The organism is Parabacteroides sp. TM07-1AC (genome assembly GCF_003480915.1).
Lineage (GTDB): Bacteria > Bacteroidota > Bacteroidia > Bacteroidales > Tannerellaceae > Parabacteroides > Parabacteroides chongii.
This window is the reverse complement of sequence record NZ_QUKD01000004.1, coordinates 153,230-268,572: the sequence shown is the minus strand read 5'-3', so window position 1 is coordinate 268,572 and position 115,343 is coordinate 153,230. Positions and strand designations below refer to the sequence as shown.

At 42.2% G+C, this 115,343-nt stretch carries 79 protein-coding genes, 2 tRNA genes and 2 pseudogenes (1 of these 83 cut by a window edge); 46 read left to right on the top strand and 37 right to left on the bottom strand.

Going from position 1 to position 115,343, the window contains the following annotated elements; translation table 11 throughout:
• Positions 1-1,611: the end of a TonB-dependent receptor gene (locus DXD68_RS11010; RefSeq protein ID WP_233577105.1), read on the top strand. It extends 1,830 nt beyond the left edge of the window; the window shows 1,611 of its 3,441 coding nt (coding positions 1,831-3,441); its start codon lies off the left edge, out of view; it ends in the stop codon at positions 1,609-1,611.
• A gap of 17 nt (positions 1,612-1,628) precedes the next feature.
• Positions 1,629-3,227: a SusD/RagB family nutrient-binding outer membrane lipoprotein gene (locus tag DXD68_RS11005; protein ID WP_122361546.1), complete on the top strand. Its 1,599-nt coding sequence runs from the start codon at positions 1,629-1,631 to the stop codon at positions 3,225-3,227.
• A gap of 72 nt (positions 3,228-3,299) precedes the next feature.
• Here the strand turns inward: DXD68_RS11005 and DXD68_RS11000 are convergent, their stop codons facing one another.
• Entirely contained in the window at positions 3,300-5,558 is a 2,259-nt protein-coding gene (locus tag DXD68_RS11000) for a cation:proton antiporter (RefSeq protein WP_122361545.1), read from the bottom strand.
• A gap of 136 nt (positions 5,559-5,694) precedes the next feature.
• Between DXD68_RS11000 and DXD68_RS10995 the strand changes: the two genes are divergently transcribed.
• Positions 5,695-6,558 carry an alpha/beta hydrolase gene (locus DXD68_RS10995; RefSeq protein ID WP_122361544.1) on the top strand — a complete coding sequence of 288 codons (864 nt, stop codon included), beginning with the start codon at positions 5,695-5,697 and terminating at the stop codon, positions 6,556-6,558.
• A gap of 79 nt (positions 6,559-6,637) precedes the next feature.
• On the opposite strand, the gene DXD68_RS10990 is transcribed toward DXD68_RS10995, so the two are convergent.
• The 4 genes from DXD68_RS10990 to DXD68_RS10975 form a co-directional block, all read right to left on the bottom strand.
• Positions 6,638-7,636: an isoaspartyl peptidase/L-asparaginase family protein gene (locus DXD68_RS10990; protein ID WP_122361543.1), complete on the bottom strand. Its 999-nt coding sequence runs from the start codon at positions 7,634-7,636 to the stop codon at positions 6,638-6,640.
• A 138-nt stretch (positions 7,637-7,774) separates the two neighbouring features.
• Complete coding sequence (locus tag DXD68_RS10985) at positions 7,775-9,991, bottom strand: GH92 family glycosyl hydrolase (RefSeq protein ID WP_122361542.1); 2,217 nt, start codon at positions 9,989-9,991, stop codon at positions 7,775-7,777.
• 103 nt (positions 9,992-10,094) lie between these two features.
• The gene (gene tatC / locus DXD68_RS10980) at positions 10,095-10,955 is read right to left on the bottom strand and encodes a twin-arginine translocase subunit TatC (RefSeq protein ID WP_122361541.1); all 861 of its coding nucleotides are present in this window, start codon (positions 10,953-10,955) and stop codon (positions 10,095-10,097) included.
• A 3-nt stretch (positions 10,956-10,958) separates the two neighbouring features.
• Positions 10,959-11,153 (bottom strand): twin-arginine translocase TatA/TatE family subunit, encoded by a 195-nt coding sequence (locus tag DXD68_RS10975; protein WP_007652767.1) that lies wholly within the window; start codon positions 11,151-11,153, stop codon positions 10,959-10,961.
• Between the two features lie 140 nt (positions 11,154-11,293).
• On the opposite strand from DXD68_RS10975, the gene fabD reads away from it, so the two are divergent.
• The 8 genes and pseudogenes from fabD to DXD68_RS10935 all read left to right on the top strand — a co-directional run bounded on the left by fabD (position 11,294) and on the right by DXD68_RS10935 (position 19,355).
• Positions 11,294-12,175 (top strand): ACP S-malonyltransferase, encoded by an 882-nt coding sequence (gene fabD / locus DXD68_RS10970; protein WP_122361540.1) that lies wholly within the window; start codon positions 11,294-11,296, stop codon positions 12,173-12,175.
• 227 nt (positions 12,176-12,402) lie between these two features.
• Complete coding sequence (locus tag DXD68_RS10965) at positions 12,403-13,584, top strand: 6-bladed beta-propeller (RefSeq protein WP_233577103.1); 1,182 nt, start codon at positions 12,403-12,405, stop codon at positions 13,582-13,584.
• 10 nt (positions 13,585-13,594) lie between these two features.
• Positions 13,595-14,686, top strand: a complete 1,092-nt coding sequence (locus tag DXD68_RS10960) for a 6-bladed beta-propeller (protein WP_122361539.1) — start codon at positions 13,595-13,597, stop codon at positions 14,684-14,686.
• A gap of 298 nt (positions 14,687-14,984) precedes the next feature.
• On the top strand, positions 14,985-16,952 hold the full coding sequence (locus DXD68_RS10955; protein ID WP_233577101.1) for a hypothetical protein: 1,968 nt from the start codon (positions 14,985-14,987) through the stop codon (positions 16,950-16,952).
• Between the two features lie 25 nt (positions 16,953-16,977).
• Positions 16,978-17,415 (top strand): annotated as a pseudogene (locus tag DXD68_RS10950) (alpha-N-arabinofuranosidase); the annotation flags it as partial.
• A complete protein-coding gene (locus DXD68_RS24835) occupies positions 17,396-17,551 on the top strand; it encodes an alpha-L-arabinofuranosidase C-terminal domain-containing protein (protein WP_122361537.1) in 156 nt (51 codons plus the stop codon). The pseudogene DXD68_RS10950 and the gene DXD68_RS24835, both read left to right, overlap by 20 nt.
• Before the next feature lie 182 nt (positions 17,552-17,733).
• Positions 17,734-18,645: a nucleotidyltransferase gene (locus DXD68_RS10940; RefSeq protein WP_122361536.1), complete on the top strand. Its 912-nt coding sequence runs from the start codon at positions 17,734-17,736 to the stop codon at positions 18,643-18,645.
• 113 nt (positions 18,646-18,758) lie between these two features.
• A complete protein-coding gene (locus DXD68_RS10935; protein ID WP_122361698.1) occupies positions 18,759-19,355 on the top strand; it encodes an RNA polymerase sigma-70 factor in 597 nt (198 codons plus the stop codon).
• A gap of 61 nt (positions 19,356-19,416) precedes the next feature.
• Here DXD68_RS10935 and DXD68_RS10930 read toward each other — a convergent pair whose 3' ends face one another.
• The 4 genes from DXD68_RS10930 to DXD68_RS10915 all read right to left on the bottom strand — a co-directional run bounded on the left by DXD68_RS10930 (position 19,417) and on the right by DXD68_RS10915 (position 27,361).
• Positions 19,417-21,216 (bottom strand): RagB/SusD family nutrient uptake outer membrane protein, encoded by a 1,800-nt coding sequence (locus DXD68_RS10930; RefSeq protein WP_122361535.1) that lies wholly within the window; start codon positions 21,214-21,216, stop codon positions 19,417-19,419.
• Between the two features lie 13 nt (positions 21,217-21,229).
• A complete protein-coding gene (locus DXD68_RS10925; RefSeq protein ID WP_158585873.1) occupies positions 21,230-24,652 on the bottom strand; it encodes a TonB-dependent receptor in 3,423 nt (1,140 codons plus the stop codon).
• A gap of 218 nt (positions 24,653-24,870) precedes the next feature.
• Positions 24,871-25,899, bottom strand: coding sequence for a FecR family protein (locus DXD68_RS10920; protein WP_122361533.1), 1,029 nt, complete (start codon positions 25,897-25,899; stop codon positions 24,871-24,873).
• A gap of 178 nt (positions 25,900-26,077) precedes the next feature.
• A complete protein-coding gene (locus tag DXD68_RS10915; protein ID WP_122361532.1) occupies positions 26,078-27,361 on the bottom strand; it encodes a DcaP family trimeric outer membrane transporter in 1,284 nt (427 codons plus the stop codon).
• 126 nt (positions 27,362-27,487) lie between these two features.
• On the opposite strand from DXD68_RS10915, the gene DXD68_RS10910 reads away from it, so the two are divergent.
• The 3 genes from DXD68_RS10910 (at position 27,488) to DXD68_RS10900 (ending at position 30,555) form a co-directional block, all read left to right on the top strand.
• A complete protein-coding gene (locus DXD68_RS10910; RefSeq protein WP_075556793.1) occupies positions 27,488-28,159 on the top strand; it encodes a peptidylprolyl isomerase in 672 nt (223 codons plus the stop codon).
• Positions 28,160-28,177: 18 nt separating this feature from the next.
• Positions 28,178-28,942, top strand: coding sequence for a peptidylprolyl isomerase (locus tag DXD68_RS10905; protein ID WP_122361531.1), 765 nt, complete (start codon positions 28,178-28,180; stop codon positions 28,940-28,942).
• A gap of 266 nt (positions 28,943-29,208) precedes the next feature.
• A complete protein-coding gene (locus DXD68_RS10900; protein WP_122361530.1) occupies positions 29,209-30,555 on the top strand; it encodes an MATE family efflux transporter in 1,347 nt (448 codons plus the stop codon).
• 78 nt (positions 30,556-30,633) lie between these two features.
• Here DXD68_RS10900 and DXD68_RS10895 read toward each other — a convergent pair whose 3' ends face one another.
• From DXD68_RS10895 to DXD68_RS10865, 7 genes are all read right to left on the bottom strand, one after another.
• Positions 30,634-36,480: a T9SS type A sorting domain-containing protein gene (locus DXD68_RS10895; protein ID WP_122361529.1), complete on the bottom strand. Its 5,847-nt coding sequence runs from the start codon at positions 36,478-36,480 to the stop codon at positions 30,634-30,636.
• Between the two features lie 13 nt (positions 36,481-36,493).
• Positions 36,494-37,846 carry a hypothetical protein gene (locus tag DXD68_RS10890; protein ID WP_122361528.1) on the bottom strand — a complete coding sequence of 451 codons (1,353 nt, stop codon included), beginning with the start codon at positions 37,844-37,846 and terminating at the stop codon, positions 36,494-36,496.
• Between the two features lie 20 nt (positions 37,847-37,866).
• Complete coding sequence (locus tag DXD68_RS10885; protein WP_122361527.1) at positions 37,867-38,943, bottom strand: FimB/Mfa2 family fimbrial subunit; 1,077 nt, start codon at positions 38,941-38,943, stop codon at positions 37,867-37,869.
• A gap of 628 nt (positions 38,944-39,571) precedes the next feature.
• The gene (locus DXD68_RS10880) at positions 39,572-41,605 is read right to left on the bottom strand and encodes an Mfa1 family fimbria major subunit (RefSeq protein ID WP_122361526.1); all 2,034 of its coding nucleotides are present in this window, start codon (positions 41,603-41,605) and stop codon (positions 39,572-39,574) included.
• Between the two features lie 56 nt (positions 41,606-41,661).
• Complete coding sequence (locus tag DXD68_RS10875; RefSeq protein WP_122361525.1) at positions 41,662-43,119, bottom strand: DUF3868 domain-containing protein; 1,458 nt, start codon at positions 43,117-43,119, stop codon at positions 41,662-41,664.
• Between the two features lie 12 nt (positions 43,120-43,131).
• Entirely contained in the window at positions 43,132-43,719 is a 588-nt protein-coding gene (locus tag DXD68_RS10870; protein WP_122361524.1) for a DUF3575 domain-containing protein, read from the bottom strand.
• A gap of 326 nt (positions 43,720-44,045) precedes the next feature.
• Entirely contained in the window at positions 44,046-46,151 is a 2,106-nt protein-coding gene (locus DXD68_RS10865) for an alpha/beta hydrolase family protein (protein ID WP_199715627.1), read from the bottom strand.
• An 85-nt stretch (positions 46,152-46,236) separates the two neighbouring features.
• On the opposite strand from DXD68_RS10865, the gene DXD68_RS10860 reads away from it, so the two are divergent.
• On the top strand, positions 46,237-46,728 hold the full coding sequence (locus DXD68_RS10860; RefSeq protein WP_122361522.1) for an SPOR domain-containing protein: 492 nt from the start codon (positions 46,237-46,239) through the stop codon (positions 46,726-46,728).
• A gap of 191 nt (positions 46,729-46,919) precedes the next feature.
• Here the strand turns inward: DXD68_RS10860 and DXD68_RS10855 are convergent, their stop codons facing one another.
• Complete coding sequence (locus DXD68_RS10855; protein ID WP_122361521.1) at positions 46,920-47,798, bottom strand: carbohydrate kinase family protein; 879 nt, start codon at positions 47,796-47,798, stop codon at positions 46,920-46,922.
• A 176-nt stretch (positions 47,799-47,974) separates the two neighbouring features.
• Complete coding sequence (locus DXD68_RS10850) at positions 47,975-50,710, bottom strand: substrate-binding domain-containing protein (protein WP_122361697.1); 2,736 nt, start codon at positions 50,708-50,710, stop codon at positions 47,975-47,977.
• Between the two features lie 101 nt (positions 50,711-50,811).
• Here DXD68_RS10850 and DXD68_RS10845 point away from each other — a divergent pair, with 101 nt between their 5' ends.
• Positions 50,812-51,279: a WbuC family cupin fold metalloprotein gene (locus DXD68_RS10845; RefSeq protein ID WP_122361520.1), complete on the top strand. Its 468-nt coding sequence runs from the start codon at positions 50,812-50,814 to the stop codon at positions 51,277-51,279.
• Positions 51,280-51,282: 3 nt separating this feature from the next.
• A complete protein-coding gene (locus tag DXD68_RS10840; RefSeq protein WP_122361519.1) occupies positions 51,283-51,831 on the top strand; it encodes a DUF4833 domain-containing protein in 549 nt (182 codons plus the stop codon).
• Positions 51,832-51,895: 64 nt separating this feature from the next.
• Here DXD68_RS10840 and DXD68_RS10835 read toward each other — a convergent pair whose 3' ends face one another.
• From DXD68_RS10835 to DXD68_RS10800, 7 genes are all read right to left on the bottom strand, one after another.
• Positions 51,896-53,143 (bottom strand): DUF1015 domain-containing protein, encoded by a 1,248-nt coding sequence (locus tag DXD68_RS10835; protein ID WP_122361518.1) that lies wholly within the window; start codon positions 53,141-53,143, stop codon positions 51,896-51,898.
• 25 nt (positions 53,144-53,168) lie between these two features.
• Complete coding sequence (locus tag DXD68_RS10830) at positions 53,169-54,092, bottom strand: NAD(P)-dependent oxidoreductase (RefSeq protein ID WP_122361696.1); 924 nt, start codon at positions 54,090-54,092, stop codon at positions 53,169-53,171.
• Between the two features lie 4 nt (positions 54,093-54,096).
• On the bottom strand, positions 54,097-55,164 hold the full coding sequence (gene serC, locus DXD68_RS10825) for a 3-phosphoserine/phosphohydroxythreonine transaminase (protein WP_122361517.1): 1,068 nt from the start codon (positions 55,162-55,164) through the stop codon (positions 54,097-54,099).
• Between the two features lie 188 nt (positions 55,165-55,352).
• Positions 55,353-56,624, bottom strand: coding sequence for a replication-associated recombination protein A (locus tag DXD68_RS10820; RefSeq protein ID WP_122361516.1), 1,272 nt, complete (start codon positions 56,622-56,624; stop codon positions 55,353-55,355).
• A gap of 224 nt (positions 56,625-56,848) precedes the next feature.
• Positions 56,849-58,012 (bottom strand): site-specific integrase, encoded by a 1,164-nt coding sequence (locus tag DXD68_RS10810; RefSeq protein WP_122361514.1) that lies wholly within the window; start codon positions 58,010-58,012, stop codon positions 56,849-56,851.
• A 503-nt stretch (positions 58,013-58,515) separates the two neighbouring features.
• Positions 58,516-60,096: a RagB/SusD family nutrient uptake outer membrane protein gene (locus DXD68_RS10805; protein WP_122361513.1), complete on the bottom strand. Its 1,581-nt coding sequence runs from the start codon at positions 60,094-60,096 to the stop codon at positions 58,516-58,518.
• Positions 60,097-60,118: 22 nt separating this feature from the next.
• Positions 60,119-63,295, bottom strand: a complete 3,177-nt coding sequence (locus DXD68_RS10800) for a SusC/RagA family TonB-linked outer membrane protein (RefSeq protein ID WP_122361512.1) — start codon at positions 63,293-63,295, stop codon at positions 60,119-60,121.
• A 588-nt stretch (positions 63,296-63,883) separates the two neighbouring features.
• Here DXD68_RS10800 and DXD68_RS10795 point away from each other — a divergent pair.
• From DXD68_RS10795 to DXD68_RS10760, 8 genes and pseudogenes are all read left to right on the top strand, one after another.
• Positions 63,884-66,820, top strand: a complete 2,937-nt coding sequence (locus DXD68_RS10795; RefSeq protein ID WP_233577099.1) for a SusC/RagA family TonB-linked outer membrane protein — start codon at positions 63,884-63,886, stop codon at positions 66,818-66,820.
• A 29-nt stretch (positions 66,821-66,849) separates the two neighbouring features.
• The gene (locus DXD68_RS10790; protein ID WP_122361511.1) at positions 66,850-68,445 is read left to right on the top strand and encodes a RagB/SusD family nutrient uptake outer membrane protein; all 1,596 of its coding nucleotides are present in this window, start codon (positions 66,850-66,852) and stop codon (positions 68,443-68,445) included.
• Positions 68,446-68,723: 278 nt separating this feature from the next.
• Entirely contained in the window at positions 68,724-69,869 is a 1,146-nt protein-coding gene (locus DXD68_RS10785; protein WP_122357342.1) for an AAA family ATPase, read from the top strand.
• Between the two features lie 195 nt (positions 69,870-70,064).
• Positions 70,065-73,088 (top strand): SusC/RagA family TonB-linked outer membrane protein, encoded by a 3,024-nt coding sequence (locus DXD68_RS10780; protein ID WP_255419284.1) that lies wholly within the window; start codon positions 70,065-70,067, stop codon positions 73,086-73,088.
• 28 nt (positions 73,089-73,116) lie between these two features.
• Positions 73,117-74,769 carry a RagB/SusD family nutrient uptake outer membrane protein gene (locus DXD68_RS10775; protein ID WP_122357344.1) on the top strand — a complete coding sequence of 551 codons (1,653 nt, stop codon included), beginning with the start codon at positions 73,117-73,119 and terminating at the stop codon, positions 74,767-74,769.
• Between the two features lie 195 nt (positions 74,770-74,964).
• Positions 74,965-76,176, top strand: a complete 1,212-nt coding sequence (locus tag DXD68_RS10770) for an ATP-binding protein (RefSeq protein ID WP_122361509.1) — start codon at positions 74,965-74,967, stop codon at positions 76,174-76,176.
• A 249-nt stretch (positions 76,177-76,425) separates the two neighbouring features.
• Positions 76,426-79,413: pseudogene (locus DXD68_RS10765) on the top strand (SusC/RagA family TonB-linked outer membrane protein); the annotation flags it as partial.
• 11 nt (positions 79,414-79,424) lie between these two features.
• On the top strand, positions 79,425-81,035 hold the full coding sequence (locus tag DXD68_RS10760; protein ID WP_122361507.1) for a SusD/RagB family nutrient-binding outer membrane lipoprotein: 1,611 nt from the start codon (positions 79,425-79,427) through the stop codon (positions 81,033-81,035).
• A gap of 96 nt (positions 81,036-81,131) precedes the next feature.
• On the opposite strand, the gene DXD68_RS10755 is transcribed toward DXD68_RS10760, so the two are convergent.
• From DXD68_RS10755 to DXD68_RS10745, 3 genes are read right to left on the bottom strand one after another with little or no spacing between them, the layout of a single operon-like run.
• Positions 81,132-82,592 carry a TolB family protein gene (locus DXD68_RS10755; RefSeq protein ID WP_122361506.1) on the bottom strand — a complete coding sequence of 487 codons (1,461 nt, stop codon included), beginning with the start codon at positions 82,590-82,592 and terminating at the stop codon, positions 81,132-81,134.
• Between the two features lie 12 nt (positions 82,593-82,604).
• Positions 82,605-84,356, bottom strand: a complete 1,752-nt coding sequence (locus tag DXD68_RS10750) for a DUF6057 family protein (RefSeq protein ID WP_122361505.1) — start codon at positions 84,354-84,356, stop codon at positions 82,605-82,607.
• A 13-nt stretch (positions 84,357-84,369) separates the two neighbouring features.
• The gene (locus DXD68_RS10745) at positions 84,370-85,815 is read right to left on the bottom strand and encodes an ATP-binding cassette domain-containing protein (RefSeq protein ID WP_122361504.1); all 1,446 of its coding nucleotides are present in this window, start codon (positions 85,813-85,815) and stop codon (positions 84,370-84,372) included.
• A gap of 440 nt (positions 85,816-86,255) precedes the next feature.
• Here DXD68_RS10745 and DXD68_RS10740 point away from each other — a divergent pair, with 440 nt between their 5' ends.
• On the top strand, positions 86,256-86,921 hold the full coding sequence (locus DXD68_RS10740) for a DUF1080 domain-containing protein (protein ID WP_122361503.1): 666 nt from the start codon (positions 86,256-86,258) through the stop codon (positions 86,919-86,921).
• A gap of 45 nt (positions 86,922-86,966) precedes the next feature.
• On the opposite strand, the gene argB is transcribed toward DXD68_RS10740, so the two are convergent.
• Entirely contained in the window at positions 86,967-87,740 is a 774-nt protein-coding gene (argB, locus tag DXD68_RS10735) for an acetylglutamate kinase (RefSeq protein WP_122361502.1), read from the bottom strand.
• Between the two features lie 70 nt (positions 87,741-87,810).
• On the opposite strand from argB, the gene DXD68_RS10730 reads away from it, so the two are divergent.
• The 7 genes from DXD68_RS10730 to DXD68_RS10700 all read left to right on the top strand — a co-directional run bounded on the left by DXD68_RS10730 (position 87,811) and on the right by DXD68_RS10700 (position 92,181).
• Positions 87,811-87,883: transfer RNA gene (locus DXD68_RS10730), tRNA-Gly, on the top strand.
• Positions 87,884-88,081: 198 nt separating this feature from the next.
• Entirely contained in the window at positions 88,082-89,512 is a 1,431-nt protein-coding gene (nhaD, locus tag DXD68_RS10725; RefSeq protein ID WP_122361501.1) for a sodium:proton antiporter NhaD, read from the top strand.
• A gap of 17 nt (positions 89,513-89,529) precedes the next feature.
• Entirely contained in the window at positions 89,530-90,192 is a 663-nt protein-coding gene (locus tag DXD68_RS10720; RefSeq protein ID WP_122361500.1) for an MgtC/SapB family protein, read from the top strand.
• 64 nt (positions 90,193-90,256) lie between these two features.
• Complete coding sequence (locus DXD68_RS10715; protein ID WP_122353088.1) at positions 90,257-90,892, top strand: hypothetical protein; 636 nt, start codon at positions 90,257-90,259, stop codon at positions 90,890-90,892.
• Positions 90,893-90,904: 12 nt separating this feature from the next.
• Positions 90,905-91,261 (top strand): arsenate reductase family protein, encoded by a 357-nt coding sequence (locus DXD68_RS10710; RefSeq protein WP_122361499.1) that lies wholly within the window; start codon positions 90,905-90,907, stop codon positions 91,259-91,261.
• An 8-nt stretch (positions 91,262-91,269) separates the two neighbouring features.
• The gene (locus DXD68_RS10705; protein WP_122361498.1) at positions 91,270-91,584 is read left to right on the top strand and encodes a cupin domain-containing protein; all 315 of its coding nucleotides are present in this window, start codon (positions 91,270-91,272) and stop codon (positions 91,582-91,584) included.
• 21 nt (positions 91,585-91,605) lie between these two features.
• Positions 91,606-92,181, top strand: a complete 576-nt coding sequence (locus DXD68_RS10700; protein ID WP_122361497.1) for a uracil-DNA glycosylase family protein — start codon at positions 91,606-91,608, stop codon at positions 92,179-92,181.
• 18 nt (positions 92,182-92,199) lie between these two features.
• Here DXD68_RS10700 and DXD68_RS10695 read toward each other — a convergent pair whose 3' ends face one another.
• The gene (locus DXD68_RS10695; RefSeq protein ID WP_122361695.1) at positions 92,200-93,702 is read right to left on the bottom strand and encodes a glutamine synthetase family protein; all 1,503 of its coding nucleotides are present in this window, start codon (positions 93,700-93,702) and stop codon (positions 92,200-92,202) included.
• 186 nt (positions 93,703-93,888) lie between these two features.
• Here DXD68_RS10695 and DXD68_RS10690 point away from each other — a divergent pair.
• Positions 93,889-93,961: transfer RNA gene (locus DXD68_RS10690), tRNA-Trp, on the top strand.
• A gap of 145 nt (positions 93,962-94,106) precedes the next feature.
• Positions 94,107-94,430 carry a hypothetical protein gene (locus DXD68_RS10685; protein WP_122361496.1) on the top strand — a complete coding sequence of 108 codons (324 nt, stop codon included), beginning with the start codon at positions 94,107-94,109 and terminating at the stop codon, positions 94,428-94,430.
• Positions 94,431-94,512: 82 nt separating this feature from the next.
• Here DXD68_RS10685 and map read toward each other — a convergent pair whose 3' ends face one another.
• The 4 genes from map to DXD68_RS10665 all read right to left on the bottom strand — a co-directional run bounded on the left by map (position 94,513) and on the right by DXD68_RS10665 (position 96,973).
• Positions 94,513-95,364, bottom strand: coding sequence for a type I methionyl aminopeptidase (map, locus tag DXD68_RS10680; RefSeq protein ID WP_122361495.1), 852 nt, complete (start codon positions 95,362-95,364; stop codon positions 94,513-94,515).
• Between the two features lie 85 nt (positions 95,365-95,449).
• On the bottom strand, positions 95,450-95,641 hold the full coding sequence (locus DXD68_RS10675; RefSeq protein WP_122361494.1) for a hypothetical protein: 192 nt from the start codon (positions 95,639-95,641) through the stop codon (positions 95,450-95,452).
• On the bottom strand, positions 95,638-96,366 hold the full coding sequence (locus tag DXD68_RS10670; protein WP_122361493.1) for a hypothetical protein: 729 nt from the start codon (positions 96,364-96,366) through the stop codon (positions 95,638-95,640). The genes DXD68_RS10675 and DXD68_RS10670 overlap by 4 nt, the downstream gene beginning before the upstream one ends.
• Positions 96,359-96,973, bottom strand: coding sequence for a TetR/AcrR family transcriptional regulator (locus tag DXD68_RS10665; RefSeq protein ID WP_122361694.1), 615 nt, complete (start codon positions 96,971-96,973; stop codon positions 96,359-96,361). Before DXD68_RS10665 ends, DXD68_RS10670 begins: the two co-directional genes overlap by 8 nt.
• Before the next feature lie 178 nt (positions 96,974-97,151).
• Between DXD68_RS10665 and DXD68_RS10660 the strand changes: the two genes are divergently transcribed.
• Entirely contained in the window at positions 97,152-97,997 is an 846-nt protein-coding gene (locus DXD68_RS10660; RefSeq protein WP_122361492.1) for an endonuclease VIII, read from the top strand.
• Here DXD68_RS10660 and DXD68_RS24295 read toward each other — a convergent pair.
• Both DXD68_RS24295 and DXD68_RS10650 read right to left on the bottom strand, forming a co-directional pair.
• Positions 97,988-98,350 carry a type II toxin-antitoxin system RelE/ParE family toxin gene (locus DXD68_RS24295; protein ID WP_199715625.1) on the bottom strand — a complete coding sequence of 121 codons (363 nt, stop codon included), beginning with the start codon at positions 98,348-98,350 and terminating at the stop codon, positions 97,988-97,990. The genes DXD68_RS10660 and DXD68_RS24295 overlap by 10 nt on opposite strands.
• On the bottom strand, positions 98,347-98,628 hold the full coding sequence (locus DXD68_RS10650) for a hypothetical protein (protein WP_122361491.1): 282 nt from the start codon (positions 98,626-98,628) through the stop codon (positions 98,347-98,349). Before DXD68_RS10650 ends, DXD68_RS24295 begins: the two co-directional genes overlap by 4 nt.
• 89 nt (positions 98,629-98,717) lie before the next feature.
• Here DXD68_RS10650 and DXD68_RS10645 point away from each other — a divergent pair, with 89 nt between their 5' ends.
• Positions 98,718-99,308 carry a nitroreductase family protein gene (locus DXD68_RS10645; RefSeq protein ID WP_122361693.1) on the top strand — a complete coding sequence of 197 codons (591 nt, stop codon included), beginning with the start codon at positions 98,718-98,720 and terminating at the stop codon, positions 99,306-99,308.
• A gap of 126 nt (positions 99,309-99,434) precedes the next feature.
• Here DXD68_RS10645 and DXD68_RS10640 read toward each other — a convergent pair whose 3' ends face one another.
• Positions 99,435-101,495, bottom strand: coding sequence for a glycoside hydrolase family 2 protein (locus tag DXD68_RS10640; RefSeq protein WP_410510720.1), 2,061 nt, complete (start codon positions 101,493-101,495; stop codon positions 99,435-99,437).
• Positions 101,496-101,994: 499 nt separating this feature from the next.
• On the opposite strand from DXD68_RS10640, the gene DXD68_RS10635 reads away from it, so the two are divergent.
• The 9 genes from DXD68_RS10635 to DXD68_RS10595 form a co-directional block, all read left to right on the top strand.
• Positions 101,995-102,588 carry an HU family DNA-binding protein gene (locus DXD68_RS10635; protein WP_122361489.1) on the top strand — a complete coding sequence of 198 codons (594 nt, stop codon included), beginning with the start codon at positions 101,995-101,997 and terminating at the stop codon, positions 102,586-102,588.
• A complete protein-coding gene (locus DXD68_RS10630; protein ID WP_122361488.1) occupies positions 102,585-106,670 on the top strand; it encodes a two-component regulator propeller domain-containing protein in 4,086 nt (1,361 codons plus the stop codon). The genes DXD68_RS10635 and DXD68_RS10630 overlap by 4 nt, the downstream gene beginning before the upstream one ends.
• Before the next feature lie 97 nt (positions 106,671-106,767).
• Entirely contained in the window at positions 106,768-107,892 is a 1,125-nt protein-coding gene (locus DXD68_RS10625; RefSeq protein ID WP_122361487.1) for a glycoside hydrolase family 105 protein, read from the top strand.
• A 168-nt stretch (positions 107,893-108,060) separates the two neighbouring features.
• Positions 108,061-108,402, top strand: coding sequence for a RagB/SusD family nutrient uptake outer membrane protein (locus DXD68_RS24830; RefSeq protein ID WP_410510718.1), 342 nt, complete (start codon positions 108,061-108,063; stop codon positions 108,400-108,402).
• Between the two features lie 78 nt (positions 108,403-108,480).
• Positions 108,481-110,754 carry a hypothetical protein gene (locus DXD68_RS10615; RefSeq protein WP_122361486.1) on the top strand — a complete coding sequence of 758 codons (2,274 nt, stop codon included), beginning with the start codon at positions 108,481-108,483 and terminating at the stop codon, positions 110,752-110,754.
• 32 nt (positions 110,755-110,786) lie between these two features.
• Positions 110,787-111,053 carry a hypothetical protein gene (locus tag DXD68_RS10610; RefSeq protein WP_122361485.1) on the top strand — a complete coding sequence of 89 codons (267 nt, stop codon included), beginning with the start codon at positions 110,787-110,789 and terminating at the stop codon, positions 111,051-111,053.
• A gap of 23 nt (positions 111,054-111,076) precedes the next feature.
• Complete coding sequence (locus DXD68_RS10605; RefSeq protein WP_233577096.1) at positions 111,077-112,198, top strand: glycoside hydrolase family 3 C-terminal domain-containing protein; 1,122 nt, start codon at positions 111,077-111,079, stop codon at positions 112,196-112,198.
• Entirely contained in the window at positions 112,188-112,634 is a 447-nt protein-coding gene (locus tag DXD68_RS10600) for a hypothetical protein (protein WP_122361484.1), read from the top strand. The genes DXD68_RS10605 and DXD68_RS10600 overlap by 11 nt, the downstream gene beginning before the upstream one ends.
• A 199-nt stretch (positions 112,635-112,833) precedes the next feature.
• The coding region (locus DXD68_RS10595) for a two-component regulator propeller domain-containing protein (RefSeq protein WP_317127515.1) at positions 112,834-115,343 on the top strand (2,510 nt) is incomplete at its 3' end.

Here is a 115,343-nt window from a genome sequence, read left to right as displayed (position 1 = left end):
CCTTATGGTGCAGCAGCTGATGCTGCCGGTTATTTGCAAGAATATGAAAAAAACTATTCTGAAATGAACCTGAACTACCTGATCGGTTTTAATAAAGAATTCGGAGATTGGAATATAGGCGCAACTATCGGAGGTAACCGTCAGCGTAATATAACCAAACAGTGGGGTACTGACGGCAACATCAAGAGCTTCCTGGTTCCAGGATTCGAATCTGCCAACAACATCAGCAATCGTACCTATTTAAAAGACTATACGGAATATCGCGTTAATTCGGTTTATGCAACTGCCGATATCGGATGGAAGAATCAGGTATTCTTAAACCTGACCGGACGTAACGACTGGTTCTCCACATTGAACCCGGATGATAATCATTATTTCTATCCTTCTGTAAGTTTATCCTGGGTGTTCAGTGATACTTTTGAAATGCCGGAATGGTTTACTTTCGGTAAGGTACGTGCTTCTTATGCTTCTGCATCAAACGGAACAAACCCTTATCAGAATTATCTGACCTACAAACTTCAGAACTATAAGATAAACGGTCAATCTGTAGCAACAGTCAATAACAGTACAGTTCCTAACAGTATGTTGAAACCGGTACGTATCTCAGAATGGGAAGCTGGTTTGAACTTATCGTTCCTTAATAATCGCCTGACTTTAGACGCTGCTTATTATGTGAAAAATACGAAAGATGATATTGCTCAGGTAACCACCAGTAATGCATCCGGCTTTTCATCTGCTATCCAGAATATCGGTGAGATCCAAAACAACGGTATAGAAATTATGGTGAATGCCGTACCGGTACAAACCAGTAAATTTCAATGGAGCACAACTTTCAATATCGCTCATAACAATAGCGAAGTTAAATATCTTGGAGAAGGTGTAAGCAGTCTGAGTATTGATGGTGCGAGCGCACGAAGTGGAAATGTGACCGTTAAGAATATCGTAGGAATGCCTTATGGTGAACTAGTGGGTTTCAAATATTTGAGAGACGACAAAGGTAACATTGTATTCAAAGATGGTATTGCACAAGCAACTTCAAAAACAGAAAATCTGGGAAGTGGTGTTTATAACCTGACCGGAGGCTGGCGTAATGAATTCACATATAAAGATTGGACATTGTCTTTCTTGATCGATTTCAAGGCTGGTGCTAAACTATTCTCGGGAACAAATTATGGTTTGTATAACGATGGTTTACATAAAAACACACTGGAAGGTCGTGGGGACAACGGTAAAGGTACTATCATAGGTCAAGGTGTTAAACTTGACGGTAACGGAAATTATGTAACTAATGATGTTGCTGTTTCTGCTCAAACATACTGGCAAGGTATCGTAAGTAACAACATAGCAGAAGAGTTTATTTACAATGCGAGCTTCATCAAGTTACGCGAATTATCCCTTGGTTATACATTCCCGAAATCATTGTTAGGCAGACAAAATATAGTGAAAGGGGCATCCATTTCATTAGTTGGACGTAACCTTTGGACTATTCTGAAACATACCGACAACATCGATCCTGAATCAGCGTATAACAATACAAACGGTCAAGGGTTAGAGTTGAACGGCTATCCGGCAACAAGAAGCATTGGTTTCAATGTGAATGTCAAATTTTAATTTAATGCATTGGTAATATGAAAAAAGCAATATTATATGCTGCGGCGGCATTTTCTTTAATGACAGGCGCAACAAGTTGTAGCGATTTTGGAGACGTAAACAACGATCCTGAACAGATGACCCCGTCTATCCTGGATTTTAAACTGGTATTTACACAAGTCATGTCACAAGCTTGCGGTTCAGACTGGGATGTCTGGCGTAACGGTATGATCTATAGTGCAAGTATGTTACAACATACTACCTCTGTAGACTGGGATTATGGTACATTCTATGCTTATTCGGATGGATATAATGCCGCTTACTGGGATGGATATTACAGCGGCGATAGAGCTGCTATCCGCAATGTCTATCTGGTAATGCAGGAATGGAAAGAAAGGCCTGAATATCAGAATGAATATCAAATGTGCCGTATCATACGTGCATTTATGTTCCATCGCATGACTGACTTGTATGGTGATGTTCCTTATTTCGATGCCTCCAAAGGAATAGAAGGTGTCGGATATCCTAAATACGATACACAGCAGGCGATTTACAATGATTTATTTAAAGAGTTAGACGAAGCCCAGGCAGCCTTAAGTACATCCGCAGCCACAACAGTAAAAAATGAAGATCTAGTTTATGGTGGAGATGTTACTAAATGGAAAAAATTTGCCAACTCTTTGATGTTACGTCTGGCCATGCGCTTAACAAAGGTAGACCCGGGGACAGCCGAAACATGGGTAAAAAAAGCTATTGCCAACGGCTTGTTTGAGAGTGCAGCTGATAATGCAATGGTAAAACATTCAGACGGCCTGGTTACTGACGATTCAGCCGAACCTTATGGAAAAGTGCTGAGTCATGAAGATCCACAAGCATTTTATCTGAGCGAATTCTTTATCAACATGTTGAAAAACTCTAATGACCCTCGTTTGCCGTTAATCGCAACAGTTTGTACTACTCCGTCTGAAAAATGGCAGGGTGATTTTGATTTCGGAGATAATGACCCGTCCAAACAGGTCGGTTTGCCGATTGGCTATGATGTAAAAGGAGAAAAATGGGATTTGTCTAATGCTCCTGGCTATCCGGGCACAAACTGGAGATCCTACTATTCTTTACCGAATCGTCAGACCTATGCACGGCCAGATGCTCCGACAATGTTGCTGACTTATACCGAAAATCTGCTATTACTGGCCGAAGCAGCTTACCGAGGCTGGATTTCTGGGAGTGCTAAAGATTATTATGAAGCAGGTGTAAGATCTGCCATGCAACAGTTCTCTTTCTACTCCGCTGCTGAAAGTTCTTACAATCGATATCTGAATGCCGAGGCTATCGATAAATATTTGGCTGATAATCCTTTTGATCAGTCCAAAGCTCTTGAGCAAATCAACACACAATATTATATCACGACTTTTTGTGATGAATATGAAACATTTGCTAATTGGCGTCGTTCGGGTTACCCGGTATTAACCCCAGTAAATAAAGGCTACTCAACCTGTGTAACGAACGGAACCATTCCGCGTCGTTTCCAGTACCCTGTAACAGAAAGCCAAAACAACGAGGCTAACTATCAGGAGGCTATCAGCCGTATGAATGGTGGAGACAAAATGACTTCACGCGTATGGTGGGATAAAGAATAAATAAAGTTCTTACAAATATTGAGGGGCAACCTGCTTTACGCTGGCTGCCCCTTTTCTTTCTTTTGGTATTCGTTATTCTCCTTTTATCATTTCCTCTATCTTACTCTTGTCGCCCACAACCCATACCAAATCATCCATTTCGAAAACCGTATCGTTATCCGGTGTTATCAGTGAGTCACCGTTACGTTCAAGACCTACGATCAGGCAATTATATCGACGTCCCACATTCGACTGTGTAATGCTTTGTCCGAGGAAAGGGAAACTCTCATCAACAATAAAGGAATTGACGGTAATCTCTTCCGGTTGATTGCCGCAACTATGCCCATTCTCCTGATCTTCCAGCTTCGCCTGAAACGCTTTCAGCTGTTCATCCGTTCCAACCACAACAACCTTATCTTGCGGATAGATATGATCTGTACCTCCGGGAATATAAATTTTATAATCACCCCGAATGATCTCGACAATACTCACTCCAAAGTCTTTTCTGAGAGGTAATTCCGCCAACGATTTTCCGGCATAGGGAGAACAAGGTGAAACCGGTACCACTGCCAAATGAATATCCTTATCACTCAACTGCTTATTAAAGCTGTTCTTCAAAGGGTTCCGTTTCCGGTCCACCTCTTCCCGACGATTCAGATTAGTCAGGAAATGGGCTTCCAGTTTTGCATATTGATTCAAATCGCGGCGGAACAGAACAATCAAGATCAGGACTCCCACCGCAATGATCGCACCGATACCATACTGCACATGATAATATTTGATCAATACAATCGAAACAAACAGAATAGCGACAAACACTCTAAACAGAACAAGCGCCACCAACTTCCCGTGGTTATATTTGTTATCTTTCCACAAACTCATAAACAACTTCGGAGAGTTGTTTTTATTGGCTACTAACCCGGAGAGAAAAGGAGTCATCAGGAGAAGCGTCAATACACTCATAATAATACTCCCCCACATCTCCATAGCCGGAAACTTTTCTACCAGCAACGGATGAATAACCTGGGTAGACAACAACAGAATAGCTGTCAATAAAACAGAATGGATCAATATCTTTCCGACATACAGCTTCAGTAGCTTCCGCCAATCACTCTCATGATTGATCGTCTTCGATCCGGAAGAATACCGGTCCAGAAAATCACGTGCCTTATCCGGTAATACCCTATACAACCATTCTGCAAACGGTCCCGACAGGCGGATAAAATAAGGAGTAGTAAAAGTTGTTATCACCGATACTGCAACAATGATGGGATATACAAAATCGTCGAGAACCTTCAGCGAGACACCCAAAGCTGCAATAATAAAAGCAAACTCGCCAATCTGTGCCAAACTAAACCCCGATTGTATGGATGTTTTCAACGGTTGACCGGACAATAAAACTCCAAATGAAGAAAAGAAAGCCTTTCCGACAATAGTAACCAGCGTTATCAGAATAACCGGCCAAGCATACTGCACCAGGATAGCCGGATCGACCAGCATGCCCACCGATACGAAAAAGATAGCTCCGAACAGGTCTTTGACCGGTTTGATAATATGCTCGATACGTTCCGCTTCAATTGTTTCTGCCAGGATAGATCCCATAATGAACGCACCAAGAGCTGCGGAGAAACCGGTTTTTGTTGCTACCACCACCATTCCCAGACACAAGCCCAATGCAATTACCAGCAATGTCTCATCATTCATCAGTTTTCTCACCTTTTTCAACAAAGCCGGAATAACGAAGATTCCTACCAAAAACCAAAGGATCAGGAAGAAAGCGACCTTCAGGATACTGCCAACCATCTCCTCTCCGGCAAACTCCTGGCTCACAGCCATAGTCGACAGCAGCACCATCATGATAATAGCTACCAGATCCTCCACCACCAACGTTCCAAATACAATCCCCGTAAATCGTTGATTTCGCAATCCCAGGTCATCGAAAGCCTTTATAATAATAGTCGTAGACGACATCGACAACATTCCGCCCAGAAATATAGAGTTCATAGTAGACCATCCCAATAAATGTCCGACCAGATACCCCACGATCAGCATCGTTATTACCTCTGTCATCGCTGTAATAAATGCCGTCGAACCCACATTCATCAGTTTTTTAAAACTAAACTCAAGCCCCAGGGCAAACAGTAAAAAGACAACTCCCATCTCCGCCCAAAGATTGATATTCTCCACATCGACAACAGTAGGAAATATATGAACGTATGGCCCGGCCAACAATCCGGCAACGATGTATCCTAATACGAGCGGTTGTTTCAGCCATTTAAATAATAAAGTTATTACACCTGCGGATATGAGTATTAAAGCGAGATCTGAAATTAAATCTGGTAAATGCGACATATATACAATTTGGATTAATCAGTTAGCTAACAAAAATAATATTTTTTCAGATTTTATCCGGTATAGACAATGCTTTTTCCTAACTTTGCTAGAAATAAACAAAAACATCTATCTATTTACTTAAATCTGTTTGCATATGAAAAACAAGATTATCCTCTTCCTTGTTTTATGTTTCTGCATTAATTTTGCAGGAATAGCTCAAAGTACAGTTCATGAATCTGTGAAGTTCCAGAGTAAAAAGTTGGGAAAAGAAGTCTCCTACTCCATTTACCTGCCTGATGGTTATGCCACTTCAGACCGCCATTATCCGGTACTTTACCTGTTACACGGCTATACCGATGATGAGACTATGTGGATACAAACCGGTCAAATGCAGGAAATAACCGATCGCGCCATCAAAAGCGATCAGGCTGTGCCTATGATCGTTGTCATGCCGAACGCCTGGGATACCTGGTATATCAATCAATATGACGGGAAAGCTCCTTATGAGGATATGTTTTTTGAAGAGTTAATCCCTTATATCGAAAAGACTTACCGTGCCCGAAGCAACAAAGAATTCCGTGCTATTGCCGGTCTTTCCATGGGCGGATACGGTTCATTCCTCTATTCTTTACATCATCCGGATATGTTCAGTGCCTGCGCACCACTTAGTGCAGCCATTTTCGATGACAGCGTTATGGAGCAACGCCAGGCCAAGTCACACAAAGACCTGTTCAACCGCCTGTTTGGTCCGGGACTCGACTACTGGCATAAAAACAGCGTATTGAAAATGCTTTCCGATCTGGATAAGGAGAATCTTCCGCGTATCCGTTATTATATCGACTGTGGTGACCAGGACGGTTTACTGGAAGGGAATTTCCAGGCTCACCAGATTATGCGCGAGAAAGGTATGAAACATGAATTTCGTGTTCGTGGCGGTGGCCATACATGGTTGTACTGGCGTACAGCTTTGCCGGAAGTACTGGAATTCGTAAGCGGAGCCTTCCGCAGAAATAACTAATATAATAAAAACTGCGTTCCCAACCGTATCACAACGGAAAAGAACGCAGTTTTTAAATATAAAGATAAACCAAAACAGTCTAACGATCCGGAGTGATCATATTCTCACCAATGCCGATCCTTTTCTCTATCGCCGATTTTCCTTTTTCCTTATACAAATAGCCTCGGAACATTCCGGTCGTATTGAACGGCATAGCGATATTCCCGTTTTTATCGACAGCTATAAGACCACCCTCACCAGCATTCACATTCAATTCCGTATGGATGATATAGTCTGCCGCCTGTTCAACAGGTTCCTTCAGGTATTTATAGCGTGCACAAAGATTGAAAGCCACGGCATGACGGATAAAATACTCGCCATGTCCGGTACAGGAAACGGCACAACTGTTATTATCAGCATAAGTGCCGGCTCCGATGACAGGTGAATCACCGATACGCCCCCATTTCTTTTTGAACGTTCCTCCGGTACTGGTCCCGGCAGTCAGATTCCCTTGTTTATCGAGAACAACACAACCGACAGTACCATTCTTACGACTTTCCTTCTTCAACTTTTCGATCCATTCCATGGTCTTCGGAGTTGCAAAATACATATTATCTACCAATTCTAACCCCTGGCTGGCAGCAAAAGCATCTGCTCCGGTTCCGGATAACATGACATGCGGAGTCTGTGTTTTAACGGCATATGCGGCATTGATCGGATTTTTAACAGTCTTTACTCCGGCAACGGCTCCGGCAGAAAGATCCTTACCTTCCATTATGGAAGCATCGAGTTCAAATGTACCTTCAGCCGTACAGGTCGCTCCTTTACCGGCATTGAATAACGGATTGTTTTCAAAATAATTGATTACCGCCATAACAGCCTGCGGACCTTCCCCTCCGGCAGAAAGGATTTGGTCGCCAATAGTCAGAGCCGAATCGAGCGCCGCATAATACTGAGCGGAACGTCCCGGATCGTTTTCCAGCTTGCCAACGTTTCCGGCACCACCGTGCACTACAATCACATATTCACGTTCTTCAGCCTGTAAGCTAGTGGCTGCACTAAATAGCAAAATAATCAAATAAGATAAATTCTTAAACATATCGTACAATAGATTAAATGATAGTTTCCGACAAAAATACAAATAAGCTGTAATCCGCACAATCGAATCATCATTTCCATAAAACAATAGCCCCCGAATCGCAGGACTCAGGGGCTATTTTCTTTCTATAAAAGATATTTATTTCTTATACCAAACCGGTCCCGGCTGGCTGCCCATTTCAAATTCAAGCGTTGCACCGCTCATGATCTGTTCGTGGGTGATATAACTCTTATCATAAGGTTTGCCGTTCAACTGAACCGATTGGATATAAATATTTTCTGCATCCACACCCGGAGCCAGGATTGTAAACACTTTACCATCTGCCAAATTCATTTTCACTTCCGGGAATAAAGGTGTACCGATCTCATACTGGCCGCTCACCGGATCGACCGGATAGAAGCCCATTGCGCTGAATACAAACCAGGCAGACATCTGTCCGCAATCTTCGTTACCACAGATACCATCCGGGGCATTCAGATACAGGTCGTGCAATACCTGAGCTACATATTTCTGAGTCTTCCAGGGCTGGTCTACCTTGTTATAGAGATAGATTACATGATGGCTCGGCTCATTACCATGTGCATACTGCCCGATCATACCCGTACTGAAGATTGGCAAATCTTCTTTTGCATCCGGTGCATAAGTGAACATGCTATCCAGCTTTTCTGTAAAACGTTCCTTGCTCCCCAGCAGGCCGATCAGACCATCCAAATCCTGCGGCACATACCAAAAATACTGCCAGGCATTACTCTCACAAATATCTTCCGTATATTCCTTGGCATCGAACGGAGTGACAAAGTTTCCTTTTTCATCACGAGGCTGCATAAAGGTCGTTTCCTTATTATAGACATTCCGGTAATTCTGCGCACGTTTGTAAAACTCATCGGCAATATCCTTCTTGCCCATCTTTTCTGCCATACGGGCGATACAATAATCGTCATAAGCATATTCAAGCGTTTTGGACAACGACCAGTTTTCCCATTTCTCCGGATCACTGAATGCCGGAACATAACCTAATTTCTTATACAATCCGATACCGCGGTAATCGTCCCGGTTCGCCGTTGCTATACAAGCCTGCAATGCCTTTTCCGGATTAAAATTACCGATTCCTTTCAGATAAGCATCCACGATAACAGGTACCGCATGGTAACCGATCATCATATTTGTTTCATGTCCATACAAATTCCACAAGGGAAGCGCACCGTTCTGATCAAAGAAATTCAGGAAACCCTGAACCATATCATTTACCCGTTCCGGGTCCGTATACGTATAAAGCGGATGAGCAGCACGGAAAGTATCCCATAAAGAGAATGTAGAGTAATTGTCGCCACCATTCGTCTTATGAATCTGGTTATCCGGTCCATAATAAGAGCCGTCCACATCACTGAAAATGGTCGGAGCAATCATAGTATGGTACATAGCCGTATAAAATTTAACCAAATCGTCCGTATTATTCCCATTGACTTCGATCTTCGACAGTTCCTTGTTCCAACGGGCAACCGCCTCTTTATGATACTTATCGAAATCATTCAGAGGAGCTTCTGCCTGCAGATTCTTAGCAGCACCTTCCATACTGACACCGGAAATGGCCGTATTCACCAGAATCTCTTCATCTTTCTCCGTATTAAAATCAAAACGTGCTATATACGCTGTGCCGATACGTCCCTTATCTTTGGTTATAATAGCCGTCGTATCCATATGATACCCTGCAAAAGGTTTAGAGAAACGGGTCTGGAAATAGACATGCTGGTCAGGCGACCAGCCCTGTGAAAAACGATATCCGCGGATCGTCACCGAGTCGACTACTTCTATATAAGAATCGAGTGTGAAATCCCAGTTCATCGCTTTTTTCAGATTCAGGAAAACGGAGGCTTCCGCCTTCGGAAAAGTATAACGCTGGATACCACATCGTTCGGTAGCTGTCAGCTCTACATTAATATTATAGTCTTTCAACAATACCCGGTAATACCCAGCAGAAGCAGCCTCATCATTATGAGAAAAAGTAGAATAAATGCCTAACGGCGCTTCAGCTTCTTTATACGGACGTGTCACCGGCATAAAAGAGATATCATACAAATCACCAGCTCCTGTACCGGAAAGATGCGTGTGACTAAAACCGGCTATGGTCGTATCCGGATAAAAATAACCGGAGATACGGTCCCATCCGGGTAATCCGTTATCAGGACTTAACTGCACCATACCGAAAGGAGCCTGTGCTCCCGGATAAGTATTTCCGGTAAAATCCGTACCGATCATAGGATTTACATACTGCGCATAATCAATCTCCTGTTGTTTCTCTGACGTGCAGGCCATTAAAGCCAGCAAGGAGACCGCCAATAAAGAAAAGTGCCTCATTGTTTATAAATTGTTTAAGTCCTGACAAATATACAAAAAAAGAGACGTAACATTTAAACATGTACGTCTCTTTCTATAACTAATTTCTAATGTCTATGGTTTATTAACCTTCGTTTTCTTCTTCGTCTTCTTCATCCGGCTGCTCTACCGGGGCTTTTCTTACAAAGAATGCACTTAATTCATACAATCCGTATAATGGGAAGAATACGACACTCAGTGTAAACGGATCGCTACTCGGAGTAATGAATGCTGCAGCAACAAGCAATCCGACAATAGCATGTCGTCTGTACTTATGGAAAAATCCTCTGTGCAACAATCCCAGCTTCGACAGCAACCACGAAACCAACGGCATTTCAAAAACAATTCCCATCACGAAGATCAGCATAAGGAAGTTATCCATATACGAATCCAAAGAGACCTGTTCTGTAATATTAGCACTCAATTGGTACGTTGCCAGGAAACGGAGTGTCATCGGGAATACCATAAAATAACCTACGGCACATCCCAGGAAAAACATGATCGTTCCGAAAAAGAATACCCATCTGATATTTTTCTTCTCGTTTTCATATAAAGCCGGACTGATGAATCTCCACACCTCATACATCAGATAAGGGAAAGTCAATACAAGGGCCAGCCAGAATGAAGTAGTCATGTGAGTGAAGAACTGAGATGCCAGTTTGATATTCACGATATCTACGTGAAAAGTATCATTACAGAAATCAGGCAGCACATCAAACCAAGGACTTATATCGATAAGCCACTTGTTCAATTCACACAACCAACGGTAAAGAATAAAATCAGCATAGCATGGAGCCATGATAACGTGATCGAAAAGATCACGCATAAAGGCAAAACTACCGATAGCAAAAACAAAGAGCGCTAGAATAGAACGGAATAAAGTCCAACGAAGTTCCTCCAGGTGGTCCCAGAATGACATTTCATCTTGTTCCAATTCTTCTTCCATTTCCTATTTCTTATCGTTGTCGTCCAGCTTAATGTCGTCTTCCAAACCTTTTACACCGTCTTTAAAGTTCTTTACTCCTTTACCAATACCTTTCATCAGTTCAGGAATTTTCTTACCACCGAAAAGTAACAACACAACAATGGCAATAATAACAATTTCGCCTGTACCTAAATTTCCTAAAAATAGTAATTCGTTCATGATATTATAATAATTAGTCGTTAATATTCGCCTTTTATATGCGGCAAAGATACTATTTGTAACGAATAGTCACTCCATTATTCTAAATTTATTACCTTTGCACCGTCTTAAAAAACTGAAATTAGAAAAAGATTAGAAAGATGAAAGCTTATGTATTTCCCGGTCAGGGTGCACAGTTTGTCGGAATGGGAAAAGACCTTTACGATAACAATCCCCTTGCAAAAGAGATGTTTGAGAAAGCAAACGAAATTCTCGGTTTCCGCATCACAGACCTTATGTTCGCAGGGACAGACGAAGATCTGAGACAAACAAAGGTTACGCAACCTGCCATATTCTTACACTCGGTTATCCTCGCCAAAACATTAGGCGACCAGTTTAAACCGGATATGACGGCCGGTCACTCCCTGGGTGAGTTCTCTGCCCTTGTTGCAGCCGGAGCATTGTCGTTTGAAGATGGCCTGGTATTAGTTTCCAAACGTGCCATGGCTATGCAGAAAGCTTGCGAAGCCACTCCTTCTACCATGGCAGCTGTTTTGGCTTTGCCGGATGCTACTGTTGAAGAAATCTGTGCAAGTATTAATGATGAAGTAGTTGTTTGTGCAAACTACAACTGCCCGGGCCAGCTGGTTATCTCCGGTTCAATTCCCGGAATCGATGCTGCCTGCGAAAAGATGCTGGCTGCCGGAGCTAAACGTGCTTTGAAGCTGAAAGTAGGCGGTGCATTCCACTCTCCGCTAATGGAACCGGCACGTACCGAACTGGCTGCTGCTATTGAAGCGACTCCGATCCATACACCGGTTTGCCCTGTTTATCAGAATGTAAGCACGAAAGGTGAAACTGATCCTGAAACGATTAAGGCTAACCTGATCGCACAGCTGACTGCTCCTGTCCGCTGGACTCAGAGCGTTCAGAACATGATCGCTGACGGTGCCGACCATTTCATCGAATTAGGTCCGGGTGCAGTTCTCCAGGGATTGGTTAAGAAGATCAATAAGGAAATGACGACTGAAGGCATGCAATAAAGTCACTCCACTATAAAGAAAATGGGGGAAAAGGATGGTAAGACATTCTTCTTCCCCATTTTTATTTTTATCCTCTCCTATTATTTCCGATATTCCTCCTTTTCTCAAAACCGAAACACGCCAAAACATACTAACAAATCGTAATGCACTAAAAAACATATAAAATACGATTATATCGTAATAAATAATTCATATATTTGGAGACTTAAACTTAAATAACAAGCTATATGAAGGCAACATATTACAATGTCCCGACCCAACGCCCCCTTTCCGGCGTTCACGCCATGAAAACAAAAGTGTTCTTTATCCTCTTCGCTTTTGTCTTGTTTGCTTACGATGGGAAATGCGCAGACACCTATCCTTCAGACAAAAACATCATTCAAATGGATATGAACAAATATCAAACCATCAGCTTCGACAGCCTGGTAACCGATATTTCATGTACCCGATTAGAGAAAAACATATTTGACGGATGCATAAACATGATACAGTATAAAGACTATTTCTATCTCATGGGTTATTCCATAGCCGGAAGAAATTTGGTCATTTACAACACTGCTGGAAAATTTATCAAAGAAATCACCTTCTCGGACGCATTAATAGTCAATTCCATGTGCATTGTACCGGAATTAGAAGAACTATGGGTTGTCAGTCGTTTCAAAATAATCAACAAATTCAAACTGGACGGTACCCCCCTAACGAAAGTGTCCTTGCCTTTCCCCTGTACCCATATCATTCCGACAAAAGATAGAGAGTTTCTTGTCTATTCGGGAGGAGCCAACCATGAACGCGGCAGCATCGAAGGTCATTTTATGGCACTGACAGACTTTAAAGCCATACACAACCTCTTCATTCCCATGTGGGGAGAACAAAAAAGGCCTTATGCATCTTATAATATCTACACAACAGATAGGAACAAAAACATCTTTATCTTCCCGGCAAGGATAGACACTATTTATTCCTACAATTATCAGAAAAAGGAACTGTTCCCGCTCTATGCACTCGACTTTCACGGCGACTTTCTAACACTGGACAAATATTCGGAAAATGATCAGAAAATGCATCAGATCATCACTCAACGCCAATATATCTACAGTCATTACAGCTTCTACGAAGCCTCCGACAAACTATTCTTTAAACTCAAAGGTAAACAGGAAAACTTTTGCATGATTGACCGGAAAACCAATGCCCTTTACCGGTTCGACCGATTGTTTGACAATTTCCAATCTATACATATAAATCCTTTTATCGGATCTGAGGGAGGAAAACTCTATGTACTGGCACGTGAAAGCGAACTGATGGAACATTATGCAAACATAAGATGCTCCTACCCTGCCATAAAGAAAATAACATCGTCTTTCTCAGCAGACAGGAACGACTGGATTTTACTGACTATCAATATTAAATAATCGTCTTATTATGAAACATATATTAGCTTTATTCATCGTCCTGTTGTGTCTCCTCACCCTGTTCTCATGCGACACAACAAAGCAGCAACCCCTGTTGGAAGATCTTTCTCTTCCGCAAGAAGATCACCTAGAATGGTCAGAACTCTTCTCCAGCAATTACACCGCCACCCCATTGGAGACCGATTCAACCTGCATGATCGGAGTCATCGACAAAATAAAGAAGTTTAATAACGAATATTACATAGCCTCATCCGGCTCCTCCATCCACCGCTTCAACAACGAGGGAAAACACGTCATGTCTTTGAACAAGAAAGGACAAGGCCCCGAAGAATACATCCATGTGGAAGACTTTGACATATACAGCATCAACGGCCAAACAGAAATATGGATCTCCGACTACGAGAACCTGAAAATATACGATGCCAACAACGGCTCCTTCCTCCGGAAAATCAGTTTTCCTTTCACCATATACAAGTTCAAACGAATGGAAAACGGACATCTTCTATTGGTCACCGGACAAAATGACCATTTCTTAACACTGACGGACGAACAAGGAAACATTCTTTCCGAATACTTGGAAAAAGAGGCCCCCTTCCTCCTATTCAGAGCCGTCCAATTCGTCAAATACAAGAATGAATATTTGTTCCAACTGGGAATGTCCAACTCCTACGTCTCCTTCAATCCGGAAACGGAGACTTTCAGCAGAGGCGTATATACCCCTCAAAACGATTACCTGACCGACCAACAATTAATTGAATTATACAGTACATTCGGAATTGATTTTATCCGCGAAGCAAACAACGGCACGCATCTGTCAAACATAATACCTCTTGGAAATACGCTTTGGCTACAAATCCGTCACGCCGATAAGAACTACTTATCCAAGCTAGATAACGGAAAAATGACTTCCACCGAATTTACCTACGGCTCATTCCTGTCAACCATCAGCGTAGGCGACAGCGAAAACAGTCTGCTGCTCTATCTGCAACCGGACCAATTACAGGAAATCCCCCAAAAACTAACTGACAAGCAAGGTCAAGAAATCCAGTGCCAAATAGATGATAATCCGGTTATTGTCGAGTTTTTCAATAATTACGTATGAGAATGGGAAACAGATTTGGTGGTAAAAATGGTAGTATAACCGACAAAACAGAATGTGCTACAGATGCCATTCGACTATCGAAAACCGAATAGAGTAGATAAAGATAGAAATAACCTGAATAAACAATTAAACATATACGAATATGAAAAAGTAATTATTTTAATAAATATTTTTATCATGTAATGTAAAAAGAAGAGTATCTCCTTGTTTCTTTTCTCCAAAACAAAAGGTTATTTTAAACACTTTATCCGGATATTTTATTTACATTTGTATACACTTATTCATCAGTTATTTGGTTATGAAAACATTAAGGGAGTTACACGCATTCTATTTCATTTTATGCTTTGTCCTTTGCTCCTGTCATACCCAGGATAAATATCACTGGAAGGATCAGGATAACAGAATGATTCTCATGTCCGGAAAAACCATTGTAGGAGAACTGAATCCATCTGTCACCAAAGGAATGAACCGTACGGATCAGATTGAAAAACTCGATTCCTGTACTTTTAAGATTACCAGCCAGTTTACTGCACTGGAAAATATCGAACAAGCCAGGATTTACCTGGATTTTGTACATCAATCGACCTCAGACTACTGGATGATTCCTTCTGTGTCTTACAACGGAAATAATTGGGGACGAGGAAAAGAGCCAAAAGGAGCACAACAAAACGGGAAATGGCGAACTTATTCTTATCGCAGTACTCCTATACCCGGGGCAACTTATTCGGAAGGAACAAAATTCGCCGTTGCCATGTGGAGCGATGTTCCCCAAAATGAAAAAGAAAGTTTCTCCTGCTCTCTCATTCCGGAGAAGCAAACCACTACCCATCGGCTGATATGGCCGGAAGAAGAAATGCCTGTTATGTACGCAGCCAGAGACCGTTACAAACCAGGATATCAGAAACAGGAAAAACTTTCTGAAGGAGAAACAGTCACACTGACTGCTTACCTTACTATCAGCGAGCAGGAACCTCACCATCACGCGATGCGCCACTTTTTGCGCGAAGCATGGGACCGGGCAGACAAACAGGATACAGATATTTACCCCCCTGAAAAAATATGGAACTTAGGTCTTCGGTATGCCAAAGAATACCTATGGGTAGAAGACGGTGCTTTCAGAGGTTTCACAATCGGTTTCTCACCGGAGAAAAACGGAAAATGGAGTAAACGCAAAGGGTATGAAATCGGATGGTGCGGACAGAATGCTTCTTTTGCCAATTCCCTCCTTTTCGATTACATCAAATACAAGAATAAAGAATCTTTAGAAAAAGGACTGGCCACTCTCGACGCATGGGCTAAACTCTGCCAATTGCCCAACGGCTTGTTCATCACGAATTATGATCGTGTCTCCAACCAGAAAAACCTGAACGATAACATTGTTTTGGATGCTTGTAACCTGGGAACGGCTGCTCTCAATTATTTTGAAGCAGCAGAACTGGTGAAAGCATGCGGATTATACAGACCAGAATATGAACGCCTGGCTTTCGGCATTTGTAACTTTGTCAAAAGTGATCAGCAGGCCAACGGCGTATATGCCCGTGGATGGTATCCGAATGGACAATGTTTCTATCGGGAAGGAACGATCGGCTGTTTTCTGGTTCCTCCGATGCTGGAGGCTTTCAGCAGATCTAAAGACAGTACTTATTTTGTTTCTGCTGCCAGGGCCTATGATCATTATGTCAGCGAACTGAAAACAAAAGGATATTCTACAGCGGGTGCTCTGGATACCTGGTGTATCGATAAAGAGTCATCCATCTCCCTTCTGCGTTCGGCTTTGAAATTATTTAAACTGACAAATGACAGGCAATATCTGGACGATGCCGTTGCCGTATCTTATTATTTATCTACCTGGTTATGGCATTACAATGGTATTTATCCTGAAAATGATAATTTTACCCAATACAATTATAAGACATTCGGCGCCACTTCGGTTTCCGTTCAGCATCATCATCTGGATCCATACGCCTTATTCTGGATTCCGGAATGGTTTGAACTGGCAAAACTTACCGGTGATAACCAATGGAAAGAAAAAGCTGTTGCCATATGGAATAACGGATGTCAATTAATTTCCGACGGGACGCTGGTAATTAACGGACGTGTCCGCCCTGCCGGTTCACAAAATGAAGCCTATCTGCAAAGTCTCTGGAATTGGGATGCCGCTCCCCGTTTTGACCGGATCAACTCATGGCTGGTCGCCTGGCCCGGAGCTTTCAGACTGGAAACATTAAGGAAGTTGGATGCTATCGATCTGCCACAAATAGAGTAGAATATTTGTAGAAGGAACATAACAGATCAGTAAACATATTTACGGGCAGTTTGCCGAACATCTGGGAACCTGTATATATGGTGGACTTTGGGTCGGTCCGGATTCTGACATTCCGAACACACAAGGATACCGTAATGATGTTCTCAGTGCGTTGAAGAATTTGCAAATCCCCAATCTACGCTGGCCAGGCGGTTGCTTTGCCGACGAATACCACTGTATCGGTCCGAAAGAGAACCGTCCCAAAATGGTAAACAACAACTGGGGTGGAGCGATCGAAGACAATAGCTTCGGAACCCACGAGTTCCTCAACCTTTGCGAATTGTTGGGATGTGAACCCTATATCAGTGCCAATGTAGGTAGCGGTACAGTGGAAGAAATGGCGAAATGGGTTGAATATATGACTTCGGAAGGTGACAGTCCGATGGCCCGTTTACGTCGCCAGAATGGTCGTGACAAGGCATGGAACCATCAATGACCACAATACTTTTGAGAAACCCGAACTGGTAAAGCCGACAGTATTTAATGGGGCAAAAGTTGAGAAAGGTCAATTAAAAATCACTCTCCCGGCTCAATCGATTGTCGTACTTGAAGTAAAATAAGCGTTAAATGTATAACCAGGGATATTTTATCGTTACCGATAATCTCAAAGCCGGAGAATATTGCCTGGCAGTTCGGGTTTTAAAGAGAAATTAATCACAAATCACAATTGTGTATTATTAATTGTTTCCTACCTTTGTCGGCAGTAATGAAAAATACACTATCTAATTAAAATAAAAGAATTATGAAACCTACATTATTTCTATTGGCAGCCGGTATGGGCAGCCGCTACGGAGGTTTGAAGCAGTTGGACGGACTGGGTCCTAACGGAGAAACAATCATGGATTATTCCATCTACGATGCTATTCAAGCCGGTTTCGGAAAGCTTGTCTTTGTTATCCGTAAAGATTTTGAACAAGATTTTCGTGATAAGATCATTTCTAAATATGAAGGTCATATACCTTGTGAATTAGTATTCCAGGCTATCGACAACCTGCCCGAAGGATTCACTTGCCCGGCTGAACGTACTAAACCATGGGGAACAAACCATGCCGTTATGATGGGTGCCGACGTTATCAAAGAACCGTTCGCTGTAATCAACTGCGACGATTTCTACGGTCGCGACTCTTTCCAGGTAATGGGTAAATTCCTGTCTGAACTGCCTGAAGGTTCTAAAAACACATATGCAATGGTAGGTTTCCGCGTAGGAAATACATTGAGCGAAAGTGGAACTGTTTCCCGTGGTATTTGCAGCACAGACGACAACCAGCTGCTGACATCTGTTGTTGAACGTACTAAGATCCAGCGTTTGGACGGTGAAGTAAAATACATCGACGACGATGGCGAATGGGTAGCAACCCCCGATACGACTCCGGTAAGTATGAACTTCTGGGGCTTCACTCCCGATTATTTTGCTTACAGCAAGGAGTTCTTCAAAGTGTTCCTGAGTGATCCGAAGAACATGGAAAATTTGAAAAGCGAATTCTTCATCCCGCTGATGGTAGACAAACTGATTAGTGACGATACAGCTACTGTAAAAGTATTGGATACAAACAGTAAATGGTTCGGTGTCACTTATCCGGAAGACCGCCAGGAAGTGGTTGATAAGATCCAGGCATTAGTGAATGCTGGTGAATATCCTGATAAATTGTTTTAATAGGCAAAACATATCATAAAATCCCGGTAGACTCATTAAAATCGGTAATCTACCGGGATTTTTTATCTTGATGAAAAAAGTCATAATAATTGTCATACATTTATGGAATGCTGATGAGATTAAAAGAAAAAACAGATGTAGACCTTGTAACACGACTCACACAAAATGACGAAGCTGCATTTAGTGAGTTATATATACGTTACAAAGACAAATTATTCTATTTCTGTTCCTATCTGCTTAAATCAAATGAAGAAGCCAACGACATTGTACAAGATATTTTTATCCGTATCTGGGAATCACGTTCTTTCATAAACCCTCAACTATCTTTTTCTTCTTTCCTTTACACCATGGCACGAAATCGCATCATGAATTATTTTCGTGATATGGACATTGATATAAAAGTGAAAGAAATACTGACTACACAAAAAATTACTGTTGAAGAAACCACTGAATCACAACTTATTTACACCGAATATCAGGAGATCCTTCAGGCTGCAATAGACCTCTTACCTGCACAAAGAAAAAAAATATTCAATATGAGCCGTGTCGAGAACATGTCGCATAAGGAAATCGCTATGAAATTAGGTATTTCAGTCAATACAGTACAGGAACATATCTCTGAAGCTTTAAAGTTTATCAAGTTATATTTCAATAAACATGCTGACCTTACGATGACTCTGTTATTTCCTTTATTCACTTTCCTCAATTAAAAGAATCCCGACCTCACCATAAAGATGAAGCCGGGATAATAAAACTCTCAGGAGATAAACATTAATCCCAATTCGGGTTCTGTTTTATTTCAGTATTCTTACCGATCACATTTACAGGTATCGGATGTAAATAATGCTTGTCTTCATCAAATACTCGATTTTCCCAGTCTGTTCCGGCAAATACATCAATATAATGCTTTCCGTTCACTTCCACCAACTTGACACGGTTTGGATCGGCCTTACCCTCTTCCGGTGTAAAGCGTGGCAGATCGAAGTAAGAGGGTTCAAAGCGCATACCCAAAACTCGCTGCGCCAGTCGCTTGCCTTGTTTCCATCTCATAAGATCCTGGTAACGGGTGTCTTCAAAACAAAGTTCAACACGACGTTCACGACGTATTTCAACCAATAAGGAAGAAATACCCAGATCGGTATACTTCGGATCCATAACCGGATTCAATGTCAAATGAGGCATACCGGCACGGTCACGCAAAACATTGACAGTCTGATCCAAGTCCGTTTGTGAAATCGTTCCCAGTTCGGCTTTTGCTTCCGCCAGGTTCAGCAGTACTTCTGCGTAACGGAACAAGGGGGCATCATGAGTTTCATTGCCATATCCTTTCTGATCCTGCTCAGCAGCATAGTGCTTAATAACATGATATCCGGTAGCAGACTCCCAGCCGGTCATACCTGCAACACGTGGAAATATATATTGATCCTTATTGTACAGAATCTCTTTGGAGTGACGCGGATCCAACACAATCTGAGTCAGACGCGGATCGCGGTTGTCCAATTCGTTTTCTATGCTTTCATCGTTATAAGACTGACTCAACGAAACAGGCTTTACGCTGCCATCAGATTCTTTGCACAAAAAATCTTCCACAAAATCTTTTGTAGCACCATTTCCAGACTGTACCAAATAACCACACAAACGGTGTCCCAGCAGACCTAGTACATATTTTCTGTACATAATGACTTCCGGATTACCTTCGAGATCTTCACTATTGAATAAAGTTGCATATTCAGAATCCGGATTTCCAGTATTATAAATGCTGTACTTTTTCATGTTCATCAATTCCTGAGAAGCGTTTACAGTTTCTTCCAGATATTTCTGCTCATCACCCAGGTTATGATATTTGCGATAAGTGCCTTCAAACAGACAGATACGTGATTTCAGGGCCAGGGCTGCACCTTTCGAAACACGACTGCCTTTATCCGAACTCCAACTTTCCGGCAAGAGTTCGCAAGCCTTGTTGATATCATCGAGCACATGGTCCATTACCTCCTTACGCGGGGTTCTCGGACCATACAATTCTTCAGACTCCGTTGTCAGCGGTTCAGTGATGTAAGGAACGTCACCGTACATCTGCACCTTGTCAAAGTAGAACCAGGCACGGAAGAAATAAGCTTCGCCTGCATATTTGCTCTTAACGCTTTCCGGAACGTCAACCTTGTCGTAATTAGCAAAAAAGACATTTATGCGGCGCAGCAGTGTCCAATACCATCCGCCCGCAGTGGGGTCGTTAGGAACTGTTTCCTTTCCGGCAGCAATCCGGGTATAGCTCGTATGGTTTGAATTACTTTTCGACACGAAGTTATCACTCTGTACATCTTTCCAAAAGTAATCGGCATAACTGCTACTCCATGCGTCACCAGTATGTCCTACCATAAAACGATAGTAAGACGCATCTGCGGCCTCGTTGTAGATTCCGTTGTTATATACTTCCAGATCCGTTTCTGTATTCCAGTAGCTATTATCATTCAAATCGTGTGTCGGATTCCTATCTAAAAAAGAATCATTACAGGACACCACCAGCAGGGATGACACAGCCAATGCTGCTATATTTAATTTTATATTTTTCATCTTATCGGTTTATTTAGAATGTAACATTAAGTCCGAATGAATAAGTACGCTGGAACGGATATACCATTGTACCGTTTTTACCGGCTGCTTCCGGGTCGTATGCTCCCTTTACATTGGTAAATTCAAACAAATTTTCCGCACTAAAGTAAATACTGGCTTTCGAGAGATGTAGAAAATTGGTCCAGTTTGTCGGGAAGTCATAACCGACAGAAAGGTTTTTCAGGCGGCAGTAAGATGCATCCTGCAAATACTTGGTCTGCTTCTGCTGATTCTTGGTTTCACGGGCAATCGGACGGGCAAAATAAGCATCACGGTTATCTTCCGACCATGAATCGGTAACAAACCATTTCTGCGTATTATAGTACTGAGTAGCGACAGGCCAGAACGGCTGACTACTAGGCCAGTAATCGCGCTTGCCGATCCCCTGGAAGAAGATATTCATATATATGTTTTTATATCCCAGATTGGCGGTAATACCATATTGGTAACGCGGAGTCGTATTACCGATCACTTTCAAGTCACCGTGATCAGCCAGTGTGTTCGAACCATTATCGATCTTGCCGTCGTTATTTAAGTCCTTATACATGATGTCACCTAAATCCCAGTTGGAGCCTAGCTTTGCCTGATCGGCATGACTGGTCAAATCGCTTTCTGTCTGATAAAAACCTTCTGTTTCATATCCCCAGATTTCACCGATCTTCTCTCCTACATAATGATCACTCAATGAACCGTTTTTATTGGTATATTTTGTGATCTCAGCCTGGGAGTCTGACAAAATAAGTCCTAAGCTATAGGTAAAGTCCTTACCGATACGGTCGTTCCAGTTGATTGAAAGTTCCCATCCGCGTGTACGAAGTGCAGCCATATTGGCAGGAGGAGCCGTCGTTCCCAGCACTTCCGGATATTCAACCTTGACCAGCATATCAGATGTTGTACGCTGATACCAGTCGAATGACACATCCAGTTTTTGCTGCAAGAAAGTCATATCCAGACCCACATTCACTGTAGAGGCCTTCTCCCATGTCAAGCTATTAGACACCAGACCGGCCGGATTAATATACAAAGATTTCTCTGTGTTCGTAAACAGCCATTTATCTGCCGAACCGGAAGACATAAATGGAATGTACGGATAATATTTGGTATTACCTTTCCAGTCCTCAGCCGTCAGCAGCTGGTTACCCAATATACCATAAGAGGCACGTACTTTCATATTATCCAGCCAGGTGCGGGTTGACTCCATAAAGGCTTCTTCCGAAATACGCCATGCAGCTGAGAAAGAAGGCAGGAATACGAAACGGTTATCTGAAGGGAATCGTGAGGTTCCGTCGTAACGTCCGTTCACTTCCAGCAAATAGCGGTCGTCATAGATATAATTCAAACGGAAGAAACCACCGCGCAAAGCCCATTCGTAACCATCTTCAACCACAGTCTGCATACCCGTACCCAAGCTTAATGACGGCAACGTTTGAGAAATCAGATCCTGACGAGTTGCCGTGCTGGTAATATACTTTGTCAGCTCCTGGTTGAAGCCCAACATACCTTTTACGTAATGCTTTTCAGCGAAAGTGTGTTCATATTCCGTATAGGCATTGAATGAATAATAATCCTTATTATTATTTTTCCAGGCATAACTATTGTTATTCGTATTACCTTCGGTTTCAACAAAACTGTTGGTAATCATATCTACTCTTTTACGGTGTTCCGAATTGTGATCATAACTCAAGTTATAGGTAAAGTCGACACGTGCACGCCAGTCTTTCGTAAATGTAAAGTCTGCACTACCAGTCAACCATACATCATGCGTCTTATTCTTATCGCGTCCCCCCATCTCCAACAGAGAAATCGGATTCTGATCATCGAAATATTTTCCGGCATACTGATCCAGTTCCGGGTAACGCGAATCGACACCCCAAGGTCTGGCCATACGTGTAGGCGTAGAGAACACCATCTGCTGCCAAACATCATCCTTATATTTATGAGGCTTATCAGCAGAAGTATAGTTATACAAAACCTTTGCTCCTAATTTCAACCACGGCGTTGTCTGGTTTTCAACTGACAGACGGGTATTCAAGCGTTGGTAATCGTCATTTCCGATCTTATACATACCCGACTGATTTAAATATCCTACGGAAGAATAGAACTTCGTTTTTTCATTTCCACCCGAAATATTTACATTATGGCGATGAGAAGGCGTCAATTTCTTCAACATCAAGTCCACCCAATCCGAATGACCGTAATAATACATCGAACCGTTCAATACTTCATATTCCGGATTATTCTGAGGATCGGCAGCATAATCTTTCATTTTTTGCACAGTCTCCGGACTATACATCAGATCGAGTCCGGCATTTGTCATTGCCCTGTTTACAAATTCGGCATGTTCCCAACTCGACTCGACCATATCGGGCAAAACCGTGGGTTTTGAAAACGCCACGTTTCCGGAATAAGAAACGGTAGTCTTCATGTCAGTACCCGCATTCTTGGTTGTTACCAAAATAACACCGTAGGCAGCACGCACACCGTAAATAGCCGATGCGGCAGCATCCTTCAAAACCGTCACATTAGCGATATCGCTCGGGTTGATCATATCCAGGTTCATTTCAACTCCGTCGACCAACACCAATGGGCTACCGCCATTGATAGAAGTCGTACCGCGAATGTTCAGCGTTGCACTTGTTCCAGGTTCTCCACTATTCGATGTGATCTGCAAGTTAGGGATTGTTCCCTGCAAAGCACTTGTCGAATTCATAATAGGACGGGATTCCAGCACTTTTGAATCGATCGTACCAACCGCACCGGTTAGATTGACTTTCTTCTGAGCGCCATATCCGACTACAACTACTTCATCAAGCGCCTGTGTATCTTCAAGTAATGTTATTTTCAAATTATTCTGTTTCCCGATCGGCATTTCCTTTGTCAGATAACCAATATAGGAAACAATCAGTGTACCGCTCTGAGGAACTTCCAGCGAGAAGTTTCCGTCAATATCTGTAATCGTACCGCTGGTGGTGCCCTTTACGATTACATTGGCACCGATAACAGGCTCACCATGATTGTCCAAAATCTGACCGGTCAACTTTTTCGAATCCTGGGCAATACTTTGAGGAACCATGTTTACTTGTGGCTTACTTACCGAAATAGTATTATTTATTTTTTTGAAAGACAGACCTGTCTGACGTGACAATTCGTTTAAGATAGTATCTATCGAAGCATCATTTACCTTTACAGATACACTTTTCAGTCCTTTCAATACCGATTCGTCGTAAAAGAAGTTAAAGCCAGTCATTTTACTAAGCTGTTCAAATACTTCGCTCACAGAAGTCTGCTTTACGACATAAGTAATATCATTCTCTTTCAGACTTTGTCCGAAAGCACCTTCTGCACAAAGCAACTGAGATGATAAAGCTATAGTACATACGGTTAACGAAGTTCGCATAACAGTCTTGTTTAATTTTAGATTATAATTCATACATTTGTAATGTTTTAATGAATGATGTTTGTTAAAACAGGCAGAGAAACCTTACAACCCAGTGGCTCAATACTGTTTCCTAGGACTCTGCAAAATTTTTAAAGGCAGTAGTGTAACAGCGCTACTGCTTTTTTATAGTGTCTCATTTTCCGGTATTTGTCATAGGCAGTATATTTATGTTAGACTTAAAGTTTATCATATATAATAATATTATCCCCTTCCAGGCGGCTACACAAGCCGGTTGTAAAACAAATAGCTTCGATAACAGCTTCTATATTTTTATTGTCATGAGTCCCTGTAATTTTATAATCGCAGCTGCCTTTACATTGCAAAACAACTTTACGATTATAAGTACGATTGATGGTTTTTATAACTTCACGTATCGGTTCCTTATTAAAATATAAAGAACCTTGTATCCATTTAATATAGTTGTTTTCTCTGATCGCCTCTTTGCTGACAGTACCATCTACCTTATTGACAGATAAATGTTCATTCGGAGAGACTGATAATTGCATATCCTGATTAACCACGTTCACACGAACCTTGCCGGTCGATACAGTCAGTTTAATAAAATCATCTTCCTTATATGACTTAAAATCGAATGAGGTTCCCAATACCTTGACCTGCGCTTCACCGCTCTTTATGATAAATGGTTTGTCCGGATTCGGAGTGACATCGAAAAAGCCCTCTCCTTCCATTTCGATAATACGTTCTTCCTGATTAAAATCACTGGGGATGGTCAATTTTGTGTCCGAGTTCAGGATCACTTTTGTCCCGTCTGCCAGGAAAATACTTTTAGTTTCCCCTTTGTTCGATATCTTTTCTGTATATGTAACCGCTTCCTGTGTATGCTCGGTAACTTTCAGAAAGCCCAACGTAACACTGAATACCAAAACAACAACGGCAGCAACACGATAAAAAGCATTCAAATATTTTTTCCTTCTGACTTTCAGTATGGAATTGGAAGATGTACCCTCTTTCCGCTTTATATTGGACAACAGCAAAGAGACTTCTTTCTGCAACTCATTTTCCCGCTCACAATCAGGCAATACCATATTCTTATCGATCGTATCCCATAAAGGTTTTATAACCAAATCGAGACTAACCGAATCATCCGGCTTTTTCAGCCACTGAAGCAATGTACGCAATTCATCTTCCGTACATTGGTTCTTTATATACTTCTGTAAAAGAGATATAACGCTTGTATCCTGCATATGTTTCCTTATAATAGCACCTTTTTCTGGTCCGTTTATAAAGTATACACACAATACATGTTCATCTAGGGGTCGGAATTATTTATTTAACACATATTAGCAAATAACACAAACACGGGATCTATTTGCCCAGCAAATAAACCCCGTGTCGCTATCTGTTTAATTTTTCGGTTTACTCTTAGAAACTATACTGAACCGCCAGGTTCATCCGGTTGGCATGACGTGTCTGATCGTTGAAATCCGTGCGCCATCCTCTCAGGTATTCGGCTCCTACCTGCAGATCGGGTGTTATATTCCAGAACAGGTTTGCCACCAGATACTGACCATAACGATATTGTTCCGACGGAGTTGCAGGGTAATCGTTGTCACTGTACAAACGGGATTGGCTGTAAGTACTTGAAACAAATACTTTCGGTGTAATATTATACTGCAAACCGGCATACCATCCCATCATCGGAAGTACCTGCATACGGCCGGCTTTGGCCGGATCGGGAACAATATCCACGTTCAGGTTACTCAAATCGTTCATGTACTGGCTGATACCTTTACCGTAGACACCTTGTCCGTACACCTGTACTTTACTACAAAGATTGAAGGTCGTAGAAAGTAAAACACCCCAGCCGGTTTCCGATTCGGCTTTATTGGCCACCAGGTTATCATACGTCATGCTTCTTACGATAGCGGCGGCACGCAGATGGCTTTTAGAGTTCCACCCATATTGCAGATAAGCCGGGAAGTTAGGCATACGCTGGGAACCGATACTTAAATTATCATTGGTAATTCCGTCTACTACCGGCATTTCCACACCGATACCGGCTTTCCATCCTTTTCCGAAGGCACGTTCGTAACGGAACTGGGTAGCGTGATAGATAGCCATCCCGTTCGGTCCGGCGAAATCGATCGTCGGTGGAATAGCAGCCAGATCCATAAATGAACCGTAGTCGTACCCGAGTGTGAAGCCCAATAAAGAGGCATACGCATTTCTCAACTCAAACCCTTTACCGTCACCACGGAAGTTTCCGGCAGTATAAACCACAAAGTCTCCCAGATGCTTGGTATGTCCTACCAATTTCAGGAATACCGTACTGGTCGTAGCATCCATCTGAAACTGGTTTCTAACATGTGAAGCGCCTTTGTTGGGAATCAGCGCCGGGTAGAAATCAATATCCTTGGAAATACCGCCAAAGTCATACTCGGCTGTTGCTTTTACATATCCGCCGATACCTAAAGCGAATCGCCCCTTACGATCGGTCAGCAGGAAACGAGGGATACCCGGTTCATGGAAACGCGGACTCTGTGTTTCGTTCAGTATCCGGATAATTTCATCTCCCGCTTTGTCGCGGGATATAAACATGATGGAATTAGGCTCCTCATCCTTAATGATCACTTTCTGAGCCTGCGCATGGGAGGAGAAAATTCCTAACCCGAGCAAAAAGACTGCTCCTTTAACAAATGCTTTCATAAATGTGTTTTGTTTAGACGTTTTACCAGTAAGGAACAAGCGTTGGTTGAAAAGGTTGTGTTAAAAGGTTGCGTTAACGACTAAAAGTAACTATTTTTGTTGCCTTAATAACAAAATAAAACGAAGATGAAAAAGCTGTTTGCTATATGTTTATTAGTTGCCGGATTATTGACATCCGTTCATTCGCAAGCGCAGGATGTTGAGACACTCGTTCAGATCGATACCGACATGGGAAAGATTAAGGTGAAGTTGTTCAACGACACCCCCCAACACCGGGATAATTTTATCAAAAATGTAAAAGAAAAACGTTACGACGGTCTACTGTTCCACCGTGTGATCAAACAGTTTATGATACAAGGCGGCGACATCAATTCGAAAGATGCACCTATCGAACAACATCTAGGCGACGGCGATCCGGGTTATACGATTCCGGCAGAGATCGTTTATCCGAAATATTTCCACAAACGCGGCATGCTATGTGCAGCCCGTACCAGCGACGACGAAAATCCGGAACGCGCCTCATCAGGCACACAGTTCTATATCGTAACCGGAAAGTTCTACACAGAAATGGAACTGGATAAGATGGAGAAAAGCGACAATAAAACCTTTACCCCCGAAGAACGCCAGGCCTATATGCTTGAAGGCGGGGCTCCCCATCTGGATAACAAATATACCGTCTTCGGTGAAGTTGTTAAAGGAATGAAAGTTGTAGATAAAATCCAGTTTGTCGAAACAAATGAGGACGACAGGCCGTTAAAGAATATAAAGATCAAGACAATGACTATTGTCGATAAATAATCATTAAACAAAATAAGAATGGAAACGCAAGCAAAAGAGACACAGGTGCTGATGAAAACCAGCCTGGGTAACATTAAACTGAAACTATACAACGAAACACCGAAACATCGCGATAACTTTATCAAACTGGTTGAGGACGGAACTTACAACGGCCTGCTTTTCCACCGTGTGATCAAGGACTTCATGGTGCAAGGTGGTGATGTAACCTCAAAAGATGCTCCTATGAATAAACAGCTAGGTGCCGGCGATCTGGGATATACCGTACCGGCCGAATTTGTTTATCCGAAATATTTCCATAAAAAAGGGGCTCTCTCTGCCGCCCGTACCAGTGACGAGGTTAATCCGGAGAAAGAATCTTCTGCTTCCCAGTTCTATATCGTCACCGGAAAGGTTTACAAAGACGCCGAACTGGACCAGATGGAGAAACAAAAAGAAGGTCGTCTGAAACAAGCGATCTTTGCACGCTTGCAAAAAGAAAACAGTGCCAAGATCAAAGCGGCTTACCAAAGTGGCGACAAAGCCGAACTGGCTGTTATCCGCGATACGCTGATCGGCAAGACCGAACTCGAAGCCGAAAAGCGTAAGGATGAAGCCAAGCTGACTCCCGAACAGCGTGAGGCTTACAAAACAATCGGAGGTGTTCCTTTCCTGGATAATGAATATACGGTTTATGGCGAAGTGGTAGAAGGATTGAACATTGTGGATGCCATCCAAGATGTCAAGACCAACCGACAGGACCGTCCGTTGGAAAATGTGGTTATCGAATCAGTGGAAATAATATAAGTAAGCGGTATTCCAATCCGTAGCATATAGTAACACGCCGGTTTCCTTGGGAGGATATTACAGTTTCCTGCTGAAGAAACCGGCGTTTCCTTAGGAGGAAACTACAATTTCCTGCCGAGGGAACTAGAGTTTCCTGCGCAGGGAACTGGAGTTTCCAAAGCAAGAAACTACGAGGAAACTGTAATCAATTATGTCTTAGCCGCATAACCTATTTTCACCAATTCACTAATCTGACATTAAACAGACTAATATTCGACAGAATTTACATGATACAATTCTCTGCTTACAAAGAGCATTATAAAGAAACAATCCGACTGGGTGTCCCGATCATGTTGGGACAGTTGGGCATTATTATTGTCGGGTTTGCCGACAACATCATGGTGGGACATCACAGCACCAACGAACTGGCTGCCGCCTCGTTCGTCAATAATTTCTTCAATCTGGCTTTTATCTTCGGGATGGGTTTCTCGTACGGTCTCACTCCTATTATCGGCGGACTTCATGCCAACAAGGAATATCACCAAGCCGGCGAGACACTGAAGAACAGTCTTTTTATTAACTTCATCGTCGGTGTCCTGTTGAGTTGTCTGATGCTTCTTCTCTTACTGAATATCGATATACTGAAACAGCCGGAAGAGTTGATGCCGTATATCGTTCCTTACTACATCCTGCAACTATTCTCGGTGATATTTGCCATGTTGTTCAATTCCTTCAAGCAGTTCAGCGACGGTACGACCGATACGGTTACGCCGATGTGGATCATGCTGGGGGCGAATGTGCTGAATATCATAGGCAATTATTTCCTTATTTATGGTAAATGCGGTGTGCCCGAACTGGGGCTGACAGGGGCCGGTATTTCTACGCTCGTCAGCCGTATCCTGACTTTTGTTGTTTTCTTTATTTTATTTACCCGGAGGGAAAAATACAAAGAATATCTGAAAGGTTTCAAAGAGGGTCTTGTCAACCGGCTGAATCTCTCTAAGCTGATACGTTTAGGCTTTCCGGTCGGGTTGTTGATGGGAGTTGAAACAGGGTCGTTCAGCCTAAGTGTTATTATGATGGGCTGGATAGGAAGTACGGCGTTGGCAGCGCATCAGGTATTGGGGGTTATTACGACGCTGGGATTTATGGTTTACTATGGGATAGCGGCAGCTGTTACGATACGGGTCAGCGTATTTAAAGGGTATAGCGATTGGCTGAATATTCGTCAGGCTTCTTTTGCCGGACTGCATCTGATCATGGGGGTTGCCGTCCTGTTCGTTTCATTTATTATGTTATTCCATAAGAATATGGGGTATTTGTTTACGCCGGAGCATGATGTGGTGGCGATGGTGGCATTGTTGTCGTGGTCGGTTGTTCTTTATCAGTTCGGCGACGGACTACAGATATTGTTCGCCAATGCTTTGCGTGGTATTTCGGATGTGAAATACATGGCTTACTGCGCTTTCGTCTGCCACTTCGGGCTGGCGTTGCCGATCGGGTATATTTGCGGATTTGTTTTCGATTGGGGAGCGATCGGTATCTGGTGCGGGTTCCCAATTAGCTTAACAACGTTGGGAGTATTATTATGGAGACGGTTTAATAGGCTTACTCTGAAACCTATAAAGTTATAATCAAAAATCCCTTTTGTAATCAATGTTGTATAGTATACAAACAATTACAAAAGGGATTTTTTATATCTATCCACTTTACTACCTCACAATCACCTTACCACCTTTCACTTCTCCCTTTTCTGTTGAAGCCTTTACTATGTAGACTCCGCCTGTCAGGTAGAGGCGTTTGACCGATTCGTTGATTGACTGGAGGCTGAGCTGCAAACGACCGGCAAGGTCATATACACGGATTGTCTTCAGCAGGTCGGAAGCAGAGGTGGCCACTATGATTTCACCGGCTACCGGTGAATAGATAGCAATATCACTTTCTGCATCCAGCCCTTCTTTTCCTCCATTCAGGAAATAACGGCCGTGTGTAGAACCAGGCACAGTCACCTTCGTGTTCAAGGCATCCAGCCGGATACTTTCATCCAGCAGGGCGTCGTAGAGATAGAGCGGGCTGTCAAACTGCTCAATACCCTCAAAGGTGAGGGTTACATCTTCTGCATCATCGCTATAGATACCCAATGGGATGTTGCTGATGTCCGACGTTTGGTTAATGGCCACCGCCTGGCTTCCGGCTACACTGTAAAGAGCCGGATGCTGTTTCTCGTCCGTATCCAACAAGACGGCGGCATCCTCACCGACGCGGTAGGCGGCATCCGCCCCTTCCCGCTTGATGATGGAAATAGCACTGCGCTCCCCTTTCCGCTCCGTCGAGATGTAAAGAGTCGGGAAGGCTTCTTCTTCCGACGAACGGGTCTCCAACGTAGAGGCATAATCTGCCGCCATCATTTCCGGAGTGAAAGTGACGGTAAGGGATGGATTCTCCCCTTCTTTCTGAGTACTATTCTTCTGCACAAAGAAACCTTGCATAGTCTTCAGGAAACCGCCGGTAGTACCGCCGGTACTTACTACTGTTCCATCTTCTTTTAATACAAATGCGTCGTATTCCGTCCAATAAGTACGAGACAATCCAGGATTTCCATTAAAGAAAGCATCCATATTCAGATAAGTCATAAACGGATTACCGACAAAGAAGAAGGTACCGTTGGTAGCATTGGTAACTGTTGCTTTTAATTCTTGCTCCGGTGTGTCAGCATCAAAACTTAGTTTATCACGTAAAGATATAATTCCCTGATTAATAGAATATTTATCACTTTCCTCTGTCTTACCTTCTGTATCATAATAATTATACCATGTATCACCTTTAGGCAAACGCACCAAAGCCCTATCATTACTAAAGTTTTCCACACTGCTGTAGAAGCCGGTACCCGGTTTATAAGGAACTGACACATCATTATATTCTACGTTCCAGTTGGAAGCGACAGCAGCATATGTTTCATCTGCCGTTCCATTTTTTAAATACATCTTTGCACTATTATCCCATATCTTCTGGTAGAAAGCAGGATTAAAACGGTTATTGCTTTTTTCATCAAATTTTATTGTATACTCCCCTCCAGTAGAACTCGACACTATAAATACTGGAGATTCCTGTCGTCCGGTACCTCCTGTGGAATACATATCACCCGCTATCACCTCTTGCAAAGGAGAAGACAAGAAATACTTTTTATTCTTATCCATTTCAAACTCAACTTTTGCCTTATTGTAATGCAGCAAATCCTGTCGCATCAAGGTAGCTCTAGGTTTAAAGTAAATAAAATTGCACGTATTTCCATAATAATGAGTTACCGAATATACGTTATCAGAGGGAGAACTCTTTATCACCATATCATATTCTATACGCTCAGTGGCATCGCCGATTTGCTGAATTTCCTGAATATTCGGTTTCATATCCAAAGATTGATCATCATTCTTCTGATCCAGTTTATATAACCAGGAACTATTTTCCGGTCTAAGAACCGTTACATACGAGAAATCCATCGGAGCAAAGGCAAACTCCAGGTCTGTTCGTATTGGTCCATCTGTCTTATTTGCATCCACACTTTCCAGTTTTCCATCCACATATAGCTCTGCCTGATTCGAACGACGCCACAAACCATCGTTGTTCCAGTTACGCGAAGATCCATCGCTGACCCATGTCAGATATTTAGGAACAATCTTCAGAGGCAGATAAACTATACCATGGCAACTATTGGTTGGCTCACCACTTATTTGCTGTTCCTCTAACTCAATTTTTAAAGTATAAATAAAACCCTCCAACGGCTTGAAGTCTGGCAGAAACTGAAGTTGGATATAATTATTATTGGCTAATGATGTTTTTATATCTGCTCCAGTAAGTACAGCCCTGGCTGGCTCTCCCTCCACATAATTACCATTCAAACTATACAATCTGATTGTATCGGAGACTCCTTTTGAAAAACCTAAATGATCAGCATTTTCAGCTTGTGAGAGTTTAAAATGCCGTACGGGTATCCGTAATGACTTGCCCGCATTAGCTTCCATAGAACTCTTTCTGCATTCTTTTACGTAATGAGTCCCAATACGCAAAGGTACTTGCAACATATCATCCGGATACTTTATATCAGGCAGCCCCAACTGTACTACAGGGGCTGTCTCTGTCGCTTCAAGTATCATTTGACGGGGATTCATACAAAGCAATGCACCGGCTCGATTCGTCTTATTTTCTATCTCCTCCAGCAACTTATCCATATCTACCGAAAAAGGCAGGGAGTAGAAAGTTAGACGCTCTTTATCCAATATAAATTCCGGATCATGAACAGACAATAGTAATTGGCCGTCATCTACCATTTCTATCAGCCTCTGCTGTATCTCTTTCAATGTCTGAGAACTTGGCTGCCATTTCCTCAAATCCTTTTCCGTACCTTCTTTCCGGTCATTGGGCGACAAGCCCTTATTCAGTTCCTTTCTGAAAGTTTGTAGATCATCAAACAACTCCCATATATACGACGGTACTTCACCCTCGCCCTCCACTTCCGGATCGTTGGGCGAGAAATACCAGTCGAAACAGTAATAGGTTGGTGCAAACGTGATAACATTACCATCGGGATCAACCGCCTGCAAAGCAGCATTCACATTCACCGGATTATTCATACACAACCCATGTGGGTCATATTCCGCCTGTCCGTTAATCACCAACCGGATCGGATCCATCACATGAAACGGGGCAATCAACGCACATTTGGAGTGCGGGTCGGCACTACCGCCATCAGACACATCTTTCTGATTACCATTGAGCAACATCACATAATACTCTACTCCCGGAAGCAACTCATCTGGCTTTTTGTCATCCGATTCTCTCACAGCCTGCCTGGCCTTCATTCCCGTCTGTATATCCGCCAAAAAGATAAATCCCTTATCAGGATTGGCATCGCCTTCTGTAGGGAAACCTCCCTCATCCACATTTTCAGGCATAAACCAGGCACAGTTGATAGGGGCTATCCCCAAATCGTGAAAGAGCTGATAAGCAGAGCTCAAATCATCTGACTCATATTGGCTCGGCTCCTTAGCATCTTCCGGTAAAATGTTTTTATCCTTCAAATCATTAAACCGTTCCTGATATTCCTTCAAAGCCCGAAGGTTCAATTTTTTAGACAACTCATTTGCATCCTCTTGATTCGTCGGTATATCCTCTATTCTCGTCGATATGATTACACGTCCGAATTGACTAATAAATCCATCCCCGTTATAATCCATCTGCAACCATTCATGCACTTCATCATAAATATCCCTCGTAGGCGGCTGCACGTGAAAGTCTCTTAGGAAGGAATAATACAAATTCTTGAAGTAGTCACTTTTCTGATCTTTATCTTCCCCATTACTAGTATCATCCAAACCTTCGAGTCCCAGGCGAAGCAAAGCGTACTTCTTTTTATCTTCATCAGAAAGCTGACTCCATACCTTATCACCAGGCTTCAAGTTCATATTCTCCAGCAAGGTCTGATAATTAGAGCGCAGCAACACCGAGTTCAAATCGCAAGTTGCTTTACGGCGCACATAGATATTGGGAGTAGAGCGATACACTTTAATCTCATCAACAGCATAGTCCGCACCGTCGGAGTGCTGACAATTGTTGAATAAATCCAAACGATACGACTGAAAGCTCAGCGTATTAGGAACTGAAAATTCATAACAAATCTGCTGCCACCTCATAAGATCCGGATTATTTGCATTGTCCGCCCTGGCCGGAGTACGCCGCATGGAACCGCTATAGAAGGTATGTAAATCCACCTCCTCACCTTCTTCCGTAATACCTTTGAATGTCAAACCGATATCTCCGGCAACAGCATCAGTAGCGGAAGTAGACTCCATATTGCAGACCCACGCCGTCACCAACAGCTTGGTATCCGAACACAGCTCTGTATTTACCGGCAGAGAAACGATACGCCCCGGCTCATCAATAGCATCCAGATACAAAAAATATCCCATCTTATCCGGGGTGGTTTTGCCACTCAATAACTGCCGTTCGTACAGCCGGTCATACGTTTTTACATAATATCCACCGGGTTTATAGTAGTAGTTATTGTAGCTACTAAGACCATATACTTCCAATGTTTTAAAAAAGGCATATTCGGAACGGGATAAAGAACGCTGCATCGGAGTTCTCTGCCCCTTATCTACTGCCCTCAAATCAGCAAAAGCATAATCGGACGACCCCTTATTCAAGCGTGTCAACCTATAATTTTCCGCAGACTTTTCAGGTACCTTATTCCCATCTGCCTCCGGATCATCGAAGTTGATTTCGGCAATCAGGTCATAGTTCACATCCTCATCCAAGCGATCCTGTTCGCGCTTAACATAGTTGTAATCGTTTGCGCCTTTCAACTCTTCTGCCGTTTTAGGGTCTGAATAAGGATCTAAATAGACTGTGATAAGGGCTACCGGATACCAATCATTTTCATCAAGAGAGACTTCAGCCGTAATATATCTAGTCAGATCCTCCTCACTCGAATTAGCTGTAGCATCTCCTTCCAAACCGACACAATAAAAGACCGAAGCATTGTTAATAAATTTTCCCGGCAGATCAGTACCTTTCACATAATCAGCATACGTAGCACCCAAAGTAGCAAATAAATGCTCCATAACATACCCTTGTTTGGGTACTAGATGCTCCTTATTACTATCCCCCTGCTTCTTTTTATGTACTGTTGTACACTCCATAGGCTCTTTACTCCCATTAAACACTCGCCAACGAACATATCTAGCTGCACCAGAATGAATACTATCTATCTTAATGTCCTCAGAGCTCTTGAGATAATAATTCGACAACACTTCCTTCAAACGGAAATTAACCCCCGTCTGCCACTCTTTAGTTCCATGATTCTTTTTGAGACGAAGAGGTGTATGTACAGTATATTTTTCAAAGAAACCAGCCTCGACCAAGGTGTTTACCCCCAGCTTTTTAGCTGCCTCTTCGTATTCTTCCTTCGCTTTTTTCAACTGCTCATATCTACTCTTTGCATTTTTGATAATGAACTTACGGCGGAGATTGATAGCTGTGGGTAATTGATTAATATTAGTACTATCTCCATTCCACTCCCAATCGTTCCAGGCACTTGCATCCCATGCCAGTGAATCGAGGATACCGGTAACACCTCCTACGTTATCTTTATCTGCAACATATTCCACATAGCTATAATGAGGCTGAGACACTGCTGATTGCTGAGTTTTTGCCACATAACATTTTAGCTTTTCATCATATTTAAAAGCTATAGTATCACTTTGCTTTTTCCACAGCAAATGTTTTTCATACCAACCCTCATCTATATCTTTATTATCCCCTAATTGTAGCCAACGTGAAAATCCATGAATGTTTGCAGCTGAGGAGTTGGACTGTACAAACATACGCGTATGCTCACCCGGATATACATAGATTGTATCCGTTCTTTCATGCCAGATATGTCCTCGTTCATACTGTTCCCCCTCTACTTCCTGGGCAGAAACTAAACGGCTTGCTGCCAGCAAGAAAAGAAAGAAAAGATAAGCCGGTCGGCGTAATATGTTATTATATTGAAATCTTTTCATACTTTCTATCTGTTTAGTAAATAAGCTTTATCTCGTAGTCGATATTTGTTTTGCTATCATTAGCAATCTCTACCGTAAATGATAAGGTAGCCGTTCCCTTTCTATGAACCATTAATTTAACTTCCTTAACCTCAGTAAGGTCTTCCGGTTCACTTCCGTTCAACCAAGTAATAGCCCCATCCTCTGATATTAGTTTACAATCTTTTATTGTAAAGTTAACCTCAGTGTCAGTTGACCCAAGAGCCTTTTTCACAGCCTCCAAATGAATCGTCAGTACACCGGTATTCTTAATCTGATACTCACGGCTGGAGATAAGATCCAGTTGAAACGCAAACGGGTAGCCACCGATAGGAGCACGCTGCTCGCTAACCGATACATTCAAGGCATATTCGCTCAATACTAATGGTATTATTAAATAGTCATTGCGATGCACATAGGTGAAGTTGGTTACACCGGTCTTCGTTTCATTCTTTGGTTTCGTAATCTTAACATCCACTTTAATACTATCTTTACCTAACGAAGTTTCATGTACATAAAAGACTTTTTCCACCGGGGCACCCCCACCTACAACTACAGCATTATTTAATATCCCCCAAACAGGATTCAACGACGTAGTACCATTAGGGAATAACGGTAACTCTATTTTCCCTATATCATTCAACAACGATTTATAAGGTAGGGTATAAATAGAGTCTCTATTTCGAAATTTGCTTACATCCACTGTGGTTGTAAAATTATCTTCCATTTTATTGCTTATGCTCACCTTCACCTTGGCAACCATACGATATAAAGGAATACTTATCTCCTTTTCTCTTAGTTCATGAAAATGACTGGACATGGGAATAGGAGGAGTTTTAGGTTCAGTACCCTCTTTCCCATTGTCTATCACTAAATCTTCCTTTATCCTGACATGTGGCATCCCAACTAATGCCCCTTCAACATTAAACGTCACCGGCAACTTCTTCCCCACCTCCAACGCTGCCAGAATCTCATCACTATTCTTCAGCAACTCGCTTGTCAAATTAGAAAACGCATACACATAAGCCGCCTCCTTAGGCACATCCTCCAAACGGATGGTTTTCTCAAAGACGGTCATGTTGTTGCTCTCTTCCTTTAACACTTCGCTATGGGTTTGCAAAATCACGCCTTCACTGTCCGTAATCACTAAAAGCACATCCTCCATTCCCTCATACTGCGTCGAATTGCTATCCTCTCCGTTTCCTTTAAGCAGCAAATGAAAATCCACCGTCTTAAAATCTCCCGGCAGCGGGCCGACAGGCTCCTCGTCTGCACAGGTGCAGAGGAAGAAGGGCAGCAAGAACAGCAGCAAAGGCAAGAAGCCGATATTTATGAATTGATATTTCATACACATTTACTTATATCCATTTACAAATCCGTTTCATTCAACCGTATCACCCAATCCTTTACCTGGATAGTGTAACAAGCATAGCCGATGATCGGATCTTCGGGATTGGGATCAGGGTCTGGGTCGGGATTGGGATCAGGGTCAGGGTCAGGATCAGGATCAGGATCGGGATCCGGGCAAGTGATTGGGGTCAGGAAGAAGATGATGGAATATTCGTCCTGACGGTCCAGGTATTCCTGGGCACTGATGTCGTGACCCTCCATTTTTGTGAGCAAAAGGTAATTGTTGAGGTTAATATTCAACACATCTTTTTCCCAGCCCCTATGCTGTACGATCAGACGGAAGTTCTCGCCCGCCATCAGACGCATGGTGTTCATTTCGGCAACGGCTACCAGCTGGCCGGAGACCGTAGACTCAGGGTCGGGGTCGGCAGCTATCTCCACGTTTTCGGTGTAGTAAGGGAGGTAGCTGATGGCCGGGTCGGGCAGCAGACTGTTGTCGTAGTCCATATAGCCGTTGTCGGCCACGATGCGGAAGGTGAAGTCGTTCACGTCCATATTGTCGCCTTTCACGTTTTGGAGTACGAAACGCAGTTTGTTGGTGTCTTTGGCCAGACTGATGGTGTCGCTCTCGTGGGCAAGGCCGGAGACGACGATGGTGTCGAGGCTGTGCCAAAGGGGGTGCAGTTCGCGGGGTTGCGTGCCGTCCGACTGGCGGAGGGTGCGCACGCGTATGTCTTCCACCGGCGAAGTGCCGGGGGTGAGTTGCGGCAGTTGGTAGGTGCCTTCGTCGAGGCCTGCCCACGAAACCAGGTAGTAGGTGCCGGGAGGAAGGTCGAGACGGATGTCGTTGGCCTTCAGTTCGTCGCCTTCAATCTGCCGCTGCCGGAGGAAGGTACCCTGGTCGTCGCAGATAAAGAGGGAGACCTGGTCGACTTCGTGTTGGAAAGCGTCGGCAAACTTCATATTATAATCGTACACATAATGCAGACGAAATTCGCACGGCGGCAAGGTGTCGTCGTGGATATAGTCGCAGGCAGACGCTCCCAATAAAAGGAGTGAAGAGACTAATCGGATGTACGTAATTAATCGTTTCATATGCTATATTTTTTTGTCCCAATTTGGGTTCACCTTTCACTTTTTGCCTTTTACGCCTTGTTATACAAGGAATAATGAGATGAAGGGTTGTCTTTTTCCGGCGTCACCTGGTGACGCCACTCGTTCAGCGAGGTGACGCCGGAAAGACAACTGCATTCACCCTTCTATTGATTGATTATCAAGAAACAGCTTATAAGGGTGATGGAAGTGACGCTGTTTTTGTAAAAACTTTTTCAGAAGCAGTGTTTCGGAAACAGGTTCCGCCGGTCTGCTTCGCCCGGCTATCGGTTTTGAACGGGTCGGCAGCCGGTTGAAATGGGTGCTGACCCGTTTGGTAATGAATAGGCAGCCATTTGGAATGGGTGCCTATCCGTTTGGATAGTGCTGCCGACGTTTTTGGAAAAAGCCGCCGACGTTTGCGAAAAAAAGCGGGCGGTTTTTGCAAAAAAGTCGTATTTCTTGTTGCGCCCTTACAGGGCTTCCGGTCGTAACAACCAAAGGTCTCTGTCGTTATGAGCAGAGTTCGCGGTCGCTATGACTAGGTGCTGTTTGTAGCACTATAGTGCTAAGGGTGTTAGGACTATAGTGCCAGCCCCTGTAGGACTATAGTGCTACCACACCTGGATGGTTAGAGTTCAATTTGCCCGTTATCGCGGATTACCCAGTCTTTAACGTAAACCATAACCGTGATATAATACTGCGTTTTATCGTCTTCATTCGGATTTTTAGGATCGTCTACTCCCGGAGTAAACGGTAGTGGATCACCTAACTTTTTAATCGCTGTTACATCCAACTTATAAAGGTTGTTACGGACAATACCGTATTCCATGATACCCAGGTTAGGATTATCGGGGGGATTCAGTCCGTTGTTTGCGTGACGGATCCAGTATTTGTAGTAGCAGGTACCGTCTTTATAATAGTGAATGTCGTATTTTTCAGCTAGAACTTCGGCATCATTGGGTTTGATAGTCTGTGCAAAAGCTTCATAATTTATATCACTAATATTAACAGACTCCTGTATGTTTTTTCCTACAAACGCCGCATATGCCTCACCAAACTTTCCTTGAAGTGTATTAACTACTGCTTCTACTTCTTCTTTTGTTACAGTAGTAGTAGTACTGCCTGCTCCTCCAAATAAGAGTTTAACAATATCACCATTAACATCATCACTAAATGATCCAACCAGCAATGATTTCAAATCTGCATATAGAACCGTTTTCGTTGTTGTTCCAGTACTACCATCGTCGTCTTGTGTGGACTGTGTTGTTGTTACTTTAGTTGTGTAAAAATATTGATCCTCTTTCTCAAGGTTGGCATACTCAACTGATTCATTTTTATTTTCTTCTATACTATATTTTATTACATATTTAGGAGTATATGTCCCCTTAAAGATCACCCCAGTAGAAAAGCCGTTAAGTTGTTGTTCCCAGCCTGTTGTGTTTTCTAAGGTATAAGCGATAAGCTTGTAACCTTTCTCACCATAATTTCCTTCGTTCTCCCCTATTCCTGCGTTTGGTAAGTTGTCACCATAAATCACAAAAGTTTCTTTTTCATTAAGTTCTTTATTAAAATGATTAATATACAGATCATCAAAGGAAGTAGAACCAGTTTTAGCTTCTCCATTATCCACATAATGTGAAGCTAAAGAAACTGGAGTATATCCATCTGCTGTAAACAAATCCACCTTCTTTCCACGTGTCCAGGGATCAATTACATAATTATAATAACCTTCTGTATTCCAATATTCATCACCTAAATAGATATCTCCATCACTTTCTGTTCTAATCGGTTGTTTATCCATATCGTTTCCAAGTTCAGGGACAGTCACTCTCTTAAACATATAAGAACCTGCTTTTAATCGGTTGACAACAGAAAAAGCAGTAAGTTGTACTTTATCTGTTGCAACATCATAGCTCCCATTTTCGTCCCCTAATTTCAGATCAATTCTAGCCGCCAAACGCTCAACATAAACAGTTACAGATGGTGCATCTGCAGGATTATTATTAGCTTGGCTCAATCCTACAACCGACTTATCATTGCCTAAGGTCATCGTATGAGTAGACATCACGAAGTGAGTTGTAACTATCTCCCCATCCTCTCTTTCCACACCATGCTCCCAAGCATCCTGCTTTTCAAATAAATAATCACGTAACTGCTTGACTGTACTAAAAGTCAACTTCTCACCAGCATTAGTTATAGTCAAGATATTGTAATATTCAATTTTCTCTCCTAGCTTTGGAATATTAATTTCAACAGTAGCTTGTGGCGTATGATTATTAGAAGGAGTCTTAGGGTCATTATCTACCTGCTCTGAAAATCCACTTCCTACTATTGGTGTTTCTAAAGACAAATATTTATCAGGTTCAGCACCTTCTTGTTGCTGTTCTGTCTTATATAAGAATATATTCACATCCCTAATGTAATTCTCATCCACTGTTCCTTGCACAAATCCATCACCACCTTCTCCACCTTCAGGCTTATCACCCGCCTTTGTCCTCGCCCCAGTTGACGGAGAAGAAATACGGACGGTTACATACGCCTTATCGCCAGTGCCATCGCCACCGCCATTCGAGTCATCTCCCTCTCCCAACTCTTCGGAACAACCTCCCGCCATCATCAATAGCGCGGCTGCCCATAAGCTATAAAAGTTTTTCTTTTTCATTATGTATAGAATTTACGTTATTAATATTAATATCTAGTTTTGTTCTTCTGTCCAAACTATTCAGCCCGCTTCATCGCTATCTGCTCCAAGTTATTGGCAACATCTTCAGCCAGACCAAGGTTATCTTTCAACGGGAGCAACAAAGTCTCTGCCCTATCCAGATCACCCTCCAGCATGGCAATACCCGCTTCAGCCAGCTGCTTCTCCGGAGAGGTTTCGGCTTTCGCCAAATAACGTTTGGCCTGCTCCACTTTGCCCTCGCTGATAGCAATGTTGGCAGCGTTGAGGTTGGAAACCGGGTCGTCCGGATACATGCGGACAGCTATTTCGAATACCTCCTTGAAGCGGTCGCCACCCGGCTCGTAGGTTTGTGCCACTCGGAACATTTCCTCCACACTCAGCCGGCTCGGGTCGGTGTAGAGCAATTCCTTCGCCTCCTCGACGGTGAAGTTGCGGATGGTGTATTTTACCACATAGTCCGAATGCCGCAAGGCCGGATATACCTCGCGCAGCAAGGTCTGATAAGGCACACCACCGGCAAGCGTTTTCAGTCGCCATTCGCGCTGATCCCAGTCGGCCGGCTCGTCGGCGCGGATGATGGCCAAGAGCTCTTCCTTTTCGGGGAGGTCAGAGTTTTCGACATACTCTTCCAGCCCTTTCCAGTCCTCCGGCTCAAAGTTGACCTGCATCGAGGCACAGCCGAAATCGTAGAGTTCGTTTACATATCCCATCAAGGCCTTGGCGCGATATTCCGCCAGGTAGGCATTGTTGGCATAGCTTCCTTCGGGCGAAGCATACCCTTTGATATCTATGTCTGTGATGGTTGCATAGGCGTCGTTGCGCACCGACTCGATGCTTTCGCGTATGCGGCAAAGCTCCTGCGGGTTGTTGCGATATTCCGGATAAATCTCTGTCTTATTGACCGGGAAGTCCAGAAAAGCACGTCCTTCCAAGGCACGTTGTTTCACGGGTTCGGGTTGCGGAACGGCATAGGCCAGTTGGGGCACCAGCAAGATCGGGTCGGCCATATTGATGGAGAACAAGACAGAGCTGTCGTTTTGCAAGGCCTCCCAGCCGCAACCGCAAAGGTCGGTCACCAAAGAGAGTTCCGACTTCTCCATCCATTTGCTGAACGGGAAGTGGGCATGATAGTCGATCCGCTGCTCTTTCTTATTCTGGCGGCGCACCACGAAGCTTAATCCCGGTTCGGCTTTGCGCTCCTGTCTTTCATACAAGATATGACGATCACGTCCGTTGATAACAATAGGAGGCAACGGACGCAAACTATCACCATGGTGAATCAGCGGAGTGCATACGACCGAACGGTTGCGGTCTACCTCTATCCCACTGATATTGACAGTCATATCCACTACCAGAAAAGAATCGGCCTTCTCCACCATTTTTCGTTCTATCAGGATAGTGCCTTCTTGCACGGCTCCGGGAGCGGTATCCTGGGCTGTGAGGAGTGTTGTGGCACCGAATAGCATGATTGTTATAGTTAGTAAGCGTTTCATAAGGGAGTTCTTTTAGAATAAATAGATAAAACTTACAGCGGCCTGCGTGGGACCGAAATAGTGTTTCTTTACCTTCTCGATCTTACTACCGCAGTTGGAACAAGGGTATTTATCCGATTCGAGATAGAGATAGCCCACGCCGACCGTGGCCTCCAGGTTCCAATGCTTCGAAAGCAGCCACTGATAGCCGTAGCTGATGCCGACTCCTGTCCCCCAACCCTGATGACGTTCACCTTCGGTACCCAGCCATTTAATGTCGGATACATTATATATAATATAAGGTACGTGTAAGCCAATAAAACTCTTGTAGAAGCTCTCGCAAAACCAGTAACTAACTTCCGGGTGCAAACGCAAATGCTTCAGCGACTTGTCGTAGCTGCCATCATCGTTTTTGCCGGAGAAGGGGTTGAGTCCGGCTTCTAGGTCGAGCGTCCATTTACGGGCCAGACGGAATTCGAGCCCGGCATTAAAAGTCCTGGTTGCCCAATAAGGGATGTTGCTCTTCAGTGCAACTACAGGACCTTTTCCCGGTTGTATGCCCTCTTTCGCAGACATAAGGCTGGTATAGCAGATTAGAATTAGTATTAAAACGTTTCTCATAGATACTGTACTTTTAGTTCTCTTTATATACCTGTGTTTCAGCATAAGTAAACCTACAACAACTACTTTTTCGAAATAACATGTAAATCAAGTCATTTCACGTTTTGCAAAAATAAATATTCCAGTAATAGACTGATGTCCGTACACGACATATGGTATCAAATTAGAGAAGTTTAGTACCAATTTAAGTTGGTTTTAACATTGTTATTCGAAACATTATGTATTTCATGTTATTTCGAATAAGACAAAAAAAGATTGCTTCGGCCGTCTGCTTTTGTTGCAGAAGACCGAAGCAATCTTAATACAGTATTTGGAGAGTCCCTATCTTATTTCTTCAACCACTGATCCAGCCATTCGAAGAAAGTACGTTGCCACAACACGCCGTTCTGCGGTTTCAAAACCCAATGGTTTTCATCCGGGTAGATCAACAGTTCGGCAGGAACACCGCGAAGTACGGCGGCATTGAAAGCAGCCATTCCCTGACCGGCAAGGATACGGTAATCCTTTTCCCCGTGAATACACAGGATAGGAGTATCCCATTTGTCTACAAACAGGTGCGGAGAGTTAGCAAATGTACGTTGAGCTACCGGATTGTTCTTTTCCCAGTAAGCACCGCCCATATCCCAGTTGGCGAACCACATTTCTTCTGTTTCCAGATATTGCATTTCCATATTGAAGATACCGTCATGAGCAATAAAAGCTTTGAAGCGTTTATCATGATGACCGGCCAACCAGTAAACGGAGAAGCCGCCGAAGCTGGCACCCACACATCCCAGACGATCTTTATCTACATAGGGTTCTTTTGCCATCTCGTCAATTGCTGTAAAATAATCTTTCATACACTGACCACCATAATCGCCGCTGATAGCTTCGTTCCATTCTTTACCGAAGCCCGGCAAGCCACGACGGTTAGGTGCCACGATAATATAATCGTTAGCAGCCATGATCTGGAAGTTCCAACGGTAAGACCAGAACTGGCTGACCGGACTCTGAGGACCACCCTGGCAGAATAATAAGGTAGGATATTTCTTGTTCGGATCGAAGTTTGCCGGGTAAATTACCCAGGTAAGCATTTCTTTTCCATCGGTCGTCTTCATCCAACGTTCTTCCACCTTACCCATCTTCAACTGGTCGTAGATCTGTTTATTCTCGAAGGTAAGCTGATTTACAGTATGATCTCCATCCAAAGCAATTGAATAGATTTCGTCTCCCATACTCATAGAATGACGTTTAACAAGTAGTTTGTCAGCACCACACAGGGTAACTCCTTCGTAGTCGTACATACCACTCGTCAAAGGAGTGATGGTGTTGTTTGCAGCAAGATCGATCTGATAAACCTGTGATTCACCATGCCATACACCAGTGAAATAGATTGTCCGGGCATCATTACTCCAGCAAAATCCATCGACACTGGAGTCGAAAGCCTTACTAACAAAAGTCTTCTCACCTGTCTCAAGGTTCATCACCATCAAACGGTTCTGATCTGATTCGTAACCATCGTGCTCCATACTCAACCAGGCAATACTTTTGCCATCAGGCGAATACTGCGGATTAGTGTCGTATCCCATCATCCCTTCGCTGATATTTACCGTCTGCTTCGTATTCAGATCATATACATAAATATCCGAGTTAGTAGAAAGACTGTATGCTTTTCCTGTTTTCTTACGGCTGGTATAAGCCACCTTGTCGGAAGTAGTGTTCCATGCCAGTTGTTCGATACCGCCAAAAGGCTTCAACGGAGATTCGAACAGTTCACCTTCCATCACATCGACAGGATTACTTATTTTGCTTCCATCGAAGTCGGCAACGAAAGGATGCGGAGCGGTTGTCACCCATTCATCCCAATGCTTATACATCAGGTCTGTAACAATTATACCGGTTGCCTTATCCAGATCCGGGTACTTGTCGGCAGTACTCGGAACAGTCTTTACTTGCGAAATAAAAAGAACTTTCTTTTCGTCCGGCGAGAAAGCAAATCCTTCGATACCACCGTCATAGTCAGACAGTCGCTTACGATCCGTTCCGTCAGGATTCATTTCCCAAAGTTGGCTGCTCCCGCTTTCACCCGAAAGGAAAGCGATCTTTGTTCCTCCTTTAATCCAGGTTGCTTCATTTTCCGAGAAAGGAGTGTGAGTGATCTGTTTGTTGTCAGATCCGTCGGCGTTCATTACAAATACTTCCCGGTTACTAGTGTTCAACGGAACACTGTAATAGGCAACCGTATAAACGACTTTTTGTCCGTCCGGAGATACGTTCATCCCTCCGATACGGCCCATAGCCCAAAGAGCCTCAGGCGTCATTCGTCCGTCGGTAATTTTGATTTCCGAGCGTCCGATAACGGGTCTTGTGTCCTCTGCTTTTTTAGCATCTTGGTTACAAGCACCTAGTAATACGGATGTTGCCATAACCATTGTTGCAATAGATTTATTCATGTACATTATAATATATTATATTCTGTGTGCGAAATTAGTAAATATAATTTATATCTTTGCACAAGTAATTTAAGAACTGAACAGTATGAATAAGATTTGGTTATTTGGAGCCGCTATAAGTATGGTTTTAGCATTCGGCTCATGTAAACCTAAACAGAGTGCTTATAAGGCTGCTTACGAACAAGCCAAAGAAAAAGAATCTACAGCTCCTGTTGAGGTAGTAGAACAAGAAGAAGAGATTGTTGAAGAGGTTGCACCGGTTTCTAAACCCAGAACTTCTACGGCAACGACTCGCTCGGAAAGAATCAACGCTGCACAAGGCGAAGACGCCAGCCGTCTGAAACGTTACAGTGTTGTTATCGGTAGCTTCAAGAACAAGACAAACGCTTACTCTTTGAAAGAGCGTATGCAGAATGCAGGCTACAATGCGGTATTAGGTGAAAACGAACAAGGCATGTTGCGCGTAATCGTTGCCAGCTTCGATGATAAAGCTGATGCAGCCGACAGCCGCGATGCTATCAAAGCTAAATATGCTCCTGATTTCCAGGATGCATGGTTACTTGAAAGACAGTACTAATATACTTTTTATAAAATAACATGGAAAGGGATCGATCATATAGTCGGTCCTTTTTTTATTCTATCCAAGATACTATAAACCAAAAGGTCCGGAGATACCGGACCTTTCAACCAACCTAAACTAAAAACCTAAAACTAACCATCTTTTTGCCTTAAACAATAAAAAACCTATACATACATGAATTATCTTTCTTATTCGTAAACCGGCCATGCTCCTTTATTGGAACAAACGAAAGCCGCAATTTTCACAGCATGTCGATGAGCTTCTTTCAATGTGCCGCCATTGAGCAGTGACATAATCAAAGCGGCTGAAAAGGCATCTCCTGCACCTACCGTATCTACGACCTCCACTTCGGGTATCGGCAATGTAGACACTTCATCCGGCGTATAAACCGTACTGTAAGAGGCTCCTGCCGTAAGGACAACCATTCTCAGATTGTACTTTTCCATGAACCAGATAGCTATTTCATCTTCCGTACCGCTCAACCCGAACAGCTCTTTCAGCTGGTTCATCTCATCACTATTCATCTTCAGTACGTTGGATAGATACAATGACTCTTCTATCAATCCCTTATTATAATAATGCTGACGCAAATTTATATCGAACAAACGATAAGCCGTATCCGGTGCAAATGACAGAATAGCCTGAATCGTTTCACGCGATTGAATCGAACGCTGTGCCAATGCCCCGAAACAAATAGCATCAGCTCTTTCTGCCAAATCGACGGCATCCGATGTAGGCGACATATGATCCCAGGCAACGCGTTCTGTAATCGTATATTCCGGTATCCCGTCTTCCTTCAGATCGACCTTGACCGTTCCTGTCGGATAAGGGACTTTTTCAATCAGGTATTGAATAGAGTTTTTATCCAGTTCTTTCAGGATATCGACTCCGTCTTCATCATCACCGATGGCGCTGACAGCATAACCTTCTGCTCCTAAACGGGAAGCATGGTAAACAAAATTGATAGGCGCACCACCTGCTGTTTTACCAGTGGGAAGTAAATCCCATAAAAGTTCACCTATACCGACTACTACCGGTCTTTTGCTTTGTTGCTTCATCTGCTCCATGGTCTAAATAATTCTTTTAATAATACAAGATCGTTACCCCTTGAATTTCGATAGTGCAAAACTAGGGAATGCCATGGAAGTAAACGATAACTCATGCTACAGAAAGAATAACGCTCGTTACATAACAAGTTTATTTACAGAGTCCTTACACTTTAGTTACACGAATGTAACAATTGTTATCCTTTTTCCTGATATTCGGTGGGTGTAACAGTATAGGCAGCTTTAAAACACTTGGAAAAATAAGGAGGAGAACTAAAACCGGTAGCATAAGCGACCTCATTCACATTACGACCTTTCTCTCTCAATAAAGCAGCCGCACGCTTCAAACGATAGTTACGGAGGAAGTCTGTCGGTGTCACACCAGTCAGCTCCTTTACTTTCCGATACAGGTGTACGCGCGACAGACCGAGCATATCGCTCGCTTTCTCTATGCTGAAATCGGAATCGGGATAGGCCTCTTCGATCAGCGCCATGAACTTACGCATGAATACATCATCCATGCTTTCCGTTTTACCGATCTTCAGGTCGGAAGCGGCAGGTGACTGAAGTTCCTGCGCGAAGGCATTTCTCAAACGGGCACGTTCTTCCAGCAGGCGGACAATGCGAAGTTTCAGTTCTTCGATATGGAAAGGTTTCTGAATAAACTCGTCGGCTCCACTGGCAATGCCGTACATTCGCTGCTTATCATCGGAAAGGGCTGTCAGCAGGATGACAGGAATATGGCTGAAAGCGATATCCGATTTGATCCGTTTACACAATTCGTAACCATTCATTTCAGGCATCATCACATCACTGATAACCAATGATACATTCTCTTTTGCCAATATATCGACAGCCGCCGCACCATTCCCGGCAGCCAGGATACGGAAGTTGGGCTTCAGCTCCTTTTGCAGGTAAGCGTTAATATCCGGATCGTCCTCCACAACCAGAATCGTATAATCATAGGTCCGATTCACGATCTCGTCCATTTCGCGGGTATCCAGGTTTGCCACACCGCTCGACAATTCAGTTACGGAAGGAGCAAACGTACAGGTTTCATCAAAATGAGATTTTCCTTTAGGCAATTCGACAAAGAAGACGGTCCGTTTACCCGGTTCGCTCTCCACATGAATACTGCCTTTATGCATACTGACAAACTCACGTGTCAAATGCAAACCGATACCGGTTCCGGTAACCTGATCGGCCGTAAAGAACTGGTCAAAGACAGCGGACAGGTTTTGGGGCAGTATTCCTTTTCCGTTATCCTCCACCGACAATATCACATACCCTGCATGTTCCTGCAAACGGATGGTGACCGTTCCTCCCTCCGGAGTAAACTTAAAGGCATTCGACAACAGGTTGGCCAATATCTTTTCCATCTTGTCTGTATCCACCCAGAGCATAACAGACCGGACGGTATGCTGAAACGAATAATGTATCTGTTTACTCTGCGCCATATTGTCAAAATACGACTTAACCTCTTCTATAAATGCAACCAGGTCCACTTCCGTCACCCGCATATCCATTTTGTTGCTCTCGACCTTGCGAAAGTCGAGCAACTGGCTGACTACCCGTTTCAGGCGGTCGGCATTTTTCTTTATTATATGTATGTCGTCGACAATCGGCGAATCGGGAGGCAATTCTTTCGATAGCTTATTCAACGGACCGAGTATCAGCGTAAGCGGCGTTTTTATTTCATGGGAGACATTGGTGAAGAACTGTAACTTACGGGTGGTTGCCTGTTCGATCTTCCGGTTAGCAATTGCCAGTTCTTCACGCTGCTGCTCGACCTGCATATTGGTATGCTTCAATTCATGATTCTTACGCTGGACCTTCCGAAAAATATGTATCACGTAAAGAGCCAGCAGGAGCACGACTCCCAGCAATAGCAGGATCAGACCGACTGAATTTTGTAAAAAACGGTATTCCGAGAACATCTTATCCAGATTATTGCGTTGCTTTTCAATCTGCTCCTGATAATCCGCCAGTTGCTCGGTCTGCAAATAGATGGTTCCGGCATTATCCTTATCGATCAGAGCCGATGTCAAAGCGTACTGTTTGGAGACCGGCACTCCGTTCAGAATCTGCCAGGCAACCTTTATTGCCGTACTTCCTCCTGTAGGATAAACGAACGAGGCTGTCAGATAACCGTCACGAACCGCTTCGATCCCTTTTCCCTTACCGGGCAAAGCATCTATACCTATAAACTTTATCCTCTCTGCCGCCTGCGGATTCACTTCCATTATTGCTTCTCTGGCAGCCAACGCCATCACATCATTATGTGCGTATACGATATCGATATCCTCAAAAGAACCGAGTGCTGCGATATTTACCTTGGCCTCATCCCGATGCCAGCGTCCGTACACTGTTTTCAGGATTATATTATCATTATGAATAAGAGCATCGCTAAAGCCATTATGACGGTCGAGAGCGGAAGAGGAACCTTCGCGTCCCCAAATTTCGACAATCGTTGTCTTTCCATTCTTCAGCAAAGAGTTCGTGAACAGTCCGGCAGCACGCCCTATCTCGTAATTGTCGGCTCCAATGAAAGTCGTATATTCTTCCGAATAGATTTTTCGGTCAATGATAATAGTCGGGATACCTGCCCTGTAAGCTTCAACGGCAGCCGTTGTCACAGGACCGGATTCATTGGCTGAAATAATGATAAGATCCACCTTCTTTTTAACCAACTCGCGAATCTGTTTGATTTGAGTATCATTATCTTCATTGGCATCTTTCATTTCAAGGGTCATTCCCGGATAGTCAGAAGCCTTCACTTGCATATCCAGCATCATCGCTTTTCGCCAGCTATCGTTAACAGAGCTATGGGAGATTCCCACAACAAACTCTTTCTCCTCCCCTCCCCGTTTACAGGAAATCGTTAGAGACAGAATAAATATCAACAGACAAAAGCGATATATAATGGGTTTCATGAAGCAGCCGATTTTCAGGGTTTCGTACAAAAGTACGGATTATCAGCATAACAGACAAAATTTATTTTGTACATTCGTCCTCTAAATTATTATTGCATAACATGAAGATTATAGATAAGCAGCTACTTGACAAGACAAACGAACAGGCGAAACAATCGCCCCGTCTCCGCATGAATTACAACTTCCATGAACGATTGGACGATCCGGTAAACCGTTTGCTGAATGCAATGGAACCGGGTAGTTATATCCGTCCGCACCGTCATCTGGATCCCGACAAAGACGAAATATTCCTGTTGTTACGCGGAAAAGTTGTAGTATTTACTTTTGACGACGAAGGTAATATTACGGAAAAATTCCTGCTCGATCCCATGGCTGGGTCCTATGGTGCAGAAATCAAACCAGGCGTTTGGCATTGCCTGCTCGTTCTGGAACGTGATACAGTCGTCTATGAAGTGAAACCAGGTCCTTTTGCTCCCTTGGATCCGAATAATATGGCACCCTGGAGTCCGGAACCGAATGATGAAAAAGGAGTAAAAGAATACATGAATTATCTAGCGTCCAAACTATAAAAGATGGAAAATTTCAATACAATCAATCATACAGGGAGGAGGGTGATTTCATTCCTGACAGTTCTGCTTTTCACCTTTATCACCGCTTATGCAGGTAACCCTGAAGAAAACACTTATCCGACAACCGAAAGGCTTTTCCACATAGCACGAAGTACAAACAAAAACCTGGTTTGCTACGATGTGAATCTGGAGAACGGAAAACTGAACACCAAATCTCCTCTCAACGTATATTGGGTCAACCGGGAAGAACGACCGGGAGAAACCAACGGTTTAAGTTTCTTCCAGAAAAAGATGGCATACGGATACAAACTGATATCGGAAGGAAACGATTACAGCGAAGTGACACTAACAGCTTATGCGGGTAAAAAGCTGAAGATATGCAAGCAGGATTCGAAATATGTCTGCATGACAATGATCGACAATCAACCGGCCATACTGGAATCCCTCTATGTCCAGACCAAATCCGGCAGCCCTTTAAGTGTAGATTATGTTGAACTGAGAGGTATTTCAACCAGTACCGGAGCCAAAGTTTCCGAAAAAATAAAGAAATAACAAAAGCGAGTGTATTTCATATAGAACACACTCGCTTACTTATTTATCTTACAGACATACCTTTTTACACCAGCTTATGAATAACCAGTCCCGAACGCAGTTTCGGTTCGAACCAGGTTGTCTTAGGAGGCATGATATTTCCTGTATCGGCTATATCCATCAACTGTTTCATAGTGACAGGATAGAGAGCTAATGCCACTTTCATTTCACCACTGTCTACACGCCGTTTCAGTTCACCTAAGCCACGGATTCCCCCTACGAAATCAATCCGTTTATCCGAACGCAGGTCTTTAATCCCCAGCACTTCATCCAGAATCAGGTTCGAAGAGATTGTAACATCTAGTACACCGATCGGATCATGATCGTTATATGTTCCCGGTTTGGCTGTCAGAGAATACCATTTGCCACCCAAATAAAGGGAGAAATTGTGCAACTCTGCCGGTTTATAGATATCTGTACCTTTCTCTTCTACCGTAAAGTTTGTGGCTACTTTTGCCAAAAACTCTTCTTCAGTCAGTCCGTTCAAATCTTTGACTACACGGTTATAATCGATAATAGTCAGCTGATTTGCCGGAAAGCATACAGCCATAAAATAGTTGTATTCTTCATCTCCACGGTGATTCGGATTTTGTTTTGCTTTTTCCGCACCAACTAAAGCTGCTGCAGCTGAACGGTGATGTCCGTCTGCAATATATAAGGAAGGCATTGCTTCGAACAACTCCGTGATACGGGCTATATCATTTTCCTCATCGATAATCCAAAATGTATGTCCAAAGCCATCCAGTTCTGCGACAAAGTCATATTCCGGAGTTTTTGCCGTATACTTCTTTACAATAGCATCCAGTTCCGCATTATCGGGATAAGCAAAGAAAACCGGTTCGATATTGGCATTGTTGACACGTACATGTTTCATACGGTCTTCTTCCTTATCACGACGAGTCAACTCATGCTTTTTGATATTCCCTTTCAGATAATCATCCACATATGCACAGACTACCAATCCATATTGTGTATGCCCGTTCATAGTTTGGGCATATACGTAATATTGTTCTTTCTGATCCTGAATCAACCAACCTTTATCCTGGAATTTCTGAAAGTTCTCTGCTGCTTTTTCATAGACAGCCGGATCATGTTCATCTGTTCCCACCGGAAAATCAATCTCCGGTTTGATTATATGATATAATGATTTCTCGTTACCTAGTGCTTCTTCACGCGCTTCTTCAGAATTAAGCACATCATAAGGACGTGAAGCGACTTCCTTTATCAAATCCTTCGGCGGACGGATACCTTTGAATGGTTTTATTTTTGCCATAGTTTTACAGTTGACAATTGACAACTTATTTATTGACTCTGAATTTCTCGTTACCGTTCTGCAGAAAATCGACGATCTGTTTTGCTGCAGCAATACCGGCATTGATATTCGCCTCAGCTGTCTGTGCTCCCATCTTCTTCGGTGTCCCGAAATAACGGTCCGAATATTTAGCAGCCAAATCCGCATCGATAGCCGGCTTGATATCTGTGATATATTTAAAATCAGGACGTTCTTCCATCATCTTTGCCAAACCTGCTTCGTCGATCACTTCCTTACGGGCTGTATTCACAACGATAGCACCTTTAGGCATTGAATTCATTAATTCAAAATTGATGGATCCCTTTGTTTCGGCTGTTGCCGGAATATGCAGAGATACAATCTGACAAGACTTAAACAGGTCTGCAGTAGAAGCTACTGCTTTCACTCCGTCTTTCTCTATCACTTCTGCCGGACAGAATGCATCAAAAGCATATACATCCATGCCGAAGCCTTTAGCAATACGTGCCACATTACGACCCACATTACCATAAGCCAGAATGCCCAGTTTTTTACCCTTCAGTTCTGTTCCGGAAGTTCCGTTATAGAAGTTTCGGACAGCATATACCAACATACCAAAAACTAATTCGGCGACAGCATTGGAATTTTGCCCCGGCGTATTCATCACACAAACGTTGTGTGCAGTCGCAGCAGCCAGATCCACATTGTCGTAACCGGCACCGGCACGAACCACTATCTTTAATTCTTTCGCAGCTTCCAATACCGGAGCATCGATGATATCACTGCGGATGATTACCGCATTCGCATCTTTAACAGCGTCCAGCAATTGACTTTTATCCGTGTATTTTTCAAGAAGAGCCAGTTCATAACCTGCACCTTCAACCACTTCACGGATGCCTTTCACTGCTATCGCAGCGAAAGGTTTATCTGTAGCAACCAATACTTTTGTCATAGGATCAATGTAGTTTTTCAAATTCTTTCATTGTTGCAACCAAAGCTTCTACGCTGCTCTTCGGCATAGCGTTATAAAGAGAAGCACGGAATCCACCGACAGAACGGTGTCCTTTGATGCCTACCATACCGGCTGCAGATGCGAATTTATTAAATTCGTCTTCCAGTTCCTTATATTCGTCATTCATAACGAAACAAACATTCATAATAGAACGGTCTTCCACAGCAGCCGTACCCTTGAATAATTTATTCCGATCGATTTCATCATACAGAATTGCTGCTTTTTCAAGATTCATCTTTTCAATAACAGCAACACCACCCAATTCCTTATACCACTTCAATGTCTGCAATGCAGCAAAGATCGGAAATACAGGAGGAGTGTTGAACATAGAATCTTTTTTGATATGAGTGTTGTAATTCAACATGGTAGGAATTGCACGATCTACATGCCCCAAAGCATCCGTACGTACAATGGCCAAAGTGACACCTGCAGGAGCCAGATTTTTCTGTGCACCGGCATAAATTATATCATATTTGGAGATATCGATCGGACGAGAGAAAATATCAGAAGACATGTCGGATACCAAACGTACATTCATATCAGGATCATAACGCATTTCCGTACCATAGATCGTATTGTTAGATGTAAAGTGGAAATAGTCCGAATCTTCTGCGACTTTATAGCCTTTAGGGATATAGGTGTAGTTAGCTTCCTTTGAAGATGCTACAACATCCACTTCTCCGAATAATTTAGCTTCCTTGATCGCATTAGAGGCCCATGTCCCCGTATCCAGATAAGAAGCTTTTTTGTTCAACAAGTTAAAAGGAACCATACAAAACTGCATGCTGGCACCACCACCCAGAAATACAACTTCGTAACCAGCCGGCACATCCAGTAACTCTTTGATCAAAGCTCTGGCCTCGTCGTTTACTGCAACAAATTCTTTACCTCTGTGAGATACTTCAAGAATTGATAACCCTGTACCTGCGAAATTCTCAACAGCTGCTGCTGCATTCTTAATCGTGTATTCGCTCAGAATGGAAGGTCCTGCAGAAAAATTGTGCTTCTTCATATCTATTTCTTTTTAATGTTATATATTATTTAAGTAACGTGTTTTTCGAAAACAGGCGGCTAATGTACGAATTAAATTGAAATTTGAAAATCAAAACCCGAAAATTATTAGCAAAAAGGCACATATTCATCATTTTCACCGTCTTTTACACAGTCAATTTTCTGCTTTCAATTATCAATTGTCAATTACTAAAACCGATCTCCCCACAATTTTTTCATCTGTTCAATCAGTTTCTGTTCAGCCGGATTATTCTGCCCTTTCCAAAAGCGTTGATTCAATACTTCCTTGGGCAAATATTCCTGTTCAACAAAGTTGTTCTTATAATCATGTGCATATTTATATTCTTTCCCATACTCCAACTCCTTCATCAAAGCCGTCGGAGCATTCCGCAAATGAAGCGGAACCGGAAGATTACCAGTACGCTCTACCAAAGCCAATGCGTCATTGATTGCCATATAGGCAGAATTACTTTTAGGGCTACTGGCCAGATAAATTGTCGTTTCGGCCAGGATGATACGCCCTTCCGGCCAACCGATCTTCTTCAAAGCATCAAAACAGGCATTCGCCAGCAATAACGCATTGGGGTTAGCCAATCCTATATCCTCCGATGCAGAGATTACCAGCCTCCGGGCAATAAACTCCGGATCCTCCCCTCCTGCCACCATACGTGCCAACCAATAAATAGCTCCATCAGGGTCACTTCCCCTGATCGATTTGATAAAAGCTGAAATAATATCATAATGCATCTCTCCGCCTTTATCATATGCTGCTGGATTTTCCTGCAAACGGTCTACTACTTTCTGATCCGTTATCTCGATCTTATCCGTTTCTTCTGCCGATATGACCAGTTCCAGTATATTCAGTAATTTCCGTGCATCTCCACCCGAATAACGAAGCATAGCATCTGTCTCTGTCAGGACAATATCTTTCTCTTTTAATACGATATCCTCTTTGACCGCATGATTCAATAAGGTAAGCAAATCACTTTTATCCAACGATTTCAATACATAAACCTGACACCTGGATAATAGCGGACGGATCACTTCAAAAGAAGGATTTTCCGTTGTAGCCCCGATCAGCGTAACCACTCCCGTTTCTACAGCATTCAACAAAGAATCCTGCTGGGATTTACTGAAACGATGTATTTCATCAATAAATAAAATAGGCGATACCGTATTGAAAAAACGATTGCTCTTTGCTTTTTCAATCACATCACGTACATCCTTCACACCCGAACTGATAGCACTCAATGTATAAAAAGGTGCCTCCAGTTTATTGGAAATGATCTGTGCCAGTGTGGTCTTACCTACTCCCGGTGGTCCCCACAAAATAAAAGATGGGACCCGGCCAGCATCTATCATTTTCCTCAACACGGCTCCTTGCCCTACAAGGTGCTTCTGTCCGATATAATCATCCAGTGTTTTCGGACGTAATCTCTCTGCTAAAGGTTGATTCATCATGCAGACAAAAGTCGGATATTTTATTTACTTTTCAAAGCATAACCAGCGTAAAAATTAATCCGTAAACAAATGTTTGAGAACAGATTTTTATAACAAAAAGTCAACTGATTAACCCTAATACCAAAGTCAAACATATACAATACTAGCATTTTGTCAACAAACATTAGAGAACACAGAAATCCCTCCATCATTTCTTCCACGTTCCCTAATGCCATTATCCAATATCATTTAACACTTGACAGACTCGATAAGTCACGAACCACAGTCATGTCCATAATATTACTGTATATCTCTGTTGTACGCACACTTTTGTGTCCTAAAAGCTTCTGTACAGTCGTAATATTTGCACCGTTATATAATAATAATGTAGCGTTCGTATGCCGGGCCGTATGGAATGAGACTTTCTTATCTACATTCGCCATCTTACAAATCCGGCGCAATTGCTTGTTCACGTTCGAATTGGAAGAGACTGGCATATCGAACAAGGTCCACGGATTATTCTTATAACGCTCGTAGATAGGAAGAGATTTCCCATCAAACAATAAGAACAAAGGCAGACGAACATGGACATCTGTTTTAACAGATGAATAGATCAACCAGACTTTATCTTCGATAAAGAGAAAATTATCCTTCGTGATACTTACGATATCCGAAAAACGAAGCCCAGTATAGCAACTGAACAAGAACATATCCAGTGTCCGTTGCAGCGTCCGGCGACCTTTCAGATTTAAACTTTCCAACTGCTCCAATTCTTCCGGTGTAAGATGAGTTCGTTTGCTTTCCATATACTTTATTTTATATTTGCGGAAAGGATAACGGTGCAAATCAAACAGATCCTTATTGATAGCCAGGTTTATGTAGCGCTTCAAATGCTTCATATGTTTAGCAATCGTATTCCGATGATATTTATTTACCAGCATATAATGCTCGAAATCGCAAAGAAAATTAAAGCTCAGATCATTGAAACTCACATCCGCTTGAAACGAAGACAACACCTGTAATGTCGAAAAATGATTCTTCAGCGTTGACTGTTTCAGATTACTCTGAGTGATCTCATTTTTCATAAACAAAGAAAAAGAAGTCTGACCAGCATCAGGTTTCTCTTTCAGATCACTCAAAGAAAACTCTTTACCACTATGAGCAACTTCAAGCTCCACCTGTTCCAATTCTGCAATGAAATTAGTCAGATACTGATTTAAAGACTCCATATTAGGATGATTCTTCACTGCTTTTCTCTTTGCATCCCACTGAAAAGGCTTGACATAAACCTTTGTCGAAAAATACTTTTTCTGCTTGTTCAGGTAGGCTTCTACCTGAATCAAAGCTTTACCCTCTGAGTTCAACTGTTTTTTACGGTTGAACACCAAGTTATAAATTACTTTTTCCATGATATATAATTATTTTCTGAATGAAACACGAAGGAACAATAATTAGTTCTTTCTTATGTCTAAGACAAATTAAAAATTTGTTATTACATATTTACCGGAGTTCCGAAAAGACGATATCACGTCTTACCCTTGCCTTAAAAAACAAATGATCCGGAAAACTCATTTCTACTATGAGTGTACAAAGATAAAAGAGACTTACTAATCATAAAAAACAAAAAACAAGAAGTAGCTTTCCAAAATGGATACAAAAAAGCCTTTTTTGCCCACTCGGTTCTAAAAACAAAACAAGATTATTATTATTTTCTAATGTTAGAAAGAAAAATCATTGGAATGTAACTCTTTTTGATTATTCATAAGAGAAATAGTATCAGATTATTATATATCCGGGGATTAAAGCAAGAAAAAAACAGATGTTCTTCTACCCAAAAAAAATGTTGTAAATGCTTTGTTTGTATAATCATTCAAAGCATCTACAACATTTTTATCAATATATCAAAACTACCTTATACAGTAGGTTGAGGCGCTGCAGGATTGTTGTCTTTATCTGCAATACCTTTATTGGTTTCCATTTCACATTGCGGAATACGATAAATCAAAATCTGAGACTCCGGTTCTATATTATACTGAACAATAGCAGCATAATTCGTATTCTTACGTACGATAGGTTTTTTTAGGCGTAAAACATCGAACAAAGAAAAACCTTCACCCCAAAATTCCATACGACGTTGCAACCAAATTTCATCCTGCAAATCCTGAGCAGAAGAAGCCGTACAACTGTATGACGGATTACGATACGTTTTTACGAAATCTTCCAATGTACGTTTTGCTGCAGATACGTTTCCGGACATTGCTTCACCTTCCGCTTTGATATAGTACATTTCCTCCACACGCATTAAAGGCCAGTCCTGAGAGTTGGTCGTATTACCCATTACATCCTGATAAGCACCAAATTTCACATTAGCATAAGGTGTCAAACCAAAATAATCAATCACAGATTCACCTCCAACTGAAGCATTATCAACCAAAGTAGAGGTTGTATCCGGAGAAATAAACCATTGTTTACGGATGTCTGTATCCGGAATCTGATTATATAATGCAGAACTTACATAACGCCATGCACCTGTCAAAGTTGTATATCCGTTACCAGTCAATGAACACAAGTGCGACGGCCAGTTGATGATACCGGTCGTTACAACATCATTATCCGGAGTAATCATCACACCCCACAACCAGGAATCAGCAGAAGCTGAATTGAAAGCCGGTTTTGACACTTCAGCCAAAGAATACGGAGTTCCACCAGCCAAAGCCTTTTCTGCATCCTTAGCAGCATCTGCCCACTTCTGCATTAACAGATTGGCACGAGCACGCAGACCATAAGCAACAGCTTCGTCAATCTTGTCCTTATTTGTACCGTTATCATTACCTGCCAATAATTCAACAGCTTGATTCAAATCAGACATAATCAATTCATAAACCTGAGCAACTGTAGCACGCGGATTCGTCTGCATTTCTTCTTCTGTCATTCCTTCTGTAATGATCGGAACACAAAGATCATTTTCATGACCAACATATGTAAATTGATAAGTCTGAGCTAAATTCAGATAATCGAAAGCACGGGCAGCTAAAGCCTGACCACGATAAACCAACATAGTGGGATCATCAGTCCCCTCTGTCAATGCAATAACATCATTTGCTGCTTTCAGATGGTTATAATATGTCTTCCAAATCAATTCGCCTTCAGAACTATCATAAAGACGATCTGAATAATTCTGAGAACGATTAAACCAGTTATAACCAGAAGTCGTACAAGGCATATCTTGACAACTTTGATCATAAAACTGGAAAACGGCTGCTATACCATAATCATTGTGATATGTATTTGCATCATCGGAAATAGTGCCGAATACATTCAACTGGGCTGACATTGCATTCACACCAGCTATCACCATATTCGGACGCTGTTCGATAATATCCTCGTTTTGTTCGCCACCTACATATTGACCTTCCGGCAATTTATCCAAATCACAGGAAGCCAGTGCTAAAGCAACACCTGCGAACATTAAATATTTATTTGTCATTTTCATATTCTCTAAATACATTTACGGATTAGAAATTCAAAGAGATACCGCCTGAGATAGTGCGGATCGGTGAATAAACATTATCAGAAGACACATAACCCTGACGTGGATCAAGCCCTTTACGCGCTGTGAGTAATGCAACATTATCTGCTACGAAATACAAACGAATACCCTCAACCTGGAACTTCCGTGTCAATGATTTCGGCAATGTATAACCGAATGTGATATTCTGTAAACTCAAATAATCGGAACTTGTCAGGAAACGGTCCGTCAATCTGTTAGCATACTGATCTTGTACATTCATACGGGGAACATCTGTATTTTTATTTTCCGGAGTCCAGGCATTCAACATATCTTTATGCCAAGCAGATCCCTGAGCATCAACACTCATCAAACCTTGATAGGTATAATCCAAAACACGTCCGCCTAACTGATAAGCAAATGCAATAGAGAAATCGAATCCGTAAGCAGTGAAGCTAGTTCCAAAACCGCCATATACTTTCGGCAAAATATCACCTGTAGCAAAACGATTATTAGAAGCTACAGAATATTCAGTAGTAACTGTATTACCATCTTTATCCGGTTCCAATAATGCCCACTGGCTTTCACCTGTTTCCGGATTAACTCCCGCATATTTAGGCAAATAAAGTTGATACATAGATTCATCTTCACGATAAATACGAGAACCATCAATCAACTGTCCATTCAATTCAGGGGCTAATTCCAACACTTTATTCTTAAAATGCGTCAAGTTCAAATTGATATTCCAGCTAAAATTCTTTGTATCAATGATAGCAGAGTTCAAATCTACTTCAACACCACGGTTTACCATTGAACCTACATTTTCCGGATAACGGGAATATCCCATAGACGGAGAAACCGGCTTAAAGTAAAGCATATCAGTTGTCTTACGTGAGAAGTATTCAGCAGTACCACTTAACTTTCCACCCCAGAAATTAAAGTCAAATCCGGTATTGAAACTGTGTGATGTTTCCCAAGTGATGTCCGGATTACCTTTATAATACAAAGAGGTTGCAAAATCGCCATTACTATTAGATAAGGTTAGCTGATCCATATAAGGATAGTAGTTACGGTATAAACCACCTTGAAACATCAGATTATCATTACCCTGTAAACCATAGCTAATTTTGAACTTCAACATATCGATCCAATTCTGATCAGCTAAGAAAGCTTCCTTGTTCATCAACCAGCCAGCACCGATTGACCAGAAATTACCCCAACGGTTATCCGGATGGAAAGCAGAAGAAGCATCACGACGGAAAGAAGCAGAACCGAAATATTTGCCATCATAATCATATTGTACACGGAACAACCAACCTTCTGTAGCATAATTGTTTGTGTAAGATGCATTGTTCTGGTTCAGGATACCATTGTTCAGTTCAGGAACATTCGGGTTATACAACTTCTCACGACTACCATACAGATAAGAATACTTATAATTATAGTTTTCGTGACCTGCCAAAACATCCAAATTGTGAACATCATTGAATGTCTTATTGTAAGTCAACAAATACTGCTGGTTTGTACTGAATGAGCGAGTAGCTTCAGTATTGATAATACCACCAACACCACTTGTTTCTGAATACTGTCCGTAAAATGGATTTATTAAATCTCTCATACGTACGTTATTTGCATCAACACCGATATTGATTTTAGCTTTAATGCCACCCCAAATATCAATATCAGCAAACCATTTACCGCTTACTACATCACCAGAATAGTTTCTCTTATCCAACATATAGCTAGCCAGCGGATTCGCATTCGGAACTACGTTTTCACGGCTGAAGTTTGTATCAGATCCGTAATCATAGCGCTTGTAACCACGATTGTCAGTCATGATATTTCCTTCTGCATCACGGATATACATCGGATAAATAGCCCCCATTATATTAGCAGCATAGAAAGCATTACCATTGGAAGTACCACCTTCTGTATCCTGTTCACGGCTGTCATAATGAGTAAATGAGACATTACCACCCATTCTCAACCAAGATTTCACTTGATATTCCGCTTTCAAACGAGCTGTATAACGTTGAAAACCTGAGTTCGGAACAATACCCTTATCATCCAAATAACCTGCAGACATATAATAGTTCATTTTTTCAGTAGCTCCGCTGACACTCAAGTTATATTCTTGACGGGTATTGTTTTCGAACAATTCATCGCTCCAGTTGTCAGGTTTATAATAATATGTACCATCACTGTATCCTAATTTTGCATTCGGATTCAATCTACCATCCATGCCGATCAGCCGTTCACCATTCGGTAAAGTAAATACTTGATATCCTAAATAACTGCTGGAAAGCATAGCGTTATTTGCATAAAGATTTGCATTAGCTAGATCACCCGCCGCCGCATATCCTTCCAAGTCTCCATTATAAATAGCCGCATAAGCCAATTCATAGAACTTACCCGGATCTGTTACAGCTTCGTATGAAGGAATACCGCGTTTGTTAACACCCCATTTAGCATCAAATGTCACGCGAGCATCACCGGACTTACCTTTTTTAGTAGTGATTAAGATTACACCATTAGCACCACGAGCACCATACAAAGCATTCGATGCTGCATCTTTCAACACTGTCATCGATTCAATATCAGAAGTGCTGATTGCTGAAATTTCGCCATCGTAAGGAACACCGTCCACTACATACAATGGCTTATTGCTGGCAGAAATAGAACCGATGCCACGGATACGTACTTCAGCATCTTTACCTGGCTGTCCGTTATTGTTGGTTGTTTGTACACCGGCAACCTGACCAGCCAAAGCACCTGTCAGGTTGGCTGCCTGACGTGCTGCAATCTTTTCGGTTTTAATCGTTGCAGCCGATCCGGTAAATGCAGATTTCTTTGCAGTACCATACGCAACAACCATAACTTCATCAAGCACTTGATTATCACCTTCCAACATTACATTTAATACTGGTTTTACAGCTACTTCCTGGCTTTTCATACCTACGTACGAAATTACCAAAGTCTTTGCAGAACTTGGTACATCCAAAGAGAACGCACCATCAAAATCAGTCACTGTACCGACCATCGTACCCTTTACGACAATCGATGCACCAATAATTGGCTCATTGTCATCCGCCGAAATAACAGTACCTGTTACTTTGGTCGTCTGAGCATTAGCCAATCCAATGCCTAAAAACAGGCAAAATAGAAGATAAGTCAACTTCTTCATAGACACACTTTTTTATTTAACTTATAGATAACTAATTTGTACTATATTATGTATAATTCGCCTAAAACCTATTCTAAAACATATCTGAGAAGCTGCAAATGTAATAATAAATTTATTATAACACTACAAATGTAACAGGAATTTACAAAAAACAGACTGTTAATTAACTAAATAGTCCTTCAAATGGCTGTTTTCTGATAATTATTCATCTTCCTATTTCATAAATTAACAGGGCTGATAGTTTAAATTTTCTTATTTTTAACCGGACCTTGTTTATTCTTCTAGGTAAGTAAATCATGCTCTAAAAAGGTGTTGGGTCCATTTTGGTAGAAAAGACAAAGCTTTTTTTGCCCTAAATTTATGCAGAAATACAGTACGCACTGTTGAAACGTAACGCCGCATGGATCTTTTTCAATACTCATTTTTCGTATAAAGCATCTTGATCTTTTATTTTTTTACTCTAAAAAAAGTCGTAATCAAGAATATTTCTATTTCTAAATTAATAAGATAAAAAGTGCATAAAAGTTACCCATATCTATATAGTAATGTACTCCCCTGAGTCTGCTCATCATGAATGATGGGTGATAAGTGAATAAAAAACATAGTTCTGCAAAGACGCTGGTCGTTTCTTACGTAGGTATGGAAACTCAAGAGCTGGCGGTGTCTTCCAGGGTTTATATCAAGTTGAAATCAGATACACAGAACCTCGATGAGGTTGTCGTTGTAGGCTATGGAACTCAACGCAAGAAAGATGTTACAAGCTCTATCGCCAAAGTTGGAGGCGAAGCGCTTAGCAACCTGGTAGCATCCTCATTTGATACCCAGCTGGCAGGACGTGCTGCCGGGGTACAAGTTACAACCCCTAGCGGAGTACTCGGTGCTGGACCTCAGTTTAAGGTTCGCGGTATGAGTACCATCAGCTCCAGCTCACAACCACTGTTTATTGTAGACGGTATGCCTATCGCTACCGGAGACAATGGAGATGGTAAAACCGGTCTGGGACAGTTGTATGCTTCATTCAATGCCATGTCGGATATAAACCCGAATGATATTGAATCAGTTGAAATATTAAAAGACGGTGCTGCTACGGCCATTTATGGTTCACGTGCAGCGAATGGCGTTGTTTTGATCACTACGAAAAAGGGAACAAAAGGACGTGCTAAAGTTACTTATGACGGATATGTAAGTGCAGCCAGTGCAGCTAAATTACATGATCTTTTGGGTGCAAAAGATTTTGTCATGATCGCTAATGAAAAATTAGAGAACTGGGATGAGAAAGGACAAGCGGTTTATAATGCTTCAGATCCTGATACAAAATGGAACGATTATATCTTCCAGACCGGTTTCCAGCATAATCACAACGTTGCTGCCAGCGGTGGTACAGACAAAAGTCAGTATTATGTATCTTTCGGGTTTACAGAGCAGGAAGGTATTGTTCGTTCAAATGATATGAATCGTCTGACTTTGAAAGCCGATTTGACCCAGCAGGCAACAAAATGGTTACGTATTGGTTTGAATGGCCAAATGAGCCGGACCAAATTGAATGGTATATCAAATTCGGAAAACTCACTGGGTGGTGTAGGTTTTGCCGGAGTTCGTATGCTTCCGAATGTGGCCGTTTTCGATCCTAATGATGTAACAGGTTACAATATTGATAAAGAAAGCCGTAAAACATTGGGACGCGGAAACAATCTTTCTTATATCGACAATGGTATTCAAAACATCGTTTGGGCATTGGATAATAATGTGAACCGCTCTACCAATACACGTACCATCGGTGGTGGTTGGGCTGAGATCACTATTATAGACGGACTTACACTGAAAACTCAGGGAGGTCTCGATATCTCTAATGTAAAAGACTTCATGTATTGGGATTCTGAATCAGGTGACGGTTATGGACGTAAAGGTTTGCTTGAAGAAGTAAATACAACTTACGAAAACTGGAACTGGCAAAATATCCTGAATTTTAACCGTTCATTTAACGATGTGCATAATTTAAGTGCAACAGCTGTTCAGGAATACACTCACAGTGAGTATGAATATACAGATGCTGCCGTTCAGCAGTTGTCCGACAGGTTCTTTACAGACCATATTATCTCCAATACTTTTGGAATAAAAGATATCGGCGGATACAAAACATTTAACGGGCTTGCTTCTTATATGTTCCGTGCGAACTACAATTATGATAGTAAATATTATGCAGGTGCATCTATCCGTTACGATGGATTGTCCAGTTTGCCGAAAGATACTCGCTGGGGTACGTTTTGGGGAGCTTCTGTTGCATGGCGTTTATCCCGTGAGAACTTCTGGAAAGATTCTCAGGTGAACGAATGGTTCAACGATTTGCGTATTCGTGCCAGCTACGCTACATTAGGTAATTCAGATTTGGGTAATAACTTCCCGTATTTGGGAACTTATGGAGCGAAACTGTACGGCTCGCAATCCGGTGTTGCCTGGAACCGCATGGGTAATAACAACCTGAAATGGGAAACGACCGAAACTTTCGATTTAGGCCTGGATGGTTCTTTCTTCAACAACCGTCTGACATTTGAGCTGGCTTATTGGCAGAAAAATTCAAAAGACCTTGTATTGGAAGTTCCGACTCCTCCGACAATGGGTATTCCTTACAATTCATATTACGATAACATTGGTAAAATTAAGAACTCCGGATTTGAGCTGACCGTAAGTGGAACAGTTATCTCAACGAAAGATTGGAACTGGCGTTCAGAATTGAACTTCTCTACTGTAAAGAATACAGTTAAGTCATTGTATGGTGGAACTGATATCATTGACAATTATACAATTATTCGCGAAGGTGAGTCTTATCGTTCACTATACGGATACGACTATTACGGTGTCAATATGGTAAATGGTAACCCTATCTGGAGAAAAGCTGATGGCAGCCTGGTTCAGTTCGATACATTCGGCTCGTATGACTATGTTGAATATGATCCGTCCAATGCTAAAGACGTATCCAAACCATCCTCTTTAGGATCCAGCGACCGTAAAATATTAGGTTCATCTATGCCTACCTGGTATGGTGGATGGAACAATACAATAACCTATAAAGATTTTGATTTGAATGTATTCCTTCGTTTCTCAGGCGGTAATAAAATCATGAATGCCTCTCGCCAGAGCGCTTTGATGAATATGGAATTTGCTAATAACGGTAAGGAAATTTTAGGCAGATGGGTATCTCCTACACAAACGGGTGATGGTATGACTCCAAGAATCGGTTATAATGACCAGTCTGTCTTGTTTAATGACGGTTTCACTGACTCTCACTTCGTTGAAAAAGGAAATTACCTGAAACTGTCTAACCTGGCTTTGGGATATACTTTGCCGAAATCTGTTTTATCGGCAATAAATATAACAAAGGTACGTGTGTATGCACAGGCTCAGAATTTGTTCACTATCACCGGGTACTCAGGTTTGGACCCGGAAACTAACACTCGTCTGGGCGTAGACTGGAATGGTATGCCTCAGCAGCGTTCGTTTACTTTTGGAGCAAATGTTACATTCTAAGATTATAAAACAGTAGAAAAATTACAATTATGCTAAATAGAAAACTATATAAAAATATATCAGTTGTAGCATTGGGCGCAGCCTTAATTTCGCTACCCTTATTCACTGCTTGTGAAAGCGATGTGGTGGATCTATCTCCGGTCGATAAATTCTCCGATTTGACAGCTTACGGTACTCCGGCACGATGTGAGTTATCTATGATCGGTGCTTATGATGCAGCCCAGTGCGGCATGTATATCAACTCAGACAATGGCTGGCAACGTGGTTATCCATTCGGGGCTGCCAGCATACAACAAGGTGAAATGAGAGGCGAAGATATGAACTTGACAGCCGTATTTTACGATTACACCTATTCTGCGACCTACAATTTGTCTACGGCAAATAATGTCGCTATGTGGGAGACTTCTTTTGAGGCCATAAACCGTTACAATACAGTTTATGCAGGTCAGGAATATGCCGGTAGCAATGGCATACTCGATGAAGCGACAGCTAATCAATATAAAGGCGAATGCCTGTTTTTACGTGCTTTAACATATCATAATTTGATGGTTCATTATGCACTCCCTTACAATGTGGATGGTAATAATAATTATGGTATGCCGCTTTATATTACGGCAATCAATACACCGGAAGCCATTCAGGAGGCTTTGCTGATCGGTCGTTCAACTGTTGCTGAAACATATGCACAAATCATTAAAGATCTGGATGATGCAGAACAATTATTGCCGGAGGTTGTCACTGCAGGCAAGATATCCCGCGCATCTAAAGGGGCTGCTATTGCTTTAAAGACCCGTGTTTACTTGCATATGCGGAATTGGGCTAAAGTTATCGAAGAAGCTGAAAAACTGGATGGCGGACGTTTCCAATTGGAAGCAGATCCGGTTACTCCGTTTACTTCAAGTGCTGATAACAAAGAATCTGTTTTCTCGATTGAACATACTACGGAAGATAATCCGGACGTCAATGGTTCTTTAGGTCAGATGATGTCGGGTCGTAACGGAGGACGTGCCATTATAACTTCATCTCCTACCGTTTATAACTCCAAATACTGGACAAAAGACGACAAGCGGCGTAACTTGCTACTATACCGTGAATCCGACAAATATTATTACTGTGATAAATATCAGGATCCTACTTCTCAGGACGCATGGGCTCCGATTCTTCGTTACTCGGAAGTTCTTCTGAATGAAGCAGAAGCAGCAGCACGTAGTAACAATAAGACATTGGCTCTTGAAAAATTGAATGAAGTGCGTAACAGATCACTGGCAAATCCGGCACAGGAAAGTTACAAGGCTTCAGATTTCGCTGATACCAAAGCGCTGTTAGAAGCTATTCTTTGGGAACGTCGTATTGAATTTCACGGTGAAGGCCGTCGTTGGGAAGATATTCATCGTCTTGCAAATGACGATCTATTCCCTTCCGGTGGTATCCCGGCTAAAATTGAATACAACAACAGCAAGGGCGTAGGTGCATTCGTTGTAAACGGAGAAGTTAAATCTGAATGGTATAGTTCCAGTAAGAAATTTATTCCTTATACAGACAAACGTTTTATTTGGCCTATTCCGTTGAATGATATCTTAAGAAATCCGACATTGGCAAAACAGCAAAATGCGGGTTGGGAATAAACCTCATATTGACAAGAAGATATATTTTCGAGTCTTTATGCATTAAATAGATATGTTAAAAAATATTAGTCGCCAAGGTATTTTCATTTACCTGGTATATTAATCCGATTTACCCGGTAAGGTAGTGACAAATTGATAATTAGAAAAAAAGTGTCCGGGTAAATATTTTAACGTAAAAAAACAGATGTAACCAACAAATTTGAAATCAATTGATTTCAAATTTGTTGGTTACATCTGTTTTAATTACCTTTGTTTCAATCGAAAAATAGATAAAAGTTATGAATACTCCTTTTGTGTATGGCCGCATAGCCGATAAAGATAATTTTACAGACAGGGTACAAGAGGTTAAGTTGCTTACCCAAAATTTCAATGGCTTGGTTAATACCGTCATTATTTCTCCACGCCGTTGGGGGAAAACTTCTTTGGTAAGTAAGACGGCACAAATACTTCAAAGTTCAAGTAGGGATTTTATTATTTGTCAGGTAGACATATTTAACTGCCGGACAGAAGAAGAATTTTATGTTGCTTTTGCCAATGCATTGCTAAAAGTTTCAACCTCTGCCTGGGAAGAATTTGTATCCGGTGTAAAAAAATATTTAGGAAAAATGGCTCCGCTTATTTCAGTATCAGACAGTAGTCAAACCTATGAGTTTTCATTCGGAATAAGTTTTAAGGATAATAAGATGGGATATGATGAAATATTGGATTTACCGCAAGTCATAGCGAATGATACCGGGAAAAAAATCATTGTCTGTATCGATGAATTCCAAAATATCAATGAATACGAAGATTCTTTGGCTTTCCAACGTAAACTGCGCGCTCATTGGCAGAAACAAACTTCTGTCTGTTATTGTCTTTACGGGAGTAAACGGCATATGTTACTGGATATTTTTAATGACTATAGCATGCCATTCTATAAATTCGGGGACATTTTATTTCTTCACAAGATAGGAAGGGAAGATTGGATTTCATTTATTTCCAGTCGCTTTTCCGATACCGGAAAAGAAATTTCAAAAGAATTATGTAATCAAATAGCAGCCAGGGTAAAGGATCATCCATATTATGTTCAGCAGTTAAGCCAACAAGTTTGGTTACGTACAGAAAAAAAGTGTACCGACAGTATTCTCGATGAAGCATTCTTAAGTCTGACAGGTCAGTTAAGTCTTCTGTTTGCCAATATAATAGACACATTAACATCCAAACAAATTAATTTTTTATTGGCGGTGGCAGATGGTGTCACAAATTTCTCGTCGAAAGATGTTCTTACAAAATATAAACTGGGAACTTCTGCAAATATAAAAAATCTAAGAAAGGCGACTTTGGAAAAAGATTTAATAGACATTCTACCCGGAAATATAACCGAACTTCAGGATCCTGTTTTTGAATATTGGATAAAAAATATTTATACAGGTTCACTACGGTAAACACCTCCTTTTAGGTAGAATTTGAGTATGCAAATTAGCTACTCAAATTCTACTTTCTTTTTTCAGTATAAATTATCATAAGTTAGATTTCAATAGATCTAAAAAATAATCCATTAGTTTAAGCTGTTTGGATAGGGGTATTTATTGGATTGACAGAGATTTACGCGCAAATTATAATACATTGATTATCAATATATTACAGATAAACGTAGTTCTGCAAAGACTCTGGTAATTTCGTACGTGGGTATGGAAACCCAAGAATTGGCAATTAAGCCTAAACTGCGGGTACTAATGGAGTCTAGTTCACAGGCTTTGGAAGAAGTAATGGTCGTAGCTTACGGTACGGCAAAGAAATCAGCGTTCACAGGATCTGCATCTACAATGAAAGCAGAAAAGATTGCAGAACGCCAAGTTGCAAACGTTACAAATGCTTTGGCTGGTCAGGTAGCCGGTGTACAGGGTGTGAGTGCAAACGGACAACCGGGAAAAGCTGCTACTATCCGTATCCGTGGTATTGGTTCTATGAGTTCTAGCAGTTCTCCTTTATACGTAGTTGACGGCGTTCCTTATGATGGTGATATTGCAGCGATCAACCCGAACGATATCGAATCGATGAGTGTACTGAAAGATGCTTCTGCCAGTGCAATCTACGGAGCACGTGGTGCAAATGGTGTTGTATTGATTACAACTAAAAAAGGTACTGCTAGAGAAGCAGTAGTAACTGTCGATGCAAAATGGGGTAGCAATTCACGTGCCGTACCTCAATATAATGTAATGAAAGACCCTGCCATGTATTATGAAACAGCATACAAGGCTCTGTATAACAGCAAAGCTTATGCCGGAGGAAGTGCTGCGGATGCTCGTGCTTATGCATTGAATAATATTTTCTCTTCAGACAATGGTGGAGTAGGATATCAGGTTTATACTACTCCTAACGGAGAAGATTTTATCGGTACAGACGGTCGTATCAATCCTAATGCAACATTAGGTTACAGTGATGGTTCTTATTATTATACACCGGATGACTGGTATGATAATACTTTTAATAAAGGAAATTTACGTCAGGAATATAACGCAACAGTATCAGGTGCTTCTGAAAAGATCAATTATTATTTCTCTTTAGGTTATTTGGATGATGCAGGTATTATTTCCGGCTCAGGTTTTACTCGTTATACAGGGCGTTCAAAAGTAGACTACCAGGCAAAGAGCTGGTTGAAGATTGGTGCAAATATGGCTTATACATATTATGACAGTAAGGCTCCGGATGCTCAGGACAAATGGGGTTCATCTGGTAACCTTTTCTATATTACCGACCTGATTGCTCCGGTTTATCCGATCTATGTAAGAAATAATGACGGTAGCATAAAGGTGGATAATCGCGGTTATACTGTTTATGACTTTGGTAACTCTACAGGTCAGGTTCGTCCTTTCATGCCTATGGCTAATCCGGGCGTAACTTTGGAACTGGATAAATTCCATGCATATACAGATGTATTGAATACTAAATTTTACGCAATCGTTGATTTGTATAAAGGCTTGCAGTTTACAGCAAATGTCGGTGTAAACTCAAGTAACCAAAGAAGTTCTATCCTGAACAATCCTTTTTATGGCGGAGCTGTTGGTTCTGAAGGTTATGTAAACGTTAAGAATGAAAGAAATATCGGTTTGAACCAGCAATATTTGCTTACTTATAAGCAAAGTTTCGGTTCACATAATATCGACGCATTGGTAGGTTATGAATCTTATAATCTGAAAATCCAGAAAATGGAAGGTTCAAACAAAAAACTTTATAACCCGTTCATTGGTGAACTTAGCAATGCTATCCAAACACCTCCGACTGTAAGTTCCTCTACGGATACTTATTCTACACTCGGTATTCTGGCTCGTGTTCAGTATGACTATGATGGAAAGTATTTTGCTTCTGCTTCTTATCGTCGCGATGCTTCTTCACGTTTCCACCCGGATCACCGTTGGGGTAACTTCGGTAGTGTTGGTGCTGCGTGGTTGATGAACAAGGAAGAGTTCTTCAAGAATCTGGATGCTACATGGATCGACTTGTTGAAGATAAAAGCCAGTTATGGTGTACAAGGTAATGACAACTTGTTGCTTACAGATGGTATTACTCCTAACTATTATGCTTATTTGGATCAGTATACTGTATCTAACAGTGCTGGTGATTTTGCAACATCATTTACTTACAAAGGTAATAAGGATATAACCTGGGAAACTTCATATAGTTTTAATGCCGGTCTTGAATTTACCTTGTTCAAAGAAAGATTAAGCGGTAGTTTCGAATATTTCAGCCGTAAGACAGTCGATTTGCTTTACAACCAGCCGGTGCCTATTTCATTAGGTTATTCAACGATCCCGATGAATGTTGGTTCTATGAGAAATGCAGGTGTTGAATTAGATTTGAATGCTGATATTATCAGAACGAAAGATTTGACATGGTCATTCAATCTGAACATGACTCATTATAAGAACAAGATTCTTGATCTGGCAGAGACAGCAAAGAATAATGGCGGTATCAAGAGTTCTGTAACTATCCGTAATGTCGGAGGTTCTTTGTATAACGCATATTTGGTTAAAGATGCAGGCGTTGATCCTGAAACAGGCAAGGCTTTATATTATGTAGATCCGGATAATGGAGACATGACTACTACTGATGATTTCAGTGCAGCCAAGCAATCAGATTTAGGTTCTACTTTGCCTAAGATATACGGAGGTTTCGGTACTTCTGTTCAATATCGCGGATTTGACGTTTCTGTAGGATTGTCTTATCAATTGGGTGGTAAAGTGTACGACTATTCTTACCAACAGTTGATGCACAGTGGTGAGGCAAATACAGCAGGTACTAACTGGCACAAAGATATTTTGAATGCATGGAGTGAAACCAATAAAGGCAGCAATATCCCTCGTATCAGCAGTGCAGATAAGAGAAATCAGGATTTGTCTTCACGATTCCTTCAGAGCTCTAACTATTTGAGCTTGAATAGCGTGATGGTAGGATATACATTCCCGAAAAAATGGACAACTAAATTTATGGTAAATAACTTGCGTATCTTCTTCTCTGGAGATAACGTGGCACTTATCGCTTCCAGAAAAGGTCTTGATGCTCGCCAGAACTTAGGTGTTGCATACTTCGGTAATGATGATGCCGTAGGTGCAAAATATTCTGCACTCCGTAGTTTGTCAGGAGGTATCAGTGTTACATTCTAATTTATTGTAAACAAAAAAGATGAAGATTATGAAATTTATAAATAAATCATGGATATTAATTCCGGGACTGGTTTTGGCAACTGCCTCTTGTACAGATCTAGATACACAACCCGAAGGCGGAAATTCTACTTCTGACCAGAAACAGGAAATAGCGGAAGCAATTCCCGAACGTGTAGCAGCCGATTTGAGCGGTATGTACTTTTCAATCGGTAAACAGTATTGTGTGTATGGTGAAGATAATCCACGTGATGACGACTTCGGTTATCCGGCAGCTTGTTTGTCGCTGGATTTGAATGGAGCGGACATGGTGAGTGATGCCAGTGGATATAACTGGTTCTCCGTTGCCAGTGAATATGCGGATAGAATATATAATTATGCAAATCCGAATATGCGTTGGGCTATGATTTACAACCAGATTAAAATGGCAAACGATATTATCGCCACTATCCCGGAAGATAATACGGATAAAACACTTAATTACTATAAGGCACAAGCTATCGCAACCCGTGCATTCGATTATCTGACACTGGTTCAGCAGTATCAGTTCACTTATAAAGGAAATGAAAGTAAGCCGGCTGTTCCGATTGTGACAGATAAGGTAGAAGGTGATCTGTTGAATAATCCGCGTGCATCTGTTCAAGAAGTATATGACTTGATCATGGACGACCTGAATACTGCAATTCCTTTGTTGGAAGGATACAACAGAAAGTCTAAAAACGAGATCGATCAGAATGTGGCTTATGGACTTCGCGCTCGTGCAAATCTGGTTATGCAAAACTGGGCTGCTGCTTATGAAGATGCAACAAATGCATTAGGCGGATATACTCCTTATAGCCGTGACGAAGTAAGCAAACCGGGTTTCGTTGATTCTAATGACCATAACTGGATGTGGGCGTTGATTCTGACTCCGACCAATATGCCGGATGCTTATCCTTCATGGCCTTCTGTGATTTCTTCTTTCTCTGGTGATTCATATTCTTGTGGTGTTGGATGTTATAAAATGATCAATACGCTGCTTTATACGAAGATACCGGATACGGATGTAAGAAAAGGATGGTGGGTAGATGAAAAACTGGATTCTCCGAACCTGAAAAATGTATCTTGGAGAGGCTACGATGGACAACCTATCGGACCGTTGGTAGTTCCTGATGTAAAAATGGCATATCTTCCTTATACAAACGTTAAGTTTGGTGCTTATCAGGGTATTTTGGGGAATAACATCAATGCCGGTGACTGGTGTATGATGCGTGCAGAAGAAATGATCTTGATCCAGGCTGAAGCTAAAGCTATGAGCGGAGATCTCGGTGGTGGAAAACGTATCCTGGAAGATTTCGTAAAGAATTATCGTGATCCGTCTTATACAAGCAAAGCTACTTCTGCTACAGGATTCCAGGATGAAGTATGGATGCAGCGCCGTGTTGAATTGTGGGGAGAAGGATTTGCTTTATTTGATATCCTACGTCTTCAGAAAAATGTTGTTCGTTTCAACAATCGTGTCGAGAGTAACTTCCCGGATGGATTCAAATTTAATTTGGCTGCCAACAACGGTTGGTTGCTGATGCGTATCCCGCGTAATGAAATTAATGCCAACAACGGTATTTCGGAATCAGACAATAATAATGAAGGTACATTACCACAGAGTGGTGAAGGTGCAGGTCTGACTGATGGAGTAGTTGACTAATTAGAATTTGCAATATTATAGAAAAGAAGGTGTCCTCCGGGATGCCTTCTTTTTTTTGTTCGCCCAAACATGTTCCCCCTACTCAGTGAAGGATATCAGGTAACACCAAATAACTTTAATTACAAGTAGTATCTATTTCTTATAAGAAATAAAAGTGCTATATTTGCTTTTAGTTTTACTTATAAGTAATAAAAAATGAAAACTCCGGAGTTCTATAATAGAGATTTATATCTTGATCGTATCAAACCATTTGTCAATACACAGATGATAAAAGTTCTGACCGGTCAACGCCGTGTTGGAAAAAGTTTTCTTCTTTTCCAATTAATGGATTATATACGCATCTCATACCCGCTTTCGGATATAATCTATATTAATAAAGAATTGTTTGAATTCGACAGCTTAAAAGACTATGCAGATCTGATAAATTATGTAACACAGAAACGTAATGATCCGAACAATAAATGTTTTTTGTTTATTGATGAGGTACAGGATATTGCGAGTTTTGAGAAAGCATTGCGACATTTCTTTGCAGAAGGAAGTTATGATATATATTGTACTGGAAGTAATGCTAATATGCTTTCAAGTGAATTGGCAACCTATTTAAGCGGTCGGTACATCGAATTTAAAATATATAGTTTGACTTATAAAGAGTTCTTACTGTTTCATAAGTTGGAAGATAGTTCCGATTCTTTCACTAAGTTTTATAAGTTTGGAGGTTTACCATATTTAATAAATCTACCTTTTAATGAATTACTGGTTTCGGATTATTTACGAAGTATTTATGACACAATTATACTTAAGGATGTAGTAAATAGATATAATATAAGGAATGTCAGACAGTTACAGGATTTAACAATATATTTGGCTGATACGATTGGTAATTTGTTTTCAGCCAATAAAATAAGTGAATACCTTAAATCTCAACGTGTCGATTTGCCTCCTAAAACCATATTAGAATACTTGAATTATCTGAATAATGCTTACTTTGTAAAAAGGTTACGTCCGTCAGATATCCAGGGAAAACGTCAGTTTCAAATCGGAGAAAAATATTATTTTGAAGATTTGGGGATTCGACATGCGATCCGTCCTTTCAGAGCAAACGATATAGCACAAGTATTAGAGAATATTGTATGCCATCATCTTCTTGTCAACGGCTACACTTTATCGGTAGGAAGGGATGGAGATAAAGAAATAGACTTCGTTGGTGTGAAAGATGGAGAAAAAATATATATACAAGTAGCCTATTCTGTAATGGATCCCAAAACTTATGAGCGTGAATTTGGAAACCTCTTAGCAATAAAGGACAATTATCCTAAGATGGTTATTACAATGGATGAAATAGAGGGGATTTCATATGAAGGAATAAAACAGATTCCGATCCGCAAATTTTTGATGGAATTCAAATAACTTTCCCACTTTGTTAAGCAGTTAGAAAACCTTGTATATCGGGTAGAATTTGAGTGTTTATATTTTAATATCAAATTCTACCCGATTTATTATATCTAATTTAAACAGTGTAAAAACTTGTTGATAATCAATATTAAAATACACTTCCGATTTAATAATAAATCTCTAACAAATGTATTTTCCATATTAGTAAACAAACAACATACAAGCATATAACATTCTATTAATCAGTGATTTAGTAATGCGCGTAGTTCTGCAAAGACTCTGGTAATTTCGTACGTAGGTATGAAAAGCCAGGAAGTCTCTGTTAAGCCTGTGATAAATATTCTGTTAAACTCTGATACACAGAATATTGAAGAAGTTGTTGTTACAGCAATGGGGATTTCTAAAGAAAAGAAAGCATTAGGTTATGCTGTTCAGGATGTAAAAGGAGATGATTTAACACGTGCAGCCAGCACTAGCATCTCTTCTGCATTACAAGGAAAAGTTTCGGGTGTAGATATTACTCCTTCATCAGGTATGCCAGGAGCCTCCTCTCAAATCACGATTCGTGGTGTCCGTTCTTTTACGGGTGACAATACTCCGCTGTATGTAATTGATGGTATGCCCATTGCATCTGCTGCAGATATTGACACAGACAAAAGAAATACTGGTAGTGTTGCTGGAGCAGACTTTGCTAACCGTGCTGTCGACCTGGACCCTAACGATATTGAAAGTATCAATATCCTAAAAGGCCAAGCCGCTTCTGCCCTTTATGGTATGCGTGCTTCTAACGGCGTAATTGTTATTACAACTAAGAGTGGAAAAAATGCAAGAAAAGGTAAGCCTTCTATCACATTCACTTCTAATCTGGCATTCGACAAAGTATCAACTCTTCCTGAATTCCAGAAAGAATTTGCACAAGGTAGCGGTACATTCTCTCCTACATCTTCATTAGCGTGGGGACCGAAAATATCCGACCTAGCAAATGACCCCAATTATGGAGGTAATACGGATAATACTTATACACAGCAGTATGGTAAACATGAAGGAATGTATTATGTGTCTCAGCGTGCAGCAGCCGGATTAGATCCTTGGGCTACACCGCGTGCTTACGACAACGCCAAGAATTTCTTCAACACAGGAGTATCCTGGAGCAATAACGTCAATGTTGCACAGGCGTTTGATAAAGGTAATTATTCATTCTCATTAGGTAATAATACTACCGAAGGTATTATTCCTAATACAGGTATGGACCGTTACAATGCAAAATTGAATGCTACAGCCAATTTAAGCGAGCATTGGACAACAGGTTTCAGCGGAAACTTTGTAACATCAAAGATCAGAAAACAGAGTGCAGGTAATGAAGGTGTTGTCGCAACTATTTATGGTTCACCCTCCAGCTATGACTTTAACGGCATTCCTTCGCACGTAGACGGCGACCCTTATACACAAAACAACTACCGTCCTACTACATTCAATAATGCTTACTGGGCTAGCGAAAATAACTCTTTCGTAGAACGCTCACAACGCTTTTTCGGTAATGCCTATACACAGTATAAGACCCAATTTGGCGAAAATCATATTCTGACAGCAAAATACCAGTTAGGAGCAGATGCTTACAGTACCATTTATTCCGATAATTACGGATATGGCGATAAAAGTTATTCAAGTGGTTACTCTCGTCAGGACAGTTATCATATCAATGAAATGAACTCTTTGTTCACATTGAATTACGACTGGAAAATTACTCCGGAATTGGATTTAAATGTATTATATGGCAATGAATTTGTAAATAAATCTACAAGAATTACAACCGGTGAAGGATACAACTTTAACTTTCCGGGCTGGAATCATATCGGTAATGCTACAACTTTCCAAGCCAATCAAAGTACAACTAAAAAGCGTACAGTAGGTAATTTCGGAAATTTGGCTTTATCTTGGAAAAACATGCTGTACCTAAACGCAACTGTTCGTAATGACATCGTATCTTCCATGCCGCGTGGTAGTCGTTCATTTACTTATCCTTCTGTCTCTTTGGGATGGATCTTTACAGAACTACCCGCTTTGAAAGACAATAATATTCTTACATTTGGTAAAATACGTGGTTCTTATGCAGAAGTTGGTATGGCCGGAGATTATGTAGATAATTTATATTATACACCAGGATATGGTGGTGGTTTCTCAGCAGGTACTCCTATTCAATATCCGTTCGGTTCTACAACCGCGTATATCCCTTATTACAAAATATATGACCCGAATTTAAAGCCGCAGAACACCAAATCTTATGAACTAGGTTTAGATTTGACTTTCCTGAACGGTTTGGTTTCTGTAAATTATACCTACTCTCGCCAAAACGTAAAAGATCAAATCTTTGAAGTTCCATTGTCAACTTCTACCGGTTATAGTTCTATGGTAACAAATGGCGGGGCTATTCACACTAATTCTCATGAGATCACTTTAACAGTTAAACCGATCGAGAAAAAGAATATTTACTGGGACTTCGGATTTAACTTCTCTAAAATCGACAATTATGTGGATGAACTGGCAGAAGGCGTAAATAGCATTATGTTGGGAGGTTTCGTAACACCTCAGGTACGTGCAGGTATCGGTGATAAATTCCCGGTTATTTACGGTTCCGGTTATTTGCGTAATGATGCAGGACAGATCATTGTCGATGAAAATGGTTTGCCTCAAGCAGGTGAACCTCAGGTTATCGGTAAAGTTTCTCCAGACTTCCGTTTAGGATTCAATACAACATTCGAACTGTATAAGTTCCGTTTATCAGCAGTTCTTGATTGGAAACAAGGAGGACAGATCTATAGCGGAACAATGGGTGTTCTTGACTATTATGGTGTAACTCAACGTTCTGCCGATTATCGCAAAATGTCCGAATTCTTATTTGAAAAATCAGCGGTTAAACAAAATGCTGACGGTTCTTATTCTCCGAATGATATCAAGATCAAAGGAGAAAATGCCTACGACTACTTCAACGCAATGAATGCTATCGATGAAGCCAGTGTTTACGATAATTCATTCATCAAACTGCGTGAAATATCTTTAAGCTACCCTGTCTTTGAAAAATCATATTTAAATATTACTGCTAGTGTATTTGCACGTAATATTCTTCTTTGGTCTCAATTACCAGGTCTTGATCCGGAAGCGACTTTAGGAAACAACAACATGGCTGGTGCATTCGAACGTTTCTCTATGCCGGGAAGTTCTAGTTACGGTTTCGGTTTAACATTCAAATTTTAAACAAAAATAATATGAAAGTTAGATATAATAAAATTAAAACATATCTGTCTGTAGCTTTAGTAGCCGGAGTTTTGTTCTCTTGCTCTGAAGACAAAATGGACAAGATCAACCAGGATATAGACAATCCGCACAGTGTCGATGCTAAATTCATTCTGACAGATGTAATCACTTCTACAGCATTCAGTAATATCGGTGGCGATTTCAACCACTACTTTTCTTCTTATGTAGAAAATGAAGTTGGTATTTTCAATCAGTTATACAATGCTGAAACCCGTGTTTCTGAGGTTTATTCATCTGCCACCTTCAACAATATTTGGGGAGGAGTTTATAGTTCATTGAAAAATGCACGTATTATTATCGACAAATGCTCGGAAGAAGGAAGTCAACCCGGTAACTATACAACAAAAGGTATGGGTGAAGTTTTGGCTGCTGTAAATGCAGGTCTGATAGCTGATGCTTTTGGAGATGCACCTTTCAGCCAGGCAGCATTGCCTCAATTAGACAATGGTAAACCTCAGTTCATGACACCGGAGATGGACAAACAGAAAGATATTTACACTGCTATCATTGCCTACCTGGATGCCGCTATTGAAGACCTTCCTAAAGGAGATACACATGCAACAGGTAAACCCGGAGCTCAGGATATTCTGTTCAAAGGAGATGCCAACAAATGGTTAAAGTTAGCTTACGGACTAAAAGCACGTTATACAATGCATACATTAAATGTGACGGAAGATAAAACCGCTGCATTAAATACAGTTTTAGAATGCTGCAAAAAAGCTGCACAGAATGCTGGTGATCAAGCAGCTTTCAATGTGTATGACGGTGTTGCTAATTTAAACCCTTTGTTTGATTTTTTCTATAGCCGCGAATATACTGCAGCCAGTGCCAGTCTGACAAAAAAACTGATCGTTCGTAATGATCCACGCTTACATCGTGCTTTTGCTGATGCTATCGGTGCCGATGAAAGTCTGGGTGCCGAAGGTTTTTACAGCAAACAATTAACAGGAAAGGAAGAGAACTTCTTATCCATGATGGCTCCCAACGGCAAGCCTCAACAGGTACAGGAAGTTTATAACACATCTATTTTCTTGTTTGCTGCAACTGCGCCTACTATGTTCATGAGTTACCATGAAGTTAAATTCCTGGAAGCTGAAGCTTTAGTAAGATTAAATCGTTTGGAAGAAGCAAAAGCAACATTGAAAGAAGCTATTGTTGCCGGTTTGATGAATATGGAAGTTAGCGTTGATGCAGCTTTGGAAAACACCTCTGTTCCGGTTAAAGGTAACTCAACAGAAGCTGTAACAATAGCAGAGGCTGAAGAATATTTTGAGACAGAAGTTGTTCCTTTGTTCAATGCAGATCCGCTAAAAGAAACAATGATCCAGAAGTATCTGGCATTTTGGGGAGCGAACGGTGAATCAACCGAATGCTATAACGATGTACGTCGTTTGAAATCAGAAGGTCATGACATCTATGACTTCGAGAATCCGGGTAAATTTCCGCTACGCACGCCTTACGGCAGCGATGACGTTACAACCAATCCTAATGTTAAAAATGCTTATGGCAATGGTCAGTATGTATTTTCTGAAAATGTTTGGTGGGCCGGAGGAAGCCGATAAACGAAATACTCATTTCAAATAAAAAAGAAGACCGGTAAAGTTGCTGTTGAACTTTACCGGTCTTTCTTTTTTATTTCTATCAAGTAACTTTTTTATTTATTTCACAAACTTCACATCGATACCTTTATCTTCTTTTGCTTTTAGCCCGAGGACTCTCCCTCCTACTTTCACCTTTCCGGTAATAAATTCCGGGATATTATAGGACATCATAAAACGGTCATAAAATCCGGTATCTTTCTGAGGCAACAGAAATGGTTTGCATGCTTGTCCGTTCTCATCGATATAAGCGATATACAGACGCGTATACAACCCGTCTATCCGACGACTGCTGAAGATGACCCAACGACTGTTACTGCTCCAGGAATGATAGCTTTCCACATCATCGCTATTCAATATATCCAAAGGTGTGCTTTCGCCGGTTGACAAATCAGCCATATACAGATCGGCATCTTTATGCCAAATAGAAAAATTACCATAACCGGACAGCGTATACATCAAGTGTTTTCCATCCGGAGACACACGGGGGAAAGATGCACTTTGTTCTGAAACAGAAGCGTTATATAAAGTATCCACTACCGAACCGAAGCTTCGGGTATCCGGATCAAAACCGATAGAACACAAGCTATATTTAATTTCGGAATATTCTTCCGGAATAGGACGGGGAACAGCCGTGCAGAAATAAAGTGTTTTCCCGTCCGGAGAAAACGTGGGAAAAGTTTCAAAAGCATCTTTTGAAAACAGCCTGGCTGTTGTGACAACTTCATGTTTCACCATGTCATATACAACCACGTCTGAAGCCTCATCAAACACCTCTATACGGTTCCTGTCATTTGCATGGAATCCCTGTTTTGTATTATTCACAGAAAATGCGACATACTTTCCGGAAGGATGCCAGGAAGGATATACCAAAGATGAAATCGTTTGTTCCGTTTTTGTATTCAGTTTCTCGATCTTATCACCATCGACCAGGATTGTTCCCGGATAGGTTTCTCGCATGTGGAATAACATCTTATCGGGATTTTGCATACAGAACGAATGGCAATTCACACAATTCCTGCCACTCATCTTATTCTCGATGATCGGAGTTTCTGTATAGTTTTCCAAATTGCGCTGGTAAAGTCCCATTTTATTCCATAGAGTATATCCCGGAGCGATCAGACGGTAAGCAATATAAGGATCGATCGGTTCTGCCGCCACACTCCATTTGACAGGAGCATATTCCAGCCACTTTCCCTTCTCTTTCACACGGACAACCACCTCTACCGTATTTCCTGTTGCAGACGATAAAAGTTTCTTCCATTTAGAGATCGGGAAAACAAATTGGTTATCCTTTGCCCTCACTTCCACCTGCTGACCGGCGTACGACAAAACGACCTGTGCATCTTCGACAGAATCCTTCAGGGAGAAATTCAAAGGAGCGATATTTGCCGGAATTGTTATATCCGCATAATCCGGAACAATAGCTGGCTTTCTATCCAATGTTTCACTCACCTGAACCGAATCCGAACATGAAAAAAACAGGGTCAGCAAAGCTATATATTTATAATTTCCATTCATATTCCATCTCTTTTATTTAAACATAAAATAAAACCAGTACGTATCTCCATAAGCCCGTCTCATCAATCCGGGCAACGCATTTTTATTATTCCGGTTTCCTAATACCTGTTTCTTGTATTCGGCAAAACGCTGCACCACAGACGGAGAAATATCGAAACGTTTCCAATAATCCGGTTCAGCCTCCGACAAAGTGATCACAGCTTCCTGAAAAGATTTCGGCAATGAAGGAAGGACCTCCGTACCATAATAAGTCTCCACCATCTTTTTGAAGCCATCCATATTCTTCGCCAGCAAATACAAAGCCCCCAGATACTGGATAGCCGCTTTATTTTTCGGATTAGCCTCTGCAACCATGCACAAATCTTTTTCCATATAGTTTATTTCGGAAAGATAATTTTCCTTTGGCAGGCATTTACGCCTTGATCCTAATGCCGAATCCTGCTCTACCGCAGCATCGTTATATAAAAACTTCCGGTGTTCATCTGCCCAATTCTTATAATAAACCGTATTCCCCAATATATTCAGATACTTTTCCGCTACCTGATATTCTCCGTAAATAATATTTGTCTGGACAAGCCTTTTCAGCATTCTCGGATTCCCCTCTCCTATGGCGGTCGCATAAGCCTCAAAAGCCATTTCCTGCGCCATTGCCGAATTGCCCATCGCAAAAGCAATATCACTCAATAAAGAAGATATCTGTTCAGTTTTATTCCAACCGACCATCAATCCCTGCGGACCTCTCTGATCGAAATTGAACATCTGATCTGCCAATTCTCCTCTCTGTGCCAAAGCCAGATTCAGATAGCACATATTCAAATAATTAGTCAACGTACCTTTACTGGCATCCAGGATCTTATCCCATTGCTCCGTTCTTGCATAATAATCCAGTTCTTTCACCTTGGCTGACTTTCTATCTCCGTACTTTGGAATACCCCACCAACAGAACGCAAATAAAAGAGCCAGTTGTAAAACAACTCCTGCGATTCTTGTTTTTTTACCGATCTCTTTCTTCCTTTTCCTCAGCAGAAAAGCTACAATCAGAATGAGAGGGAATGAAATCCATGAATAATAGATGACAGATTTAGGCTCCAATGCCGTATGATAATATGCATCCGGTAAAAAGGCAAAACGGTACTCTCCCAACAAGGCAAAATAAACACTGCAAATTCCACATAAGCTCCCCAACAGAACAGCTAATAAAACCCAGTAAAACTTCGGAGTTTTATTCAGGAACTCATAAATCAAAACAGACAGGGCAAACAAACATGCCACCGCTCCCGCCAGCCCATAAAGCAACGGTGTCACAACGATCTCTGCTATCATCCGCCATTTATCATCCGATATACGCAAGCACAAATACAGAGCCAGAAGCATCAGATTGAACGCAATCGTTCCGAAAACCAGATAATTGAAATCAAAATGAAGGAACATAAGCAAAATAACTGGTATCAGATAAAGCAGGAACAACCCTGTACCCGGTACGATCCGGCGGACGATTCCTCTCATTCCAATCCCTGCGAACAGTAGCAATACAGCCGTAATCCCTGCCCCGGCATACGGATACCGAAAGAACTGCACTAAAAATTCAGATAAGGTTAACGCAAATCCGCCTGGCATAGACAATTTGCCGGAGATATATTCACCGGTAAACTGAAACAACTGGCTTTGCTCAATAAAAAAGAAATGGAATCGACTATATTCCTGTAAAAAGACGAACAAAGCAGCCAATACAACCAACCAGAAAGCTGTGACTTTCAATCTCATGGTATTATGATTTTTAAGTATGTTTAATCAGTTCGAAACGCCTGTCGACACACGAAGGTAATTCATGCGGATAGTGGGTTACGTAAATCAGTGTCTTTCCCGGACGCGCACAAAACTGCTCGATCACATGTGCTGCTTTCCGCTTATTACTGATATCGAGGCCATGCAACGGCTCGTCCAGAATGATCAGATCCGGATCTTTCACAAAAGCCCGTGCCAGCAAAGCCAGCCGCTGCTCGCCGGAAGACAATGTCAGAAATGAACGGTCTTTCAACTCTTCAATACCAAAGACACGCATCCATGCCAAAGCAACAGCCTGCTGTTCTTCCGTACATTTACGATACAGCCCGATAGAATCAAAAAAACCGGAACCTACAATATTCAGAGTCGGCACATTCTCCATATAAAACAGATGCATCTCCGGAGAAACATACCCTATCCTTTTCTTTATATCCCAGATACTTTCACCCGATCCCCGCTTCCGGTCAAACAAAAATAAACTATTTGCGTAAGATTGCGGATTATCGGCATAAATCAGACTCAACAAAGTAGATTTTCCGGCTCCGTTAGGACCGAATAAAGCCCACTTTTCCCCGTTTTTCACTTCCCAGTCCAGTTCTTTCAGGATCGTACGACTGCCGTATTTTATAGAAACATGTTCCATACGGAATGTAATTTCATGTACGGATGGTTCTTTGTCTGACAGAGGTAATGACAAATCCTCCGGATGACAGGGAAACAAATGTGCCTGCAACTCCTTATCCGCCATAAATTCCGCACGTGTACACGGTTCATAAGGTTTCCGGTTATGTACAGGAAGAACATGAGTAATCATTTCCGGAATATCACCCGGATTCGACAACAACAGAATAACCTGTACATTCTCCAGTTTCGCCATTTGCTGCAACAGACTTACCAAAACATCGCGCGAAGCGGCATCGAGACCGATAAAAGGATTATCCAATATCAAGATGCGCGGATGGCTCAACAAAGAACGGACAATAAGGAATTTGCGCAGCTCCCCGCTGGAAAGAAAAATAAGTTTCTTAGGCAATAAATCTGCGATGCCGAAAAAAGAAAGTATCTTTTGCAAATCATCCGTTCTGGAATGATCTTTCAATATTTCCTCCACCGTCGGCACCTCATCTGTCTCCGTGGAATGCCAACGTTGCTGATAATATGTGTTCCGGCAATCGGCTAATGAATAAATATCCTTGAATGCTATACTTTTGATCAGGTTACTGACTTTGTCGTCATAACCAAAGATCACCTCTCCCTCTTTCAATGCAAACTTACGCTGCATCAGATCGGCAATCAAAGTTTTTCCCGAACCGTTAGGTCCCACTATCGCCCACTGTTCCCCTTCGTTGATTGTCCAGCTGAAAGGTTCAGCAAAACGCAGTTCCGGCAAACGGGTCACTATATTATTTATATAGGCTATCGCTTTATTATTTTCCATTGTTCTTAATTTGTCTCCCCAAAGGTAAATAGTTTATTTATAAAATTAAGCATACCGGTGCAAAAGGAGCCATTAGAAAAGGGATTACTCATCCCGAGCAATCCCTTATTATATATACAGGCCTGGTATGTCTATGAAATTCTTACAAATTAGTTATTTTAATGCCTGTAAATTCCCTACTCAACTCAACGATTCTATTCAATACATATTTATCGTATTCATTATTTATCCTGTTTAATTCAGTAATCAGACCTTAGTCTTTATGAAACAAAAGTAATAAAACAAAGGAAAAAAGCAATAGAAAATATCATTTTTTATACAAAAGCACGCAGTTTGCTATCAATCAAAAAGCAAGAGTAATATTTCATCCTTTTTACTCGCTGATTAAAACAGATTCTCTATCTTTGAACACCTAATTTATTTTTATTAAAATCAATAACATGAAACGACTAGTTTTTTTCTCAATTCTCATTCTGGGTATCATCAGTATCCTTTGTATTTCTATATCCGGCAACAAATGGAAACCGTTATTTGGTGAAAACCTGTCCGATGCCAGCTACAATCCGGAAGTCTGGAGTTTGACAGACGGCGTGCTTGCAGCCGTTCAGGATGAATCTATCTGGACAAAGACCGAATATGAAAATTTCGAACTGGATCTGGATTTCAAGACTGACGTAGGAACTAACAGCGGTGTTGTCATCTATTGTACCGACACCCAGAACTGGATTCCCAATTCCGTAGAAATACAGATAGCAGACGATCACTGTGAAAAATGGGGAAATGGAAAGCCTTATGAAAAATGCGGAGCTATTTACGGTCATTTAGGTGCCAGTCAGGACAAAGTGGTAAAAAAGCCCGGAGTATGGAATCATATGCGTATCAGATGTTCAGGACAACACATCAGTGTGATTCTGAACGGAAAGAAAGTAACGGAGATGGACATGAGCAAATGGACTTCCGGAACAGTAAACCCGGATGGCAGCGAAATCCCCAGCTGGTTACCCAAGCCTTTTGCTGAACTTCCGACAAAAGGATACATCGGATTGCAAGGCAAGCATGGAGACTCCCTGATTTGGTTCCGTAACGTAAAAGTAAGAAGCTTATAATAAAAAGGAAAGAGGAAAGTTCGATTGACTTTCCTCTTTTTATTTTCAATAAACCTTTGTTCCTTTTCCCTGATGGATTTCAGAAGCTTGTGTTATAATAACCTCTTTCACTCCGGCATCGATGGACTGGAATGAGTTTTCCAGTTTCGGGATCATACCTCCCTGTATAACGCCCTCTTCTACCAATTGTTTAAAAACAGCACGGTCCAATTCGGGAATAACACTTTCGTCATCATTCTCGTCTCTCAGCACTCCCTTTTTCTCAAAGCAAAACACCAAAGTCACATCAAAATGCTTTGCCAGGGCTTTGGCTGCCTCTCCGGCAATCGTATCAGCATTTGTATTCAGCATATGTCCCTGTTTGTCATGTGTCAAAGGTGCCAGTACCGGAACAATCCCCTGATGAATAAGCGAGGCCAGCAAATCTGCATTCACTTCTTTTACATCTCCCACGAAGCCATAATCGACTTCGGCCACCGGACGTTTATCCGAACACATCAGGTTCATATCGGCTCCGGTCAATCCCAGTGCATTCACATTTAAGGCCTGCAAACCGGCAACAATATTCTTATTCACCAGTCCGCCGTATACCATCGTTACGACTTTCAGCGTTTCAGCATCCGTTACCCTGCGTCCATTCACCATTTTACTTTCGATGCCCAGCTGGCTAGCCAGCTTAGTTGCAGAACGTCCTCCACCATGCACCAAAGCTTTAAAACCCTCTATCTGAGAGAAATCGCGAAGCAGATTCTTCAACGTCTCTTCTTCCTCTACGATTTTTCCTCCGACTTTTATAAGCGTAAGCTTTTCTTTCTTCATATCTGATAAAATATTTTAGCGCCAAAGTTACTAAAAAAAGAAAAGATTTAATACTTTTGTAGCGCTCAACGCGGTAGTAGCTCAGTTGGTAGAGCATTAGCTTCCCAAGCTAAGGGTCGTGGGTTCGAGTCCCATTTACCGCTCACAATCAAACAGGAGGAAAACGAAACTGTTTTCTTCCTGTTTTTTTGTGAACATTCGAATATTCCACCTGTTCAATACTGTCTATTGCCGAATAGCACAGGTCTATAAAAACAATTCATCCAAAATGAGTGTTAGTTCTATATTATTCCTACATTTGCATCAGTTAACTAAAATTAAAAAGAAAAAGAAGAATTGCCATGTTGACAGTAATGATTTTTGTTTTTTTGATTGGATACCTATGTATTGCTTTAGAGCATCCATTAAAAGTAAACAAAGCCGGAACAGCCTTATTAACAGGTACTATACTTTGGGTTTTATACACATTTGCTGCGCCAGATTTAATCCCACTCGCTTCTGCAGAAGAGTTCAAAGAATTTTTAGATGCTTATCCGGCCATCGCAGAACTTCCATTCGTCGAACAGTGTACCCGCTTTGTCGTTGAACATCAGGTACTCGACAGTATTGGTGAAATTGCAGAAACTTTGATATTCCTGATTGGAGCCATGATCACTGTCGAGTTGATAGACGCTCACGGAGGTTTTATGTTTATTACGAACCGTATCAAAACCAATCAAAAAAAGAAACTATTACTATTGATCGCATGTATCACATTCTTTATGTCTGCCATACTCGATAACCTGACGACTTCCATCGTTATGGTCATGCTGATGCGGAAACTGCTTGGCAACTACAAAGAACGCTGGGTATTCGGAAGCGTTATCATTATTGCAGCGAACAGCGGTGGTGCCTGGTCACCCATCGGCGACGTAACGACGATCATGCTTTGGGTAAGAGGGAATATTTCTTCTTCCTCAACCATCCCCCATCTGATTTTACCCAGTATAGTATCAGCATTGGTACCTGTATTGATCATGATGCGTTTTTTACATGGGAAAGTAACTCCACCCAATGCATTCGTCGATAATGAGAATAACGAATTACTGAAAGAATTAAGGACAAAAGAAAAATTATCCATACTGATACTGGGTATATTCTGTCTCATATTCGTGCCTATATTTAAAACAGTCACTCATTTACCACCATTCATGGGAATCCTGATGGGGGTCGGCATTTTATGGGTATATACGGAATTAATGTATAAACGGAATATCGCAAATGAAGATATAAAGTTACGTCTGTCTAAAATAGTCCGCCGGATAGACGGGGCGACCTTATTGTTCTTCCTCGGAATCCTTTTGGCGGTCGATGCCCTTCGTTGTAGCGGCGTATTGACTGATTTTGCATTTTGGCTGGATGAAACCGTAGGAAATGTATACGCCGTAAACCTGATCATCGGTACATTGTCGGCAGTCGTAGACAACGTTCCGCTGGTAGCCGGAGCGATCGGAATGTATCCGGTAGCAAACGAGGCCATGATCGCTACAGCTGCAGATCCTACCTATATGGCACACTTTGTCATGGATGGTACTTTCTGGCAATTCCTGGCCTATTGTGCCGGTGTCGGAGGAAGTATGCTGATCATCGGATCGGCAGCCGGAGTCGTTGTCATGGGACTGGAACGTATTAATTTTATTTGGTATCTCAAAAATATTTCGTTACTTGCATTCCTCGGATATTTATCGGGGGCCGGAGTTTATATTTTACAAAAAGTTCTATTGGGACTATAATAAAAGGAGACACTAATATGTTATGGGATTTTATTCTGAGATTATTCATTGCTGGTATTCTCGGAGCCGTAGTTGGTCTTGACCGGGAATACAGGGCTAAAGAGGCCGGCTATCGTACGCACTTTCTGGTGTCGCTGGGAAGTGCCCTGATCATGATCGTGTCTCAATATGGCTTCCAACAAATCATTCAGGAAAACAGTGTATCGCTCGATCCGAGCCGTGTGGCGGCACAGGTAGTAAGCGGTATCGGTTTTATCGGAGCCGGAACAATTATCATCCAAAAACAATTTGTACGCGGCCTGACCACTGCTGCCGGAATATGGGCAACAGCCGGAATCGGACTTGCGATTGGAGCCGGCATGTATGGCATCGGAGTTGCAGCAACTATCCTGACGTTAATGGGGCTGGAACTGCTGAGCTATATCTTTAAAAGCCTGGGGATGAAAAGCTCGATGATCATTTTCTCCACCAATGAGAAAGAAATTATAAGTAAAGTAACGCATGTGCTGAATGATAAAGGCTATTTACTTGTCTCCTATCAAATGGAAAAAGTCAGCCATTCAGACGTGGATACTTTCATCGTCACATTGGTCATTAAAGCCAAAAAAAGTACAGACGACAACCAGTTATTACTCTTTATGGAAGATTTTCCGGAAGTAACAGTCGAGAGAATTGAATAGAATAACTGAAACGGGGACAAGTTTTAGTATATTTGTCCCCGTAATCATTATATAACAAATACACATGAATATCATTTCTAAACTTTTCAAGAAAGAAAAAGAGGAAACCGAAGCATCGTCAAAGGGTAGCGTGGAAGAATTCGTATCGCTTATCCGCGTTTATTATCAAGCCGTAATGGCAGTACAACTGGGTATAACCAATATCAACATGCTATCGGATATGGCCCTTTTCAAAAGGATGCTGAAAATCCCGACACAAAATAACAAACCAGGTATTGCAGAAAAGTCACGGGTTCGCAAGATACTGATGCAGGATTACGGCATGAAAGAAAGTTTTTTCAAAGAAATAGATGCGTCGGTAAAAAAGAACTGTAAGTCGCAGAACGATATCAAATCGTACTTTTTCCTTTTCCAGGGATTCTGTAACGATTTGTTTTCTTTACTGGACAACCTGATGCAATGGAAATTCCGTTTCTCGATGCTAGTAAAAAAGCTGTTATACAATCAAACGGCAAAAACAATCCATGAGATCGTAACCCGTTCGGAATGGAAAGAAGTCAGCGTTCAGAAAACGGCATGGAGCATCCGTAAATACAAAGAAACATTAGGCTATTCGGAAGAATGGATGACGGATTTTGTTTACAATGTCGTCCTGTTAGCCAAAGAAGATGCTAAGAACCAGCGTAAGAAAGACAAATAAATCCCTAAGGTTATGAAATATCTTTTTTTAGAATATCCGAAATGCGGAACCTGTCGGAATGCAAAGAAATGGCTGGATGAACGGAAGGTTTCTTACGAAGACCGTCATATCATCGACCGGAATCCATCTGTCGAAGAATTGACTGAATGGATAGAACGCAGCCAATTACCATTGAAGAATTTCTTTAATACGAGTGGATTGGTCTATAAAGCAATGCAGTTGAAAGACAAATTGCCGTCCATGAGCGAAAAAGAGCAGATCGAATTGCTGGCTTCCGATGGAAAACTGATCAAACGCCCTTTGCTGGTGAGCGAAAACCAGGTTCTGGTCGGTTTTAAAGTTGCAGAATGGGAAGAATCCGTTAAATAGTAAAATATATGAAAGAGTTCATCACCCCTCCGGATCATATTCATTTCCTGGCAAAAAAGCTATTTGCAGACTGCGGGGAAATTATCGACGGTTCTATTGCCTATTTGGAAAAAGGCGGTGGTGGACCTACTTCTTTACATACTCACGAGCATAATCATCTGTTCATTGTGGTCAGCGGGCAAGCCAGAGTTGAACTCGATGGCGAGATCAGGATCGTAGATGCAAACGAATCGTTTCTCGTAAATGGCCATATTCCCCATTCGGTATGGAATAATATAGATGGTACGACCGTCATGATCGGTATTTCTGTAAAAGCAAAATAATCATCTTATCTGTCATAGCATATGGTTTCAGAATTACACCCGTTAGGTTTCTTCCTGCCTGAACATACCAAGCTTTTGATGCTGGGAAGTTTCCCCCCTCCCATGCCACGTTGGTCTATGAATTTCTACTATCCGAATATCCAGAATGACATGTGGCGTATTCTCGGATTGCTATTTTATAGTAATAAGGAATATTTCCTGGAAAGTAAGAAAGCGTTCAGTGAAGAAAAAGCGAAGAAGTTTTGCCTGGAAAAAGGAATCGGTATCGGTGATACGGCAATGGAAATTATCCGGTTAAAGAATAATGCTTCCGATAACTTCCTGCAAGTGATCAAGCCTATCGACCCGGAAGAGGTTTTGTCGCAAATACCGGAATGTAAAGCTATTGTCGTTACAGGACAGAAAGCAATGGATACCCTCCTATCGGTTCTGCCTCCGACAGAAGAACCTAAAGTCGGCAGCTACTCGACTTTCACCTTATTGGACCGGACATTCAGGTTGTACCGGATGCCATCCTCTTCACGTGCTTACCCCAAACCGTTGGAAGAGAAAGCTGCTGTTTACCGGGGTATGTTTGAAGGGCTGGGGATGCTTTAACACCCCCAGCCTTTTATCTTATCCGCAATGGAAATAAGTCTTCACCAACCGGAGCATTCCTTCAGGATCATTTTTCAAATCATCACGAAGGGTAAAGTCGTTATACGAAGTCAGCTTTTTGATAATACCATCGATCATGCTCGGACTGAACACATTGTATTTTTCATAGACAGCACGCTGCTTCTGCAAACGTTGAGCGGATGCAGCACAACTGTCGGGAAGCTGATCCAATGTCTGTAAACGGTCCTTATTTTCCTCCTGGTGGATATTTACATTTACATACGTCTTTTCCGCAATATCCAACGCATTATCAATCTCAAATCCATGACGGCAGGCCACAGCCAAACCGGCTAATAACTGGTACAGATCGGCCGAACCATCCGGTGAACGCATTTCGACCGTCTGCTTCTGTGTCGTATCATAATGGCTTTCCGACTCCAGTGGGTTAGCCAGCACACACATATCCTTCTTCGCTGCCCATCCCAGAGGTACACGAACCAACACCGAACGGTTCCGGTCACCCCAGCAAACATTTGTCGGAGCTTCCTGGTGAGGTACCAAACGGAAATAAGAAGTCGGATTCGTATTACCAAACGCGGTGATGGACGGAGCCAGCTCCATCATACCGGCAATTGCTTTACGGGCTGTTTCAGACAAAACACCGTCTGCCAACATCTGATTCTTGCCGTCTTTCATTATACGCATATGGATATGCAATCCTGATCCTGCCTTTCCAACCGTGATCTTAGGGGCAAAGGTGATATCCAGACCATAATCGTAAGCCAGGTTACGAATTACCCATTTAGCGATCATCAGCTGGTCGGCAGCATCTTCGACCTTGGTCGGCAGAAACTCGATCTCGTTCTGTTCGTATATCTTTCCGTTCAATGTAAAGTTACCGACTTCAGAGTGACCGTATTTGATCTGTCCGCCAGTCTGGGCTATATATTGCATACATTGTGTGCGAAATTCATTGAATTTAGCGAAAGGGCCTGATTCATGATATCCCCGCTGGTCGGTTGCCGGAAACAAATCTTCTTCCTCAGCAATCACATAATATTCCAGTTCGCCCATTGCCTGAAATTCCATGCCCGTCACTTCCGTAAATGCCTTGCTGGCTTTATGTAAAGTATATTCGGGAGAGCTTTCCAACGGTTCGCCATCCTTGTTAAAGAAAGAGCAAAGCATCGTCACCGTCGGCAATTCGGCAAAAGGATCGACGAAAGCTGTCCGGAAACGGGGAATAACATATAAATCGCTACTGCCGGCCTCAATAAAAGAGAACAAGCTCGAACCGTCGACACGCTCACCGCAGGTAAGAATTGCATTTAGGTAAGCCGCATTATTAATAACAAAGTTCAATGTTTTCAGACGCCCGTCTCCTGCCGGATACATAAAATTGACCATCTTGATCCCTTTTTCGCGGATGAAAGAAATAATGTCCGCTTTTGTAAACTCAGATGAAGGTTTTTGTAAGAATTCGACTAAAAGATTCGAATTCATTTCTAATTCGTTTTCCATTTTCTGTTGATTGTTTTTATACAGTATAGATTCAATTACATTTTCTATATGCTTCCAAAGATAAAAAAAAGATATTACGGCAGCTTCGTTTTCCTTCACTTTTATCGCGTAAGAAAAAATACAGAAGTAGTTTTTCCCAAAAACTCTTGCATATTAAAAATAAAGCCCTACCTTTGCACCCGCAATACGGAAGTAGCTCAGTCGGTAGAGCACTGGTCTCCAAAACCAGGTGTCGGGAGTTCGAGCCTCTCCTTCCGTGCAGAAGCGATACAGATTGTATCGCTTTTTTGTTTTTTAGACTAAACCCCGATACGTCATCTACATCATATTCTTATATCAAATAATAGTTGTATATTGCGTACAGTTTATCACTGGTTAAAAATCAAGAGACAACAAATAACATCATGAATATAATTAAATACGCATTCATATCCATTCTTTCAATCTGCCTGTTAACTTCTTGCGGGGCAACTCTTACCAATGCATTGGCAGCGGATAACAATATTCAAAAACTGGAGTTGGGAATGACCAAACAGGAAGTTATAACCATTATGGGGAATACTTATAAAAGACTTGAGGTTAAACAAACGTCCGATGGTTACCAGGAAACACTCGGATATTCAGACTATCAGGATGGACTTTATCGGTTACGCCTGCTTGACGGGGAACTTCAGGAGTGGGATTACCTGCAACCTAACAAATGCAAAAATAATTGTCAGGAGAAATAATAGTATAAAGAATCGTAGCAGGGAATGTCAAAAATCTATTACTGAACAAAATGTGACAGACTTTTGACACTCACCTATATAATTAATCGGATAATATCTCCAGTCCGTCTTCCCGCATCACGAAAGTATGTTCCCATTGGGCGGAAGGAAGTTCGTCGTCGGTAATGACAGTCCAGCCATCTTCTTCTGCAATATAAACACGATATGTTCCCATATTGATCATCGGCTCGATGGTGAAAACCATGCCCGGAACCAGTAACATGCCGGTTCCTTTACGGCCGAAATGGGTAACTTCCGGCTCTTCATGAAATTCCAGGCCTACTCCATGACCGCATAAGTCACGGACTACCGAAAAACCATTCTTCTCCGCATGTTTCTGGATCGCATGACCGATATCGCCCACATAACCGAACGGTTTAGCAGCTTCCATACCTATTTCCAGGCATTCCTTTGCCACACGCACCAATTTTTCTTTTTCTGGAGAAACCTTGCCGATCATATACATCCGGGAAGCATCCGAATAATAACCGTCCAGGATCGTAGAAACATCCACATTGATGATATCACCATCTCTTAATTTCTCTTTTTCACTGGGAATACCATGACAAACAACCTCATTGATGGAAGTACAGACACTCTTCGGGAATCCTTCAAAATTCAACGGAGCCGGGATAGCCCCGTGGGAAATCGTATAGTCATAGACCAGTTTATCTATTTCAGCGGTCGACATACCGGCTTTTATTTCCTTCCCCACTAAATCGAGGATACCTGAATTTACAACTCCGCTTTTGCGGATACCTTCAATCTGCTCTTCTGTTTTAATCAATTTCCGGGAAGGAACCAAATGACCTTTATTCTGGAGATAGAGAATCTTTTTATCTAGTTCGGTAAGTGATTGGCCCTTGATTACCTGCCAATTATTTCTTTTTCTCATACATCTATTCCGTTATTCTTTAGTAATAACACAACAAAGGTACATTAGTTTTTAATCTTTACAGGTAAAATCAGTTTAATAAAGTTCAAAAAATGACACCCAGTTTGACTGAAAGACAATGATAATTCAATGATTCTTCATAAGAAGAAACAAAATGGGAGGTTGAATATTCCCGTAAACGTTTTAGATCCTGCAGCCCATATCCCAAAGCAAACAAAAGTTTCTTATCAGACCATACATTCAGAATAAAGAAAAATACGAACAGGTATTGTTTCATGGCTGGATCGTTATTGTGATCTGTTTTACAATCTGTAAGGCGGAGGTCAGGGAAGAGGTATCCGGATATATCTGTCCGTCACTTCCGTCCGGCGAACTATGTCCGACCAGCGTAGCGACATACGATATAGCATCCGACGACAGGTCGATATCCGCCGCATAGATAACGGCAGGTTGTCCGCTCCCCTCCTTTCCGCCTGAATAATTCTTATCTCCCTCCTGAGCCGATTTTGGATAGTTGTCATTAAAATCAGTGGAATGATTGATCTCTATTTTCACTCTGAACTGCTTCAATCCTTCCGCAGGCTGCATCTTCACATCGAAACCGTCATGCGGGGTCGCTCCAGTCAAACCATCCGTAAAAGGTTCTTTTTTGGTCGGCAGATACAGTCCGTCATCATATTTTACTCCACGTGAGTAACACCAGTACGGCAAAGACTCCTTCCTCCTGTTTTTACCTGCCATTTGCCAGCTTTGGGTTGCGATCTTATAGGTCACATAAACTGTAGAGAGATAGTTGCCGTCCCTGTCTTCCAACCATATAGCTATCTGGGGAGGATTCTTTTTGTTTATTCCCAGGAACAAGGGAAAGTCATGCAACCATGATTCGCCTTTCTCCAACGTAATTTTCAGGTCATTCTTTTTATACTCCACCAAATCATTGTTGCATGAACAACAAGCCAGCAAAACCATGCAGGCTCCAGCAAAAATACTTGTCTTATTCATTTGTATAATTTTTAATCCAGTTATCGATCAATCGGTCTAATCCTTTCTCCAGTTGTTCCCAGCCTGTCTCACTTTGCAGTTTGAAGCCATTGAAAACCGGACAATTTTCTTCCAGCAGGACAAGATAAGTGATGGAAGAAGTCAGGACAGTCGCCATAACGGCTATATCCTCTTTTGGCCGGTTCGTTAATCGGCTGACTGCTTCAATCAGCCAAATACCTTTTGCTTCTCTCCTTTCGCGTAACTCTTTTATCACTTTATTTTTCGCTGAAAGTTCCCAGCGATACAACCGTCTCAAGGTGTAACTGTCGCGCAACATCGTGATCTGATCACGAAATAACTTCTTGACAAAGTCTCCCAAATGTGCAACATCAGGCAATTCCGGCTCCAGGTTGATCCAATAGTCATTCCGTTGAATATAGGCGACGATCAGTCCGTCCAACGATTCGAAATAACGATAGATCAACATCTTCGACAATCCGGCTTTTGCTGCCACGGCATTTACTCCAAGGTTTTCAAAACCGTCTTCCTCTATCAAGTCATCTATCGCCTTCAGGAAAGCCAACTCCGTCAGTTCTCTGTTTTTACTCATTCTTTCTTTTTCCATCATTCTTACTGTTGTTACCATTCGGTCACAAACATAAGTTACCCAGCGGTAACATCACAAGAAAAAACTAATTATTTTATTTATTTCTTCAGAAAAAGCGATCCGGTTGCTTTCTAAACAGAGATATATTCGTATGTTTACCAAGTAAAAACATACGTAACGAATAAACCTGTTAAAAATGATAGAAGCACCGGAAGCCTTGTACATCTCCGAGCAGATGAATCAAACGATTAAAGGGAAAAGAATAACATTTGTCAGCGCAGGATATACACCTCATAAGTTTGCCTGGTTCTATGGAGATCCGGCCAATTATTCGGCGATGCTTACCGGTAAGATAATCGGGGAAGCCCATGCCTATGGTGGTCTGATCGAGATAGAGATAGAAGATGTGCGTTTATTATTCGGAGACGGAATGAATATCCGATACTACGCTCCCGGTGAAAAGATACCGGAAAAACACCAGTTGCTCATTGCTTTCGAAGACGAAAGTTGTATCATGGGATCCGTCCGGATGTACGGGGCAGTCATGTGTTTTCCAGACGGTTCTTTCGATTGCGGTTTCAGTTCCTATCGTGAAGGGGCACGTACCAAGCCGCAGGTGCTTTCGGAAGCTTTCGACAAAACCTATTTTCTGAGCCTGATAAACAGTGAGGAGAAACAAAAGAAAACGGCAAAAGCCTTCCTTGCGACCGAGCAAACGATACCGGGATTAGGTAACGGTGTTTTACAGGACATCCTGTTCAAAGCACATATCCATCCTAAGACTCGTATCAACATATTATCTGAAGAACAGAAAGATACGCTATTTCATTGCACTAAAGCGACACTTCAGGAAATCTATCAGGCAGGCGGACGTAACTCGGAAACAGACCTGCTCGGAAATAAAGGCCGCTATATCCCCATACTGTCCAAAGATACCGCCGGTAAGCCTTGCCCGGTTTGCGGAGAAGATATACGAAAAGAGAGTTATATGGGAGGAAGTATCTATTATTGCTTTGAATGTCAGAAGCAGTCTCAACCGTAAGGTTCCATATCTTCACATACCCAGTCGGAGCTATGTTCTATTGTATAACGTAGCTTTCCCGGTTCCTGACGAGTATCGAAGAACATGGCTATTTTCACTGTTCCGTCCTCAATCCAGTAAACGATCTTTAGATTCGGATGCTGAACAAAAGTCCGAAAACATTGAGGGTAGTCCACCAATGTCGGTTCCACATATCCTAAACCAGGATAACTAGTTAAAGTTTTCATATTCTCTTTGATAGAAGCATAAACTTTCTGGGCAACCGGCAAACCATACATCGTCTTATAAAAGACCTTCATTTCCCGGGTTTGTCCTTTTGCTAAAGGGGACACAATCAATTTTAATCTTTTCATTTGTCAAGTTCAAATTCCTTATCCATTTCCGCAAAAAACTCATCCCCGTCTATCATCCTCCCATTCCGATCATCATCCAGCACCTGATCGATCAGGCTACGAAAATGTTCTGCGGAGCGAATCTGAAAACTCTCCGGAGATGACAATAGCTCCCGATCACCTTGCTGTTGGTAAGCAAATATCTGATCTTCCAGAGAAATCAGCAATTCTTCGTCTTCTATTTGACTGATCTGCTTTATCAAGTCTTCCCGACGCCTGTTTATTGAATTGATCGACATGATTTTGATTTTTAAAGTGACTTCACAAAGATAGAAATAATCTTATTGCAATTCCGGATTTTATCCGTTTCAATTTGTATGTTTGCAGTATGAAATGGACATATTCTTTTATCGCATTATTCTCTGTCCTGGTTGCTTGCAACAACCATACAGAACCAAAAGACAGTCAGAAAGAAAACCAGACATTGGAAACAATCTTCAACCGCAAAAGCGTACGTAAATATACACAGCAACCGGTTGAAAAAGAGAAGCTGGAAACATTGGTCCGTGCAGGAATGGCCGCCCCTTCGTCTAGAGACCGCCGTCCCTGGGAGTTTATCATCGTAACAGACCGTGATATCCTGGATACGATGGGAGACGGATTACCATTAGCCCGTATGTTGAAAGAGACCAAACAGGCGATTATCGTTTGTGGCGATACCGTCAAATCCGGCAATGCCTGGCAGTTGGATTGTTCCGCTGCTGCACAAAACGTACTGCTGGCAGCCGAATCGCTAGGACTGGGAGCCGTATGGACGGCCTCCTATCCTTATCCCGAACGGATGAAAGTTGTGCGAGATGCCCTGCAGCTGCCCGACCACGTCATTCCTCTTACGGTTATTCCGATTGGCTACCCCATAGGCATAGAGAAGCCGAAGGATAAATTCAACAAGAAGCAGATACATTACAATGGGTGGTGAGAAAGACAATATTAAGGAACACAGATGACGCAGATAAACGCAGAATCTCGCAGACTAAATAATTATATAAATCTGCGAGACTCTGTATCTTCTGCGTCATCTGCGTTCTCTAATATCGACTAAAGATCAGAATCCGGCATGTTCTTCTTTGTTGACCGACTGGTCCGAATCGCGTTTCTTTTCTCCGCTATACATCCATTCGATTTCGTCTTCGTAGGTCTTGCCGTCTTTCACTACGACTGTCTTTACGATATTCTTACCCATATCGAGTGTCACGTTATCTATTATATAATGTACGCGCGTATAACCTTCACGAATACCGCTCAGTTCCTTACCGTTCAGGTAGACTGTCGGCGTACCGATATTGGAGTAAACAGTGATGGATGTTTCCTTTTTCTCACGATCCCAGTTACGACGTTGTGTCAGGAACAGTACAGGTTCTTTGCTCCAGTTCGCCTTATACCAGAAATAAGAATCTTTCTTAATCTTACGGTCGAAAGTAACCAACCCTTTCATATTACGGGCCGGAACACCGCCGCGAACCCACATCGGGGCACAGAAGTCGAACGTATTCCAAAGATAAGAAGCGATGATATACGGATGGGCAGCAATCACGCTCCACTGATATTCGTGTGTCTTGGTGGCAAATGTCTCCGGATAAAATTCTTTTGTCCAGTTCAAGGCATCTCCCAGATATTCGGTCTGATGGTTCAGGTTGGCATCAGCACCGTACTCCGTCAGCATCAGTTTTTGGTGAGGATATTCCTTTTCCAGTCCCTCTACCCAGGGTTTGATATCCTGTATTTTCTTTTCGTACCAGCCGAAATAGCGGTTCATTCCCTGGATATCGGCAACCAGGTTCACCGGATGTTCCATGTGACCATATCCGTTTACCGACACCGTATAACGATCCGGGTCTTCCGTCTTTGCCAGGTCGTGCAACGATTGGGTCAACTCTTTTGTGTACTGGTGCGGTTGATATACCTCATTATGCAATCCCCACACATAGATGGAAGGGTGGTTGAAACTCTGACGGATCATTTTGCGCAACTGGTTACGGCAGTTTTCCGCTTCCTGGCCGGTAACACGGTTGACAAATGGAATCTCCGCCCAGATAATCAGTCCCAGGCTGTCGCAACGCGAATACAGATAGTCGGATTGCTGATAATGAGCAAAACGGACAGTCGTTGCACCGACATCCATAATAGTAGCCAAGTCGAAGTCATGGTTCTCATTCTTCAGGGCACTACCCAGCCCCCACCAATCCTGATGACGGGTAACACCGTACATCGGGTACTTCTCTCCATTCAGATAAAAGCCTTTACCTGCTACAATTTCATATTTGCGCAGTCCCAACGGTTGTACCATTTCGTCGATCACCTGCCCGTCTTTGATCAGGCGGCTGACCACCTTATACAGATACGGATTTTCACGTCCCTGCCACAACGTCGGCTTTTTGATTGTAAAAGAAGATTCGTAAGCCTGTTCGCCCTGTGCAGTCAGTTCGAACGACTGGCTGTTCGTTGCAATCTGTTTCCCTTCCTGGTCATAGATCGTATTCTGTAAGGTCACAGGGACGGGCTGCAAGGTTCCATTATCCAGTTTGACCTTTACTTTCACATCCGCTTGCTTTTTGGATACATTCTTCTGGGTTATATAAACGCCCGGAGAGGCACAATCGGTAACACTGATATTATACGGTTCGGTAACGATCAACCATACCGGACGATACATACCGCCATACACACCAAACAAATTATGGTTGACCGGAATCACATCCGGACGCGATTTGTTATCCGCCTTTACGATGATCTCATTCTCCTCTCCTACCTTCAACAACGGACTGATCTCACAGGCAAAAGCCGAATAACCGCCTTTATGAGAAGTAGCCAGCATTCCGTTCACGAACACTTCCGCACAGGAACCGACACCCTCAAAGCGCAGGAAAACCCGCTTCCCTTTCAGGTCGGCAGGAAAGAAATAGTTTTTCTTATAATAAGCCGCCCCTTCATAAAAGTTATTGGCCTGTACCTGCATATCCTTGGCATTCCAGGTATGGGGAATTTCCACTTCCGACCAGCCGCTCTCCCATTTCGGGGCATTAAGGGCCAGCTCTTTTTCCGCCGGAGCTTTCTTAAATGACCAGCCGGAATTAAAAGATTCCACTTTCCGGCCTTCCGCCTGCATCGTCATCAATCCCAGGCAGGCTAACAATAAGGTTAAACTTAATACTCGTTTATTCATGATTTGTTAATTGAATGAGTTGCAAATATACCTCTCCACTCCCAAACTAACTAATAAAATCATCTCATTACCGATCACGATTGTCTCTATTTGCTGCCAAACGTCCCTACTAAGCCGAATAAGTATCAATCGCAGGCCGACACGCACCGATGGAAGAGTTCTTTTCGCCTTCACCCGGGGATAAATAAAAAAAGACGCCGCAAGAGATACATTTTGTCCCAATATAATGTATCTTTGGTGCTATCCTAATCTTTGTCCGACGGCAATCGAACAGCTGTCCGACCCGGGTGGGATAGCTGTCCCACTAGTGTCGGACAGCTGTCTGACGGAGGTCGAACAAACTTTTTGTCGCGAGGAAAGGAAGCTTAGAAGGCAGTCTTTTGAAAAGAAGACCGGGACGAGCCAAATAACAACCTATATAAACACTTTAACAATACCGCAGATGTCAGCCACTTACAACCTATTCAGAAATCCGGGAAAGAAGGAAAACCTCCACGCCCGCCAGGTGAACCAATATACCGTACGTATCGATGCTCTTTGCGAAGAGATCTCACAGATCAGTTCCTTTTCGTCAGCCGATGTGAAAGGGATGCTGGACGCGCTGAAAAGCCGGATCGCTTTTCACCTGAAATACGGCGATATTGTCGAGTTGGAAGGTTTGGGGACGTTCAACGCCTCGCTTAAATGTCCTTCGCTGACAACAGAGAAAGAGATCAAACCCCATTTGGTAAAGTTTCACAAAGTGGTATTCCGCTGTTCCAAAGAGTTGAAAGACCAACTTCGTTACATGAAAGTGGAACGTGCCGACGAACCCAGCCGCCTGAAAGGATATACGGAAGAAAAGCGCAAGGCCAACATTTTGGCTTATATCGAAAAGAATGATACGATCTCGACCTTCCTGTGCCGTTCGCTCAACGGTTGCTCGAAATATACTGCCCTGAAAGATCTGAAAGCCTTGCAGGAAGAAGGGAAGATCGTCCGTCTGGGGTTCCGCGCGAATGCACAATACGGATTAAGAGAGGATAACCAGGAATGAAGACTATATACAAATTTATCACAGCCTGGCTTCTCCTTGCCTGTGGCGTGTTTACGGCTTACGGCAATAACAGCCCTTTCTTCTTTTCCCATCTGGGAGTAGAAAACGGCTTGTCGCAGGTATCCGTTATGAATATATTCCAGGACTCGGACGGGTATATATGGTTCGGTACACGCAACGGGGCGAATCGTTACGACGGATATGAATTCAAAATATATCAGAATGAGGTAAACAACCCGGCTTCAATCAGTGACAATTACATCCGCCGGATCGCCGAAGACAAGGAGAAAAACATCTGGATCGGCACCTCCAACGGGGTCAACTGCATCGACTACCGGACGCAACAGATCACGCGTTTCTATCCCCAGGCTATCAACCCGGAGATAACGACTAACGCAGTCAGCAACTTCCTCTCCCATGCCGACGGCGAGCTTTATGCCTTCACCACCCGAAGCATATTAAAGTGTAATCCGGATAAGACGGTCGAAGAAATGCCTTACCTGAAAGAAATGGATTCGCCCATTCATTCCATTATCCAGGATAAGGACGGAGATATTTTTATCGGAACGGAAGATAAAGGTCTCTATGTATACGCTGCCGACTGGAAGCTGAAAAAACATTTCCTTCCGGATAGTTCCGACAACCCGGAAAAACTTCCTATAAGTACGATATCCATATTATTGGCTACGCCAGCCAATAATATATTCATTGGTACCAATGAAGACGGTCTATGTGTTTATAATAAGGAAGACGAAACATTCAGACGCCTCAACACCGGCAACTCGGGCCTCAACAACAACTCCGTACGCCATCTTATTCCATTCGGCAAAGATTCGGTATTGATCGCCACATTCAGGGGACTCAACATCCTGAACACCCGCGACATGACCATCACGGCTGTCAACATGGATATGAAAGCGAAAGGAGCACTCAGCCATTACTCCATCCATAGTATGCTGATCGACCGCGATCAGACACTCTGGGTCGGGACCTATTCCGCCGGTGTTAACTACCACAGCCCTTTCCATAGACCGACCTCATTCATCACTCCGAAGGCTTTTGCCGGTGTACTGGGACAAGGTCAGGAAGACAACAAAGGTAATATGTGGTTCGCCACGGAAGGAGCAGGATTGCTTTATTACAACCCACGGAACGGCGAACAGAAGCTCTACCCCATAAAACCTTTGCAAGCCGGGAATTATGAAATAAACATCCTCAAAGCTATCCTGATACAGGGGGATTCCATATTCTGTGCCACGCACTTCGGTTCCGTCTACCTTTTTTCCATCCGTAAGGAGCAATACCAGAAGATACATGACTACAAATACAACGATATCAATACCTTATATATAGACAGCCGGCAACGGTTATGGATACCGACCAATACACCCGACCATACCGTCATGGTAGACAAGGGTAAGACGGTCAACAGGTTTAACGTAGACGGTGTGGAAAAGGTATTCCGGGGAATGTGCCTGATCAAAGAACTGGAACCGGACGTATTTCTATTCGGGGCCATCACTGATAGTGCTTTTGTTTACGACATGAACAAGAAAACGTCTGTCAACCTCACCGCCCGGTTGCAGAACGGCGATAAAAACAAACGGTTGGGAAGTATATCCGGTGTCGTGAAAGATTCCGGACAATATATATGGATAGCCACCACCAAAGGTGGCTTGTTCCGGCTCGATAAAGACCTCAACGTAATACAGAACTATCAGAAGGAAGATGGTCTGTCGGAAAGCTACATCAATTCGCTTTCAATCGATAAAGAGGGAAATATATGGGCCGTGACCGGCAAAGAATTATACAAACTGAACCGTCCGGCAAACAAGTTCGAACAGGTCAGGCCAGTCGACAGCCCTACACAGGAATACTCGTTATATGCCAACAACTGCGTTTCAAAAGACGGGACTCTCTATTTCTCCGGGAATAAAGGAATACTGGCCATCAATCCGCAAAAAGCGATTACAAACCCGAACATACCTCCCGTCTATATCACTTCATTACAGATAAACACGCAGGTAGACCCGGAAGGGTTGCCGACTTACCAGGAACTGTTGCCCCTGCAATACGACAACAACATCACGCTCGAAGCCAGCCAGGGAAACATCACCATCCGCTATTCGGCACTCAACTTCATCCATTCCCAAAATAATTCGTACGCTTATATGATGGAAGGGGCCGACCATAACTGGCACAACATCGGAAACCGCCGGGAAGCCTATTACAGTAACTTATCCCCGGGAAAATATACTTTCCGTGTGAAAGCCGCCAACAACGATGGTGTCTGGAATCCGGAAGAGGCTGTCTTGCACATCACCGTAAACCCTCCCTTCTACCAGACCTGGTGGGCTTACCTGATCTATCTATGTATCCTGTCGATCATCGTGATAGCCATCGTACAGCGACAGCACCTCAAACACGAACGGGAACGGGAGGCCAAATACAAACAGCTGGAACATGAGAAGGAAAACGAACTGCACGAAGAACGTATGCGTATGTTCACTAACTTCTCGCATGAACTGAGAACTCCGCTCACATTGATCATTAATCCGTTGAACGACCTGTTGCAACGGGTCAGTTTCTCTCCGGAAGTAAAGGATGCCCTACAACTGATCAAAAAGAATACCGGACGTATGTTACTGCTTGTCAACAACCTGATGGATATCCAGAAATACGAAGCCGGCAAAACGATCCTTCAAAAGACTCGTTTCAATTTCTCGGCATTCATCGAGGAGATGTACCGCTCCTTCGAAAGTGTGGCACAGAACCGGGAGATAACATTCGTATTGAAAAACGAACTGCCGGAAACGTTCTTTACCTATTACGATGAGGCCGAAATAGAGAAAGTCTTTTTCAACCTGCTGTCGAATGCGTTCAAGTTCACTCCGGCAGAAGGAAACGTGACAATACGTATCAGCCGGATAACGCAAGACAAGTGCGAAGAACTGGCCATGTTCCCCGAACAGGACAGTTCTACCCTGGTAGAATCCCGCTATATCCTGATAGAAATAAGCGATACCGGAAAGGGAATCAACAAAGAGGAAGCCGACAAGATATTCGAACCCTTCTACCGCTCGGAAGAGGATGTACACAAAGAAGTGTCCGGCACCGGAATAGGATTAAGTCTGACACGTTCGATCGTACGGCAACACCAGGGATGTATCTGGACGAACAGTCCGGAGGAAACAGGGACAACTTTCCTGATCCTTCTCCCCGACACAGCCAAACAAGACGAAAAGAAAGAGGAAGAGCCTCCCCTGTCCCGCTCTTCCGAAATCAGTAAAAAAGTGGCTTTGCTTGTAGAAGAAACGGAAACCCGCAACAAACAAACGGTTCTGCTGGTAGATGACAATCAGGAAGTCCTGCAATATCTGGAACATCAATTGCAGCTCGATTACATCGTTTTGAAAGCGAGCAATGGGAAAGAAGCGCTTGAACTGCTGGAGACAACTTCCCCTCATATAATCGTCAGCGACGTCATGATGCCTGAAATGAACGGACTGGAACTATGCAAACGTATCAAGGAAAGTCAACACCTCTGCCACATCCCCGTGATCCTGCTGACAGGTAAGTCGATGGTATCACAGATAGAGGAAGGACTGGAGGCCGGAGCCGACGATTACATCATAAAGCCGTTCCACGTCGCGATCTTGAAAGCACGCATAAGAAACCTGCTTTCTATTCGCGAAAAGATGAAAAACATATACGGTGAATCGCTGAGTCTCCGTAACTTGGGAGTGGAAGAACCCGAAGAGGACAACGACTTCCTGACTCAATATATCGAGATCGTAAAGGCAAACATCTCCAATCAGGAGCTGGACGTATCGGTTATTTATCAGACACTTGGTATGAGTCGTGCCAATTTCTACCGGAAAGTAAAAGCGGTAACGGGTCTATCCCCCATCGAACTGATAAAGAATATCCGCCTCGAAGCCGGAGCCAAACTGCTGAAAGAATCCAATATGAATGTGTCTGAGATAGCCCAGCACATCGGTTTCAGTAGCCGTTCTTATTTCGCCCGAAGCTTCAAGGCTGTCTACGGAATGTCGCCTACCGAGTATCAAGAAAGTAAATGAGACGTTTGTACTCGCTTTTGGGATGATTGTGTATTCGCGGAAACTTGTTGTTTTATTCATTTGATTAAACTTATTAATCTAATAAAACAACTGATCTATGATTTCAAAACGAATACCATTTAAACACATTGCAGCTGTTATTATGCTAGGATGTGCAGCAGTCTCTCTACAGGCTGCCGATTTAAAAAAAGATGAAGTAACAACCATCGCACGTAAAGTAGTAGACTGGCAGATCAAAGAGTTCCCCACTAATAAATATGCTGTCAGTGAACCAAAAGGCTGGATTGCAGGGGCTCTTTATATGGGGATGTTCGACTGGGCAGAACTCAGTGGAGACGAACAGTATTTCGACTGGATGAAAAAAGTATTCAACCGTCAACACTGGCAGGTGGCCGACCGGATGTATCATGCCGACGATGTTTGCGTATCGCAGACTTATATCGACATGTATGGTAAATATAAGGAAGATAAAATGCTACTCCCTACGCTGGCACGCATCGATTGGGTAGTCAACAACCCTTCCAAAGGCGGTATGGATATCGATTACAGCAAACCACTGTCCTACGAACGCTGGTCATGGTGCGACGCATTGTTTATGGCACCGGCTGTATATACCCGCCTCTACACGCTTACCGGCAATAGAAAGTATATGATCTTCGCCGATGCGGAATTTAAGGCCACCTACAATCATCTATACGACAAAGAAGAAAAACTCTTCTTCCGTGATAGTCGCTACTTCAACCAAAAAGAAGCAAACGGGCAGAAAGTATTCTGGGGACGAGGCAATGGCTGGGTAATCGGCGGACTGGCTGAAATATTAAAGACACTCCCGGCCGACGATAGCGAATACCGCCCTTTCTACCTGCAACTATTCAAAGAGATCAGCGAACGTCTGGCCGGATTGCAAAACAAAGACGGTTTCTGGCATGCCAGCCTTTTAGATCCCGCCAGCTATCCGTCACCGGAAACAAGTGCCACCGGATTTATCGTTTACGGACTGGCTTATGGTGTCAACCAGGGATATCTTCCGGCCGACAAATACCTCCCGGTTATAGAAAAAGGATGGGCTGCTTTATGCTCTGCCGTAGAGAGCGACGGTAAACTGGGTTGGGTACAACCCGTTGGAGCCGACCCCCGCAAAGTAACCAAAGAAATGACCGAACTATACGGAACCGGAGCCTTCCTGATGGCAGCTTGCGAGATCTACCGACTGGTCAGATAAATTTATAGAAATTACATGTTTTTTAGCGTATTGAGACGATATTACATCCTTTTGGGACGATTTTGTTCGCACACAACACGCATCTTTCATTCTTTTGACACAAAAAATTAAAATAGCCACATGGTTAATTTCTTAAATTGTTTAATGCGCAAATAAATTATGAAAAGCATGAGCAGACAACTGGACGGGAACCTGCCTCCCTGTAATAAGGCAGCAGAACGAAAGAACAGGATTCTTTCTTTATTATTCTTTTTTATGGCGTTTATATCCGTACAGGTATATGCGCAAGAGATTAAAGTATCCGGAAATGTTATCCGCGAACTAGTTGGTGAAGAACTGCGTCGCTTTACTTTGGTGAGAACCGGTAAATTATTGGAACGTACTAAAAAGTACAACTCCGTCAGCGGTCCGAAGATGGATGAACACCACGCATTGTGGCCTATTCCTCAATCTGTAATCGATTCTAATACAGGTGCTGAATATCCTCAAAATCCGGGATACAGTAAATGAGATAAAATAGAGGGCATCTACAGGCAATGTATTTGCCCCTTATTTCTCTCCTTTCAAATACCAAGAAAACATCATATCATGAGATACCTACTGCTTATAATAAGTTTATATATTTCCTCCACTCTCTGCTTATCTGCCCAGGATTGGCTGATCGACGGTTCTTCTTACAAATCTGCTGCACAGACAACACACGAAGGGAAACGTCTCGAACTAACAAACGGCCTCCTGCGCCGTACTTTTCTTCTTACACCCAACGCAGCGACAATAGCCCTCGACAACCTGATGACTGGACAAAATGAATTACGTGCTGTCCGTCCCGAAGCCTTACTCGTCATTAACGGAAAAGAATATCCTGTCGGAGGATTGACCGGACAACCTGTCAACAACTTCCTGACAGAAGAGTTTATTAATAACATGCAGGTTTGCGACTCGGCTTTTACATTAGTCGATTATCAAATAAGCGAAAGCAAAGAGCGTTTCCCTTGGAAACCGAACTCGCAATGGATATCCAACTTATATCCCTGGCCTGCTCCGGGAAAACGGATCACCTTCAACTATCAGGCTCCGGCAAAAGCACCCCAGGAATGTAAAGACCTGAAAGTTCGTGTCATCTACGAACTATATGATGGAGCTCCCATCCTGGCTAAATGGATCGAAATAGATAATAAGGGAACAAAAACAATCACACTCGACTCTTTCAAGTCGGAAATACTGGCACTGGTGGAAACCGCTCCCAAGGTGCATTATGGCGAACCTCACGAAGTCCGTATGATGGCACAGGAACCGGGAACCTACACGAATGATTTTCGCAAACAACCGGTACAGACAGATGCTCCACGCGATTATATCGACCGTTTCACCCAACTGTTCGTCGTAACCGATTATGCAATGGGCGGAGATATGGAAGCAATGAAAGACAACCCGGCCGTACGCTGGGTATTCGATCATCCGGAATATGAATTTACCGGTATTCGTTATTATGGCCAATATAAACCGGCCCGCCTCGAAGTAACACCTTTACTCGGCCCCGGACTGGATATCAAAGCCGGAGAAAGTTTCGAATCCTGTACTGCTTTTGAAATGCTTCGCGATGCCACCGACCAGGAACGACGCGGACTGGCAGAATGTAAATTCTGGCGTATGATGGCTCCGTGGACACAAGAAAATCCCATTTTTATGCATGTACGCCAATCGGATAATGAAGCTGTTAAACAGGCGATCGACCAATGCGCTGCGGTAGGTTTTGAAATGGTAATCATGACTTTCGGCAGTGGTTTTAAAATAGAAAACGATTCCGCATCCTATTTACAACGCATGAAAGAACTGAGCGATTATGCCGCCCAAAAGGGCATTGCCATCGGAGGTTATTCTCTCTTGGCAAGCCGGGGAGCAACAGACAAAGACGCCGCAATCAGTCATAAAACCGGGAAACCGGCCAACACACGTGAAGAAGGTAGCCGTTTTGGCGTATCTCCCTGTATCGCATCCGATTGGGGAGATACCTACTTCCGTAAATTACAGAACTTCTTTACCTCAACGGGCATGAATGTATTCGAAAACGATGGTTCATACCCCGGTGATCCTTGTGCTTCGACATCACATAGCGGTCATAAAGGATATCTCGATTCACAGTGGACACAATGGAAAAAAATCAGTCAGTTCTATCGTTGGTGCCGGGCCAACGGTGTTTATCTGAATGTACCGGACTGGTACTTCCTGAGCGGTTCCAACAAAACACCGATGGGATATGTCGAAACAAACTGGTCGTTACCCCGCGCTTATCAGGAGATTATCGAACGGCAGAATATCTACGACGGTACCTGGCAGAAAACACCCAGCATGGGCTTTATGTTCGTACCTCTTACCCAATATCATGGAGGAGGTGAAGCTGCCACGATCGAACCGCTGAACGAACATCTGGATCATTACGAGACACGTCTCCGGAACCTGTTTGGAGCAGGCGTACAGGCTTGCTATCGCGGTCCCCGTCTGTATGATACCGAAGCAACGAAAGAGCTTGTTAATAAATGGGTTTCTTTCTACAAGAAATACCGTCAGATACTGGATTCCGATATTATTCATCTGCGCCGCCCTGACGGACAGGATTGGGATGGCATCATGCACGTCAATCCGGCTTTGAAACAGAAAGGTTTCATATCCGTTTATAATCCGCTGGATACTCCTATCTCGAAAGAGATCAGAATACCTCTCTATTATACCGGACTGACCGACAAAGTAACTATTAAAGAACAAGATCAGAACGTACAGGTGTACGTCCTGGAACGCGACTATTCCATCACGATCCCTATCACCATTCCGGCGAAAGGATATAACTGGTACATCGTCGAATAAACCGATTTGTTTAACCATATAATATAAAAATCATGAATATCAATAACACACCGGCTAAACGTCTGATCCTTTGTTTATCGTTCGGCATCCTACCGATGTTGAATGCAGGTAACAGCAGCTTACAGGCTTCCATGCCCCATCCTGCCAAAAATCAGAAAAAAATATATCACAAAGGCTGGATCGACTTGAATAAGAACGGTCAGAAAGATATCTACGAAGATCCTTCCCAACCTATCGACAAACGGATAGAGTACTCTACGTCAAGTTCTGGCTGGGACTTTTCGATGAGCCATATGTAAAAGACACCAAACTGGCCGATAAAGTGGTAAACAGTGATAAGAACCGGGAAGTATCTCTTCGTGCTGCCCGCGAGTCGATCGTTCTCCTGAAAAACGAGAACAATACGCTTCCTTTATCGAAAAACATCAAGAATATTGCAGTGATCGGCCCGCAAGCCGACGAAGTGAAATCACTTACATCCCGTTACGGTTCACACAACCCGAATGTAATAACAGGTTTGCAGGGGTTAAAGAACTTATTGGGAGACAACGTAAACCTGATGTATGCCAAAGGATGTAATGTCAGAGACAAGAATTTCCCACAAAGTGATGTAATGTTCTTCGAACTGAGCGATAAAGAAAAAGAAGAAATCGACGAAGCGGTAGAAATAGCTAAAAAAGCAGAAGTAGCCATCGTTTACGTAGGCGATGACTTCCGTACGATCGGTGAATCCAGAAGTCGTGTCAACCTGGATTTGTCAGGTAGACAAAAAGAACTGGTACGTGCTGTACAGGCAACCGGAACTCCCGTCGTACTGGTTCTCTTCAACGGACGTCCGGTTACCCTGAACTGGGAAAACGCCAACCTGCCTGCCATTGTGGAAGCCTGGTATCCGGGAGAATTTTCTGGACAAGCCGTAGCCGAAGTATTATTCGGCGACTACAATCCCGGAGGTAAACTATCGACAACCTTCCCTAAGTCAGTCGGACAAATCCCCTGGGCTTTCCCTTTCAAGCCGAATGCTACCGGTAAAGGTTTCGCCCGTGTAGATGGTGAACTTTATCCATTCGGTTACGGACTGAGTTATACTACTTTTGAAATCAGTGACCTTCAACCGGCAACAACCCGGATCACAGATGGCGATACCCTGACCGTAACCTGCAAAGTAAAAAATACAGGAGCCATAAAAGGGGACGAAGTGGTTCAGCTTTATTTGAATGATGAAACATCTTCCATTTCCCGTTTTGAAAAAGAACTATGCGGTTTCGAACGTGTTACTCTGGAACCGGGTGAAGAAAAGACAGTCACTTTCAAAGTAAACCGTCGTGCTTACGGTATGTATAACGACAAAAATGAATTTATTGTAGAACCTGGAAAGTTCTTCCTGTTTGCCGGAAACTCTTCCAAGTCAACCCCGTTAAATGCTGAATTTTATGTGGAATAGATTAATGATAGGCCTGTTGCTGCTGTTAGGCAGCCAGGCTGCTTTCTCACAGACATGGCTGAAAAAAACAGATAAGGAGATCCTCCAATATACGATGGATAACAAAGAACGTATCGAAAACACCCGGCAGACCGATACACTCTTCGCCATGACTTGCCGGGAAGAAGATGAATTAGGCCGTTTGTTCGAAGTTTCTTATTTGTTCAATATGAAGAACAATGTCTGTACATCTTACGAACGTCTGTTACCTGCTCACCGTTACTGGGCAGCCAACCTTTTAGAACAAGTTTCTTTACAGGAAGCCAATGCTTCAGGAGAAGAGATCGAAGTAGACGGAGAAATATTGAATGCTATTTATACTTTTGGAGATTACCGGATACATGTCTCTCTAAAAGAAGATTCACTCTCCTTATTTTATACGCTATCTGATAAATAAACTCCAGTTATCCCCTGTCATTCATACGCTGGCAGGGGATTTTTTCAAAAAAACAATCTAAAAACGAAAGCCTGGTTTATGAGGTTACGCGATTTCAACAGGAAATTCAACGGAATAGACGAAGAATAAACAAAAAATCACATATCTTTGCAACAACATCAAAATTCTACAACGATTCATCCTTAATCTTCAATAAGCTATGATAAAGCACGTACAAATAGCATTAATAAGTCTACTCTCTCTACTATCCCTTTCAGGTTATAGTCAGAGTACATCTCCCTATTTTTTTTCGCAGATTGGGATTGAAGACGGATTGACACAAGGGTCTGTTGGAAAGATATACCAGGACACAGACGGATATTTATGGGTAGGAACCCAGGGAGGTTTACACCGGTATGACGGATACGAATTTAAAGTTTTCAAAAATAATCCAGCTGATTCCTGTTCTTTAACAGATAATAATATACAAGACATTGCCGAAGACAGGAATAAGAATATCTGGGTCATTACAGATAACGGTGTTCACAAAATAACGCATCAAACAGAGACAATCAAACGATATTATGTGAAAGAAACCCGTTTCATGCACTGCTGTCTGCTGAGTAAAAACGGGGAATTCCTACTTGCCGGAGAAAAGTATCTTTACCAATACGATGAACAAGGTGATTCACTTGTCTATAAAGATTGGTTGACCTCCACTCCTATCGCCCCCAATATAAAAGCCATGCAGGAAGATGAAGAAGGCAATCTGTATATAGCCAGTTCTCAATCCGGACTTGTCGTACTAAACAAACAAAAAGAAGTTATACATTATTATAAACACGATCCGGACGATCCGTCTTCCCTTATTAAAGGGAGTATTTGCGGATTATTTACTGATAGCAACAATCGGTTATGGATACTTTCCGAGACATCGGGAATATGCTATTTGGATAAGGCTAATAACAAATTTGTTCATTTGAATACGGCTAATTCAGCTCTGAACAGCAACGTAGTCCGAACAATAGTGGAAGAAGAGTCCGGCACACTATTACTCGGCACTTTTGCCGGATTGAACCGTCTCGATCTGAAAACACTCCAGGTGACTCCTTATAAATTCAATCCGGAAGAACCCGGTGCATTGAGTTATTATTCCGTACACAGCCTTCTTAAAGACAATACCGGAGCTTTATGGGTGGGAACCTGGAAAGGGCTAAATTATTACAGTCCTGCCCGGAAACAATTCTATCAAATTACCCCTAATGCTTTTACCGGATTATTAGGAATGGGACAAGAAGATGAAAACGGCAATATTTGGTTCGCCACAGAAGGAGCCGGTTTGTTCTGTTATAATCCGGAGACACAGAGCCAACAGTTTTATCCCAAAAAGTCACCGTATAAAAGCAATTACAGTTCCAACATATTCAAATCGCTGCTGATCAAAGGCGACAGCATTATTTGTGCAACCAATGCCGGTTCTGTTTATCTGTTTTCTAAGAAAAGAAAAGATTACCGATTGCTTTATGATTATAACCGCGGTGATATCTATACGCTATTATATGACAATAAAGGTAGATTATGGATTCCAACTAATTCCAGTTCCGGATTGGTTTTAATTGATAAAAACAAAGAAATCAACCAGTTCCCAATAAACGGAGAAACCAGGAAATTCTTCTTCGTCTCCGCATTAAAAGAAATAGAACCGGATATTTTTATCATGGGAACGCTTAAACAGGAACTTTACAGGTACGACATGAAACAGGGAACACTCAAAACCATCTCTTCCCTGGAACTAAACCTGCCTGAAAATTCGAAACCCGGTGCCATCAGTACAATCCTGACTGATTCCTTGCAGAATATATGGGTCTCATTTTTCGGCAGCGGCATATATCGGTTTGATCGGGAGATGAATTTGCTCAAACATTATGCGGATGACAATGGTATAACAGATGGCTATATCTACACGATGATACAGGGTAAAGATCAAACCATATGGGCTTTATCCGGAAATAGTCTATATTATTACAAACCAGAGACGGATCATTTCATCTCGGTCCACAATACCAGCCAACAGGTTTTGGAGTTTACCCGACAGGCAGGAACCTGTGATAGCAAAGGAACACTCTATTTCCCCGGGAATAAAGGGATATTGTGTTTTAACCCCATTCAAATGAACAAAAACACATATATACCTCCCGTCTATCTAACCACCTTGTCTATTAATAATTTTCCGGTAGAATTTGGGAATAACAAATCGATCCGGTTAAAGGCTGACGAAACCAATATTTCTATCGGATATACTGCTCCAGACTTTATTTCACCCTCACAAAATCAATATGCTTACAAAATGGAAGGGGTAGAAAATGAGTGGAACTATGTAAAGGGGCGAAGAGTAGCTTATTATAGTAATTTAGCTCCAGGCAGTTACAATTTCAAAGTAAAGGTGGCAAACAACGAAGGATACTGGAACCCGCAGGAAACTTCTTTAAGCATTACAGTATTACCTCCTTTATATAAAACGTGGTGGGCTTATCTATTGTATATCACAGTGATATGCACTATTATATGGAAGTTCGTATACCATCAAAAGGTACGTCATGAACTGGAAAGTAATATCCGTTTTAAACAGCTTGAACAAGATAAAATGAAGGAATTACACGAAGAACGTATGAGATTATTTACCAACTTCTCACACGAACTACGTCACTTTCTTTGGATAATATCGATAAT

Coding starts and splice junctions, on each gene's coding strand:
- DXD68_RS11005 (WP_122361546.1), top strand. CDS start 1,629: ATGAAAAAAGCAATATTATATGCTGCGGCGGCATTTTCTTTAATGACA.
- DXD68_RS11000 (WP_122361545.1), bottom strand. CDS start 5,558: ATGTCGCATTTACCAGATTTAATTTCAGATCTCGCTTTAATACTCATA.
- DXD68_RS10995 (WP_122361544.1), top strand. CDS start 5,695: ATGAAAAACAAGATTATCCTCTTCCTTGTTTTATGTTTCTGCATTAAT.
- DXD68_RS10990 (WP_122361543.1), bottom strand. CDS start 7,636: ATGTTTAAGAATTTATCTTATTTGATTATTTTGCTATTTAGTGCAGCC.
- DXD68_RS10985 (WP_122361542.1), bottom strand. CDS start 9,991: ATGAGGCACTTTTCTTTATTGGCGGTCTCCTTGCTGGCTTTAATGGCC.
- tatC (WP_122361541.1), bottom strand. CDS start 10,955: ATGGAAGAAGAATTGGAACAAGATGAAATGTCATTCTGGGACCACCTG.
- DXD68_RS10975 (WP_007652767.1), bottom strand. CDS start 11,153: ATGAACGAATTACTATTTTTAGGAAATTTAGGTACAGGCGAAATTGTT.
- fabD (WP_122361540.1), top strand. CDS start 11,294: ATGAAAGCTTATGTATTTCCCGGTCAGGGTGCACAGTTTGTCGGAATG.
- DXD68_RS10965 (WP_233577103.1), top strand. CDS start 12,403: ATGAAGGCAACATATTACAATGTCCCGACCCAACGCCCCCTTTCCGGC.
- DXD68_RS10960 (WP_122361539.1), top strand. CDS start 13,595: ATGAAACATATATTAGCTTTATTCATCGTCCTGTTGTGTCTCCTCACC.
- DXD68_RS10955 (WP_233577101.1), top strand. CDS start 14,985: ATGAAAACATTAAGGGAGTTACACGCATTCTATTTCATTTTATGCTTT.
- DXD68_RS24835 (WP_122361537.1), top strand. CDS start 17,396: ATGGTCGTGACAAGGCATGGAACCATCAATGACCACAATACTTTTGAG.
- DXD68_RS10940 (WP_122361536.1), top strand. CDS start 17,734: ATGAAACCTACATTATTTCTATTGGCAGCCGGTATGGGCAGCCGCTAC.
- DXD68_RS10935 (WP_122361698.1), top strand. CDS start 18,759: ATGAGATTAAAAGAAAAAACAGATGTAGACCTTGTAACACGACTCACA.
- DXD68_RS10930 (WP_122361535.1), bottom strand. CDS start 21,216: ATGAAAAATATAAAATTAAATATAGCAGCATTGGCTGTGTCATCCCTG.
- DXD68_RS10925 (WP_158585873.1), bottom strand. CDS start 24,652: ATGCGAACTTCGTTAACCGTATGTACTATAGCTTTATCATCTCAGTTG.
- DXD68_RS10920 (WP_122361533.1), bottom strand. CDS start 25,899: ATGCAGGATACAAGCGTTATATCTCTTTTACAGAAGTATATAAAGAAC.
- DXD68_RS10915 (WP_122361532.1), bottom strand. CDS start 27,361: ATGAAAGCATTTGTTAAAGGAGCAGTCTTTTTGCTCGGGTTAGGAATT.
- DXD68_RS10910 (WP_075556793.1), top strand. CDS start 27,488: ATGAAAAAGCTGTTTGCTATATGTTTATTAGTTGCCGGATTATTGACA.
- DXD68_RS10905 (WP_122361531.1), top strand. CDS start 28,178: ATGGAAACGCAAGCAAAAGAGACACAGGTGCTGATGAAAACCAGCCTG.
- DXD68_RS10900 (WP_122361530.1), top strand. CDS start 29,209: ATGATACAATTCTCTGCTTACAAAGAGCATTATAAAGAAACAATCCGA.
- DXD68_RS10895 (WP_122361529.1), bottom strand. CDS start 36,480: ATGAAAAGATTTCAATATAATAACATATTACGCCGACCGGCTTATCTT.
- DXD68_RS10890 (WP_122361528.1), bottom strand. CDS start 37,846: ATGAAATATCAATTCATAAATATCGGCTTCTTGCCTTTGCTGCTGTTC.
- DXD68_RS10885 (WP_122361527.1), bottom strand. CDS start 38,943: ATGAAACGATTAATTACGTACATCCGATTAGTCTCTTCACTCCTTTTA.
- DXD68_RS10880 (WP_122361526.1), bottom strand. CDS start 41,605: ATGAAAAAGAAAAACTTTTATAGCTTATGGGCAGCCGCGCTATTGATG.
- DXD68_RS10875 (WP_122361525.1), bottom strand. CDS start 43,119: ATGAAACGCTTACTAACTATAACAATCATGCTATTCGGTGCCACAACA.
- DXD68_RS10870 (WP_122361524.1), bottom strand. CDS start 43,719: ATGAGAAACGTTTTAATACTAATTCTAATCTGCTATACCAGCCTTATG.
- DXD68_RS10865 (WP_199715627.1), bottom strand. CDS start 46,151: ATGAATAAATCTATTGCAACAATGGTTATGGCAACATCCGTATTACTA.
- DXD68_RS10860 (WP_122361522.1), top strand. CDS start 46,237: ATGAATAAGATTTGGTTATTTGGAGCCGCTATAAGTATGGTTTTAGCA.
- DXD68_RS10855 (WP_122361521.1), bottom strand. CDS start 47,798: ATGGAGCAGATGAAGCAACAAAGCAAAAGACCGGTAGTAGTCGGTATA.
- DXD68_RS10850 (WP_122361697.1), bottom strand. CDS start 50,710: ATGAAACCCATTATATATCGCTTTTGTCTGTTGATATTTATTCTGTCT.
- DXD68_RS10845 (WP_122361520.1), top strand. CDS start 50,812: ATGAAGATTATAGATAAGCAGCTACTTGACAAGACAAACGAACAGGCG.
- DXD68_RS10840 (WP_122361519.1), top strand. CDS start 51,283: ATGGAAAATTTCAATACAATCAATCATACAGGGAGGAGGGTGATTTCA.
- DXD68_RS10835 (WP_122361518.1), bottom strand. CDS start 53,143: ATGGCAAAAATAAAACCATTCAAAGGTATCCGTCCGCCGAAGGATTTG.
- DXD68_RS10830 (WP_122361696.1), bottom strand. CDS start 54,092: ATGACAAAAGTATTGGTTGCTACAGATAAACCTTTCGCTGCGATAGCA.
- serC (WP_122361517.1), bottom strand. CDS start 55,164: ATGAAGAAGCACAATTTTTCTGCAGGACCTTCCATTCTGAGCGAATAC.
- DXD68_RS10820 (WP_122361516.1), bottom strand. CDS start 56,624: ATGATGAATCAACCTTTAGCAGAGAGATTACGTCCGAAAACACTGGAT.
- DXD68_RS10810 (WP_122361514.1), bottom strand. CDS start 58,012: ATGGAAAAAGTAATTTATAACTTGGTGTTCAACCGTAAAAAACAGTTG.
- DXD68_RS10805 (WP_122361513.1), bottom strand. CDS start 60,096: ATGAAAATGACAAATAAATATTTAATGTTCGCAGGTGTTGCTTTAGCA.
- DXD68_RS10800 (WP_122361512.1), bottom strand. CDS start 63,295: ATGAAGAAGTTGACTTATCTTCTATTTTGCCTGTTTTTAGGCATTGGA.
- DXD68_RS10790 (WP_122361511.1), top strand. CDS start 66,850: ATGCTAAATAGAAAACTATATAAAAATATATCAGTTGTAGCATTGGGC.
- DXD68_RS10785 (WP_122357342.1), top strand. CDS start 68,724: ATGAATACTCCTTTTGTGTATGGCCGCATAGCCGATAAAGATAATTTT.
- DXD68_RS10775 (WP_122357344.1), top strand. CDS start 73,117: ATGAAATTTATAAATAAATCATGGATATTAATTCCGGGACTGGTTTTG.
- DXD68_RS10770 (WP_122361509.1), top strand. CDS start 74,965: ATGAAAACTCCGGAGTTCTATAATAGAGATTTATATCTTGATCGTATC.
- DXD68_RS10760 (WP_122361507.1), top strand. CDS start 79,425: ATGAAAGTTAGATATAATAAAATTAAAACATATCTGTCTGTAGCTTTA.
- DXD68_RS10755 (WP_122361506.1), bottom strand. CDS start 82,592: ATGAATGGAAATTATAAATATATAGCTTTGCTGACCCTGTTTTTTTCA.
- DXD68_RS10750 (WP_122361505.1), bottom strand. CDS start 84,356: ATGAGATTGAAAGTCACAGCTTTCTGGTTGGTTGTATTGGCTGCTTTG.
- DXD68_RS10745 (WP_122361504.1), bottom strand. CDS start 85,815: ATGGAAAATAATAAAGCGATAGCCTATATAAATAATATAGTGACCCGT.
- DXD68_RS10740 (WP_122361503.1), top strand. CDS start 86,256: ATGAAACGACTAGTTTTTTTCTCAATTCTCATTCTGGGTATCATCAGT.
- argB (WP_122361502.1), bottom strand. CDS start 87,740: ATGAAGAAAGAAAAGCTTACGCTTATAAAAGTCGGAGGAAAAATCGTA.
- nhaD (WP_122361501.1), top strand. CDS start 88,082: ATGTTGACAGTAATGATTTTTGTTTTTTTGATTGGATACCTATGTATT.
- DXD68_RS10720 (WP_122361500.1), top strand. CDS start 89,530: ATGTTATGGGATTTTATTCTGAGATTATTCATTGCTGGTATTCTCGGA.
- DXD68_RS10715 (WP_122353088.1), top strand. CDS start 90,257: ATGAATATCATTTCTAAACTTTTCAAGAAAGAAAAAGAGGAAACCGAA.
- DXD68_RS10710 (WP_122361499.1), top strand. CDS start 90,905: ATGAAATATCTTTTTTTAGAATATCCGAAATGCGGAACCTGTCGGAAT.
- DXD68_RS10705 (WP_122361498.1), top strand. CDS start 91,270: ATGAAAGAGTTCATCACCCCTCCGGATCATATTCATTTCCTGGCAAAA.
- DXD68_RS10700 (WP_122361497.1), top strand. CDS start 91,606: ATGGTTTCAGAATTACACCCGTTAGGTTTCTTCCTGCCTGAACATACC.
- DXD68_RS10695 (WP_122361695.1), bottom strand. CDS start 93,702: ATGGAAAACGAATTAGAAATGAATTCGAATCTTTTAGTCGAATTCTTA.
- DXD68_RS10685 (WP_122361496.1), top strand. CDS start 94,107: ATGAATATAATTAAATACGCATTCATATCCATTCTTTCAATCTGCCTG.
- map (WP_122361495.1), bottom strand. CDS start 95,364: ATGAGAAAAAGAAATAATTGGCAGGTAATCAAGGGCCAATCACTTACC.
- DXD68_RS10675 (WP_122361494.1), bottom strand. CDS start 95,641: ATGAAACAATACCTGTTCGTATTTTTCTTTATTCTGAATGTATGGTCT.
- DXD68_RS10670 (WP_122361493.1), bottom strand. CDS start 96,366: ATGAATAAGACAAGTATTTTTGCTGGAGCCTGCATGGTTTTGCTGGCT.
- DXD68_RS10665 (WP_122361694.1), bottom strand. CDS start 96,973: ATGGAAAAAGAAAGAATGAGTAAAAACAGAGAACTGACGGAGTTGGCT.
- DXD68_RS10660 (WP_122361492.1), top strand. CDS start 97,152: ATGATAGAAGCACCGGAAGCCTTGTACATCTCCGAGCAGATGAATCAA.
- DXD68_RS24295 (WP_199715625.1), bottom strand. CDS start 98,350: ATGAAAAGATTAAAATTGATTGTGTCCCCTTTAGCAAAAGGACAAACC.
- DXD68_RS10650 (WP_122361491.1), bottom strand. CDS start 98,628: ATGTCGATCAATTCAATAAACAGGCGTCGGGAAGACTTGATAAAGCAG.
- DXD68_RS10645 (WP_122361693.1), top strand. CDS start 98,718: ATGAAATGGACATATTCTTTTATCGCATTATTCTCTGTCCTGGTTGCT.
- DXD68_RS10640 (WP_410510720.1), bottom strand. CDS start 101,495: ATGCAGGCGGAAGGCCGGAAAGTGGAATCTTTTAATTCCGGCTGGTCA.
- DXD68_RS10635 (WP_122361489.1), top strand. CDS start 101,995: ATGTCAGCCACTTACAACCTATTCAGAAATCCGGGAAAGAAGGAAAAC.
- DXD68_RS10630 (WP_122361488.1), top strand. CDS start 102,585: ATGAAGACTATATACAAATTTATCACAGCCTGGCTTCTCCTTGCCTGT.
- DXD68_RS10625 (WP_122361487.1), top strand. CDS start 106,768: ATGATTTCAAAACGAATACCATTTAAACACATTGCAGCTGTTATTATG.
- DXD68_RS24830 (WP_410510718.1), top strand. CDS start 108,061: ATGAGCAGACAACTGGACGGGAACCTGCCTCCCTGTAATAAGGCAGCA.
- DXD68_RS10615 (WP_122361486.1), top strand. CDS start 108,481: ATGAGATACCTACTGCTTATAATAAGTTTATATATTTCCTCCACTCTC.
- DXD68_RS10610 (WP_122361485.1), top strand. CDS start 110,787: ATGAATATCAATAACACACCGGCTAAACGTCTGATCCTTTGTTTATCG.
- DXD68_RS10600 (WP_122361484.1), top strand. CDS start 112,188: ATGTGGAATAGATTAATGATAGGCCTGTTGCTGCTGTTAGGCAGCCAG.